Source organism: Mesorhizobium sp. LNHC229A00, from assembly GCF_000502415.1.
GTDB lineage: Bacteria > Pseudomonadota > Alphaproteobacteria > Rhizobiales > Rhizobiaceae > Mesorhizobium.
In genome coordinates this window covers 678,475-793,817 of record NZ_AYWQ01000006.1, presented here as the reverse complement: position 1 = coordinate 793,817, position 115,343 = coordinate 678,475, and the positions used below count along the sequence as shown (strand labels likewise).

General features: G+C 63.7%; 104 protein-coding genes and 3 pseudogenes (1 of these 107 running past the window's edge). 63 read left to right on the top strand and 44 right to left on the bottom strand.

Annotated features, from left to right (window positions below):
• Positions 1–77: 77 nt before the first annotated feature.
• From X742_RS153710 to X742_RS153740, 7 genes are all read left to right on the top strand, one after another.
• Positions 78–494 (top strand): acid-shock protein, encoded by a 417-nt coding sequence (locus X742_RS153710; RefSeq protein WP_023772632.1) that lies wholly within the window; start codon positions 78–80, stop codon positions 492–494.
• Positions 495–527: 33 nt separating this feature from the next.
• Positions 528–1,082 (top strand): RNA polymerase sigma factor, encoded by a 555-nt coding sequence (locus X742_RS153715; protein WP_032924821.1) that lies wholly within the window; start codon positions 528–530, stop codon positions 1,080–1,082.
• 110 nt (positions 1,083–1,192) lie between these two features.
• Positions 1,193–1,645: a hypothetical protein gene (locus tag X742_RS153720; RefSeq protein WP_023772630.1), complete on the top strand. Its 453-nt coding sequence runs from the start codon at positions 1,193–1,195 to the stop codon at positions 1,643–1,645.
• Positions 1,642–2,103 (top strand): periplasmic heavy metal sensor, encoded by a 462-nt coding sequence (locus tag X742_RS153725; RefSeq protein WP_023772629.1) that lies wholly within the window; start codon positions 1,642–1,644, stop codon positions 2,101–2,103. Before X742_RS153720 ends, X742_RS153725 begins: the two co-directional genes overlap by 4 nt.
• Positions 2,104–2,210: 107 nt before the next feature.
• Positions 2,211–2,492 carry a hypothetical protein gene (locus X742_RS153730; protein ID WP_023772628.1) on the top strand — a complete coding sequence of 94 codons (282 nt, stop codon included), beginning with the start codon at positions 2,211–2,213 and terminating at the stop codon, positions 2,490–2,492.
• A 118-nt stretch (positions 2,493–2,610) separates the two neighbouring features.
• Entirely contained in the window at positions 2,611–4,113 is a 1,503-nt protein-coding gene (locus X742_RS153735) for a DUF1800 family protein (protein ID WP_023772627.1), read from the top strand.
• Between the two features lie 46 nt (positions 4,114–4,159).
• On the top strand, positions 4,160–5,398 hold the full coding sequence (locus X742_RS153740; RefSeq protein WP_023772626.1) for a DUF1501 domain-containing protein: 1,239 nt from the start codon (positions 4,160–4,162) through the stop codon (positions 5,396–5,398).
• A 52-nt stretch (positions 5,399–5,450) separates the two neighbouring features.
• On the opposite strand, the gene X742_RS153745 is transcribed toward X742_RS153740, so the two are convergent.
• From X742_RS153745 to X742_RS153770, 6 genes are all read right to left on the bottom strand, one after another.
• Entirely contained in the window at positions 5,451–8,861 is a 3,411-nt protein-coding gene (locus tag X742_RS153745; RefSeq protein WP_023772625.1) for an acyl-[ACP]--phospholipid O-acyltransferase, read from the bottom strand.
• Between the two features lie 826 nt (positions 8,862–9,687).
• The gene (locus X742_RS153750) at positions 9,688–11,265 is read right to left on the bottom strand and encodes an indolepyruvate oxidoreductase subunit beta family protein (protein ID WP_023772622.1); all 1,578 of its coding nucleotides are present in this window, start codon (positions 11,263–11,265) and stop codon (positions 9,688–9,690) included.
• Positions 11,258–13,411, bottom strand: coding sequence for an indolepyruvate ferredoxin oxidoreductase subunit alpha (locus tag X742_RS153755; protein ID WP_023772621.1), 2,154 nt, complete (start codon positions 13,409–13,411; stop codon positions 11,258–11,260). Before X742_RS153755 ends, X742_RS153750 begins: the two co-directional genes overlap by 8 nt.
• Before the next feature lie 44 nt (positions 13,412–13,455).
• The gene (locus X742_RS153760; protein WP_023772620.1) at positions 13,456–13,938 is read right to left on the bottom strand and encodes a MarR family transcriptional regulator; all 483 of its coding nucleotides are present in this window, start codon (positions 13,936–13,938) and stop codon (positions 13,456–13,458) included.
• On the bottom strand, positions 13,938–15,449 hold the full coding sequence (locus tag X742_RS153765; RefSeq protein ID WP_051407640.1) for an NAD(P)/FAD-dependent oxidoreductase: 1,512 nt from the start codon (positions 15,447–15,449) through the stop codon (positions 13,938–13,940). The genes X742_RS153760 and X742_RS153765 overlap by 1 nt, the downstream gene beginning before the upstream one ends.
• 147 nt (positions 15,450–15,596) lie before the next feature.
• Positions 15,597–16,388 (bottom strand): cyclase family protein, encoded by a 792-nt coding sequence (locus tag X742_RS153770; protein ID WP_023772618.1) that lies wholly within the window; start codon positions 16,386–16,388, stop codon positions 15,597–15,599.
• A 118-nt stretch (positions 16,389–16,506) separates the two neighbouring features.
• On the opposite strand from X742_RS153770, the gene X742_RS153775 reads away from it, so the two are divergent.
• The 14 genes and pseudogenes from X742_RS153775 to X742_RS153835 all read left to right on the top strand — a co-directional run bounded on the left by X742_RS153775 (position 16,507) and on the right by X742_RS153835 (position 30,879).
• Positions 16,507–18,081, top strand: coding sequence for an NAD(P)/FAD-dependent oxidoreductase (locus tag X742_RS153775; protein WP_023772617.1), 1,575 nt, complete (start codon positions 16,507–16,509; stop codon positions 18,079–18,081).
• A 111-nt stretch (positions 18,082–18,192) separates the two neighbouring features.
• Positions 18,193–19,722 carry an ABC transporter substrate-binding protein gene (locus X742_RS153780; RefSeq protein ID WP_023772616.1) on the top strand — a complete coding sequence of 510 codons (1,530 nt, stop codon included), beginning with the start codon at positions 18,193–18,195 and terminating at the stop codon, positions 19,720–19,722.
• 87 nt (positions 19,723–19,809) lie between these two features.
• Complete coding sequence (locus X742_RS153785) at positions 19,810–20,817, top strand: ABC transporter permease (protein WP_023772615.1); 1,008 nt, start codon at positions 19,810–19,812, stop codon at positions 20,815–20,817.
• The gene (locus X742_RS153790; RefSeq protein ID WP_023772614.1) at positions 20,810–21,658 is read left to right on the top strand and encodes an ABC transporter permease; all 849 of its coding nucleotides are present in this window, start codon (positions 20,810–20,812) and stop codon (positions 21,656–21,658) included. The genes X742_RS153785 and X742_RS153790 overlap by 8 nt, the downstream gene beginning before the upstream one ends.
• A 71-nt stretch (positions 21,659–21,729) precedes the next feature.
• Positions 21,730–22,608: an ABC transporter ATP-binding protein gene (locus X742_RS153795; protein WP_023772613.1), complete on the top strand. Its 879-nt coding sequence runs from the start codon at positions 21,730–21,732 to the stop codon at positions 22,606–22,608.
• On the top strand, positions 22,601–23,437 hold the full coding sequence (locus X742_RS153800; protein WP_023772612.1) for an ATP-binding cassette domain-containing protein: 837 nt from the start codon (positions 22,601–22,603) through the stop codon (positions 23,435–23,437). The genes X742_RS153795 and X742_RS153800 overlap by 8 nt, the downstream gene beginning before the upstream one ends.
• A gap of 78 nt (positions 23,438–23,515) precedes the next feature.
• Positions 23,516–23,917: pseudogene (locus X742_RS1000000172495) on the top strand (VOC family protein); the annotation flags it as partial.
• Between the two features lie 27 nt (positions 23,918–23,944).
• Positions 23,945–24,544, top strand: a complete 600-nt coding sequence (locus X742_RS153805; RefSeq protein ID WP_023772611.1) for a VOC family protein — start codon at positions 23,945–23,947, stop codon at positions 24,542–24,544.
• A 140-nt stretch (positions 24,545–24,684) separates the two neighbouring features.
• Positions 24,685–26,979 carry a bifunctional salicylyl-CoA 5-hydroxylase/oxidoreductase gene (locus X742_RS153810; RefSeq protein ID WP_023772610.1) on the top strand — a complete coding sequence of 765 codons (2,295 nt, stop codon included), beginning with the start codon at positions 24,685–24,687 and terminating at the stop codon, positions 26,977–26,979.
• Positions 26,976–27,749 carry an SDR family NAD(P)-dependent oxidoreductase gene (locus tag X742_RS153815; RefSeq protein ID WP_023772609.1) on the top strand — a complete coding sequence of 258 codons (774 nt, stop codon included), beginning with the start codon at positions 26,976–26,978 and terminating at the stop codon, positions 27,747–27,749. The genes X742_RS153810 and X742_RS153815 overlap by 4 nt, the downstream gene beginning before the upstream one ends.
• Positions 27,743–28,213: a MarR family transcriptional regulator gene (locus X742_RS153820; RefSeq protein WP_023772608.1), complete on the top strand. Its 471-nt coding sequence runs from the start codon at positions 27,743–27,745 to the stop codon at positions 28,211–28,213. The genes X742_RS153815 and X742_RS153820 overlap by 7 nt, the downstream gene beginning before the upstream one ends.
• Positions 28,210–29,022, top strand: a complete 813-nt coding sequence (locus X742_RS153825; RefSeq protein ID WP_023772607.1) for an enoyl-CoA hydratase family protein — start codon at positions 28,210–28,212, stop codon at positions 29,020–29,022. Before X742_RS153820 ends, X742_RS153825 begins: the two co-directional genes overlap by 4 nt.
• 237 nt (positions 29,023–29,259) lie before the next feature.
• Complete coding sequence (locus X742_RS153830; RefSeq protein ID WP_023772606.1) at positions 29,260–30,408, top strand: acyl-CoA dehydrogenase family protein; 1,149 nt, start codon at positions 29,260–29,262, stop codon at positions 30,406–30,408.
• A gap of 75 nt (positions 30,409–30,483) precedes the next feature.
• Positions 30,484–30,879 carry a RidA family protein gene (locus X742_RS153835; protein ID WP_023772605.1) on the top strand — a complete coding sequence of 132 codons (396 nt, stop codon included), beginning with the start codon at positions 30,484–30,486 and terminating at the stop codon, positions 30,877–30,879.
• Positions 30,880–30,902: 23 nt separating this feature from the next.
• Here X742_RS153835 and X742_RS153840 read toward each other — a convergent pair whose 3' ends face one another.
• Positions 30,903–31,994 (bottom strand): LLM class flavin-dependent oxidoreductase, encoded by a 1,092-nt coding sequence (locus tag X742_RS153840; protein ID WP_023772604.1) that lies wholly within the window; start codon positions 31,992–31,994, stop codon positions 30,903–30,905.
• A gap of 121 nt (positions 31,995–32,115) precedes the next feature.
• On the opposite strand from X742_RS153840, the gene X742_RS153845 reads away from it, so the two are divergent.
• The 4 genes from X742_RS153845 to X742_RS153860 all read left to right on the top strand — a co-directional run bounded on the left by X742_RS153845 (position 32,116) and on the right by X742_RS153860 (position 36,291).
• On the top strand, positions 32,116–32,892 hold the full coding sequence (locus X742_RS153845) for an HpcH/HpaI aldolase/citrate lyase family protein (RefSeq protein ID WP_023772603.1): 777 nt from the start codon (positions 32,116–32,118) through the stop codon (positions 32,890–32,892).
• A gap of 430 nt (positions 32,893–33,322) precedes the next feature.
• Positions 33,323–34,120 carry an ABC transporter substrate-binding protein gene (locus X742_RS153850; protein WP_023772601.1) on the top strand — a complete coding sequence of 266 codons (798 nt, stop codon included), beginning with the start codon at positions 33,323–33,325 and terminating at the stop codon, positions 34,118–34,120.
• Between the two features lie 163 nt (positions 34,121–34,283).
• Positions 34,284–34,958: an amino acid ABC transporter permease gene (locus X742_RS153855; RefSeq protein ID WP_015314096.1), complete on the top strand. Its 675-nt coding sequence runs from the start codon at positions 34,284–34,286 to the stop codon at positions 34,956–34,958.
• 52 nt (positions 34,959–35,010) lie between these two features.
• Positions 35,011–36,291: a cysteine desulfurase-like protein gene (locus X742_RS153860; protein ID WP_023772600.1), complete on the top strand. Its 1,281-nt coding sequence runs from the start codon at positions 35,011–35,013 to the stop codon at positions 36,289–36,291.
• 188 nt (positions 36,292–36,479) lie between these two features.
• Here the strand turns inward: X742_RS153860 and X742_RS153865 are convergent, their stop codons facing one another.
• A complete protein-coding gene (locus X742_RS153865; protein WP_023772599.1) occupies positions 36,480–37,400 on the bottom strand; it encodes a LysR family transcriptional regulator in 921 nt (306 codons plus the stop codon).
• 90 nt (positions 37,401–37,490) lie between these two features.
• On the opposite strand from X742_RS153865, the gene X742_RS153870 reads away from it, so the two are divergent.
• Together X742_RS153870 and X742_RS153875 are read left to right on the top strand one after the other, a co-directional pair.
• Positions 37,491–38,504, top strand: coding sequence for an NADP-dependent oxidoreductase (locus X742_RS153870; protein WP_023772598.1), 1,014 nt, complete (start codon positions 37,491–37,493; stop codon positions 38,502–38,504).
• A 70-nt stretch (positions 38,505–38,574) separates the two neighbouring features.
• Positions 38,575–38,877 (top strand): putative quinol monooxygenase, encoded by a 303-nt coding sequence (locus tag X742_RS153875; protein WP_023772597.1) that lies wholly within the window; start codon positions 38,575–38,577, stop codon positions 38,875–38,877.
• Between the two features lie 286 nt (positions 38,878–39,163).
• Here the strand turns inward: X742_RS153875 and X742_RS153880 are convergent, their stop codons facing one another.
• The 5 genes from X742_RS153880 to X742_RS153900 all read right to left on the bottom strand — a co-directional run bounded on the left by X742_RS153880 (position 39,164) and on the right by X742_RS153900 (position 44,426).
• Positions 39,164–39,994 (bottom strand): dipeptide ABC transporter ATP-binding protein, encoded by an 831-nt coding sequence (locus X742_RS153880; protein ID WP_023772596.1) that lies wholly within the window; start codon positions 39,992–39,994, stop codon positions 39,164–39,166.
• A complete protein-coding gene (locus X742_RS153885; RefSeq protein WP_023772595.1) occupies positions 39,991–40,848 on the bottom strand; it encodes an ABC transporter ATP-binding protein in 858 nt (285 codons plus the stop codon). Before X742_RS153885 ends, X742_RS153880 begins: the two co-directional genes overlap by 4 nt.
• 2 nt (positions 40,849–40,850) lie before the next feature.
• Positions 40,851–41,705, bottom strand: a complete 855-nt coding sequence (locus X742_RS153890; RefSeq protein WP_174361976.1) for an ABC transporter permease subunit — start codon at positions 41,703–41,705, stop codon at positions 40,851–40,853.
• A gap of 70 nt (positions 41,706–41,775) precedes the next feature.
• A complete protein-coding gene (locus X742_RS153895) occupies positions 41,776–42,783 on the bottom strand; it encodes an ABC transporter permease subunit (RefSeq protein WP_023772593.1) in 1,008 nt (335 codons plus the stop codon).
• A 50-nt stretch (positions 42,784–42,833) separates the two neighbouring features.
• Positions 42,834–44,426: an ABC transporter substrate-binding protein gene (locus X742_RS153900; RefSeq protein ID WP_023772592.1), complete on the bottom strand. Its 1,593-nt coding sequence runs from the start codon at positions 44,424–44,426 to the stop codon at positions 42,834–42,836.
• A gap of 466 nt (positions 44,427–44,892) precedes the next feature.
• Between X742_RS153900 and X742_RS153905 the strand changes: the two genes are divergently transcribed.
• Positions 44,893–46,920, top strand: coding sequence for a long-chain fatty acid--CoA ligase (locus X742_RS153905; protein ID WP_023772591.1), 2,028 nt, complete (start codon positions 44,893–44,895; stop codon positions 46,918–46,920).
• Positions 46,921–46,991: 71 nt separating this feature from the next.
• A pseudogene (locus X742_RS1000000172485) lies at positions 46,992–47,501 on the top strand (50S ribosomal protein L11 methyltransferase); the annotation flags it as partial.
• A gap of 41 nt (positions 47,502–47,542) precedes the next feature.
• Here X742_RS1000000172485 and X742_RS153915 read toward each other — a convergent pair.
• Positions 47,543–48,265: an HAD family hydrolase gene (locus tag X742_RS153915; RefSeq protein ID WP_023772589.1), complete on the bottom strand. Its 723-nt coding sequence runs from the start codon at positions 48,263–48,265 to the stop codon at positions 47,543–47,545.
• 5 nt (positions 48,266–48,270) lie between these two features.
• Complete coding sequence (gene pgi / locus X742_RS153920) at positions 48,271–49,947, bottom strand: glucose-6-phosphate isomerase (RefSeq protein WP_051407639.1); 1,677 nt, start codon at positions 49,945–49,947, stop codon at positions 48,271–48,273.
• 307 nt (positions 49,948–50,254) lie between these two features.
• Here pgi and X742_RS01000000170170 point away from each other — a divergent pair, with 307 nt between their 5' ends.
• The 3 genes from X742_RS01000000170170 (at position 50,255) to X742_RS153930 (ending at position 54,759) form a co-directional block, all read left to right on the top strand.
• Positions 50,255–51,757 (top strand): PLP-dependent aminotransferase family protein, encoded by a 1,503-nt coding sequence (locus tag X742_RS01000000170170; protein ID WP_245275549.1) that lies wholly within the window; start codon positions 50,255–50,257, stop codon positions 51,755–51,757.
• A 129-nt stretch (positions 51,758–51,886) separates the two neighbouring features.
• On the top strand, positions 51,887–53,470 hold the full coding sequence (locus X742_RS153925; protein WP_023772587.1) for a trimethylamine methyltransferase family protein: 1,584 nt from the start codon (positions 51,887–51,889) through the stop codon (positions 53,468–53,470).
• A gap of 59 nt (positions 53,471–53,529) precedes the next feature.
• Positions 53,530–54,759, top strand: a complete 1,230-nt coding sequence (locus X742_RS153930; protein ID WP_023772586.1) for an aromatic ring-hydroxylating dioxygenase subunit alpha — start codon at positions 53,530–53,532, stop codon at positions 54,757–54,759.
• A gap of 26 nt (positions 54,760–54,785) precedes the next feature.
• Here the strand turns inward: X742_RS153930 and X742_RS153935 are convergent, their stop codons facing one another.
• The 4 genes from X742_RS153935 to X742_RS153950 form a co-directional block, all read right to left on the bottom strand.
• Entirely contained in the window at positions 54,786–55,184 is a 399-nt protein-coding gene (locus X742_RS153935) for a hypothetical protein (RefSeq protein ID WP_023772585.1), read from the bottom strand.
• Positions 55,185–55,313: 129 nt separating this feature from the next.
• Positions 55,314–56,705: a chromate efflux transporter gene (gene chrA, locus X742_RS153940; protein ID WP_023772584.1), complete on the bottom strand. Its 1,392-nt coding sequence runs from the start codon at positions 56,703–56,705 to the stop codon at positions 55,314–55,316.
• On the bottom strand, positions 56,702–57,520 hold the full coding sequence (locus X742_RS153945; RefSeq protein WP_023772583.1) for a chromate resistance protein ChrB domain-containing protein: 819 nt from the start codon (positions 57,518–57,520) through the stop codon (positions 56,702–56,704). Before X742_RS153945 ends, chrA begins: the two co-directional genes overlap by 4 nt.
• Before the next feature lie 228 nt (positions 57,521–57,748).
• On the bottom strand, positions 57,749–59,554 hold the full coding sequence (locus X742_RS153950) for an IlvD/Edd family dehydratase (protein WP_023772582.1): 1,806 nt from the start codon (positions 59,552–59,554) through the stop codon (positions 57,749–57,751).
• 151 nt (positions 59,555–59,705) lie between these two features.
• Here X742_RS153950 and X742_RS153955 point away from each other — a divergent pair, with 151 nt between their 5' ends.
• Complete coding sequence (locus tag X742_RS153955) at positions 59,706–60,155, top strand: carbon monoxide dehydrogenase subunit G (RefSeq protein WP_015314114.1); 450 nt, start codon at positions 59,706–59,708, stop codon at positions 60,153–60,155.
• Between the two features lie 18 nt (positions 60,156–60,173).
• Here X742_RS153955 and X742_RS153960 read toward each other — a convergent pair whose 3' ends face one another.
• The gene (locus X742_RS153960; protein ID WP_023772581.1) at positions 60,174–61,352 is read right to left on the bottom strand and encodes an Mrp/NBP35 family ATP-binding protein; all 1,179 of its coding nucleotides are present in this window, start codon (positions 61,350–61,352) and stop codon (positions 60,174–60,176) included.
• 181 nt (positions 61,353–61,533) lie between these two features.
• Between X742_RS153960 and X742_RS1000000175710 the strand changes: the two genes are divergently transcribed.
• Entirely contained in the window at positions 61,534–62,157 is a 624-nt protein-coding gene (locus tag X742_RS1000000175710; protein WP_023772580.1) for a VOC family protein, read from the top strand.
• 39 nt (positions 62,158–62,196) lie between these two features.
• Here the strand turns inward: X742_RS1000000175710 and X742_RS153965 are convergent, their stop codons facing one another.
• Complete coding sequence (locus X742_RS153965) at positions 62,197–63,201, bottom strand: inorganic phosphate transporter (RefSeq protein ID WP_023772579.1); 1,005 nt, start codon at positions 63,199–63,201, stop codon at positions 62,197–62,199.
• A gap of 3 nt (positions 63,202–63,204) precedes the next feature.
• Complete coding sequence (locus tag X742_RS153970; RefSeq protein ID WP_023772578.1) at positions 63,205–63,846, bottom strand: DUF47 domain-containing protein; 642 nt, start codon at positions 63,844–63,846, stop codon at positions 63,205–63,207.
• Positions 63,847–64,012: 166 nt separating this feature from the next.
• On the opposite strand from X742_RS153970, the gene X742_RS153975 reads away from it, so the two are divergent.
• The 10 genes from X742_RS153975 (at position 64,013) to X742_RS154020 (ending at position 74,301) form a co-directional block, all read left to right on the top strand.
• Positions 64,013–64,912: a LysR family transcriptional regulator gene (locus tag X742_RS153975; RefSeq protein ID WP_015314117.1), complete on the top strand. Its 900-nt coding sequence runs from the start codon at positions 64,013–64,015 to the stop codon at positions 64,910–64,912.
• Positions 64,913–65,046: 134 nt separating this feature from the next.
• Positions 65,047–65,526, top strand: coding sequence for a formate dehydrogenase subunit gamma (locus X742_RS153980; protein ID WP_023772577.1), 480 nt, complete (start codon positions 65,047–65,049; stop codon positions 65,524–65,526).
• Positions 65,523–67,079, top strand: a complete 1,557-nt coding sequence (locus tag X742_RS153985; protein ID WP_023772576.1) for an NADH-quinone oxidoreductase subunit NuoF — start codon at positions 65,523–65,525, stop codon at positions 67,077–67,079. The genes X742_RS153980 and X742_RS153985 overlap by 4 nt, the downstream gene beginning before the upstream one ends.
• 10 nt (positions 67,080–67,089) lie before the next feature.
• Positions 67,090–70,002 carry a formate dehydrogenase subunit alpha gene (fdhF, locus tag X742_RS153990; protein ID WP_023772575.1) on the top strand — a complete coding sequence of 971 codons (2,913 nt, stop codon included), beginning with the start codon at positions 67,090–67,092 and terminating at the stop codon, positions 70,000–70,002.
• A 2-nt stretch (positions 70,003–70,004) separates the two neighbouring features.
• A complete protein-coding gene (gene fdhD, locus X742_RS153995) occupies positions 70,005–70,835 on the top strand; it encodes a formate dehydrogenase accessory sulfurtransferase FdhD (RefSeq protein ID WP_023772574.1) in 831 nt (276 codons plus the stop codon).
• Positions 70,825–71,136, top strand: coding sequence for a formate dehydrogenase subunit delta (locus X742_RS154000; protein ID WP_023772573.1), 312 nt, complete (start codon positions 70,825–70,827; stop codon positions 71,134–71,136). The genes fdhD and X742_RS154000 overlap by 11 nt, the downstream gene beginning before the upstream one ends.
• Positions 71,137–71,248: 112 nt before the next feature.
• A complete protein-coding gene (locus X742_RS154005; protein ID WP_023772572.1) occupies positions 71,249–72,802 on the top strand; it encodes an alpha/beta fold hydrolase in 1,554 nt (517 codons plus the stop codon).
• A 109-nt stretch (positions 72,803–72,911) separates the two neighbouring features.
• Positions 72,912–73,388, top strand: coding sequence for a carboxymuconolactone decarboxylase family protein (locus X742_RS154010; RefSeq protein ID WP_023772571.1), 477 nt, complete (start codon positions 72,912–72,914; stop codon positions 73,386–73,388).
• A gap of 84 nt (positions 73,389–73,472) precedes the next feature.
• Positions 73,473–73,835 carry a nuclear transport factor 2 family protein gene (locus tag X742_RS154015; RefSeq protein ID WP_023772570.1) on the top strand — a complete coding sequence of 121 codons (363 nt, stop codon included), beginning with the start codon at positions 73,473–73,475 and terminating at the stop codon, positions 73,833–73,835.
• Between the two features lie 151 nt (positions 73,836–73,986).
• Positions 73,987–74,301, top strand: a complete 315-nt coding sequence (locus tag X742_RS154020) for a hypothetical protein (RefSeq protein ID WP_023772569.1) — start codon at positions 73,987–73,989, stop codon at positions 74,299–74,301.
• Between the two features lie 180 nt (positions 74,302–74,481).
• Here the strand turns inward: X742_RS154020 and X742_RS154025 are convergent, their stop codons facing one another.
• The 8 genes from X742_RS154025 to X742_RS154060 all read right to left on the bottom strand — a co-directional run bounded on the left by X742_RS154025 (position 74,482) and on the right by X742_RS154060 (position 82,956).
• Positions 74,482–75,909, bottom strand: a complete 1,428-nt coding sequence (locus tag X742_RS154025; RefSeq protein WP_023772568.1) for a gamma-aminobutyraldehyde dehydrogenase — start codon at positions 75,907–75,909, stop codon at positions 74,482–74,484.
• A gap of 89 nt (positions 75,910–75,998) precedes the next feature.
• Positions 75,999–76,814, bottom strand: coding sequence for an ABC transporter permease (locus tag X742_RS154030; protein WP_023772567.1), 816 nt, complete (start codon positions 76,812–76,814; stop codon positions 75,999–76,001).
• Positions 76,804–77,769, bottom strand: a complete 966-nt coding sequence (locus tag X742_RS154035) for an ABC transporter permease (protein WP_023772566.1) — start codon at positions 77,767–77,769, stop codon at positions 76,804–76,806. Before X742_RS154035 ends, X742_RS154030 begins: the two co-directional genes overlap by 11 nt.
• A 40-nt stretch (positions 77,770–77,809) precedes the next feature.
• The gene (locus X742_RS154040) at positions 77,810–78,808 is read right to left on the bottom strand and encodes an ABC transporter ATP-binding protein (RefSeq protein WP_023772565.1); all 999 of its coding nucleotides are present in this window, start codon (positions 78,806–78,808) and stop codon (positions 77,810–77,812) included.
• Positions 78,809–78,997: 189 nt separating this feature from the next.
• Positions 78,998–80,152 (bottom strand): ABC transporter substrate-binding protein, encoded by a 1,155-nt coding sequence (locus tag X742_RS154045; protein ID WP_023772564.1) that lies wholly within the window; start codon positions 80,150–80,152, stop codon positions 78,998–79,000.
• A 584-nt stretch (positions 80,153–80,736) separates the two neighbouring features.
• Positions 80,737–81,642, bottom strand: a complete 906-nt coding sequence (locus tag X742_RS154050; protein ID WP_015314134.1) for a LysR substrate-binding domain-containing protein — start codon at positions 81,640–81,642, stop codon at positions 80,737–80,739.
• Between the two features lie 79 nt (positions 81,643–81,721).
• A complete protein-coding gene (locus X742_RS154055) occupies positions 81,722–82,339 on the bottom strand; it encodes a DedA family protein (protein ID WP_023772562.1) in 618 nt (205 codons plus the stop codon).
• A complete protein-coding gene (locus X742_RS154060) occupies positions 82,336–82,956 on the bottom strand; it encodes an rRNA adenine N-6-methyltransferase family protein (RefSeq protein ID WP_245275548.1) in 621 nt (206 codons plus the stop codon). Before X742_RS154060 ends, X742_RS154055 begins: the two co-directional genes overlap by 4 nt.
• Positions 82,957–83,233: 277 nt before the next feature.
• Here X742_RS154060 and X742_RS154065 point away from each other — a divergent pair, with 277 nt between their 5' ends.
• The 3 genes from X742_RS154065 (at position 83,234) to X742_RS1000000175705 (ending at position 85,569) form a co-directional block, all read left to right on the top strand.
• Positions 83,234–83,902 (top strand): response regulator transcription factor, encoded by a 669-nt coding sequence (locus X742_RS154065; protein WP_023772560.1) that lies wholly within the window; start codon positions 83,234–83,236, stop codon positions 83,900–83,902.
• Between the two features lie 10 nt (positions 83,903–83,912).
• On the top strand, positions 83,913–85,274 hold the full coding sequence (locus X742_RS154070; RefSeq protein ID WP_023772559.1) for a HAMP domain-containing sensor histidine kinase: 1,362 nt from the start codon (positions 83,913–83,915) through the stop codon (positions 85,272–85,274).
• 148 nt (positions 85,275–85,422) lie between these two features.
• Positions 85,423–85,569 (top strand): hypothetical protein, encoded by a 147-nt coding sequence (locus tag X742_RS1000000175705; protein WP_023772558.1) that lies wholly within the window; start codon positions 85,423–85,425, stop codon positions 85,567–85,569.
• On the opposite strand, the gene X742_RS154075 is transcribed toward X742_RS1000000175705, so the two are convergent.
• Complete coding sequence (locus tag X742_RS154075) at positions 85,566–86,333, bottom strand: DeoR/GlpR family DNA-binding transcription regulator (protein ID WP_023772557.1); 768 nt, start codon at positions 86,331–86,333, stop codon at positions 85,566–85,568. The two genes, X742_RS1000000175705 and X742_RS154075, sit on opposite strands and share 4 nt — an antisense overlap.
• Positions 86,334–86,750: 417 nt before the next feature.
• On the opposite strand from X742_RS154075, the gene X742_RS154080 reads away from it, so the two are divergent.
• Together X742_RS154080 and X742_RS154085 are read left to right on the top strand one after the other, a co-directional pair.
• Positions 86,751–87,638 (top strand): phosphotransferase family protein, encoded by an 888-nt coding sequence (locus tag X742_RS154080; RefSeq protein WP_023772556.1) that lies wholly within the window; start codon positions 86,751–86,753, stop codon positions 87,636–87,638.
• A complete protein-coding gene (locus X742_RS154085; RefSeq protein ID WP_023772555.1) occupies positions 87,635–90,088 on the top strand; it encodes an FAD-dependent oxidoreductase in 2,454 nt (817 codons plus the stop codon). The genes X742_RS154080 and X742_RS154085 overlap by 4 nt, the downstream gene beginning before the upstream one ends.
• Here X742_RS154085 and X742_RS154090 read toward each other — a convergent pair.
• Positions 90,085–90,717, bottom strand: coding sequence for a class I SAM-dependent methyltransferase (locus tag X742_RS154090; RefSeq protein WP_023772554.1), 633 nt, complete (start codon positions 90,715–90,717; stop codon positions 90,085–90,087). The two genes, X742_RS154085 and X742_RS154090, sit on opposite strands and share 4 nt — an antisense overlap.
• 94 nt (positions 90,718–90,811) lie before the next feature.
• On the opposite strand from X742_RS154090, the gene X742_RS154095 reads away from it, so the two are divergent.
• Positions 90,812–91,714, top strand: coding sequence for a phosphotransferase family protein (locus tag X742_RS154095; RefSeq protein WP_023772553.1), 903 nt, complete (start codon positions 90,812–90,814; stop codon positions 91,712–91,714).
• A 17-nt stretch (positions 91,715–91,731) separates the two neighbouring features.
• Here the strand turns inward: X742_RS154095 and X742_RS154100 are convergent, their stop codons facing one another.
• The gene (locus tag X742_RS154100; protein WP_023772552.1) at positions 91,732–92,655 is read right to left on the bottom strand and encodes a DMT family transporter; all 924 of its coding nucleotides are present in this window, start codon (positions 92,653–92,655) and stop codon (positions 91,732–91,734) included.
• A gap of 108 nt (positions 92,656–92,763) precedes the next feature.
• A complete protein-coding gene (locus X742_RS154105) occupies positions 92,764–94,044 on the bottom strand; it encodes an amidohydrolase family protein (protein WP_023772551.1) in 1,281 nt (426 codons plus the stop codon).
• 150 nt (positions 94,045–94,194) lie between these two features.
• Here X742_RS154105 and X742_RS154110 point away from each other — a divergent pair, with 150 nt between their 5' ends.
• Positions 94,195–95,949 carry an ABC transporter ATP-binding protein gene (locus X742_RS154110; protein ID WP_023772550.1) on the top strand — a complete coding sequence of 585 codons (1,755 nt, stop codon included), beginning with the start codon at positions 94,195–94,197 and terminating at the stop codon, positions 95,947–95,949.
• A gap of 56 nt (positions 95,950–96,005) precedes the next feature.
• On the opposite strand, the gene ilvD is transcribed toward X742_RS154110, so the two are convergent.
• Positions 96,006–97,850, bottom strand: coding sequence for a dihydroxy-acid dehydratase (gene ilvD / locus X742_RS154115; protein WP_023772549.1), 1,845 nt, complete (start codon positions 97,848–97,850; stop codon positions 96,006–96,008).
• Positions 97,851–98,033: 183 nt separating this feature from the next.
• Here ilvD and X742_RS154120 point away from each other — a divergent pair, with 183 nt between their 5' ends.
• The 3 genes from X742_RS154120 to X742_RS154130 all read left to right on the top strand — a co-directional run bounded on the left by X742_RS154120 (position 98,034) and on the right by X742_RS154130 (position 99,539).
• A complete protein-coding gene (locus X742_RS154120) occupies positions 98,034–98,378 on the top strand; it encodes a metalloregulator ArsR/SmtB family transcription factor (RefSeq protein ID WP_023772548.1) in 345 nt (114 codons plus the stop codon).
• A 95-nt stretch (positions 98,379–98,473) separates the two neighbouring features.
• Positions 98,474–99,001, top strand: a complete 528-nt coding sequence (locus tag X742_RS154125; RefSeq protein WP_051407638.1) for an SRPBCC family protein — start codon at positions 98,474–98,476, stop codon at positions 98,999–99,001.
• Positions 99,002–99,068: 67 nt separating this feature from the next.
• Positions 99,069–99,539, top strand: coding sequence for a VOC family protein (locus tag X742_RS154130; RefSeq protein ID WP_023772546.1), 471 nt, complete (start codon positions 99,069–99,071; stop codon positions 99,537–99,539).
• Positions 99,540–99,617: 78 nt separating this feature from the next.
• Here X742_RS154130 and X742_RS154135 read toward each other — a convergent pair whose 3' ends face one another.
• On the bottom strand, positions 99,618–101,210 hold the full coding sequence (locus X742_RS154135; protein WP_023772545.1) for a peptide chain release factor 3: 1,593 nt from the start codon (positions 101,208–101,210) through the stop codon (positions 99,618–99,620).
• Positions 101,211–101,324: 114 nt separating this feature from the next.
• On the bottom strand, positions 101,325–101,603 hold the full coding sequence (locus X742_RS1000000176535) for a TetR family transcriptional regulator (protein ID WP_280800192.1): 279 nt from the start codon (positions 101,601–101,603) through the stop codon (positions 101,325–101,327).
• An 11-nt stretch (positions 101,604–101,614) separates the two neighbouring features.
• On the opposite strand from X742_RS1000000176535, the gene X742_RS154140 reads away from it, so the two are divergent.
• Positions 101,615–102,685 carry an FAD-binding oxidoreductase gene (locus X742_RS154140; protein WP_023772543.1) on the top strand — a complete coding sequence of 357 codons (1,071 nt, stop codon included), beginning with the start codon at positions 101,615–101,617 and terminating at the stop codon, positions 102,683–102,685.
• On the opposite strand, the gene X742_RS154145 is transcribed toward X742_RS154140, so the two are convergent.
• From X742_RS154145 to X742_RS154155, 3 genes are all read right to left on the bottom strand, one after another.
• Entirely contained in the window at positions 102,679–104,052 is a 1,374-nt protein-coding gene (locus X742_RS154145; protein WP_023772542.1) for an amidase, read from the bottom strand. The two genes, X742_RS154140 and X742_RS154145, sit on opposite strands and share 7 nt — an antisense overlap.
• A 175-nt stretch (positions 104,053–104,227) precedes the next feature.
• Complete coding sequence (locus tag X742_RS154150; RefSeq protein ID WP_023772541.1) at positions 104,228–105,028, bottom strand: class II glutamine amidotransferase; 801 nt, start codon at positions 105,026–105,028, stop codon at positions 104,228–104,230.
• A gap of 15 nt (positions 105,029–105,043) precedes the next feature.
• Positions 105,044–105,292 carry a DUF6356 family protein gene (locus X742_RS154155; protein ID WP_023772540.1) on the bottom strand — a complete coding sequence of 83 codons (249 nt, stop codon included), beginning with the start codon at positions 105,290–105,292 and terminating at the stop codon, positions 105,044–105,046.
• A gap of 115 nt (positions 105,293–105,407) precedes the next feature.
• Here X742_RS154155 and X742_RS154160 point away from each other — a divergent pair, with 115 nt between their 5' ends.
• From X742_RS154160 to X742_RS154180, 6 genes are all read left to right on the top strand, one after another.
• On the top strand, positions 105,408–105,878 hold the full coding sequence (locus X742_RS154160) for an Lrp/AsnC family transcriptional regulator (RefSeq protein WP_023772539.1): 471 nt from the start codon (positions 105,408–105,410) through the stop codon (positions 105,876–105,878).
• 85 nt (positions 105,879–105,963) lie between these two features.
• On the top strand, positions 105,964–106,449 hold the full coding sequence (gene dut / locus X742_RS154165; RefSeq protein WP_023772538.1) for a dUTP diphosphatase: 486 nt from the start codon (positions 105,964–105,966) through the stop codon (positions 106,447–106,449).
• A gap of 53 nt (positions 106,450–106,502) precedes the next feature.
• Positions 106,503–107,174, top strand: a complete 672-nt coding sequence (locus tag X742_RS154170; protein WP_031247965.1) for an HAD family phosphatase — start codon at positions 106,503–106,505, stop codon at positions 107,172–107,174.
• Between the two features lie 77 nt (positions 107,175–107,251).
• The gene (locus X742_RS1000000172455) at positions 107,252–107,488 is read left to right on the top strand and encodes a hypothetical protein (protein WP_245275547.1); all 237 of its coding nucleotides are present in this window, start codon (positions 107,252–107,254) and stop codon (positions 107,486–107,488) included.
• Positions 107,489–107,683: 195 nt separating this feature from the next.
• Positions 107,684–108,487: an oxaloacetate decarboxylase gene (locus X742_RS154175; protein WP_023772535.1), complete on the top strand. Its 804-nt coding sequence runs from the start codon at positions 107,684–107,686 to the stop codon at positions 108,485–108,487.
• A gap of 15 nt (positions 108,488–108,502) precedes the next feature.
• Positions 108,503–109,501, top strand: a complete 999-nt coding sequence (locus X742_RS154180) for a proline racemase family protein (protein WP_023772534.1) — start codon at positions 108,503–108,505, stop codon at positions 109,499–109,501.
• 6 nt (positions 109,502–109,507) lie between these two features.
• Here X742_RS154180 and X742_RS154185 read toward each other — a convergent pair whose 3' ends face one another.
• The gene (locus X742_RS154185; protein ID WP_023772533.1) at positions 109,508–110,218 is read right to left on the bottom strand and encodes a sulfate transporter family protein; all 711 of its coding nucleotides are present in this window, start codon (positions 110,216–110,218) and stop codon (positions 109,508–109,510) included.
• Between the two features lie 118 nt (positions 110,219–110,336).
• A complete protein-coding gene (locus X742_RS154190; protein ID WP_023772532.1) occupies positions 110,337–111,239 on the bottom strand; it encodes an EamA family transporter in 903 nt (300 codons plus the stop codon).
• Between the two features lie 198 nt (positions 111,240–111,437).
• Between X742_RS154190 and X742_RS154195 the strand changes: the two are divergent.
• Both X742_RS154195 and X742_RS154200 read left to right on the top strand, forming a co-directional pair.
• Positions 111,438–112,345, top strand: a pseudogene (locus X742_RS154195) (adenosine kinase).
• A 266-nt stretch (positions 112,346–112,611) separates the two neighbouring features.
• Positions 112,612–113,340 carry an antitoxin Xre/MbcA/ParS toxin-binding domain-containing protein gene (locus tag X742_RS154200; protein ID WP_023772530.1) on the top strand — a complete coding sequence of 243 codons (729 nt, stop codon included), beginning with the start codon at positions 112,612–112,614 and terminating at the stop codon, positions 113,338–113,340.
• 13 nt (positions 113,341–113,353) lie between these two features.
• Here the strand turns inward: X742_RS154200 and speB are convergent, their stop codons facing one another.
• Positions 113,354–114,313, bottom strand: coding sequence for an agmatinase (gene speB, locus X742_RS154205; protein ID WP_023772529.1), 960 nt, complete (start codon positions 114,311–114,313; stop codon positions 113,354–113,356).
• Between the two features lie 44 nt (positions 114,314–114,357).
• A protein-coding gene (locus X742_RS154210; RefSeq protein WP_023772528.1) for a polyamine ABC transporter substrate-binding protein crosses the window boundary here: on the bottom strand, positions 114,358–115,343 show its 3' portion. The gene runs 118 nt beyond the window's last position; 986 of the gene's 1,104 nt are visible here — the last part of the coding sequence; its start codon lies beyond the right edge, outside the window — the gene reads right to left on this strand; the stop codon is at positions 114,358–114,360.

Sequence of the window (115,343 nt, the reverse complement as noted above, 5' to 3'; positions counted from 1 at the left end):
GCGATCACAACGTTTAACGGTTGAAGCGTGACCCATGGCATTGGGCCGTGGCAATGCGCCAACCGGAGACGTGAAGCATGATACGCCGTTCGATCCTTGCCGCTGCCCTGAGCCTGCTGACCACCGCGGCTCTGGCCCAGACAGCGACACAGCCACCGGCCGCCACACCGCCCGCCGCGACGGCTGCCAAGTCCGACATCACGCTGGCCAAGTTCCAGAAGCGGCGAGAGAAGGCGATCATGGCCGCCGACACGGACGGCGACGGCAAGATCAGCCTGCTGGAATGGGAGGCTTTTCAAGCCAAACGCAACGTCAAGGGCGATCCCGCAAAATCCTTCGCGCGCGTCGATTCCAACCATGACGGCTTCATCGACCGGGCCGAGCTCGATGCGTTCTTCGCCAAGCGCTTTGCCAGGCTGGACAAGAATGGCGACGGCATTCTGACGGGCGACGAGATGCCGGGCCACAAATCCGCTCCCAAGCCAGAGCAATGACCAAGAGGCTATGACGCATGATGGACATTGGGTATGCGCCAGCCCATGAGCGCCGACCCGGACGAGGAGCTGGTTCGCCGGGTCGGCACCGGCGACCCGGCGGCGGTGCGGACGCTCGTCGCGCGCAAGCTGCCGCGCATCCTTTCGCTGGCCGCGCGCATGCTCGGCGATGCGGCGGAGGCCGAGGATGTCGCGCAGGAAACCTTTATGCGCATCTGGCGTCACGCATCGGGCTGGCGGCGCGGCAATGCACGCTTCGACAGCTGGATCCACCGGGTGACGCTCAACCTGTGTTACGACCGGCTGCGCCGGCGCCGCGAACAGGTGACCGACCAAGTGCCGGACATTGTCGATCCCGCCCCGCTTCCCGATGCCCATCCCGGCGAAGCGGCGCATCGGGTCGAGCAGGCCTTGCAGGCAATCGCGCCGCGCCAGCGCGAGGCGATTCTCCTGGTCTACTATCAGGAGATGTCCAACATAGAGGCGGCCGCGACCCTGGAGATCAGCGTCGATGCCCTGGAAAGCCTGCTTTCGCGCGGCCGGCGGGCGCTGCAGGCGATCCTGGCCAAGGAGAGTGTCGATGAATGAGAAAGTCGCGAGCATGTATGCAAGGCGTTCACCGTACGTCGGGGGCGCCCGGTGGCCACTTCCCGGAAATCCAACCGGACACGCGGCGCCAACCGGCAAAGGATAGACTGATGTCTGATGGGTCCAGGAACGATCCGGGAATGGATGCCGAGCGCTTTGCGGCTCTGGCGGCGGCCTATGGCGGCGACTTGCGGCGGTGGCCGCAGCCCGACCGCACGGCCGGCGCGATGTTCGCAAGGACCGAGATGGGCGCGGCCATATTGAGGCAGGCAGGCAAACTCGATGCCTTGCTCGACAGCTATGATGTCATGGCGCCCGGCGCGGCGCTGCACGGCGGCATCCTGCGAATGGCCGACCGGCTGCTCGTCCAGCGCCGGCGCCGGCGGGCCTGGTGGCTGGGTCTTGGGCTCGCCGGCATCGGCCTGGCCGGCGCCATCGCCGGATTGGCCCTGGTGAGCGTCGTCACGCCGGAGTTTCAGCCCGACCGCTATGTGCTCGATGCCAATGCGACGGCGTTCGGCGATGCCGGGTCCGATGGCGAGACGATCGAGGAGGACCTATGAGCACGGGCCGCAACCTCGTCATCGCATCCGTGGTGCTGAATGTCTTCCTGGCCGGCGCGCTTGCCGGCGGAGCGGTCTGGATAAGAAGCGGCAAGCCCGGCCAGGGCTATTCGCTGGAAGCCGCAGGAAGCCGGCTTCCCGACCAGGAGCGCATGCTGTTTCGAAAGGCGCTGCGCGAAGTTCGGCGCGAATCCCGCCAGGTCATCCTCGATGGCCAGCAGGCCAGGCGCGAGGCAGCCGACCTGCTTCGTCAGCCGGTCCTCGACACGACGGCCCTGGCGGCCGCGCTCGAACGGGCGCGCAATGCCGACATCGCCGTGCGCACGCGGCTTGAGCAGCGCATCGTCGAGTTCGCGACGGCGGTTTCGGCCGCGGATCGCAACGTGCTCGCGGACGGGCTGGTCAGGCGGGCCGGGCCGAAACCGAAGCCAGAGGCAGAGCCAAAAAAATTGCCGTGACCGCCGACGGAAAACGCCCGCAGGGCCGTTTAACCCAGGGAAGGGCAGCCTGCCGGACCGATCGGTGCGTACAGGTTTTCATTATCGGAGAACATTCGGAGTAACTCATGAACCGTCTGACACAATATGCGGCGGCAGCCGTCCTCGCCTTGACCGGAACCGCCGCGACCGTCGCGATCTCCGCCGCCATGCCGATGGTGGCGCAGCCGGCCGCCCCGGCACTGATCGAGCACGTGGCCTGGGGTTGCGGGCCTGGTTGGCATCCCAATCACTGGGGGCGCTGCGTTCCCAACCGTGTGGTGGTGTATCCGCGCTACCGCTATTGGCACGGCCCGGCCTACTACGGCTGGCATCCGCACCGCTACTGGCACCGCTGGCACCGCTGGTAAGCGCGCGGGAGGGCCGGGCGGCATCCGCCTGCCCGGCCGCCTATCCCCGGTTTAAGTGGGGAAATAGCCCGATCGAGCGTCGCGCGATTCGCGTGAGATCCAACGATGGAGCGTTGACATGGCTGTCGCGACCAAAGGGCCCATTGCGCCAGATCCCGCCCTGCCAGATCCCGCTTTGATAGCCTTCAACCGCTTCGGCCTTGGAGCCCGGCCGGGTGACCGCGAAAGACTGGCCGGCGACCCTCGCGGCTATCTCAAGGCGGAGCTGCGGCGGCCCGACGTCGCCATGATATCGCTCGACGATCCCGCCTATGCCGACCTCAAGGGGAGCACGCCGGCCATCCAGGCCAGCATGGCGGCAAATCTCCAGCGCAAGCGGGACCGGGAGCGGATGACGACGGAGCAGCAAGCGGGCACGCCAGCCGCAGGCCCGGTTATGCCGCCATCCGCCGCACCGGCCACGTCGTCGCCCGTCGCCCCGCCCGCTGCCAAACCCGCCGTGCCGCCTGTCGAAATTATGTTGTTCCGGGCGGAGGCACAGGCGCGCTTCTACAAGGCAATGCAGGCAGAGGTCGGCTTCGTCGAGCGCCTGGTCTATTTCTGGTCGAACCATTTCTGCGTCTCCATCGCCAAGGACAACATCGTTCGCGCCAGCGCCGGGGCGTTCGAACGGGAAGCCATCCGGCCTTTCGTGCTCGGGCGCTTCGCCGACATGCTCATGGCGGTCGAGCGGCATCCCGCGATGCTGTTCTATCTCGACAACCAGCAGTCGATTGGCCCGGACTCCCGCGCCGGCAAGAACCGCCAGCGCGGCCTCAACGAGAACCTCGCCCGCGAGATCCTGGAACTGCACACGCTCGGTGTCGGCAGCGGCTACAGCCAAGCCGACGTGACCAGCTTCGCGCGCATCCTGACCGGCTGGATGATGGCCGGACGGGAAGGACGCCTGGGCGAACCCGGCAGTTCCGTCTTCAACGCCAATGCGCATGAGCCGGGTGACGCGGTGCTGCTCGGCAAGACCTATCCGGCTGGCGGCATGGGCCAGGCCGAGGCCGCGCTCAATGACATCGCCCGTCATCCGGCGACCGCTCGACACATCGCCACGCAACTTGCCCGCCATTTCATAGCCGACGACCCGCCGTCGGCGGCGGTCGCCCGCCTCGCCAAGGTGTTCGCCAAACGCGACGGCAATCTCAGGGCAGTGGCGGCAGCGCTCGTCGACATGCCGGAAGCGTGGTCGACGCCATTGGCCAAGATGCGCTCGCCCTTCGACTATGTCGCGGCCATCCGCCGAGCAGCCGGTCCCGGCCCGACGAACGACCCTGGCCAGTCGCTCAACTGGCTCAACGCGCTGGGCGAGCCGCTCTGGCGACCGCCGGGGCCGAACGGCTTTTCCGACCAGGCGGACAGCTGGGCATCGGCGGAAGGCATGAAGACCCGCCTCGAGATCGCATGGCAGGCCGCCCGGCAAGTGAAGGACATCGGCGACCCCAACGGCATGCTCGACGCGGTCATCGGTCCCTCTGCCTCGCCCGAAACACGCCAGGCGGTCGCCCGCGCGGAGTCCAAGCAGCAAGGACTGGCGCTGCTGCTGTTGGCGCCCGAGTTCCAGCGACGATAGATCGAACGATAGGTCCGGCGCCGACAACGCCCATGGAGACGAAGTCATGAGCCTGCTGTGCGAAACCCCTCACCCGTCCCGCCGCGCCGTGCTGATGAACGGCGGCGCGCTGTTTGCCTGGGCCTATCTGCCGCGCTTCGCCCGTGCCGCCGACAACCGCGACCCGCGCCTGATCGTCATCGTGCTGCGCGGTGCGCTGGACGGCCTGTCGACCATCGGTCCGGTCGGCGACCCCGACTATGCCGGCTTGCATGGCGACATCGCCCTGTCGCTCACCGGCCCGCGCCCGGCGCTGCCGCTCGATGCATTCTTCGCGGTCAATCCGGCGATGCCGGTGTTTGCGCGGCTGTTCAAGAACAACAAGGCGGCTGTCGTGCACGCCGCCGCGACCGGCTATCGCGAGCGCTCGCATTTCGATGGCCAGGATGTGCTGGAAAGCGGCTTTGCCGGTCCCGGCCATGTCGCCACCGGCTGGCTCAATCGGGCGCTGGAGAACCTGCCGGCGGGCGACCGCGTAGCGACACTCGGTGGCCTGGCCGTCGGACCGTCGACGCCGCTGGTGATCCGTGGCGCGGCTCCCGTGCTCGGCTGGGCGCCGCAATCGCTGCCAGCACCGGCCGGCGACCTCGCGGCGCGCGTTCTCGATCTCTACCAGCATCGCGATCCGGTTCTGGCCGTCGCGCTGCAAAAAGGTCTCGACGCCGATCGCATGGCGCTCGACAGCCAGATGGGCGCCAGGACGATGAAGCCGAAAGGCGGCCTCGACAGCGCCGCCGGCATACGGCAGGCCGCGCAAGGTGCCGCCAGGCTGATCGCCGCCGATGACGGGCCGCGTGTCGCGGCACTCGCCTTCGACGGCTGGGACACGCATGTCAACGAAGGCGGCGCGACCGGCCGTCTCGCCAGCCTGCTCGGCGGCCTCGACGGGGCCTTCGAGGAATTCGAAAAAGGCCTCGGCGAACGCTGGAAAGATACGGCGATCGTCGCCATCACCGAATTCGGCCGCACGGCGCGGATCAACGGCACGGTCGGCACCGACCACGGCACCGGCACCGTGGTGCTGCTCGCCGGCGGCGCGATCAAGGGCGGCCGCGTCATCGCCGACTGGCCGGGGCTGAAGCCCGCGCAACTCTACCAGCAGCGTGACCTTGCGCCGACCAGCGACGTCAGGGCGGTGCTGAAAGGCCTGCTCGCCGACCAGTTCGGACTTTCGGCCTCGGTGCTCGGCGAGAAAGTGTTTCCGGACTCAGGTGCGGTGAAGCCGATGATGAACCTGACCGCCTGAAGTTCTGGGGCGCCGCGTTCCCGCCGCGGCGCCGTCTCGCTGTCCACCGCGATCAGGCGGCCTCGACCTTGGCTGCCTGCAAGGCTTCGCCGCGCACCAGCCTGGTCACGCCGACGAAGTCGATCTTGCCCGAGCCAAGCACCGGCACATGCGCCACGACGCGCACTTCAGCCGGCACCATCAGGTCCATCGCGCCGCTTGGCTTGGCGAACGCCAGAAACTCGGCGCGCGTCGCTTTCTCGGCCTCGGTGACGAGCACCAGTTTTTCGCCCTTGCGCGGGTCCGGTACGGTCGCGACCGCCGAGAGCGAACCTTTCCACAACTCGCCCGCCAGCGCTTCCACCGCAGCCAGCGAAATCATTTCGCCGCCGATCTTGGCGAAGCGCTTGGCGCGGCCGCGAATGCTGACGAAACCGGCATCGTCGATGCTGACGATGTCGCCGGTGTCGTGCCAGCCATCTTGCAGCGGTTCGAGCACACCCGGTTTTTCGGCCCGGAGATAGCCCGCCATGACGTTGGGGCCGCGCACGAACAGCCGTCCACCGCCCTCGACACCGATCACCGGCTCCAGACGATATTCCATGCCGGGCATGATTTTTCCGACCGTGCCCGATTTGTTGTACATCGGCGTGTTGATGGAGATCACCGGCGCCGTCTCGGTAACGCCGTAACCTTCGAGAATGCGCAGGCCGAATTTCTCCATGTAGGTTTCGCGGGTCGAGGCCTTGACCGGCTCCGCACCGGAAAAGCAATAGCGCACCGAGCGGAAATCATAGGGATGCGCTGTACGCGCATAGCCGCTGAGGAAAGTGTCGGTGCCGAAGATGATCGACGCATTCGAGGCATAGACCAGTTCCGGCACGATGCGGTAGTGCAGCGGCGAAGGGTAGAAATAGACCGGGACGCCGGACACGAGCGGCAGCACCGTGCCTGCCGTCAGGCCGAAGGAATGGAAGATCGGCAGAACGTTGAACACCTTGTCGCCCGAATGGAAATCGATGCGCGAGGCGGCCTGCGCGGCGTTGGCCAGGATGTTGCGATGTGTGAGCACGACGCCCTTCGGCGTGCCTTCGGAGCCCGAGGTGAACAGGATCACGGCCGCGTCGGTGGCCTTGCGGGCAACCCTGGGCGTACTCTTGCGCAGCAGGCCGAGCAGCTTGTCCTTGAGGCCGATGGTCGCGCGCAGATCATCGAGCCAGACGATGTTGACCGAGCGGCCGATCTCCTCGACGATCGCGCCAAGCTTGGCCTGCTCGACAAAGGCCCGCGAGGTCAGAATGGTGGTTACCTGCGCCGCCTTGCAAGCGGAGAGGATGTTGGCGGCACCGGCGGTGAAGTTGATCATCGCGGGGAGTTTGCCGGCGGACATGACGCCGAGCAGCGCGGCACAGGCGCCATTGGCGTTGGGCAGCATGATGCCGAGCGTGTCCTGTCCGGCATAGAGCATTTCGAACTTCTCGCCGAGCACGGCGACAGCCGTGAGCAACTTGCCGTAGCTCAGCGAACCGGTGACCGGATCCTGCACGGCAAGTTGCTTCATGCCGCGCTCGGTCGCCGTCTCGATGATCCTTTCGAGCACGGTCTTGTCAATATGCTGGGTGCGGAAGACGAGGTCGGACATCACCTGGTAGAGCGCGGCGCCGGCGGCGGCGCGCCGCTTGCGTCCCTTCAGCTCGTCGTCGACCTTGAGCCTGACCGGCGGCAGTATGGTCACCTTGACCTTCGGGAACAGGCGGCGGCGCACGTGCTGCGCCGTCAACCGCGAGAAGGGGCTTTTCTCCAGCCCCTCGATGCGGATCGGCACCACCATCGAGCCGGTCTTGTCGGCCACCATGGCGGCGCCGTCATAGACCTTCATCAGCCCGCCGGTGACGGTGATGCGGCCCTCGGGGAAGATGACCAGCGGGTCGCCGTTCTGTACGATCTTGATCAGCGTGCGTGTCGACATCGGCTTGGATGGATTGAGCGGCAGCGCGCGGGTCAGCTTTAAAAACGGCTTCATCCACCAGGCCTGCGCAATGGTATAGTCGATGGCGAAGACCGGCTCCTCATTGGTCAGCGTCAGAGCCAGCGGTCCGTCGAGGAAGCTGACATGGTTCAGCGCCAGGATGGGCGCCGGGCCCGCGGCCTTGAGATTGTCCAGGCCTTCGACTTCCAGCCGGTGGAAGGCGCGGAAAAGAATGGAGACAAAATCGCGGAAGGCATTGGTCGGCAGGTATTTCAGCATCAGCCAGGCGGCGATGGCATTAGCCAGGGCGAGGCCGAACAGGATGCTTCCCGTTGAGACGCCGGCTGCCTGGATGGTGGCGACGAGCAAGCCGCCGACAGTCATGAAGCCGGCGTTGACGATGCTGACTGCGGCGACGACCCGGGCGCGGCGCGCCTCGGGCGACCAGGCCTGCACGGCGGCAAAGGTCGGCACCACCAGGAAGGCGCTGGAGATGGCCATGCCGGCGAGGTCGATCGCAACACGGATGGTGTTTGGCCCGGCGAAGAAGAGGCCAAGGGTTTCGGACCTAGGCGAAGGCTGCATGCTCCAGATGGTCCATGCGAGGTCGAGGCCGAACAGCGCCAGCAGCGCCGTGCCGACCGGTGCGGGCAAAAGCACGATGCGTCCCTGCGACATCCACGCGGCGATTGCCGAGCCAATGGCGATCGAGATAGCGAACACCGCGAGATAGGCGGTGACCGCGATCTCGCCACCGCCGAGCTGATCCTTGACCAGCGTCGGCAGGATGGAAAGGACAATGGCACCGATCAGCCAGAACCAGGACGTCATCAGGCCGGCGCGCCAGATCCGCGTGTCCGTGCGCAATTCGCTGACCTGGCGCCAGGTCGAGCGAAAGACATTGCTGTCGATGACGAGGTCGGGCGCCGCGGAGCCGGTTGAAGGGATGTAGCGGCTGACGAACCAGCAGCCGACGGCGAGGATCATCATGATCGGCCCGAAGACCGAGACGCCGATGCCATCGGCCGAGACCACGCCGCCGGCGATGGTGCCGCCGAGGATGGCGGCGAAAGTCGCCGACTCGATCCAGGCGTTGGCCCCCGGCAATTCCTTGCGTTCGAGATGATCGGGCAGGATGCCGTATTTGATCGGCCCGAACAGCGCCGAGATGATGCCGAACATCAACAACGCTGTCATCAGCACCGGAATGGAGGACAGCGCGATGCCGACGACCGCCACGGCAGCGGCGCCGATCTCGGCAAATTTCAGCCGGCGGGCGATGAGCGCCTTGTCGAAGCGATCGGCGATCTCGCCGCCCAGCGCCGACAGGAGCAGGAATGGAGCCATGAACACGGCGCCGGCCAAAGTGACGAGCGAGGCCGCCTGATCGGCGGCCAGTGTGAAGAGGATCAGGAACACCAGCGTGTTCTTGAGGAAATTGTCGTTGAAAGCGGACAGGAACTGCGTCCAGAAAAGTGGCGCAAAGCGCCGGGACAACATCAGATGCGTGTTCATGGCGATTTCCATTTGGCGGACCATCCGGCACTGTGCCGACGACCCTGCGGGTTGCGTGCGCTGTTTCAATCGCAGAGATATCAATGAGCTGGTTAACGTCCTTACTGCCTGTGACGTTCTCCAGTACTCAGGAGTTGGGACCCTCCACCCTTTTCGGCGTGTCGAGTGTCGTCCTTCGGACGGTGAACGCGTTCATTTCTCAAACTTATCACTTTTTGAACAATGTTCAACAAGAAAATGAACGACGTTCACAAATACATCACCGAGACGGAATTGTTTTCCCCCCTTGTCATAGATGCCCCCGGTGTGGCCGCTTAGAAAGACGCGCCGACCAAGCAAGCACTATTGGGGTCGGCTGATGACGCGGTCCGGTGTTCGACATGTTTGCAGACGCAACGCTGAGGCGACCAGGGTTCCTCGGGCGCCGGGACGCGGAGACCGGGAGACGCGGCGCCGTGGTGCTCGAGTTCGGCGATCATCAATCGTCGGCGACAAAGCCGTTCGTCGATGCCGTTGCCGGCGAGGACGCGCTGGCAAGACCGGAGTCACTAGCCTACCGCACCTTCTACACGCTCTCGACCTTCAGCGACCCGCTACGCCATCCGATGCCGCTCGATGTCGGCTTCCTCGGCGCAAGCCTGCTCGATGCGGCCGGTCCGCCAATGTCGCCCATGATGATCGACCTCGTGCGCCTGCGCGACCATTGCGGAGGTCGATGCGCATCTGCGGCGGCGCGTCAATTCGGGGTTGCTGCATCTCTTCCCGCAGGCGCCGCTTCACAGCCTCGTCGCACCACTCCAGTCGGCGGAGGCCAACCGCTGATGTCTCAGGTGATCGGAGTCGATCCCAGCGTCGCCACTGTCTTCAGCGCGCCGTCGAGCATGTCGCCCTTCTCGTCTTTCAGCGCCGCCTCGCGCAGGCGGCGGATCCAGTCGGCGGCGTCCTCCCTACCCTTGAGCAGATCAAGCGCCGACAGCACGCGGTCGAATTTCGACTGGGCGCGCGCATGCGTGTCGCTGTAGCCCTTGATCAGCCGGCGGCAATTGAGGATTTCGACGGCAAGCTCGTAATCTGCCGGCACGGAGCCGAGTGCCAGCGCATACCAGCGATCGAGATGCGCGACCTCGACCTTATGCCGCAGCAGGCCGCGGCGCCAGCGGCGCAGGCCGCCGATGAACCACAAGGCGGCGAAGCCGGCAAAGCTGTCGGTGCGGATGCGGCGGCCCCGGTTGATGCGGCGATCGAGGAAGGCTGCCAATTTCGGCCGGTCCTCGATGTAGCTGCCCAGCCTCGCCGGCAGCGTGCCGCAGAACTCCTCGATGCGCGGATGGAAGTACTCGGTCACTTGCAGGACCGAACCGTCCTTGACGCCGACCTCCTTGCGCACCCGCCTGTCGCGGGTCGAGCGCGTTTTCAGATCGGCGACGCGGATCATGTCGTCATAGCACATGGCGTTGGCCAGATGCTTGGCGGCTGCGATGGACAGCGCATGGGTTGGATCCGCGTGGTCAATCGCCACGGCCCTGTCCAGCCGGTCGAGATATTCGCGCCCATAGGCGATGTCCTGATAGTCGACGACCTTTCTCAGGCCCCTGAGCGCCATGTCGCGCACCGCCATCGGCAGCAGGTCGATGCGAGCGGCAAGCGCCTGCCATCCCTGCAACAGGTTTCGCGGGCCACTCACATGTCCCGCACCCAGGGCAGATACGACAATCGCCGGCTCCGCCGGGTTCGCCATCGGCGCCGCCGTGCCGCGCGCACGATCATACGCGGCCGCGAAGGCGGCGAGGCTGGCCTTGACGCCACGGCCGCCGATGCCAATCGCCTGCTCGTAGCTTTCACGGGTAAACGGCAGCGCGTCGGAGCCGGCCAGCGCGCCAAGCAGGCTGGCCGAGATCATCGAGCCGTTGTCGGCGGCGATCTTTTCCATGTCGAAAGCGATAAAGCGCTTCGATGCGGCCTCCGCCGTGGCGTGGACTTTGGACGACGAAGCGCGGCCGTCGCCCGGTTCGATCTTTTCCGACACGGCGGCGATGCGGTGCGAGGACGCGATCAGCGTCGTGCGGTTGGGGGTGACGAAGCCCCTGATGATGGCTCGGCCGGCTTCCATCAGTTCGGCGGCAATCAGGATATCGACATCGCCCTGCGAGGGCGATAGCGCGAAGACCGGCAGACGGCCCGTGTCGCGGGCCATTTCGATATAGTAGATGGTGGCGCCGGTGCGCTGCGCGACGCCGGCGACCGAGGTCGATTGCGCGACATAGAAATTGCGCTCGGCGACGTCGGTGATCCAGTCGGCGAGCACGCCGCCGCCCTGGCCGCCGACGGCCAGAACGGCGAGCTTGATCACCGGCTCATCGGCAGCACCGGACCGGCGGCGCGAGGAAGGAACGGGATCAAGCATCGGAAAATATCAGGCGCCGGCCTTCGCGCCGCCTCTGCAGGAAACCGATCGTCGCGCGGCGCGCCGTCTCCAGGAAACGATCCCAGCGGCTTGGATTGTGCACGACGTCGGCGCGGTAGAAGGACGGGCACAGCACCGCCGCATCGGCGACCTCGCCGCAATTGCCGCAGCCGACGCAGTTCTGGTCGATCGATGCGACCGGATCGTCGCGCAGCGGATCGTCGAGCGACTTGACCGACAGCGATGGGCAGCCGGAGAGCCGCATGCAAGCATGGTCGCCGGTGCAGATGTCTTCGTCGACGCCAAATTTCGGCTTGACGACACGCTCGCCGCCTTTGATCGCTTTGTCGACCAGCGGTTTTTCGCGACGCTGGCGATTGAGCATGCATTCCGACGATGCGACGATGACTTTCGGCCCCTTCTCGTCCGTCGTCAGCGCCTCGCGCAGCGTGTCCTGCATCTTGCCGACATCGTAGGTGCGGTCGACATGGCGCAACCATTTTACGCCCATGCCTTTCACCGCCTCGGTGATCGGATGCTTGGTCGACTTGGTCCTGTTGCCCGCGCGCGACGACAGGATGTCCTGCCCGCCAGTGGCGGCCGAGTAAAAATTATCGACGATGACGATGACGCCATCATTCTTGTTGAACACCGCATTGCCGATCGATGAGGTCAGGCCGTTGTGCCAGAAGCCGCCGTCGCCGACGAAGGAGATCGAGCGGCGCTTGGCATCGGGCGAATTGAACGCCGAGGCCGAGGCTGGTCCGAGCCCGTACCCCATTGTGGTGGCGCCGAGTTCGAAGGGCGGCATGATCGAGAACAGATGGCAGCCGATGTCGGAAGCGATGTGATGCTTGCCGAGCTCCTGCTCGACCAGCTTGGTCGCGGCGAAGATCGGCCGCTCCGGGCAGCCGATGCAGAAACCGGGCGGTCGTCCTGGAACGACATTGATAAGGTCCGCCGTGTCGACGCCGTCGCCGACCTTGTTGGGGGCGCGCACTTCGCCCGGCAGCAGATGCGGGGCCTCGGCGCGCAGGAAGGCGCCGATGCCGTCGAGCATGACCTGGCCCGTATATTCCCCAGCCATCGGCAGGTGCTCCTTGCCGACCAGCCTGGTGCCGCGCCCGGCCTTGTGCAGCATCGCGGCAAAGGCCTGTTCGATATAGTTGGGCTGGCCTTCCTCGACCACCAGCACCGCCTGCTTGCCCTCGCAGAAGGCGAGGAATTCGTCGTCGATCAAGGGATAGACGGCGTTGAGCACATAGAGCGGCACATCCGTCTCGCCATAGGTGTCGGCAAGGCCGAGCCGCTGCAGCGCACGGATGACTGAATTGTACATGCCGCCCTGCATGACGATGCCGACGGAGCCATGGTCCGAGCCGAAGAACTCGTTGATCTTGTTCCTGGCGATGAAATCCACCGCCGCCGGCCAGCGCTTTTGCACCTTCTCCTTTTCGTGCAGGAAGGAGGCGGGCGGCAGCACGATACGGCCGGTGTCGCGACGCGGTGATTCGAGCGCATCGGCGACCGTCATCGGCGGACGCTTGTTATCCTTGGCGATGAAATGGCCATGCACGTGGCAGCAGCGGATGCGCACCTGCAGCATGACCGGCGTGTTGGAGATTTCCGACAGTTCGAAGCCATCCTCCACCGCCTTGACGATAGACGGCAGGTTGGGACGGGGATCGAGCAGCCAGACCTGGCTCTTCATCGCGAAGGCATGGCTGCGCTCCTGCATGATCGAGGAGCCCTCGCCATAATCCTCGCCGACGATAATCAGCGCTCCGCCGGTGACGCCACCGGAAGCGAGATTGGCCAGCGCGTCTGAAGCCACATTGGTGCCGACGGTCGACTTGAACGTCGCCGCGCCCCGGATCGGGTAATGCACCGAAGCGGCGAGCATGGCGGTGGCGGTGGCTTCCGAGGCGCTTGCCTCGAAATGCACGCCGAGTTCGCCCAGAATGTCCTGCGCGTCGGCCAAAACGTCCATCAGATGACTGATCGGCGCGCCCTGATAGCCGCCGACATAGCCGACGCCGCATTGCAGCAGCGCCTTGGTGATGGCGAGGATGCCCTCGCCGGCGAATTCCTCGCCGGCGCCGAGCCTGAGTTTTTCGACTTCCTTGGCAAAAGACCGTTCGGCCATCTCTGCCTCCTTCCGTTGCCGCCGACAGTTGGCGGCGCGTGCATCTAGATGTCGTGCTTGCGAATGTTTTTCAGCATTTTCAAAAGCGTCGCGATGAGTGCTGCATATTCGGCGTCGTCGATATCGTCGAACATCGCCTCGAAGGCGTCGTGCATGGCCGGCCAGGCGCGGGTGAACTCGGCGCGGCCCTCGTCGGTCAGGAACACGTGGCGAATGCGGCTGTCGGTGACGCCCTGCTCGCGCCGCACGAAGCCTTGCCCCTCCAGCGTGTCCAGCGTGCGGCTCAAGGTCGATTGCTCGATGACAGTATAGACCGAGAGGTCGTTCACGGTGACGCCGTCGGTGACCGACAGCACCGCCAGCGTGCGCACCTGCGAAATGGTCAGGCCCTGCTTGCGGAAGTCGTCACGCAAGGTAGCGTTGTAGCGGCCCATGATGCGGTTCATCAGATAGGGAGCGAATTGCTGCAGGCCGATCTGGCCGAGGGTGGAAATGCGCTGGCGTTTTTCGGCGACCTTTTGTTCCATCACAGCTTCCCCGCCAGCAGGAAGCCGGAGCCACCACCGAGGCCCGCACCGGGATGGGTCGAGGCGCCGATATGATAGAGGCCCTTGATGCCGGTCCGGTGGTTGCGGCTGGTCTTGAACGGCCGCCACAGGAATGACTGGTCGACAACAGAGGAGCCGCCGTAAGGGTCGCCGCCGACCAGGTTGATGTTCATCGCTTCGAGATCGGCCGGCGAATAGGCGCGGCGCGCGATTACGCTGTCCTTGAACCCGTCGACATGGCCGGCGAGGATCGCTTCGACGCGATCGGCATAGGCCTCGCGCAACGCCTCGGTCCATTGCCCGTCGGCAGGCGCATCGAGCTTGCCGGCGGCGTCGCCCTTGATGTGGCGGGGCGCCTCGGGGAGTTGAAGCCACAGGATCGCCTGGCCTTCCGGACAGCGTGACGGGTCGAGCGCGTGCGGCTGGCCGACGCAGATGGTCGGCACCTCCGGCAGCATGCCTCGCGCCGCCTCGTTGCAGGCTTTCGAAACGCCGTCCAGTCCGGGCGTCAAATGCAGCAGCGCCACCTTGTCGAGGCCCTCGCCGCGCCAGGACGGCGGCTTGGTCAGCGCGTAATGTATCTGGAAATTGCCTTTGCCATAGCGGTATTTCCGCGTCGCTTCGACATCGTCCTTCGAAGCGTCCTTGCCCAGCAGACGGCCGTAAAGCTGCGTCGGCGTGACCGAGCAGATGACGCTCTTGTTCGCTGTAATCGTTTCGCCCGACGCCAAACGCACACCGGCTGCGCGGCCGCCCGCCTGGACGATCGAGGCTACGTCGGCGCCGGTGCGGATGTCTCCGCCGCGCTCCCTGATCAGGGCCTCGAAAGCGGCAAGCAGGTTCTTCGCGCCGCCCTTGACGATCGGCGCGCCGGCCGCCTCCAGCGCGAAGGCGATCACCTTGGCGATCTGGCCGGAAAAGGCATCTTCCGGGCCAAGCCCGGCATGCAGCACCCAGGGCGCCCAGAGCGCCCGAATGGTTTGGGACTGGTAGCTGCTTTCCAGCCAGCCGCGCGCCGGCACCAGCGCTTCGCCAAGAAAGGCGGCCAGGCCACGCGGACCACGCCGCCAGGTATCGCCGGCCAGCAGCTTCGCCGTCGGGTACGACCAAAGCGCGCCGCCGAGCAGGCCGAACAGCAGGCCGGCATTGCGTTCGATGCCGCCGACATCTTCCGCGTGGCGGTCACCGTCGCCGGCCGCGATCGCATTGACGGCAGCGACATTGGCGGCGCGGTCGGTGCTGAGCACGGCATGGCTGCCGTCGGGCATGAGCACGCCGGTCGGCGTCCCGGTGTGGCAGAATTCCAGGCCGTGGCGAGCGAGGTCGGCGCCAAGTGCGGCAAAGGCCGGCGAGGTGACGAACAACACGAAGGTCGTCGCCATCACGTCATGGACAAAGCCCGGCGCGGTGATCTCCTCGGTGCGCATGCAACCGCCGATACGGTCGTTGCGCTCCAGCACGAGCACCTTGGCGCCCTTGCCGCCGAGCATTGCGGCGCAGACNTTTGGTGGATGATGTTTAATTGCGCGCGGTAGCGTTCCTTGGCGTAGAGCGGCAACCTCACAAGGTTGCCGCGCCCACTTCGTCATCGCGGTACCATTCGCAGCCATGATCTTCTCCCGAAGACCGCCCTCGCTTTATTTCCCCGGCACCAGCGCCAGCGCGCGGATCGGGCTGCCGGTGCCGTGCTCGATCTTGAGCGGTGCCGCGATCAGGATCGCGCCTTTCGGCGGCAGTTGGTCGAGATTGCAGAGGCTGGCGAGGCCGTAGCGGTTGGCCTTGTGCATCAGCGTGTGGGCCGGGAATGGCGGCTCCATGCCGCCGGCCTTGCCGGCATCGGTGCCGATCGTCTCCGAGCCCCAGCCCTTGATGTCCTTGCTGATCAGGAACTGGATGGCTTCCGCCGTCGGGCCGGGTGTGTGCGGACCGGTCTCGTTGGCGTTGAGGAACTCGGCTTCCGAGCCGTTGCGCTTGTACCAGTCGGTGCGCATCACCACCCACTCGCCGGCATTGATCGCGCCATGCTTGGCTTCCCAAGCCTTGATGTGGTCGACGGTCAGCAGGAAATCGTGATCGGCGGCGGCCTCCTTCGAACAGTCGATGACATTGACAGGCCCGATGAAATTCTGCGCCGGAATGGTGTCGGTGGCTCCGTCCGGATAGTCCTTGCCGCTGATCCAATGCTGCGGCGCGTCGAAATGCGTGCCGGAATGCTCGCCGAGCTTCAGCCAGTTCCAGGCCCACCATGGACCGTTCTTGTCATAGCGGGAGATCGAGTGGATCTCGACCTTCGGCGTGTCGACGGCGAGTTCCGGCGGCAGCTTGATCAGCGGTGTGTCCGGCCCGAGCGGCGCCGTCAGGTCGACCACCTTGATGGCGCCGGAAAGAAGCTGGCCGGCAACTTCGCCGAGGAGTTTCTGGGTGTCCATGGTCTCTGTTCCCTCTTGTCTGACATGATCAAGGCTCGTCTCGGCCCTTAATATCCTACTAGACGAAAACATATGCATCTGCAATTATCTTTAAGCATAAAGGAAATGGGAACGGGGCGTGAGCGAGTTCGACGCCATCTTTGTCGGGGCAGGCCACAACACTCTGGCATGCGCCGCGCATCTGGCGCTCAAGGGCTGGAAAACCGGGGTTTTCGAGCGCAGCACAACAATCGGTGGTGCCGTCCAGACCCACGAATTCACGCTTCCGGGCTTCCGTCACGACTTCGGCGCGATGAATCTGAGCCTGTTCGCCGGCTCCGCCTTCCACCGGAAATATGCAAATGAATTGAAAGCACAGGGGCTGGAATTCGCGCCGGTCGCCGACTGTTTCGCCAGCGCCTTTCCGGATGGACGCTGGCTCGGCATCAGCAACGATCTGGAAAAGACCGCCGGTCGCATGGCGGCCTTTTCAGCCGCCGACGCCGCGACATGGCGCAGGCTGGTTGCCGCCTTCCCGTCCGAGGCCGAGCATTTGTTCAAGCTGCTGGGCTCGCCGATGAGCGCCCGGGTGCTTGCAAGCACCGCCTGGAACCTGTGGCGCAAAAAAGGTGTTTCCGGCGCGCTCGACACCGGCCGGCTGCTGCTGTCGTCGCCGCGTGCCTGGCTGGAGGAAAATTTCGAGTCTCCGCACGTCAGGGCGACGCTCGCCACCTGGGGCATGCATCTCGACTTCGCGCCCGACATCGCCGGCGGCGCGGTGTTCCCCTACCTTGAAGCGATGGCCAACCAGAGTTTTGGCATGGTGCTGGGCAAGGGTGGCGCCGACACGATCATCCGGGCGCTGGCCGGCATGGTCACATCGGCCGGCGGCAGGATCGTCACCGGCGCCGATGTCGCCGAGATAACCGTCTCCGGCGGCAAGGCCGGCGGTGTGCGGCTTGCTTCCGGCGAGACGCATACGGCCATCAAGGCGGTGATTGCCGGCGTCGCGCCCAAGGCGCTCGCCGGCAAGTTGCTGCCGCTCGGTTCGGGCGACGCCTGCTTCGACATGGCGATGCAAAAATTCCGCCATGCGCCCGGCACGATGATGATACACCTGGCGCTGGACGACCTGCCGGACTGGCGCGCCGGGGCACAGCTTCGGCAGTTCGCCTATGTGCATCTGGCGCCATCGCTCGACCAGATGTCGCGCACCTTTCAGCAGGCGACATCAGGCATGTTGCCGGACGAACCGGTGCTGGTCGTCGGCCAGCCGACGGCGGTCGACCCTTCCCGGGCACCTGAAGGCAAACATGTTCTGTGGGTGCAGGTGCGCATGCTGCCCGCCGAAATCGCGGGCGACGCCTCGGCCAAGATCGCACCAGCCCACTGGGACCAGGTCAAGGAAGTCTATGCCGACCGTGTGCTCGACATCATCGAGACCTACGCACCAGGGCTGCGTGCGAAGATCCTCGGTCGCGCGGTGTTTTCGCCGATCGACCTGGAGCGCGAGAACCCGAACCTCGTCGGCGGCGACCAGGTCTGCGGCAGCCATCATCTGGCGCAGAACTTCTTGTTCCGTCCGGCGCGCGGCTATGCCGGCTGGAACACGCCGATCACCAATCTGCACCTCACCGGCGCCGCGACATGGCCCGGTGCCGGCACGGGTGCCGCCTCGGGCTTCATGCTCGCGCAACAGCTTGGCGGGAGGTAGCCAGACGATTTCATGAAGGCGACGAGAGGCAAGCGCTGCTGCCCACGAAGCCCGAACCAATGACCGGACGAAGCCGCGCAAAAGACAAATAAACCAACAAGGGGAACGACCATGACAATCAACAGACGCGAATTACTGGGATACAGTGCCGCGGCACTTGGCGTGGCCGCTGTCGGCCTGCCCAACATCAGCCAGGCTGCCGCCGGCGAGTTGACCATCGCCTACAATGTCAACCTGCCGTCCTGGGACCCGACCACCGGCCCGTCGGCCGTCAACCCGACTATCCAGGGCCTCTACCAGTCGGTGTTCGACCAGTTCATCCCGCAGAAGCCGGACCTGTCCTTCGCGCCTGGCCTTTTGACGGAATGGGGCTGGAACGACGACCGCACCAAAATCATGATGACGGTGCGCGAAGGCGTGAAATGGCATGACGGCTCGCCCTTCACCCCGGAAGACGTCGTCTGGTCGCTGCAGCGGGCCGGCGACGAAAAGACCGGCAACCCGATCCAGTTCGTCTGGAAGAACGTCAGCAATTTCAAGATTGACGGCAACAAAATCACCGGCGACGTCGTGCAGTTCGACCCGGTCTATTTCAAGTGGATGTCGTTCCTGACCGGCTACATCATGCCGAAAGCCTATTACGAGAAGGTCGGCGCCGAGGGTTTCGAGAAGGCGCCGATCGGCACCGGTCCCTACATGGTCGAAAAGTTCGAGCGCAACGCTTTCCTGCGGCTGAAGGCCAATCCCAACTATTGGGGCGGCAAGCCGGCCTTCGAGAATGTGACGATCAAGTTCGTCACCGACGCCGCGAGCCGGGTGGCCGAGATCGAATCCGGTTCCTCGCAGGTGACGCTCGAAATCCCCTATGAAGAGTACGACCGGCTGATCGCCAAGGACGGGCTTGCCGGGTCCATCAAGAATGTGTCCGACATCGGCATGATCTTCTTCAACGACATCGAAGCGATGCTGGACAAGAACGTGCGCCAGGCAGCCGTCATGGCCGTGGACAAGGAGCTTCTGGTCAAGCGGCTGCTGCGCGGCTATGGCCAGCCGATCGCCACACTGGAGACCCCGGAATACACGGCTTTCGATGCCTCGATCAAGGTGGAGCACAATCCGGAGAAGGCCAAGGAGTTGCTGGCTGCCTCAGGCTATTCGCCGGAAAAGCCGGTCAAGTTCACCATTCAGACGACCAAGGGCTTCAAGCCCAAGGACTATGAGATGATCCAGGCGATCGTCGGCATGTGGCGCAAGGTCGGCATCGAGGCGACGATCGAGGTCTATGAGATCGCCAAACACTACGAGCTCCGCGCCGCCGACAAGCTCGCGCCCGCCGCCTTCTACAATTGGGGTAATGCCATTGGCGACCCGACCACGTCGACCGGCTTTGCCATGTATGGGCCGAGCCCCCATTCGGTCTGGGACAGCCAGGACCTGATCGACATGATCAACCCGCTGTGGGGAGAGAAGGACGAGGCCAAGCGCATCGCCGGGTGGAAGGCGGTCGATAAATACATCGCCGAGCAGGCCTACGTGCTGCCGCTTATGCAGTATGCGCAACCGATCGTGCATGCAAAGGGCGTCAACGTGGTGCAGCATATCTCCGGCGCGCTGCTACCGGCCCTGATGACCCCGGCCTGATATCTGCCTGGGCTTACCGCGCGCCGTCCATAGCGACGGCGCGCATTCTACAGGCATATGAGCCTGCGGGCTCCTGCAAAGATTTACATGCTCCTGCAACGATTCCTGATCCGTCTGCTGACGATGTTGATCACGCTGTTGGGCGTGGCCGTCGTCGTATTCGTGGTTATCCGCGTCGCGCCCGGCGATCCGATCGCCATGATGCTGCCGCCCGGCGCCACCAATGACGACATCGCCCGCCTGCGTGCGCTCTATGGGCTCGACAAGACGATCGTACAGCAGTTCTTCATCTGGCTGTCCGGGGTCGCCAGGGGCGATTTCGGCACCTCGATCTCGCTCCGGCAAGACGTGCTTGGCCTCGTCTTCAACCGGCTGCCGGCAACCCTGGAGCTCGCCATTGTCGCGCTCATCATGGCGGTGGCGATCGGCGGCACGACGGCGATCCTCGGTGCGCGCGAACGCGGCACGGCGGTCGAGGCCGGCATCGACATCGCCAGCGGTGCCGCACTTTCCATCCCCGATTTTCTCTGGGGCCTTGTGCTGATCCTCCTGTTCGGCGTGCTGGTGCCGATATTCGACATTTCCGGCCGCGTGTCGCCGCAGCTCGACTTGCCCTTCATCACCCAGTTCTACTTCTTCGAGAGCCTGTTTCGGCTGCGCTTCGACCTCACCTGGGACCTCTTGAAGCACATGCTAATGCCAGCCGTGGCGCTGGCGCTGCCGCTCGCGGCCATCATCGCGCAACTGCTGAAGCAGTCGCTGAAGGAAGTGCTCGACCTCGATTATGTCGTGCTGGCGCGGGTCAAGGGGTTTTCTGAAACGCAGGTCATCTTGCGCGAGGCGCTGAAGAACGCCGCGCTGCCGACGCTGACGCTCATCGGTGTGCAATTCACCTTCCTCATCGGCGGCACCGTCATCGTCGAGCGGCTGTTCTCCTATGAAGGCCTCGGCAACATGGCGATCGACGCCGTTATCAACCGCGACCTGCCGCTGATACAGGGTATCGTGCTGGTCTTCGCGCTGCTGTTCGTGCTGATCAACCTCGCAGTCGACATGATGTATGCGCTGCTCAATCCGAGGCTGCGCCATGGATGAGGCACGCATCTCGCGACGCGGATCGAGCCCGAGGCTGTGGCTGGCGGGAGGTTGGCTGCTGCTGGCGCTGCTGGCGGCGATCTTGGCGCCGCTGGTCGCGCCGCAGGATCCGCTGGCGCAGGATTTGATGCTGGAACGTCTGCCGCCGTTCTGGCTCGACGGTGCCGAGCCGGGCTATTGGCTCGGCACCGACAGCCTCGGCCGCGACCTGCTCTCGCGCCTGATCTTCGGCGGCCGCATCGCCTTCATCGTCGCTTTCGCGGCGGCCATCGCCGCCTGCGTGGTCGGCTCCACATTAGGGCTGATCGCGGGCTATTTCGGCGGCTGGGCGGACCGCATCATCTCACGCATCGTCGACATCTGGATGGCCTTCCCGCCGGTGCTGTTCGCCATTCTGCTGGTCGCCGTGCTCGGCACCGGCTTAAGCTCCGTTATCCTCGCCATCGCCATCATCGACTGGACGCGTTTCTGCCGGGTCATCCGCGCCGAGGCGATGGGCCAGTCGCGCATGGACTATGTCGAGAACGCTCGCATCGCCGGCTATGGCCGCTTCGGCATCATGCTGCGCGAAGTTCTACCCAATGTGGTGCCGTCGATCGTGGCGCTGCTGTCGCTGGAGATGGGCATCGCCGTCATCGTCGAGGCGATCCTGTCCTTCGTCAATCTATCTATCTCGACCGACGACCCTACATGGGGCGGCATCATCGCCGAGGGCCGGCTGTCGATCCACCAGGCATGGTGGGTGCTGGTGTTTCCGCTGGTCACGCTGATCCTCACCGTGTTGTCCTTCAGCCAGTTCGGCGAGGCGCTGAAGACGCGTTTCGATCCGGTGCTGCGATGAGCGCCTGTCTCGACATAGCCGATCTGAGCGCGNGGCGAGGCGCTGAAGACGCGTTTCGATCCGGTGCTGCGATGAGCGCCTGTCTCGACATAGCCGATCTGAGCGCGATGCTGGCCAACGGCCAGCGCGTGCTGCGCTCTGTTTCGCTCTCGGTACAACCCGGTGAAGTGCGCGCGCTTGTCGGCGAAAGCGGCGCCGGCAAGACGATGATCGGCAAGGCGGTGCTGGGTGTGTTGCCATTGAGCGTGCGCATCGTCGAAGGCGATATGAGGCTCGAGGGCGAAGACCTCGGCAAACTCCCGCCAAAAGCGCGGCGCACGCTGATCGGCGCGCGCACGGCGCTGATCCCGCAGGATCCGCTGACCGCGCTCAACCCCTCGCGCCGCATCGGCTCCCAGATGACCGACCGTCTGGTGCGCATCCTCGGCTGGAGCGGAGACAAGGCCGATCGGCGTATCCGCCAGTTGTTTGATGAGGTGCAGATCCGCGACCCCGACCGGGTGCTGAAGAGCTATCCGCACGAGCTCTCCGGCGGCATGCGCCAGCGCGTGCTGATTGCCGCCGCCTTTGCCGCCGAGCCACGGCTGATTGTCGCCGACGAGCCGACCACGGCGCTCGACGTGACGGTGCAGAAGCAGATCCTGCGGCTGATCGCGGCGTTGCAGCGCGAGCACGGCACCGCGATCCTGTTCGTCACCCACGATCTCGGCGTCGTCGCCAAGATCAGCCAGAAAGTGTCGGTTCTCTATGCCGGCAAGGTGGTGGAAGAGGCCGAGACGGCGGCGCTCTTCGCCGCGCCGAAGCACCCCTATACAAGGGCATTGATGGCCGCCACGCCGCGCTATACCGATCCCTTCGCTTCGCTGAAGCCGGTGGACGATTCGGTACTGGCGGGGCTCGCCGCCGAGATCGCTGCCGCCGACCAGGCCTGGAGGCGTCCGCATGGCTGAGCCGCTGTTCTCCGTGCGCGGGCTGAAGGTCGCGCTGCCCGACATGACACGCAAGCCGCTCATCGGCCGCGCACCTTTGGCCGAGATTCTGAAAGGCCTGGATTTCGACCTGCCCACCGGCTCGGTGACGGGCATCGTCGGCGAATCCGGATCCGGGAAATCGACGCTTGGCCGTGCGCTGGTGCGGCTGCTGGAGCCGAGCGCCGGCAGCATCCGTTTCGAAGGTCGTGACATCACCCATCTGCCGGAAGCCGAACTGCGGCCACTGCGCCGCGATCTGCAGATGATCTTCCAGGATCCGATGTCGTCGCTCAATCCGCGCCGCACCATTGCCAGCATCATCGCCGCTCCGCTCAAGCAGAACGGGCTCGGCGACGATCTGAAATCCCGCGTCGCCGAGGCATTGCAACGCGTCGGCCTGCCGCAAAGCTTCGCCACCCGCTACCGCCACGAACTGTCGGGCGGGCAGCGACAGCGCGTCGGCATTGCGCGCGCGCTGGCGCTGTCGCCAAAATTCGTGCTGGCCGACGAGATCGTCTCCGGCCTCGACGTGTCTACGCAGGCCCAGATCCTCACCTTGCTCGAGAAGCTTGCAGCGGAGATGGGTCTGACGGTCGCCTTCATCAGCCACGATCTGTCGGTCATCCGGCGGCTGTGCCGGCAGGTGATCGTCATGCGCGAAGGCAGCATCGTGGAAGCGAGCGCCACGGACGCGCTGTTCGACATGCCGCGGCAGACCTACACGCGCGACCTCATCGCAGCCATTCCGCTGCCCGAAATCGATGCGAGCTGGCTGGACATTCCTTCCGCCGGCAAAGCGCCGACATGAATGCGAACGCACGCCGAAAAGCGGGCCTCGGACGTGCGACTGGAGAATGACGAAGTCCCGCCAATGGAGAGGACTGACATGAAGACCACAATCGCACTTGCAACGCTCGTTGCTGCTATCGTTGGCAGCGCCGGCATCGCCTCGGCGGATTCGATCCCCGGCATGCGCGGCCACGATCACACCGGCATCACGGTTCCCGACATGAAGCAGGCGGTCGACTTCTTCACAGAGGTCGTCGGCTGCAAGAAGGCGATGTCGTTCGGACCGTTCGCCGACGACAAGGGCACCTTCATGCAGGACCTGCTCGGCGTCGATCCGAAGGCTGTCATCGAGCAGGTCACGATGGTGCGTTGCGGCTATGGATCGAACATCGAGCTGTTCAAATACACCGCGCCCAACCAGAAGAATCTGACACCGAAGAACAGCGACATTGGCGGCTTTCACATCGCCTTCTATGTCGACGATGTCGCCGCGGCCAAANAAGTCCCGCCAATGGAGAGGACTGACATGAAGACCACAATCGCACTTGCAACGCTCGTTGCTGCCATCCTTGGCAGCGCCGGCATCGCCTCGGCGGATTCGATCCCCGGCATGCGCGGCCACGATCACACAGGCATCACGGTTCCCGACATGAAGCAGGCGGTCGACTTCTTCACAGAGGTCGTCGGCTGCAAGAAGGCGATGTCGTTCGGCCCGTTCGCCGACGACAAGGGCACCTTCATGCAGGACCTGCTCGGCGTCGATCCGAAGGCTGTCATCGAGCAGGTGACGATGGTGCGTTGCGGCTATGGATCGAACATCGAGCTGTTCAAATACACCGCGCCCGACCAGAAGAATCTGACGCCGAAGAACAGCGACATTGGCGGCTTTCACATCGCCTTCTATGTCGACGATGTCGCCGCGGCCAAAGCCTATCTCGATGGCAAGGGCGTCAAGACCAGGATGGGGCCGCTGCCGGTCAAGGAAGGACCCGCCGCCGGCCAGACCATCCTGTATTTCCAGGCGCCGTGGGGACTGCAACTCGAGGCGATCAGCTATCCCTCGGGCATGGCCTATGAGAAGAGTGCCGAGACCGTGCTGTGGAGCCCGAAGAATCCGGAGAAATGATGTCTCGCGGCGCGCTTGCAGGATTCCCGGCAAGCGCGCCACCCCCTCGCATAATCATTTCGCACATAAAACTTTAAGCTTGAAATATCTTACCTCCGGCGCGATACTGAGGCATAGCAAGCGAAGAGGAGATCGCACGAATGAAGGTTGCGGTTCTCGGCGGCGGACCAGCCGGCCTCTACTTTGCCATTTCGATGAAACTGAGGGACGCCGCGCACGACGTGACGGTTTTCGAGCGCAACCGCGCCGACGACACGTTCGGCTGGGGCGTGGTCCTGTCGGCTGAGACGCTCGACAATCTCGCGGAGAATGATCCGGTCAGCGCCGTCTGGATCAAGAAGCATTTTGCCTATTGGGACGACATCGCCGTCATCCATGACGGCGTGCGCACGGTCTCGTCGGGCCACGGCTTCTGCGGCATCGGCCGCAAGCGGCTGCTGGTCCTCTTGCAGCGCCGCGCGCGCGAACTCGGCGTCAAGCTGATGTTCGAAACCGACATCGCCGATCCCCGCCCCTATATGGAGACGCATGACCTGGTCGTCGCCGCCGACGGACTGAACTCAAGGGCGCGCAACGCTTTCGTCGACGTGTTCAAGCCCGACATCGACACACGCAAATGCAAGTTCGTCTGGCTCGGCACCAACCAGAAATTCGACGACGCCTTCACCTTCATCTTCGAGAAGACCGAGCATGGCTGGGTATGGGCGCACGCCTACCAGTTCGACAGCGACACCGCGACCTTCATCGTCGAATGCAGCGAACAGACCTGGGCCGCCTTTGGCTTCGGCGCGATGTCGCAGCAGGAGTCCATCGCGGTGTGCGAGCGCATCTTTGCCAAGCATCTTGGCGGCCACGCGCTGATGACCAACGCCAACCATATCCGTGGCTCGGCCTGGATCAACTTCCCGCGCGTGCTGTGCGAGCGCTGGTCCTACAAGAACCTGGCGCTGATGGGCGACGCCGCGGCCTCGGCGCATTTCTCGATCGGCTCCGGCACCAAACTGGCGCTCGAAAGCGCGGTGGCGCTGGCGGAGTATGTCGAGACCGAGCCGGACCTCGAGGCCGCCTTCCGTAGATATGAGGATGCCCGCCGCACCGAGGTGCTGAAGCTGCAATCGGCGGCGCGCAATTCGCTCGAATGGTTCGAGGAAGTCGAGCGCTATCTCGGCCTTGATCCGGTGCAGTTCAACTATTCGCTGCTGACCCGTTCGCAGCGCATCAGCCACGAGAATCTGCGGCTGCGCGATGCCGAATGGCTGGGCAGCGCCGAAGAATGGTTTCAGCGCCAGGCGGGTGCCGGTGGCAACAGGCTGCGCCGGGCGCCGATGTTCGCGCCGTTCAAGCTGCGCGAGATGCGGCTGCAAAACCGCGTCGTCGTCTCGCCGATGGCGCAGTACAAGGCCGTCGACGGCTGCCCGACCGACTGGCATTTCACGCATTATGCCGAGCGCGCCAAGGGCGGCGCCGGGCTCGTCTATATCGAGATGACCTGCGTCAGCCCGGAAGGGCGCATCACGCCCGGCTGCCCCGGTTTCTACGCGCCCGAGCATGAGGTGGCGTGGCGGCGGCTGGTCGACTTCGTCCATGCCGAAACCGAAGCGAAGATCTGCGCCCAGATCGGCCATTCCGGCGCCAAGGGTTCGACCCGTGTCGGTTGGGAAGGCACCGACGTGCCGCTGGCCTCCGGTAACTGGCCTGTGATGGCGGCATCGGCTGTCGCGTGGTCGCCTGAGAATCAGGTGCCGAAGGCGATGGATCGCGCCGATATGGATTTGGTGCGCGATCAATTCGTCGCCTCGGCCGAAATGGCCGATCGCTGCGGCTTCGACATGCTGGAGATCCATGCCGCGCATGGCTATCTCCTGTCGTCCTTCATCACGCCGGTCACCAACCGGCGCACGGACGCCTATGGCGGCTCACTGGAAAACCGCATGCGCTATCCCCTCGAAATCTTCCACGCTGTGCGCGCCGCCTGGCCGGCGGGAAAACCGATCTCGGTGCGCATTTCGGCCAATGACTGGGTCGGCATCGAAGGCGTCACGCCGGCAGATGCCGTCGAGATCGCTGGGATGCTGCATGAGGCCGGCGTCGACATCTGCGACGTTTCGGCCGGCCAGACGTCGGTTGCCGCCAAGCCGGTCTATGGCCGCATGTTCCAGACGCCATTCTCGGACCGCATCCGCAACGAGGTCGGCATGGCGACGATGGCGGTGGGCAACATCTACGAGCCGGACCACGTCAATTCGATCCTGATGGCCGGCCGAGCCGATCTGGTCGCGCTGGCACGGCCGCATCTCGCCGATCCCTACTGGACATTGCACGCGGCGGTGACCCTCGGCGACCGTGGCGTCAAATGGCCGGATCCCTATCTGCCCGGGCGCGACCAGATCTACCGGCTGGCCGAGCGCGATGCGGCGGCGGGGCTGAAAGTATGACGACCGCGAGCACGATTCCCGGCAAGCACGCATTGGTCACCGGCGGCGGCTCCGGCGTCGGCCGGGCTATCGCGCTCACTTTGGCTAGGGCTGGTGTCAATGTGACCATATGTGGGCGCCGCGAAGCTGAACTCGCCAAGGTTGCCGGCGAAAACGGCCGCATCCATGGCATCGTCGCCGATGTCACCGATGAGGCGGCGATGGCGGCGCTCTACGCGCAAGCGGAGGCCGCACGCGGGCCGTTCGATATCGTCGTCGCCAATGCCGGCATGGCCGGCAGCACGCCGGCGCACAAGACCACGCTTGCCGACTGGCAGCGAACGCTCGACGTCAATCTGACCGGCGCCTTCCTGACGGTGAAACCGACGCTGGCCGGCATGGCCGCGCGCAAGGCGGGTCGCATCGTGTTCATCGCCTCCACGGCAGGGCTGAAAGGCTACGCCTACGTCGCGCCCTACGTCGCGGCCAAGCATGGCGTCGTCGGCCTGATGCGGGCGCTGGCCGCCGAGACGGCGAAATCCGGTGTCACCGTCAACGCCGTGTGCCCAGGCTTCGTCGAGACCGACATGCTGGAGGAGTCCATCCAGCGCATCGTCGAAAAGACCGGCCGCTCGGCAGAACAGGCGCGGGCCAGTCTGGCCTCGACCAATCCGCAACGCCGTTTCATCCAGCCGCGGGAAATTGCCGAAGCCGTGCTTTGGCTGTGCGGCGACGCGGCGCAATCGATCACCGGACAGGCGATTTCTATCTCGGGAGGTGAAACATGGTAGCCGGCCCCCTGCCCATGCCATCGGGACCCGGCAAGGACCGGCTGCGCCTATGGATCAGGCTGCTGCGCGCCTCACGCACGATCGAGGCCGAACTGCGCGAGCGCCTGAAGAAGGAATTCGACACGACGTTGCCGCGTTTCGACGTCATGGCGGCACTTTACCGGGCGCAGGAGGGCATGCTGATGAGCGATCTGTCGCGCTTCCTGCTGGTGTCCAACGGCAATGTCACCGGTATTGTCGACCGGCTGGTTTCGGAAGGACTTGTCGCCCGCGCCCGCCGCAATGGCGACCGCCGCACCTCGATGGTTCGGCTGACCGAGGAAGGTACGAAGTCCTTTGCCACCATCGCCGCCGCGCATGAGGGCTGGATCGGCGAATTGCTAGGCAAGGTCAGCGAGGAGGATGCGCGCCGGCTGACCGGCATGCTGACCTCGTTCCGCAGCAACTGGGAGGGACGCGAATGACCGCAATGGCCGGCCTCAAGCCGAAGCATTTCCTGTGGGAGGTCGAGGGCAAGATCGCCAAGGTCCGGCTCGACCGGCCGGAGCGCAAGAACCCGCTGACCTTCGACAGCTATGCCGAGCTGCGCGACACGTTCCGCGATCTTGTCTATGCCGACGACGTCGACGCCGTGGTGTTCCTCTCCAATGGCTGCAATTTCTGCTCCGGCGGCGATGTCCACGACATTATCGGCCCACTGGTCAAGATGGACATGAAGCAGCTCTTGGCCTTCACCCGCATGACCGGCGATTTCGTCAAGGCGATGCTGAATTGCGGCAAGCCGATCATCGCCGCGGTCGACGGCGTGGCGGTCGGCGCCGGCGCGATCATCGCGATGAGTTCGGATATCCGCATCGCCACGCCGGAAGCCAAGACCGCCTTTCTGTTCACCCGCGTCGGCCTTGCCGGCTGCGATATGGGCGCCTGCGCGATCCTGCCGCGCATCATCGGCCAGGGCCGCGCCGCCGAATTGCTCTACACCGGCCGAACCATGACCGCGACGGAGGGCGAGCGCTGGGGGTTTTACAACAGGCTGGTAGCGGCAGACGTACTCGAGGCCGACGCGCTCGACATGGCGGCCCGCATCGTCTCCGGCCCGACCTTCGCCCACGGCATCACCAAGACGCAGCTCAACCAGGAATGGTCGATGGGCCTCGAACAGGCGATCGAAGCGGAAGCGCAGGCGCAGGCGATCTGCATGCAGACGCGAGATTTCGAGCGGGCATATCGGGCTTTCGTGGCCAAGGAAAAGCCGGTGTTCGAGGGGAATTGAGGATGTTTTCTTCGATCAACATGGCCACCTTGGCAGGACAGCGCCCCCCTCTGGCCTGCCGGCAATCTCCCACTCCACGGGGGAGATTGGATGCAATTTCTGCTTTCGCCAATAACGACCGTTGCAAGGAAAGCGGCGCCAGCGAAGCTGCCAATCTCCCCCCTCGTGGGGGAGATGTCCGGCGGGACAGAGAGGAGCGCAGTAGAGCACAAGCCTTGCAGAACAGCGGAGGCACAAATGCCTGACCGTTCCTTCCTCAACTGGCCCTTCTTCGAAGACCGCCATCGCGAACTCGCCGAGCACCTGGACGCCTGGTGCGCGAAAAACCTGCCGGTCGACCACCATGACGTCGACGCCGCCTGCCTCGAGTTGGTGGCGAAGCTCGGCAGGGATGGCTGGCTGAAGCCGACGGCGCTCGATACGGACAACCCGGCGCCACTCGACGTGCGCGCCCTGTGCATCACGCGCGAGACGCTGGCCCGCCACGATGGCCTTGCCGATTTCGCTTTCGCCATGCAAGGTCTCGGCACCGGCGCGCTCAGCCTGTTCGGCACGTCGGAGCAGCAGCAATGGCTTTCAAAGACGCGGGACGGCAAGGCGATCTCAGCCTTCGCCCTGTCCGAGCCGCGCTCTGGCTCTGATGTCGCCAACATGGAGATGACAGCGACCCGCGATGGCGACAGCTACGTTCTCACGGGCGAAAAAACCTGGATCTCGAATGGCGGTATCGCCGATCTCTATGTCGTCTTCGCCCGCACCGGCGAGGCGCCGGGTGCCAAGGGGCTTTCCGCTTTCCTGGTGTCGGGCAACGCCGAGGGCCTCGGTATCGCGGAACGCCTCGAAGTGATCGCGCCGCATCCACTGGCGCGTCTTTCGTTCGACCAGGTCCGCGTGCCCACCTCGGCGCTGATTGGCAGGCCGGGCGACGGTTTTCGCATCGCCATGTCGGTGCTCGACGTGTTCCGCTCGACGGTCGGCGCGGCGGCGCTCGGCTTTGCCCGCCGGGCGCTCGATGAAAGCATCAAACGCGTGGCCGAGCGCAAATTGTTCGGGGCGCCGATGGCCGAACTGCAGATGGTGCAGGGACACATCGCGGATATGGCGCTCGACGTCGATGCGGCGGCGCTTTTGGTCTATCGCGCTGCATGGACCAAGGACATGGGTGCGGCGCGGGTGACGCGCGAGGCGGCGATGGCCAAGCTGTTCGCCACCGACAAGGCGCAGGAGGTGATCGACAAAGCCGTGCAGCTGCATGGCGGCGATGGTGTCCGCAAAGGCCATATCGTCGAGAGCCTGTATCGCGAAATCCGCGCGCTGCGCATCTACGAGGGCGCATCGGACGTGCAGAAAGTGGTGATCGCGCGACAAGTGATGGGGGCGGCCTGAACAGGTCGTGACCACGGACTGAAATGTTTCGAGACGGATATTGCGGACCCGATATTGGATAGGCGGAGAGACGAAATGCACGAGATCCTGCAGCCGGAAGGCTGGGCAAAACCGGTCGGTTACGCCAACGGCGTGGCGGCGCGCGGCAGGCTCGTCTTCGTCGGCGGACAGGTCGGCTGGAACGGGCAATGCCAGTTCGAGACCGACGATTTCGCCGGCCAGGTGCGGCAGACGCTCCACAACATCGTCGCGGTGCTGGCCGAGGCCGGCGCGGAGCCACGACATATCACCTCGATGACTTGGTATTTTACCGACAAGGCAGAATATCTCGGCAACCTCAAGGGGATCGGTGAAGCCTATCGCGAGGTGATCGGCCGACATTTTCCAGCGATGGCCGCCATGCAGGTGGTGGCGCTGGTCGAGGACCGCGCCAAGGTGGAGATCCAGGCGACCGCCGTTATTCCGGAATAAGTAATTCGTTTTCGCGGAATATATTATTCGCGGAGCCCCGCCTGCCTCAGCAGAGGCAGTACATGGTCGCAGAAATAGGGCAATTCCCTGGTGTAGTTGACGAAGGACAGGGCGATGCCTTGATAGCCGTGCGCGGCAATGGCGGCCATTTCGGCGGCGATCGTCCGCGGCGTTCCAACCAGCGGGTAGGTGCCGGCACCGCCGGCGAAACGCTGGCGGTAGCGGTCATAGGCGTGCGGGTCGTGCGACTGCGAGAATTCCTTCTTGCCGGCCATATGCGCATCGACCGCCTCGTGATCGGCCAAATCGACGGCATATCGGTTGTAATAGGCCTGCGCCTCTTCCATGGTCGGGCGGCAGACGACATGGGCCACGGTGTAGACGCCGACCTTGCGGCCAACCTTGTCGGCTCGCTCGCTGATGTCGGCGACATGCTTGCCCGCATCGGCCATCTCGGAAAAGGTCGTGAACAGATAATCGCATCTGGCGGCGGCGAAATCGCGGCCCGGGCCGCCGAAAGCGGCGTTCATGGTCACTGGGCGCGGAACCTGCAGGCTGGCCGGCCTGCTGACCGCATCCTTGAGGTGATAATAGGTGCCTTCGTAGTCAAGCGGCTCCGCCGATGCATAGAGCTTCTCGAGGATCTCGATCCATTCGGCCGCCTGGTCGTAGCCCTTCTCGACCAGCGGCGTTCCGAACATGCCGAATTCCTTCGGGTTCCAGCCGCAGACGACGTTCAAGCCGGCGCGGCCTTGGCTGATGTGGTCGACCGTCGCCAGCGCCTTGGCGGCATAGAGCGGATGCACCAGCGGCACGTGCACGGTCATGAACAGGCCGATCCGGTCGGTGGTCATGCTGAGTGCCGCCGCCCAGGTGAAGGTCTCGAAGGATCGCTCGCGCACCTTGTTGCGGCCGCCAAAGCCACGCCAGCGCGCGATCGGCAGCATGAACTCCAGCCCGGCGCGGTCGGCGATCCGGGCGGCCGCCAGATTGTCCTGCCAGCTCGCCGTCCAGCGTTCCGGCACGTCCGATATGGCAAGACCACCATCGGCGTTGGTCGAGAAGACGCCAAGCTTCAGTTTGTTGGAGCCGTGCAGCGGATGTGCTTTGTTCATGTCGCGACCTCCCGGCGAAGATCGCACGCTACGGCTCCGCGCAAATATTTCAAGCATGAAATAGCTTCGCCCTGCGCCGGTGTGCCGATATGAATTTGGCGGGATGAGAAAAGGGATACGGATGAGCGAGATCCGCCAGAATTGCATCGGCAAGGCCAACCTCGTCGGCTCCTTCGCTGCCATTCCTCACCCCGTCGCGGTCGAAGTGATGGCGATGTCCGGCCTCGACTTTCTCTGCATCGACTGGGAGCATGCCCAGATATCGCGCGACATTATCGAGACCATGGTGCGCGCCGCCGACGTCCACCGCGTGCCGGCGATGGTGCGCGTTCCCGGCCTGTCGCCCGAAGCAATCCAGGCGGCGCTGGACAGCGGCGCGCAAGGTGTGCTGGTGCCACGCGTCTCGACACCGGCACAGGCGGCAATGGCGGTGAAAGCATCCCGCTATCCGCCACGGGGCGAGCGCGGCGTCGGACCCGGCCGTGCGGCCGGTTATGGCTATCGCATTCCCGAATATCTAGCCGGCGCCAATGACAGGATCGTCGTGGCGGTCCAGGTCGAGACCGCCGAGGGATTGGCCAACATCGAGGCGATCGCTGATGTCGACGGCGTCGACGTGATCTTCGTCGGCCCCGGCGATCTCTCCGTGTCGATCGATGCGATCGGACCGAAGGGCGCCGACAAGCTCGCCGACGCGATCCGCAGGATCATCGGCGTGACGATCGCGCACAACAAAATCTCCGGCATATTCTGCGCCAACCCGCAGGCCATCGGCCAATGGGCGGCAATCGGCGCCAGCTTCTTCGTCCTGGCCAGCGACACGATTTTCCTGGGTGCGGGCGCCGCGGCCAATTATGCCGGCGCCCGGGCCGAACTGGCGCGGGAGGAACCGCGCTAGCGCCCGGTTGCGCAAGCGATCAAGCCAGGAAACTTTTTAAGCTTAAAACTTTTGCCTTGAAAAGCGCCGCGCTTTGGATAAGCATTCAGGATGGATGGCGGCTGTCGGCCTGGAGGGCTTTACGGGCAGTCATCATGGTGCTCCGGGTGGGAGGGGTTTCAGTCCTTGTCGTTTGTGCAGCCCCAATCATCGTCCAGCGCGCGCTACGCTTTCCATGATGCGCGCGCTCAGATCCACGACCTTCATATCGAGATCATCGCAAACCCTTCGCGCGTGAATGCGTATACGACCGCGACAAAATCGCGGCCGCGCTCGAGCCGCATGGCCGCCACCATGAATTGACGCCCCGCTGGGAGGCGGGACGGCAAGAAACCGTGCGGGCCAGCCCGCCCGATCAACAACCAGAGGGAACACCCCAGAGGGACCACCAATGAAGCTCAACCGTCGCAATCTCATCCTCGTCGCCGCGGCAATCGGCATCGCGGCCGGACCGGCAACCGCCTATGCCGCCGATGTGCTGAATGTCGGCGCCTACCCGACCAATCCGCCCTTCGAATACAAGAACGAGAGCGGCACCTTCGAGGGTTTCGAAGTCGACATCGTCAACGAGGCGGCCAAGCGCGCCGGCATGACCACCGACATCGCCGATCTCGGCTTTCAGGCATTGTTCGCCGCGACCACCTCCAAGCGCATCGACGTCGCCATCTCTTCGATCACCATCACGCCGGAGCGGCTGAAGTCGCAGTCGTTCACCCAGCCCTATTATGATTCCGACATGGGCATCGCGACCAAGACCGACAGCGCGGTCAACGCCGAGGCGGACCTCAAGGGCAAGATCGTCGGCGTGCTCTCGGGCTCGACCGGCGAGACCTGGGTCAAGGCGCATCAGGAAGCCGACGGCTTCAGCGACGTGAAGGGCTATGACACGCAGCAGAACCTTTTGCTCGACCTTAGCGCCGGCCGTATCGATGCCGCCGTCAGCGACATTCCCGGCATGGAATATTCCTTCACCAAGATGAAGGACCTGAAGGTCAAGCAGCGCATCAAGACCGGCGAGCAGTACGGCCTGATGATGACCAAGGATCATCCGCTGCTCGGCAAACTCAACGACGCGCTGACGGCGATGAAGAAGGACGGCACGTTGGCCGCGATCCACAAAAAGTGGTTCGGCAGCGACGCCCCGGCCGATTCCTCGACCGTCAAGGAAATGCCGCTGCCCAAGGCCTGAGCGGCGGCCAACGGACGGAAGGCGTGCCGGCCCCAAGGGGTCGGCACGTCCCGTTTTTCACGCATAACCTTCCCGGGACCGGCATCCGTTCGGCAAAGCCGATCTTGATGTTCCGGGTCGGGCTCTGGCGTCAGATGACGCAACACCGTTCGGGAATGCCCTGATGTCGCTGATCGACACTTTCTTCAACGCCGACGTCATCGCGTCGAGCCTGCCGGCGTTGCTGCGCGGCTTCCTGAACACGCTTCTGCTCGGCCTGCTCAGCATCGGCATCGGCATTCCCATCGGCCTAGTGATCAGCCTGTTGCGGCTCTATGCGCCGAAGCCGCTGCGCTGGCTGGCGGTCGGTTATACCGATATCTTCCGCGCCCTGCCGGTGCTGGTTGTGCTGATCCTGATCTATTATGCCTTGCCCTTCCTCGGCATTCGCCTGTCGTCCTGGGCGTCGGCGGTGACCGCCTTCGCCATCATCATGTCGGCCTATTCGGCGGAGGTGTTCCGCTCCGGCATAGAGAGCATTCCGCGCGGCCAGTTCGAGGCGGCGCAGGCGCTTGGCCTGCCGTTCCTTTTGACCTTGCGCAAGGTGGTGCTGCCGCAGGCGGTGCGCGTCGTCATCCCGCCGATGACCAGCAACTGCGTCTCGATGTTCAAGGACACGTCGCTGGCCTCTACCGTGGCGCTGCCGGAGCTGCTCAAGGAAGCGACCAACGCGCAGTCGCTCTATGCCAACCCCTCGCCGCTGATCGGCGCGGCACTGGTCTATCTCATCTTCCTTTGGCCGATGGTTCGTCTCGTCAGCCTGCTTGAAGCCCGTTTCAAAACCGAGAAGACGCGCTGACCGCGCCGCGCCTACAATTTCCCATCTACAGAGAACTTCGCAGGAGACGACCATGAACAAACATCAAGCCGCCAGTGCGACCGGCACGTCCGGCGCGTTCCCTGTTGAAAGAATCCGCGCCATGTTCCCTGCCCTGCAGCGGGCCGGTGATTTCATCTTCATGGACAACGCCGCCGGTGCGCAGATTCCGCAGAGCGTGCTCGACGCGGTGACCAACCATCTGATCTCGCACAATGTGCAGCGCGGCGGCCGTTACGGCCGCAGCGTCACCGTCGACGAGTCGGTCGCCGATGCGCGGACAAGCGTTGCGCTGCTGATCAACGCCTTCAGCCCGGCGGAAATCTGCTTCGGCATGAACGCCACCTCCTTCATCCGCCTCGTCAGCCTCGGCATCGGCCAGATGCTTTCTGAACGCGACGAGATCGTCATCACCGACATGGACCACGACGCCAACATCGCGACTTGGCTGGCGCTGGAATCGGCCGGCGCCAAATTCAAGTGGTGGCGCATGCGTGAAGATGGCAATCTGCATGTCGACGATCTCAAGCCGCTGGTTTCGGACCGCACTCGGCTGGTCGCCTGCACGGTGACGGCGCACTCGATCGGTTCGATCGTCGACGTCGCGTCGGTCGCGCAAATCGCCCATGCCGCCGGCGCCGAAGTGTTCCTCGATTGCGTGCATTACGGGCCGCATGGGCTGATCGACGTACAAGCCTGGGGTTGCGATTATCTCGTCTGCTCCGGCTACAAGAATTTCTCGCCGCACATGGGCTTCCTGTGGGGCCGCTTCGAGACGCTGAAGCGGCTGCCGACCTTCCGCGAGGATTTCATTCCGGACGAACCGCCCTACAAGGTCGAGGCGGGCACCTTCATCTACGAGAACGTGTCGGGCATGGACGCCGCCGTGCAATATCTGGAACTGATCGGCCGCAATCTGGCGCCCTCCAACAATCGCTCTCGGCGCGAAAACATCGTCGCCGGCATGGGCGCCATCCGCGACTACGAGCTGGTGCTGGCGCGCGAGATGCTTGGCGTGCTCAGGGATTGCGGAGCGACGATCTATGGCGTTGCCGACGAAGCCCGCATCAACGAGCGCGTGCCGACCTTCTGCTTCAACATCGGCAAGCTGTCGCCGCAGCGGATCGTCGAGGACATGGCCGAGATGCAGATCGGCATCCGCGACGGCCACATGTACGCGCCGCGGCTGATGAAGCGCCTCAACCTCAGCATGGACAGCGGCGCCATCCGCGCCTCGCTGGTGCACTACAACACGGTCGAGGAGATCCACAAGTTCGGCGAGGCTTTGCGGCAAATCATAGCCAGGCTTTCGTGATCGACGTCCAGTCCAGGAAGGGGCTGGGAGCGGCCATTCGGATTTGCGTTTCGGAACGGCGGGAACGGCCGACAAGCGACAGTCCGCCTTTGGGTTAACGGCTGGAGAAAGCTGCCGTTCGACTGGCCGGAATCCAACGGCCGCTGACGACCCACAAGCGGCCCTTCCGCGGCAGATCAGTCGATGCCTCAAACTGTCATTCGCAGCGTGAAAGCGGAGTCGAGCATGGTCAGAAAGGCGCGCACGGCAGGGTTAGCGCGTCGGCTTGCCGGCCAGAGCACGGTCACGTTATTTCGCTCGACCGCGAACGTGGACAGCACGGGGACCAGTTCGCCGCGCTTCACATAGGGAGCCGCCATAAAGGAAGCGCCTATGCCTATCCCACCGCCGGCTGCCAGCATGATGAGCACGGCATCGCTGGCATCAGCGACCACACCGGAATTGGGCACAATCTCGATTTCACGGTCGCCAATCCGGAAGGGCCAGCGAAAGGTCTGGCCTGTGCTCTGATAGCGAAGATTGACGGTGTCATGCCCTCCCAAGTGATCAGGATGGGTCGGGGTGCCGCGTTCCTCGAGATAGACTGGCGATGCGAAGCAGCAAAGCCGATGTGGTGCGAGCTTGCGTGATAGTAGCCGGGTGTCAGCCAGATCACCGATGCGTACGGCGACATCGATGCCTTCCTCAATCATGTCCACCATCTGGTCACCCAGCCTGAGGTCGACGACCAGGTTCGGATGGAGCCGGCGGAAAGCCGGTAAAGCGGGAGCGATCACGTGGAGTCCGATCGGCAGCGACGCGGCCACGCGCAACGTGCCCGATGGTTCGGAGCGCGCGGTCATTGCCGTCTGCTCGATTTCCTCCGCCTCGCGTAGCAGACGCAGCGCGCGCTCATGCAGGTCGCGCCCCTCTGGCGTGAAGGTGAGCGAGCGCGTCGTACGGGTAAACAGCGACACGCCCAAATGCCGCTCGAGCCGCTGCACGCTCTTGCTGACCGCGGACGGGGAAATCGACAGCGCGCGCGCCGCTGCCGTGTAGCTGCCCAGCGATCCGGCACGCGCGAAGGCGATGATGCCAGTGAGCCGATCCAACGTAATATGTTCCGCCATGGCATTACTTAAGTGCCATCGGCACCGATTATCAACCGGAAGTGCCGCCACTAGATTCGTTCCAATGACAGGTGAGCGGAGATTTGATCAATGAGCGATAAGATGAAGGCAGTCCGTCTGCACGCATTCGGTGGTCCCGAGGTGCTGGTGTACGAAGACGCGCTGAGGCCGGATGTGAAGCCCGGCGAGGTGCTTGTTCGCGTCCAGGCGGCGGGGCTTAATCCGCCCGACTGGTATCTGCGGGACGGCTATCGCGCGCTGCCGCCACAATGGCGGCCCAACCCGTCCTTCCCACTGATTCTCGGCACGGACGTTTCGGGCGTCATTGAAGCGGTTGGCGCCGAGGTCGCTGAGTTCAGCATCGGCGACGAGGTCCATGCAATGGTTCGCTTCCCCGATGACCTGATGACGGGTAGCAATGCCTACGCGCATTATGTCAGTGTGCCGGCATCGCATGTTGCGTTGAAACCAGCCGGCATCGACCATATTCATGCGGCCGGCGCGCCGATGTCGCTTCTGACAGCATGGCAGCTCTTGATCGAACTTGGCCACGATGAGCCAAATCCGTTCCAGCCCTCCCGGCACGAGCCGGTGCCCCTCGACGGCAAGACGGTGCTCATCAACGGTGCCGGAGGCGGCGTCGGGCATCTGGCCGTCCAGTTGGCGAAATGGCGGGGCGCTCGCGTCATCGCGGTGGCATCAGCCAAGAACGAGGCGCTGATGCGCGATCTCGGCGTGGATCAGTTCATCGACTACAAGACAACCGCGGCGGACGATGTCGTCCGAGACGTCGACCTCGTCCTCGACGCGGTGGGCGGCGCGGACATGGAGCGCTTCTTCCATGTTCTGAAGCCGGGCGGCACGCTGTTCCTGGTCAACCCGCTGGGCTTCGCTGGTCACGAGGAGGCAGAGAAGCTGAGCATCACGGTCTCGTCCACACAGGTTCGATCCAATGGCGCGCAGTTGGCAAAAGCCGCCCGCCTGCTCGACGACGGCATTGTGCGAGTCGTCATCGACAGCACATTCCCGCTGGCCGAGGCATCGCGCGCGCATGAGCGGGCCGGCGACGGCAGTATTCAAGGCAAGATCGTGCTGGCCGTTTGATTTGTTGCTTTCAGCCGCCCGATCGTCGGAAGTGCAGACGGTCGAGCGGGATCCATCAAGGTAACCCATGATGCTGATTGTTACCGGCTATATGTACGTCGAGCCCTCGTCGGTCGCCGAGTTTGTCCAGGATCTCCAGAACCTCGCCATAGCTACCCGGCAGCGGGACGGAAATCTTTCCTATGACGCGGCTGTGGACGATCCGCTTGCCGGTCGCCTCCTGATCGCCGAGCGGTGGAGAGACCAGGCCGCACTCACTGCACATCTCCATGCTACCGACACGATGGCGTTCGTTGGTCGATGGGGCGATACCATCAGGGGTGAAATTCTCAAATACGACGTGCTGCGTGAACGTGGCCTGATGGACGAGTAGCAAAGTACGCCGGTGAGCGTAGAGCGGCAGTCGGATCGTCGGCATATCTGCGCTCGCAACCGGCGCAGTGGACGGCAGCTATCGACAGCTCTTGTCCTGATAGCTGCCGGACCGCTTTCCACCCCGTCATGGACATTCCGGCCGGCTAAGCGGACCGGCTGCTTCTAGAATTTGTCTCGGGTCGCGCCAACAAATGAAATCAGGCGAAAAGCGATCGTCCAGGTCTTGGCGGATGTAAGTCGTCTTTGGGGTAAACTCGGCCGTTCAGAGCAGTTGGCTTTTGACTCTAGGCGGCCTTCTTCTTCGCCAGCCGCGCCTTGATCGACGCAACGTCCGCGCGTGGCGTCGCGGCGAACAGCGTCTTGGTGTAGCTGTGCTTGGGGTCGGCGAAGACCTCGTCGCGCGAGCCGTATTCGACGGCCTCGCCGAAATACATGACCATCACATCGTCGGCGATGTAGCGCACCACGGACAAATCGTGGCTGATGAAGACGTAGGTCAGCTGGAACTCGTCCTGCAGGTCGGCGAGCAGGTTGAGCACCTGCGCCTGCACGGAGAGATCGAGCGCCGAGACCGGCTCGTCGAGCACCAGCAGGCTGGGGTTCAGCATCAGCGCACGGGCAATGGCGATGCGTTGGCGTTGGCCGCCCGAGAACATGTGCGGATAGCGATTATAGTGCTCGTGACCGAGACCGACCTTCTTCAGCATCTTCATGGCGAGGTCGCGCCGTTCGGCGGCCGGCTTGTCGGTGTTGATGAGCAGCGGTTCGCCCAGCACATCGCCGATCTTCTGGCGCGGATTGAGCGATCCGTAAGGGTTCTGGAAGACGATCTGCACCTTGCGGCGCATCTCCTTCGTCAATCCACCTTTGGCGATATCGACCTTGTTGCCGTCGATGAACAGCTCGCCCGAAGTCGCGGGATCGATCAAGGTGATGATGCGGGCGAGCGTGGACTTGCCGCAGCCGCTTTCGCCGACGATGGCCAGCGTCTTGCCCTTGTCCACCGTGAAGGAGACGCCCTTGACCGCATGTACGGTGCGCGGCCCGGTGAACAGGCCGCCGCCGATATGATAGTCGCGAACGATGTTCTTGCCTTCGAGAACCGTGGTGCTCATGCGGAGGCTCCCGCGGCCGAGGGGGCAGGCTCGAACAGCATGTCGGACACAGTCGGCAGCCGGTCGCCGATTGCGTTTTCCGGCAGCGCCGACAGCAATGCGCGCGTATAATTGCTTTTCGGCGATTCAAACAGCGACAGCACGTCGGCCTCTTCCATCTTGCGGCCCTTGTACTGGACGATGACGCGGTCGGCGGTCTCGGCCACGACGCCCATATTGTGGGTGATCATGATCAGGCCCATGCCGTATTTCGCCTGCAGCGAGACCAGAAGATCGAGGATCTGCTTCTGGATGGTGACGTCGAGCGCGGTGGTCGGCTCGTCGGCGATCAGAAGCTTCGGATTGCAGGCGATGGCGATCGCGATCATGACGCGCTGGCACTGGCCGCCGGACATCTGGTGCGGAAACGAGCTCAGCCGTTCTTCCGGATCGGCAATGCCGACCAGTTTCATCAGCTCGATGGCGCGGGCCCGGCGCTGGGCGCGATCCATGCCCATGTGGAAGCGCAACACTTCCTCGATCTGGAAGCCGACTGTGAAGCATGGGTTGAGGCTGGCGATCGGCTCCTGGAAGATCATCGAGATGTCCTTGCCGACGATCTTGCGGCGTTCGGACGGGCTGAGCTTCAGCAGGTCGACGCCGTCGAAAGCCATGCGGTCGGCCTTGACCGTCGCGGTGTTGGGCAACAGCCCCATCACCGCCAGCATCGAGACCGACTTGCCGGAGCCTGACTCGCCGACGATCGCCAGCACCTCGCGCGGCTCGACCGAAAGGTCTATGCCTTGCACGGCCATGAACGGTCCGGCGGCGGTGTCGAAGGAAACGGTGAGATTCTTGATCTCGAGCAGGGACATGCTCACGACCTCTTCAGCTTGGGGTCGAGCGCGTCGCGCAGGCCGTCGCCGATCAGGTTGATGGCAAAGACGGTGATCAGGATGGCGAGTCCGGGGAAGGTCACCACCCACCAGGCGCGCAGGATGAACTCGCGAGCTTCGGCAAGCATGGTGCCCCATTCCGGCGTCGGCGGCTGCGCCCCCATGCCAAGGAAGCCGAGGGCTGCCGCCTCGAGGATGGCATTGGAGAAGGACAGCGTCGCCTGCACGATCAGCGGAGCGATGCAGTTGGGCAGGATGGTGACCAGCATCAGCCGGAGATGGCTGGCCCCGGCGACCTTGGCCGAGACTACATATTCGCGGGTCTTCTCCGCCATCACGGCCGCGCGGGTGAGCCGGGCGAAGTGCGGCTGCAGCACGAAGGCGATGGCGATCATGGCATTGACGAGGCCAGGGCCGAGCACCGCGACCAGCACCAGGGCCAGCAGCAGCGACGGGAAAGCCAGGATGATGTCCATGATGCGCATGATCAGCGTGTCGACCCAGCCACGGCAGTAGCCGGCGAGCAAACCGAGGATGACGCCGGAGATCAGCGCCGTGGTGACGACGACGAAGCCGATGGCGAGCGAGAAGCGTGAGCCGTAGATCAGGCGCGAAAGCATATCGCGGCCGACGGCGTCCGTGCCGAGCAGGAATTGCGCGTTGCCACCCGCCTGCCAGGCCGGCGGCGTCAGGAAGAAGTCGCGGAACTGGTCATCAGGCGAATGCGGAGCGAGCAACGGCGCGAAGATGGCGATCAGGATCAGCAGGGCGAAGACGAAGAGGCCGATCACCGCGCCCTTGTTGATCGAGAAATAGTGCCAGAATTCGGCGAACATCTGCAGCCGCGCATCCTGCGGCTTGACGACGGTCGCCGCTTCGACGGTGGCTGGGCCTTCATTGGTCATGTCAATTCGCCCGGATGCGCGGGTTGATGACGGCATAGAGCACGTCGACGATAAGGTTCACCGACATGACGATCAGCGCGATCAAAAGCAACCCGCCCTGCACGGTGAAATAGTCGCGCTTGGAAATGGCGTCGATCATCCACTTGCCGATGCCCGGCCATGAAAAGATGCTCTCGGTCAGGATGGCGCCGGTCAACAGCGTGCCGACCTGCAGGCCGATCGTGGTGACGACCGGGATTAGCGCGTTGCGGAAGGCATGCAGGCCGATGACGCGCCGCGGCGCCAGCCCCTTGGCGCGCGCGGTGCGCACATAATCCTCGCCCAGCACTTCGAGCATGGCCGAGCGGGTCTGCCTGGCGATGACCGCCAGCGGAATGGTGCCGAGCACGATGGTGGGCAAGATGAGATGCGACACCGCCGAGCGGAAGGCGCCCTTCTGGCCCGAGATGAGGGAATCGATGGTCATGAAGCCGGTCACCGGCTTGAAGAAGTAGAGAAGGTCGATGCGGCCCGAGACCGGCGTCCAGTGCAGCGTGCCGGAAAACACGATGATCAGCAGCAGCCCCCACCAGAAGATTGGCATGGAATAGCCGGCGAGCGCGGTGCCCATGGTCAGCTGATCGAACCAGGAGCCGCGGCGGATGGCGGCGAAAATGCCGAAGGCGACACCGAGGACGACGGCGAAGACCATGGCGAAGATGGCGAGTTCGACCGTGGCCGGGAACCGCACCAGGAAATCCTTGAGCACCGGCGTCTTGGTTGAAAACGAGGTGCCGAAATCGCCGCCGAGGATATTGGTCAGATAGGTCAGATACTGTTGCCAGATCGGCAGGTCGAACCCGAACTGGTGCATCAGCGCCGTATGGCGTTCGGGCGACAGGCCACGTTCGCCCGCAAGCACCAGCACCGGATCACCGGGCAGGATGCGCACGAAGCCGAAAGCGAGGATGGTTATCCCGATGAAGGTCGGGATGATGAGGGCGAGCTTGCCGAGGATATAACGCAGCATGGCGGGCGAGGTGGGGCGGCGCCTTGTGGCGCCGCCCCGTTTCGCGAACCTTATTCGGCGATATCGACGCCGTCAAAGCGATGGATACCGAGCGGATCCATCGCAAAGCCGGAGACGGTCTTCTGCATCGGCATGAACACCTTGGAGTGGGCGAGCGTCGCCCACGGTGCCTGCTCCTTGAAGATGACCTGTGCCTGTTCGTAGAGCTTGGTGCGCTCGGCCTGGTCGGAAACCGTCTTGGCCTTGTTGATGAGCGCATCGAAGTCCTTGTTGCACCATTCCGCGCGGTTGTTCGAACCGACGGAAGCGCAGCTCAGGAGCACGCCGAGGAAGTTGTCCGGATCGCCATTGTCGCCGGTCCAGCCAACGATGACGGCGCCGTCGTGATCGACCGCGGAAGCGCGCTTGAGGTATTCACCCCAATCGTAGCTGACGATGTTGACGGTGACGCCGACCTTTGCGAAGTCCGCCTGGATCAGCTCGGCGGTACGGCGCGCGTTCGGCATGTACGGACGCGAGACGGGCATCGCCCAGACGTTCATCTTGAGGTCCTTGACGCCGGCCTCTTCAAGCATCTTCTTGGCCGCGTCCGGATCGTACGGGTCGTCCTTCACGTCCTTGTTGTAGGACCACATGGTCGGCGGGATCGGGTTGATCGCCACCTGGCCGGCGCCCTGGAACACGGCGTCGATGATGGCCTTCTTGTTGATGGCCATGTTGAGCGCCTTGCGGACACGCACGTCGTCGAACGGCTTCTGCTGGGTGTTGTACATCAGCGCGCCGACGTTGAGGCCTTCCTGCTCCGCGACCGTCAGGTTCGCATCGGCCTGCAGGCCGGCAATGTCGGCCGGTGCCGGGTAGGACATGATGTTGCATTCGCCGGCCTTCAGCTTCTGCGCGCGCACCGCCGGATCGGTGGTGATGGCGAAGACCAGATCGTCGATCTTCTGCTTGCCGCCCCAATAGTCCGGGTTGGCCTTGTAGCGGATGGCGGCGTCGGCCTGGTAGTCGACGAAGATGAACGGCCCAGTGCCGACCGGCTTCTGGTTGAACAGTTCAGGCGTCTTGTCGGCCTGCAGCTTGTCGGCATATTCCTTCGAGACGATCGAGGCGAAATCCATGCCCAGCGTCGGAATGAAGGTGATCGCCGGTTCCTTGAGGCTGAACTTCACCGTCAGGTCGTCGACCTTCTCGACCTTGGTGATGTTGTCACCGAACTGGTCATTGTAATACTGGTAGGCGATGCCCGGTATGTACTGGAACCAGGGGCCATTCTTGTCAACCTGGCGCTCGAAAGAGAACACCACGTCGTCGGCGTTCAGGTCGCGGGTCGGGGTGAAGTAGTCGGTGGGCGCGAACTTGACGCCCTTGCGCAGCTTGAAAGTATATTCCTTGCCGTCGTCGGAAATGGTCCAGCTGTCCGCCAGACCGGGCGAGACCGAGGTCTTGCCGTGATCGAATTCGACAAGGCGGTTGAAGACGGTACGCGAGGACGCGTCGAACGTCTGGCCCGCGGTATACGGCGCCGGGTCGAAACCCTCCGGCGACGCCTCAGCGCAATAGACCAGAGTTTTCGCGTTGGCCACGCCGCCCAGGACGCTTGCAGCCAGCAACGCGGCTGCAAAAGTCAATTTCTTCTTCATTGAGCACTCCCTGATGTTCTTCCAAGCCCCTCTATCAGGCTCGCGAAGCGCGCATATAAGCACCGTTTTTCCGGGTTTGGAACACCCCGTTTGCTTACCCCTCGGGAAGCAGGAAAAAAATCCGCGATTTGGCTAAATGGCAGAAAAAATTAGCAGTTTTTTCTATTCACGATATTATTAACGACCGCATTTTTTTATTGATCTGACCCCTGGTCACAACGGTCCCGCGCCCAGTATTCATCCGCCGCCGGGTGCGGAAAGATGCCGTTCCAGCCATGGCCGGCGGAAAGATTTTCGGTTGCATATCTTTCGGCATCCTGCCGCTAGGGCAAGACTTGCACCGCCGCCGATAGAGGCAATACATAGATAGGCAGCTGGCGGCAGCGGAGGGACGTCTCCATCAATCTGGAGGCGGCGCGGTAGGGCCCAGCGAGAACAGGCGACCAGGGTTGTCGAGGAGGAACGGGTGGCAAAAGCATCGAAGGCGCCGGTGAAAGCGTCGGCCAAGGCGAGGCCTAGACCTGCCGCCGGCGCCGTCGGGCAAGGCAAGGCGGCCGCCGGCAAGGCCGCGACCGCGAAGGCGGCGGCCGCCAAGAAAGCACCCGCGGCAAAAGCCGTGGCCACCGCCAGCACCGCCGCGAAGCCGGCGACGAAGGCCGCGCCAGCAAAGGCGCCCGCGACCAAGGCCGGATCGGGCAAGGCCGGAACGGGCAAAACCGCGACGACGAAGAGTTCGCCAGCAGTGAAGGCTGCACCGGTCTCGAAGCCAGCGACAGCGGCCAGCCAGCGGCTGCCGAAGGCGCTCACCGAACTCGCCGTCGGCCTGCCGCAAAAGCCATGGCTCAACAGCTATCCCAAGAACATGCCGGCCGAGATCGGCGCCCTTCCCTACGGTTCCATCGGCGACTTCCTCGTCGGCGCCTGCAAGCAGTTCGCCGGCCAGCCGGCTTTCACGTGCATGGGCAAGTCCATCACCTACGCGCAACTCGAACAGTCTTCGGCGGCCTTCGGTGCCTACCTGCAGTCCACAGGATTGCAGAAGGGCGCGCGTGTCGCCCTGATGATGCCGAACGTGCTGCAGTATCCCATAGCGATGATGGCGGTCGCCCGCGCCGGCTTCACGGTGGTGAACGTCAATCCGCTCTACACGCCGCGCGAACTGGAGCATCAGCTCAAGGATTCCGGAGCGCAGGCCATCGTCATCCTCGAAAACTTCGCCAACACCCTGCAAGCGGTCGTCGCAAGGACCTCGGTCAAGCACGTCGTCGTCGCGGCCATGGGCGACCTGCTCGGCGGCCTGAAGGGCTCGATCGTCAATCTTGTCGTGCGCCGCGTCAAGAAGATGGTGCCGGCATGGTCATTGCCTGGCCATGTCAAGTTCAACGCGGCCCTCAAGGCTGGCCGCGGCATGACATTCAAGCCGGCCACGGTGGCCGCCAGCGACGTCGCCTTCCTGCAATATACCGGCGGCACCACCGGAATCTCCAAAGGCGCGACCCTCTCGCACAGTAATGTGCTGGCCAATGTCGCGCAGAATGCGCTGTGGCTGCAGGACGCCTACACCGTCAAGCCAAAGCCGGCGCATCTCAATCTCGTCTGCGCACTGCCGCTCTACCATATCTTCGCGCTGACGGTGAATGCGCTGATGGGCATGCAGATGGGCGGCCAGAACATACTGATCCCCAATCCGCGCGACATTCCCGGCTTCGTCAAGGAAATGGGCAAGTATCCGATCCATATCTTCCCAGGCCTCAACACGCTGTTCAACGCGCTGCTCAACAATGAAGACTTCCGCAAGCTCGACTTCAAGCCGCTGCTCTTGACGCTGGGCGGCGGCATGGCGGTACAGAAGGGTGTCGCCGAGCGCTGGAAAGCGCTGACCGGTTGCCCCATCAGCGAAGGCTACGGTCTTTCGGAGACCTCGCCGGTGGCGACGGCCAACAAGTTCAGCTCCGGCGAGTTCACCGGCACCATCGGCCTGCCGCTGCCTTCGACCGAAATCGCCATTCGCGACGACGACGGCAACAACGTACCGCTCGGCGAGGTCGGTGAGATCTGCATCAGGGGACCGCAGGTGATGGCCGGTTACTGGAACCGGCCGGACGAGACAGCCAAGGTGATGACCAAGGACGGCTTCTTCAAGTCCGGCGACATGGGCTTCATGGACGATCGCGGCTTCACCAAGATCGTCGACCGCAAGAAGGACATGATCCTCGTCTCCGGCTTCAACGTCTATCCGACCGAACTCGAGGAGGTCGTGGCGGCGCATCCCGGCGTGCTCGAAGTGGCGGCCATCGGCGTGCCGGACGAGCATTCGGGCGAAGTGCCGAAACTGTTCATCGTCAAGAAAGACCCGGCCCTGACCGCCGAGGCCATCACCGCCTTTTGCCGCGAGAACCTGACCGGCTACAAGCGGCCTAGATACATCGAGTTCAGGACCGAATTGCCGAAGACGCCGGTCGGCAAGATCCTGCGGCGGGCGCTGCGCGAATAGTGGGGCTCGCCAACGACGATACGCCGGACCAACGCCCGCGCCTCGAACCGGCGGAATTCATCAAGGCGAACATGCGCCTGGCATCAGTGCCGGCACTTCCCGAAATCCGGCTTTATACCTCCCACCCGAGCAGCGGGCTGAGGCGTCTTGTCGAAGACGATGATGCCGATTCTCAGGAGCCGCAACCGCCCTATTGGGCCTATGCGTGGGCAGGCGGCGCCGTGCTGGCGCGCTATGTGCTGGACCATCCGGAGATCGTGGCGGGCCGCCGCGTGCTCGACCTTGGAGCAGGCTCCGGCATCGTCGGCATTGCCGCCGCGAAGGCCTGCGCGGGTGCGGTGATGGCCGCCGAGGTCGATCGGAACGGCGTTGCCGCGCTGGCGCTGAATGCAGCGGCCAATGGCGTCACGATCACGATAATGGGGAACGACATCACCACCGGGCCACCGCCCGCCGTGGATCTGGTGCTCGCCGGCGACGTGTTCTACGGGCAAGGTGTCGCCCTGGGGATGATGCCTTTCCTCGATCGCTGCCTCGCCGCCGGTATCGAAGTGCTGGTCGGCGATCCGGGCCGGGCGTATCAGATCGGAAGAGCACACGTCTNCGTCCCTCGCCTTGCCGATCAGACCGTCTCCTTGACCCGTGCCGAAAGGAAATCCGGCAGATCGGCTACCGAATCCAGGATGACATCGGCGATCTCGGCCAGCGATTCGCGCGTGCCGGTGCCGGAGAGCACGCCGACCGCCAGGCCGCAGCCGCCGGCACGCGCCATTTCGAGATCGTGCCTGTTATCGCCGACCATGGCGATCTCCGACGGCTTGAGCCCCGTAAGATCGCAAAAGGCCTGGATGGTGTCGGGAGCGGGCTTGGGGTTGGCCACCGCGTCGTAGCCATAGGCGGCGTCGAACAGTTGCGCGACACCCAGCGTGACAAGCGTCTTTTCCGCGCCGCTTGTCGAATCGTTGGTGGCGACGCCAAGCCGGTAGGATCGCCTGTGCAGCAGAGCCAGCGTGTCGGCGATCCCTGGCAGCGCCACCGCCATCGTCGAGCCCTGCACCGAGGTGATCTCGTTGAAACGGGCGACGGCCAGCATCTGGTCTTCGTTGGACAGGCGCGGGAACCACAGTTCGACAACGTCGAGATTGGTGCCGGAGGCAAAGATGGAGTCGGGCTTGAAGCGCCGGTTGGCGAAATCGAAGCCCGCGGCCGCGAGCAGCCTGTCGGCTTTCCAGCGATCGCCATCGGCCGCGTCCATGGCCATGAAGTCGGCGACGCCGAGCCAGGTCGCGTTGAAGTCGACAAGCGTTCCGTCCTTGTCGAACAATATCCCCTTGATCTCAGCCAAGCGCTTCACTCCGAACCACGCAATTGGTGGATGCGTTCCACAAGGCCCCTGGTCGAGGCATCCCGGTTTGCGGCGCTTTCCTTGCCTTCCACGACAGGCAGGAGGCCGGTGGCCAGTTCCTTGCCGAGTTCGACGCCCCACTGGTCGAAGGAATTGATGTTGAACAGCGTGCCCTCGACGAAGACGCGGTGCTCGTAAAGCGCGATCAGCCGGCCGAAGGTGCGCGGGTCGAGCTTGCGGTAGAGGATGGTCACCGAGGGCCGATTGCCGGAGAAGACACGATGCGGCGCGATACGGTCGACATCGGCAGGCTTCATGCCCTTGGCCAGCATCTGCGCGCGCGCCTCTTCCAGCGTACGGCCCTTCATCAGCGCCTCCGACTGCGCCAGGCAGTTGGCGAGCAGCAGGTCATGCTGATGCTTGAGATCAGGTTCGTGGCCGACGGCGGCGGCCAGGAACTCGACCGGGATCAAATCGGTGCCTTGGTGCAGCAGCTGGAAGAAGGCGTGCTGGCCGTTGGTGCCTGGCTCGCCCCAGACCAGCGGCCCGGTCGGCGTCATCACCGGAGTACCGTCAAGGGTGACGCTCTTGCCGTTCGATTCCATGTCGAGCTGCTGCAGATAGGCCGGCAGTCTGGAAAGGCGCTGATCGTAGGGAATGACCGCGCGGGCTGGATAGCCGCAAACCACGCGGTGCCACCAGCCGACCAGCCCGAGGAGCGCCGGCAGGTTTTTGTGGAGCGGCGCGGTGCGGAAGTGTTCGTCCATTTCGTGCGCGCCGTCGAGGAAAGCGCGAAAATTCCTTGGGCCGATGGCGATCATGACCGGCAGGCCGATCGCGCCCCAAAGCGAATAGCGGCCGCCGACCCAGTCCCAGAAGCCGAAGACGCGATCCGGCTCGATGCCGAACTTGGCCACCAGGTCGAGCGCGGTCGAGACGGCGGCGAAATGCTTGCCCACGGCCTGCTTGCCGAGCGCCTTCTGCACCCAGTCGCGCGCCGTCCGCGCATTGGTCATCGTCTCGACCGTGGTGAAGGTCTTGGAGGCGATGATGAACAGCGTGGTTTCGGCGGACAGCCCCTTCAGCGTGTCGTGGATGTGAGCGCCGTCAATGTTGGAGACATAGTGGGCGCGCGGGCCGTCATGATAGGGGGCGAGCGCCAGCGTCGCCATCGCCGGACCAAGGTCGGAGCCGCCAATGCCGATGTTGACGATATCGGTGATCTTCTTGCCTGTGGCACCCGTTGCCTTGCCGGAGCGAATGGCATCGGCGAAGGCGCCCATGGCGTCGAGCACGGATATGACATCCGCCCTGACGTCCTGGCCGTCAACCGTGACGCCCTTGCCGCTCAGGTTGCGCAGCGCCGTATGCAGGACGGCGCGGTCTTCGGTGGTGTTGATCTTCTTGCCCGCGAACATGGCGGCCCGACGGCCTTCGAGATCGGCTGCGGCGGCGAGCTTCTCAAGGAAATCCATGGTCGTCGCGTCGACGGCGCATTTCGACCAGTCGAGCAGGAGGTCGCCGTCAGCGGCGGAGAATGTCTTGAAGCGCTGCGGATCGGCGGCAAAGGCCTGGCGCATATCGCCCGGGGCCGCGGCGCGATGGTCGCGCAGGGCGGCAAGCTGTTTCTGGAAGGCTGACTGATCCACTGGCGGGGACTCCTGGCGTTTTCGACGCACCATATCAGACCGGATGTTTCCGGCGCGTGTCGTCGCGCTCCCAACTATTGAGCTGAAATCCCTCCGGTCAATACGCGGCAATGACGCAGCACATCACGATGCGATGACACAATGTATCGGGCAAGGAGGTGGGTACCCGAGGGGGCAATGGGTATCGAGGAGCGAGGGGCCGCGCCTTATTTCGAGCTTGAAGGATCACTGGCATAAATCCCAAAGATCAGAAAAATTGATTGGCGCAACCCCTTGTGCCACGGTTACGTTCGGCTGGTCCAGCCAAGCGAAAAAAGCTGGCCATCGAGGAACATCTTCCATGCCACAGAGAAACGACACGGCGATATGGTCCGGCCTGTTCCGGATTTCGGCTGAATCCGGCCAGACCCTGCAGGCGCAGATCCGCCAAGCCATTGTGGCCGCCATTCTCGACCGCCAGATCGCCGCTTCGATGCCGCTGCCTTCCTGCCGGATCCTGGCCGAAAAACTCGGCGTGGCGCGCGGAACGGTTGTCCTGGCCTTCCAGCAGCTCGTCGACCAGGGTTTCCTGGTGGCACGCGAGCGGCGCGGGCATTTCGTCAATCCGGACGTGCTGGCGACACCCGCCAAGCCGCATCAGAAAGCACCCGACCAGGCCAACGAGATCGACTGGAAAGCGCGCCGGCAGATCGCGGCAAGCGACATGCCGCCGCCCGCCAAGCACGAGAACTGGATCAAGTCTTCCTACCCGTTTGTCTACGGCCAATTCGACCCGGCGCTGTTCCCTACCGCCGAGTGGCGCGAGTGCAACCGCATGGCGCTGGCCGTGCTGGAGATCCGCAACTGGGCGTCCGACATGGTCGACCGCGACGATCCGCTGCTGATCGAGCAGATCCAGGCACGGCTGCTGCCCCGGCGCGGCATCTTCGCCAATCCCGACGAGATCATCGTCACGCTGGGTGCCCAGAATGCGCTCTATATGCTGGCCTCGCTGCTGATGACCAAGGGCTCGAAAGTGGCGATGGAGGATCCAGGCTATCCCGACGCACGCTCGATCTTCCGGCTCGCGGGCGCCGACATCGAGCCGGTGCCAGTGGACCAGTCCGGTATCGTAACCTCTTCTATTCCCAATGATTCCGGCTTCGTCTTCGTCACCCCCAGCCATCATTGCCCGACCATGGTGCCGTTGTCGGCGGAGCGGCGGCAGGACCTTCTGGCGCGCGCCAACCGGCACAACCAGATCATCATCGAGGACGGCTATGACAGCCAGCTTCTCGACGAGGCGCCGCAGCAGGCCTTGAAGAGCCTCGACCGTTCCGGCCGCGTCGTCTATGTCGGCTCGATGTCGAAGACGCTGGCCCCAGGCCTGCGGCTTGGCTACATCGTGGCTTCCGCTGGACTAATCGCCGAACTCAGGGCGCTGCGCCGNCTTCCTGTCTCTCGGCCATCACGAAGCGCTGGTGCGGCGGCTGTCGAGCGCCTTCGACGAGCGGCGCAAGCGGCTGGTCCATGCGATTTCGGCCTTCCTGCCGGAATGGCGTTCCACCGATTCGGCCGGCGGCACGTCGCTGTGGCTGGAAGGGCCCCGCGGCACCGATTCCCGCGGTTTGGCCGAAGCCGCGGCCTCGCGCAGCGTCATCATCGAGCCGGGCGACCGCTTCTTCGACCGCACCGAGAAGCCTTCGCGTTTCATGCGGTTGGGCATTTCCTCTATCGCTCTGCAGCACATCGAGCCCGGCATCCGGGAACTCGCCACCGCCGCCGGACGCAGGCCGGCCGCCGCCTGATCATCAATCCGACTTCTTCACCGGAGCCGCTTCTCAGCGGCTCCGGTTTGTTTTAGATCTGGCACATGTAGCTAGGCCAGCTGGCTCATAGGATGAGCCAGTGCCGGCGGCATAGTCGGCGTCAGAGAAGAAGCAGGTTGATGGTGGACCAACCGCCACGAGACTGCCGGTAGAGGTGGAGTGCCATGCCAGTGGCTGTCGAAAAGCAGGACATGCCGGCGAACCGTCGTCCACAACGCTCGGGCGGTCGCGAAACGGGATATGCGGGGAAATCAGCCATTCCACCAAATGGGCCACTACTCCAAGCCATGGAAGGCGGCGGTTACAGACCTTTGCGCGGAAACGACTGCGAGCGCATCCATGAGGGCGTGCTGACGCTTCTGGAAACCGTCGGGTTCGCCAACGCCATCCCGTCCTGCATAAAAGTCCTGACCAAGGCGGGCGCCACCCATGGCGACGATGGCCGCATCCGTTTCCCGCGTGCGCTCATACTCGACACCATCAAGCGTGCCGCGCGGCATTTCACGCTGCATGGCCAGGACCCCAGGCACGACATGGTGATCCAGGGCAAGCGCGTCCACTACGGCACAGCGGGTATCGCCGTGCATCTGGTGGATCTCGAAAAACGCGAGTATCGCGAATCGAAGCTGCAGGACATCTATGACGCCGCCCGCATCGTCGATGGACTGCGCAACATCCATTTTTTCCAGCGGCCGATGGTGGCGCGCGACATCGCCGACCCGCTCGATATGGATTTCAACACGCTCTACGCCTGCGTGATGGGGACATCGAAGCATGTCGGCACGTCCTTCACCGTGCGCGAGAATGTGAAGCCGGCGCTCGAAATGCTCTATGCCATCGCCGGTGGCGAGGAGAATTTCCGCGCCCGGCCATTCGTTTCCAACTCCAACTCCTTCGTCGTGCCGCCGATGAAGTTCGCCGAGGATGCCTGCGGCGTGCTCGAGGCCTGCGTCGAAGGCGGCATCCCTATCCTGCTCCTCTCCACCGGCCAGTCCGGAACAACCGCTCCGGCGGCGATGGCCGGCGCGGTCGCGCAGGCAGTGGCCGAAGTGCTGACCGGCCTGGTGTATGTCAACGCACTCAAGCCGGGACATCCGGCGATCTTCGGCGCTTGGCCGTTCATGTCGGACCTGCGCACCAACACCATGGCCGGTGGCTCGGCCGAACAGGCGGTGGTAACGGCGGCCTGCGCGCAGATGGCGCAATTCTACGACCTGCCGGGCGGCTCGGCCGCCGGCATGACAGACTCGAAACTGCCCGATATCCAGTCCGGCTACGAGAAAGGCATCACCAATGTGATGGCCGGCCTTTCGGGCCTCAATCTCGTCTACGAATCGGCCGGCATGCATGCCTCGCTGCTCGGCTTCTGCCTGGAAAGCCTGATCATCGACAATGACATGCTTGGCCATTGCCTGCGCTGCGCACGCGGCATCGAAGTGACGGACGAAGCGCTTTCGATCGACACCATCGCCGATGTCTGCCTCAAGGGTCCGGGCCATTATCTTGACAACGAGCAAACGCTCAAGTCGGCGCAGGCAGAGCGTTTTTATCCCGCCTTCGGCGATCGTTCCTCACCGAAGGAATGGAACGAAAAAGGCCGGCCTGATATATTGGCCCGGGCGATCGACGAAAAGAAGCGCATCCTTGCGGAACGATTTCCGCGGCACGTGCCCAAGCTGGTCGACGACAGATTGCGCGCCCGCTTCGGCAACCTGATCCACCTGCCGCGCGCGAGCATGGGCGGCTAGCCAGAAGACCGACACACAGACAGCCATCCGCCAGAACCAACCATTGGGCAGAACGATAAATGAGCGTCTATCCTATCCAGCAAGCCGCAAATACCGAAGATGCCATCGATCGGCTGGTGGCCTCGCACCGGCCAGGCTACGGCCTGACGCGCCCATTCTACCATGACCAGGATATTTTCGAGCGGGACATGGAACGTCTGTTCCGCCGCCACTGGCATTGCCTGACGCATGCCAGCGTCATTCCCAATCCCGGCGACTTCGAACTGTTCAAGCTCGGTGACGAGGCGATCATCCTGTCGCGTGGCATGGATGGCACCGTGCATGCCATGCTCAATGTCTGCCGCCATCGCGGCGCCGAGGTCTGCACCAAAGAGAAGGGCAACGCGAAAGTGTTCGTCTGCCCGTACCATGCGTGGACCTATTCCAATGACGGCTCGCTGCGCGCCGCCAGGCTGATGCCGAAGGATTTCGACCGCACCGCGCACGGGCTGAAGAAACTCCATGTGCGCGTCGCGACTGGCCTTGTCTTCATCTCCTTCGCCGAGACGCCACTCGATTTCGATCCGATCGAGCAATCTTTGCGCACGAGTTGCGGGCAATATGGTTGGGGCGATGCCAAGGTGGCCTATCGCCAAAGCTATCCGCTCGACGCGAACTGGAAGCTCGCCGTCGAAAATTACGTCGAATGCTACCATTGCGGACCGGCGCATCCCGAATATTCGCAGACGCACGCGCTGGAAAAGCCTGCGGAAATGATCGAGCAACTCAATGCCGCGATGGAACAGCGGACCTGCGCTCTCGGCATCGAGATCGGCAGCGGTGATCGCTGGCAGAATTCGGCCGCCGGCCAGGAGGCGATCCACACCTTCCGCTACGCGCTTTACGACGGCGTTTCGAGCGGCAGCCGGGACGGCTCCCCCGTCGCGCCCCTGATGGGCCGCTTCACCGACTACGACGGCGGCGTCACCTCCATCCATCTTGGCGGCACGACTTTTCTCGTCTGCTACCCCGACCACGGGATGATCTACCGGTTCATCCCGAAAACGGCTCAGACCTGCGAGATGGAACTGATCTGGCTGGTGCGCGGCGATGCCGTCGAAGGCCAGGACTACGATCTGGAGAAACTGACCTGGCTGTGGAAGGTCACCACCGACGAGGACAAGAAGATCATCGAGCATACCGCGCGCGGCGTACGCTCGCACTATTTCGTGCCCGGACCGATCGCGCCGATGGAGTACAACGAGCTGCGTTATATCGGCTGGTATCTCCAGGAGATAAGCCGGGCTTAGAGCGATTCAGCGTTTCACGAAAGCGCTCAGCCAGTGCTCAGCCTGAAGCGCTCAACCACCTCGGCGTTGATCAGCTTGGCGTGCAGTGCCATCAGCACGATCTGTGCATCGAGACCGTCGCCGGTTTCGATAGCGGCCTCGATCCGGTGCTCCGCGTCGAGCCGCTGCTGTGGACCTTGCACACGCTCGAAGGTTTCCGGCCCGGCTATGCAGTAGCTGAACAGGTTCGCTACCCGCGGATAGGCCTGCGGCGGCGGCTCCTCGGGCCAGTGGTCCTTCATCAGATTGACGATGGTTAGTTTCACCCCTTCGGGCACCAGGGCGGGATGCAGGTCGGCGCCTCGCAAGGCGGCATCGAGCTGCCGCAAATCACCCGAGCGTCCGAACATGCCGAGAAAGCCGAGGGAAGAGCGTCGTCCCGCCATTGCTGGTCCAATCCGTTTTCCACCAGTTAGGTGGTCCGCAAGCGGAATACAAAGGAGCCGGAAATCTAATGTATCCGTTTTGATGCATGTCGTTGTCCCGGAACTGAAGACGCTTCCGGGCGACATGCACTAGCCGCCCGCGGCCAGCAGCAACACGCCGGCAAGAGCGCATCCCGCAAGCGTCGGCAGCACACCGGTTTTCAACTTGAGAATGGCGACCATGGCGGCCACCGAAAGCAGCGCGGCTCGCCAGTCGATCGACGAAAGCACCGGCACATCCATGCCAAGCCCCGTCATGCGCACCTCGCGGAAGACGACGTGCAAGGCGAACCACAGAGCAAGGTTCATGATGACGCCGACCACGGCGGCGGTGATCGCGCCGAGCGCGGCCGACAGCGCCTTGTTGCCGCGCAGGGCCTCAATGTAGGGCGCGCCGAGGAATATCCAGAAGAAGCAGGGTGTGAACGTTACCCACAGCGTCAGCAGCGCTCCAAGCGATCCGCCAAGCAGCGCGTCCAGCGAGCCGGCGTGGCGAAACGCGGCGATGAAGCCGACGAATTGCAACACCAGAATGAGTGGACCCGGCGTGGTCTCGGCAAGGCCGAGGCCATCGACCATTTCACCAGGGGCGAGCCAGCCGAAGGACTGCACGGCTGCCTGCGCGACATAGGCAAGAACCGCATAGGCGCCGCCGAAGGTGACCACCGCCATGAGGCTGAAGAACCCGCCAATCTGCGTCCACACGCTGCTCGTCCCGGTGAACGCCCAGAGCAACAGAACCGGCCCGAGCCAGATCGGCAGCCAGATCGCGATGGTGCGCGGCGCATGCCATCGTGTCGGCCTGGTATGGGCTAGTTCGCCGCGTTCGAACATCAGGTCGACCGCGCCCCTGATATCGGGAGCGTCGTTGTTGCCGTGCGCCCCGCCGGAAAACAGGGCTGGCGCGACACGGTTTCCCACCCATCCCGCGAATCCCGCCATCAGGACGATGAGCGGAAACGGGATGGCGAGCACATAGATGCCGAGAAAAGCGCAGAGCGCGATCGCCACCATCAACCGGTTCTTCAAGGCGCGGCGGCCGATGCGGATCACCGCCTCGACCACGACCGCGAGCACGGCGGCCTTGACCCCGAAGAACAGCGCCGTGACCAGCGGGACATCACCATAGAACGCATAGAGAATGCTCAGGGTGAGCATGACGAGTGCGCCGGGCACCACGAACAGGACACCCGCGACAAGGCCGCCGATCGTCCTGTGCAGCAGCCAGCCGATATAGATGGCGAGTTGCTGGGCCTCGGGACCGGGAAGCAGCATGCAGTAGTTCAGCGCATGCAGGAAACGCTGTTCGCCGATCCAGCGCCGGTCCTCGACCAATTCCTTGTGCATGAGCGCGATCTGCCCCGCCGGTCCGCCGAAGCTCAGCAATCCGATCTTCGCCCAGAGTTTCGTGGCTTCGCGGAAGGTCGGGACCGCCGGCGCCTCGACGATGTCGGCATCTTTCCCCGAAATGAGGCTGCTCATGACGGCTTTGCCCCGCCCGGCCAGTTGTGCGTCTCGTCAGTGGCGTCGCGACACCAGCGGAAGAACGCGTCATAGAGCATCGTGCCGGCCTCCAGCTGCTCCAGATCGTCGCGGTACATGCGTGACAGGCCAAGCGAGGCGGCCAGAAATCCGGCTGCCTGGGGAACGAGATCCAGGCGTGCGGTGTCGGCCGCGCGCACGATCGTGGCAAGCCGATCGAGTGCCTGGGATTGCAGCCCGAACTCCTCGATCATCGTGTCGAAGGTGCAGCGCTCGCCGCGATGACTCCAGAACACGTTGTCGATGTCGAAAGGCACGGCCTGAAAGCGGTCGGCAACAGCCGGAACTTCAGCGGGTTCGACGAAGAGAAACACCGCGTCGGGATCGATGAAGCGCCGGATCAGCCATGGGCAAGCGATGCGATCGACCTTCGGGCGAGCCCGCGTCACCCAGACGGTGCGGCCCTTTTCATCGCGGGACGGTATCTTGTCGGCGCGGACCAGAGGCCCGCCGGCATCGCGCCAGGCTTCGAAGCCGCCTCCGAGGGACTCGGCGGCAATGCCTTCATGCCGCAACCATGCGGCCGCCCCTTGCGAAAGCTTTTGCCCCTTCTGGCAAACGACGGCTACTTGGCTGCCGGCAAGGTCGTTTGCCCAGGCCGAGACCGTTTTGAAGTTGCGCCGGTGAGAGGCCGGCAACAGGCGGGGGTCGGCGTCGTAATCTTCATCGATACGGACATCGACGATCACAGGTGCGCCCGGCAGACCAATCAGACGGGATAGTTGCTGTACGGTGATAGCGGTTGTTGACGGCATGGCGTCCACCTCCTGAAGAAGCCTGGACGCGAACATTGGGCTGACGCCTCACGGGGTCGTCGCGATACACCCCTTGTGATGATGGTGGAATTGTTGGGCTGGCTTGTCAAGGACGGAGCGCTTCCCGGCCTGTGGCCGTGACACGGCGGCCTGATCGAAGGCCGCCGGTCGTCGTCATCCATCATCAGTGACCAGCCAGGAATAATCGATGACTATTCCCAGGAATAATCAATGATTGTCGCGAGGCACCCCCATGGTGTGGGCGACATCCTGATATTTCACCGCCGGCCTCAGCACCATGCCGGCCGAGAACTGGTCGACCATGCCGCGCTGGATCTCCTGCCATGGCGTCTGGTGCTGGGGATAGTGATAGCCGCCATCCTTCTGCAGCTCGGCGCGTCGCCGCGCGATCTCGTCATCGCTGACGAGGATGTTCGCCGTGCCCTTCCGCAGGTCGATGCGAACGCGGTCGCCGGTCTTGAGCACCGCCAGGCCGCCGCCGACCGCGGCTTCCGGCGAGGCATTCAGGATCGACGGTGAGCCCGACGTGCCGGACTGGCGGCCGTCGCCGATGCAGGCCAGCGCGTGGATACCCTTCTTGATGAGGTAGGCCGGCGGCTGCATGTTGACGACCTCGGCGCCGCCGGGATAGCCGACGGGACCGGCGCCGCGCATGAACAGGATGGTATGCTCGTCGATGCCTTGCGCCGGATCGTCAATGCGGGCGTGGTAATCCTCGGGGCCGTCGAAGACCATGGCGTTGCCCTCGAAGGCTTCCGGGTCGTTCGGGTTGGACAGATAGCGCTCGCGGAATTCCGGCGAAATGCCGCTCATCTTCATGATCGCCGAATCGAACAGATTGCCCTTGAAGTTGATAAAGCCGGCATTGGCCTTCAGCGGCTCGGCCACCGTACGGATGACGTCGGTGTTCTCGTTGGCGACGCCCTCGCAGTTGGCGCCGATCGACTTGCCATTAACGGTCAAGGCATCGGGATGCGGCAGCATTCCGGCCTTCATCAGTTCGGCGACCACGGCAGGCACGCCACCGGCGTGGTGATAGTCCTCGCCCAGATATTCACCTGACGGCTGCAGGTTGACGATGAGCGGCACTTTGAGGCCGATGGTCTGCCAGTCGTCATTGTCGAGCGGCACGCCGAGATGGCGGGCGATGGCGTTGAGATGGATCGGCGCGTTGGTCGAGCCGCCGATCGCCGAATTGACGACGATGGCGTTTTCGAAGGCCGCGCGGGTCATGATATCGGACGGTTTCAGGTCCTCGTGCACCATGTCGACGATGCGCTTGCCCGTTTCGTAGGCGATCTGGCCGCGCTCGCGGTAGGGCGCGGGAATGGCGGCCGAACCGGGCAGTTGCATGCCGAGCGCCTCGGCCAGCGAATTCATCGTGGTGGCCGTGCCCATCGTGTTGCAGTAGCCGGTGGACGGCGCCGAGGACGCGACGATGTCCATGAACTCGTCATAGCCGATCTCGCCGGCCGACAGGCGCTGGCGCGATTCCCAGACGATGGTGCCCGAGCCGGTGCGCTTGCCCTTATGCCAGCCATTGAGCATCGGGCCGACCGACAGCGCGACGGCCGGGATGTTGACGGTCGCCGCCGCCATCAGCAAGGCAGGCGTGGTCTTGTCGCAGCCGATGGTGAGCACGACGCCGTCGAGTGGATAGCCGTAGAGCACCTCGACAAGGCTGAGATAGGCGAGGTTGCGGTCAAGGGCCGCGGTCGGCCGCTTGCCGGTCTCCTGGATCGGGTGACAGGGGAATTCGAAAGGAATGCCGCCCATCGAGACGATGCCTTCGCGCACGCGCTTGGCGAGTTCGATATGGTGCCGGTTGCAAGGCGAAAGGTCAGAGCCCGTCTGCGCGATGCCGATCAGCGGTTTGCCCGACATCAGCTCGGCGCGAGTCAACCCGTAATTCAGGTAGCGCTCGAGATAAAGCGCCGTCATTCCCGGGTTGTCAGGATTGTCGAACCACTCCTGCGAGCGGAACTTTTTCTTTTTCGTGGGGGCGCCGGCCATCATGGTCTCCGTATTTGTATGACAAATCGATATGACAACGCGCGGATGCAGGCAAGGGGCACGCGTGATCTGAATCCGGACTTTGGTGCGATAGACAGCTATCGAGCCGCACGCTACGACCAATCCGACATCGGCGATGCGGGAGGTTTAAATGGCTTTGGTGATCGAGGGCGAGGAACGTATCGCCGCACCCGTGCAGAAAGTGTGGGAAGCGCTGAACGACCCAACCGTCCTGAGGGGCGCCATTCCGGGCTGCCAGAGCCTGGAAATGAAATCGGCGACCGAGATGGCGGCAACGGTGGTGCTGAAGATCGGACCCATCAAGGCCACCTTCAACGGCGAAGTGACGCTCAGGAATCTCAAGCCGCCGCATGCCTACACCATCCAGGGCGAAGGCAAGGGCGGCATCGCCGGCTTCGCCAAGGGCGGTGCCGACGTCACCCTCACCGCCGACGGGCCGGACGCGACGGTCCTCAAATATGCGGCCAAGGCAGAAGTCGGCGGCAAGATCGCGCAGCTCGGCAGCCGGCTGATCGAATCGACGTCGAAGAAATTGGCCGGACAGTTCTTTTCGGCTTTCGGCGAGAAGGTGGGCGGCTGATACGCTCCCCGCGAGGGTTCACTCAAAGACGATGCTCGGCACAGCTGCTTCGGCCGCGCCGCGTTCCTCGTTGACCCTGTCCCAGACCTTGGAAGCGATATCGCGATAGATTTTCGCCTCGGCGCCATCCGGCTTCGAGACGACCACCGGCGTGCCGGCGTCAGAGCTCTCGCGGATCCCCATTTCAAGCGGCACCTCGCCAAGGAAGGTGACGCCCAGCCTCTCCGCCTCGCGGCGCGCGCCGCCATGGCCGAAAATGTCGTAGCGCTTGCCGGTATCCGGGGCGATGAAGTAGCTCATGTTCTCGACGATGCCGAGCAGCGGCACATCGACTTTCTTGAACATGTTGAGGCCCTTGCGGGCATCGATCAGCGCCAGGTCTTGCGGCGTCGAGACGATGACGGCACCGGCCAACGGCACCTGCTGGGCCATGGTCAGTTGCGCATCGCCCGTGCCGGGCGGCATGTCGACGACGAGCACGTCGAGCCGCCCCCATTCAACCTCACGCAGCATCTGCGTCAGAGCCGACATTACCATCGGCCCACGCCAGATCATCGGCGTCTCCTCATCGACGAGGAAACCCATCGACATCACCTTGAGGCCGTAATTCTCCATCGGTTTCAGGATCTTGCCGTCGATCGTCTGCGGCCGGCCATGGATGTTGAGCAGCCTGGGCATCGACGGGCCATAGATGTCGGCATCCAGCACACCGACCCGCAAACCATTGGCGGCAAGACCAAGCGCCAGGTTGACGGCCGTGGTCGACTTGCCGACACCGCCCTTGCCGGAAGCAACCGCTATGATCGCCTCGATGCCGGGCACGCCGCGCTTGCCCTGGCTCTGCGAAGCAGGAGCATGCGGAGCCGCCCGCGGCGGCGCAGCGACCGGAGCCGTCGGCGCCGGCCTGGGTGCGGGGCGCGATGGAACCGACCCCTCCATGCCGCCGCCTTTCTTTTCAGCCGTCAGCGCAACGACCGCGCCGGCGACGCCGGGAATGGCCTTCACCACCCGCTCGGCGGCGGCGCGCAACGGCTCCATCTCCTGGGCGCGCGAGGCGGGAACGGTGATCGAGAAGAACACTTTCGAATCGGCGATGAAAATCTCCGAAACCATGCCGAGGTCGACGATGTTTCCGGTGAAGTCCGGCCCGTTGACCGTCTTCAGCCGCTCGATGACGATTTCCTTGGTGACGGACATGTTCTTTTCCTCAGCGTTCGGCACTTCAGATAATGCAGTTCTCGGGGAGAACCAAGCAGCCGCCTCGACGCACCCTTGGTTTTCGCGAGCAAGAACTTCAGTGCATACCCGTCGCTAAACACGGAAGGCGACCTATTTCAGTGGGCAGCATGAGGGAAAACAATCAGGGAAGGGTAAGATCATGCTCGCAAACAGCAACGCAACGGCCAATGTGGCGGTGAAAGACCTGGCGAGAGCAAAGGCGTTTTATGAAGGGACGCTGGGCCTCAAGCAGGTAGACGATATAGGTGGCGAGTTGATCGTCTACAAAAGCGGCGACACCTTCATCAATGTCTATCATTCCGAGTTTGCCGGGACCAACAAGGCGACGGCGGTGACCTGGACGGTCGGCGACGAGATCGAGACTGTCGTCAAATCGTTGAAATCGAAAGCAGTCACCTTCGAGCATTATCCAATGCCCGGACTGACGATCGAGGGCGACATCCATGTCGGCCAGGGCATGAAGGTCGCATGGTTCAAGGATCCGNGATATAGGTGGCGAGTTGATCGTCTACAAAAGCGGCGACACCTTCATCAATGTCTATCATTCCGAGTTTGCCGGACCAACAAGGCGACGGCGGTGACCTGGACGGTCGGCGACGAGATCGAGACTGTCGTCAAATCGTTGAAATCGAAAGGAGTCACCTTCGAGCATTATGCAATGCCCGGACTGACGATCGAGGGCGACATCCATGTCGGCCAGGGCATGAAGGTCGCATGGTTCAAGGATCCGGACGGCAACATCCTCAATCTTGTGAACGGCTAGGCAGTATCGCGATTGCCGCCACTTCGGGCGCCGCTCACCTCATCCCGCAAGGTTGACGGCGAGGTAGGCGAGAGCCGAAATGGCCGCCGTCGCGGGCAAGGTCACGATCCAGGCGATGACGATGTTGCCGGCCAGGCCCCAGCGCACCGCCGAGACGCGGCGGGCGGCACCGACGCCGATGATGGCGCCGGTAATCGTATGGGTGGTCGATACGGGAACGCCGAGCCAGGTGGCGGCGAACAGCGTGATGGCGCCACCGGTTTCAGCGCAAAAGCCCTGCATTGGATTGAGCCGGGTGATCTTCGAACCCATTGTATGGACAATCCGCCAGCCGCCGAACAGCGTGCCAAGCGCCAGCGCCGATTGGCAGGTCAGGACGACCCAGAGCGGCACGTAGAATTTTTCGCCGAGCATGCCTTGCGAGTAGAGCAGCACGGCGATGATGCCCATGGTCTTCTGCGCATCGTTGCCGCCATGCCCAAGCGAATAGAGCGAAGCGGAAAAGAACTGGAGGACGCGAAAGGTGCTGTCGACGGCGAACGGCGTCTGGCGCACAAACAGCCACGAAACCACCAGGATCAGGACGAGCGCCAGGACAAAACCGGCCGCCGGCGACAGCACGATCGCGGCAACCGTCTTGCCAAGTCCCGACCAGACAATGGCACCAATGCCCGCCTTTGCGACGCCGGCGCCAACCAGCCCGCCGATCAGCGCGTGCGAACTGCTCGAAGGGATGCCGGCAATCCAGGTAACGATGTTCCAGACGATGGCGCCGACGAGAGCCGAAAAGATCACTGCCGGAGTGACAATGGTGACGTCGACAATGCCTTTTCCCACGGTCTCGGCGACATGAAGACCAAAGAACATGAATGCGATGAAATTGAAGAATGCCGCCCATAAAACCGCATATTGCGGCCTCAGCACGCGGGTGGAGACGATGGTGGCGATGGAATTTGCCGCATCATGCAGGCCGTTCAGAAAATCGAAGAACAGCGCGACGACAACGAGGCCGGCCAGCACGGGAAAGGCGATGGTGGGTTCCATCGCCTAGACGTTCTCGATGACGATGCCGCTGATCTCGTTGGCGACGTCCTCGAAGCGGTCGACCACCTTCTCCAGCTGACCATAGATTTCCGAGCCGATCAGATAGGCCATCGCGTCGCCGCGGCCGTGGCGCCTGAACAGATCCTTCAGGCCCTGCTCATGCAGATCGTCGGCGCGACCTTCGGCACGCATCACTTCCTCGGCGAGGGCGTTGAGGCTTGCACTGTTGGCGCCGACCTTGGCGAGCAGTGGGATCGCCTCCGCGACTAGGCGCGCGGCGTCGACGATGACGGCGCCCATTTCTTGCATCAGCGGATCGAATTCGCTTTTCTCGAACAGTCTTACCGTCTTGACGGTCTTGTGCATCATGTCGATGGCATCATCCATCGACTGGATCAGATCCTTGATGTCGCCGCGATCGAAAGGTGTGATGAAAGAGCGCCGCACCGCAAGCAGGACTTCCGCCGTGATATGATCGGCCTCGTCTTCGAGATCGACGATCTTCTGGCACCATCGATCGATATCCTTGCCCTGAAGAAGCAGCTGTAGCGCTTCGGCGCCGCCAACCACGATGCGGGAATGGCGCTCGAACAACTCGAAGAAACGATCTTCGCGCGGCAACAGCTTGCGGAACCAGCCCAGCATGTCAGTCTCCCTTCGCGCCCGGCCCACGACCGTTTCACTGACATAGCGCCGCGTGATGCCGCGGGAAACAGTGAGCCGGCTGAAAGATGTGGATGCGGAACGATTGCGCATACCGCTTGCGGCAAAGGACAATTTCCCCGAGCCTGAGTACGACCGGAAGGACGGCATGATCGACAAACTCGAATTCTTCATCGCGCTGGCCAAGGAAGAGCACTTCGGCCGGGCGGCCGAGGCGTGCGGGGTCACGCAGCCGACCTTGTCGGCCGGCATCAAGCAGCTCGAAGGCCAGCTCGGCGTCATGCTGGTCAATCGCGGGTCGCGGTTCCAGGGGCTGACGCCGGAGGGCAAGCAGGTGTTGGTCTGGGCGCGCCGCATCGTCGGTGACTCCAGGACCATGCGCGAGGAGATGCGCGCCGCCCGGTACGGCCTTTCCGGCCGCATCCGTATCGCCGCCATCCCGACGGCCTTGGCGATGGTCGCCAGATTGACCACGCCCTTTCGAGACAAGCACCCAGGCGTCACCTTTTCGGTGCTGTCGCGAACCTCGATCGAAGTGCTGTCGCTGCTTGGCAATTTCGATGTCGATGCGGGAATTACCTATCTAGACAACGAACCGCTAGGACGGGTGACCAGCGTGCCGCTCTATGACGAGCGCTACCAATTGATCACCGCAATCGGCAATCCCTATTCCGACCGCGACAAAGTGACATGGTCCGAGATCAGCCAGTTGCCGCTGTGCCTTCTGACGCCGGACATGCAGAACCGCCGCATCATCGACCAGCACCTGGCGGAAGCCGGCGTGCAGGTGCGGCCGACGCTGGAATCGAACTCGATGATCGTGCTGTTCTCGCATATTCGGACCGGCAAATGGTCATCGATCATGCCACTCAACCTTGCGGAAACATTCGGTTTTTCCGAACCGATCCGGGCCATTCCGATCGTCGAGCCCGATGCCAGCCACACGGTCGGGCTGGTGGCCGCGCCGCGCGAGCCGCATACGCCGCTGGTGCAGGCGCTGCTGGACGAGGCGATGGCGCTGGCAGACGATTTCCGCGCCCACCGCTAGTCTAGACAATGCAGGCGGAAGCCCGTCGATAGAAGATTTCTATCGAGCAACGAAACAGCTTTATTGATTTCGCGGGTTTCCTCTGATTTTGTAAAGACTTAGCGATAAAAGCCATCGACCAGGGAGGGCGCTGCGTGACGATGCAGCCTGCAAGTACCGAGATCGCATCGCGCACAGCGGCGATTATCCAGGAGTTGAAGGACCTCGAGGGTCCGCTGCTGCCGATCCTCCACGGCATCCAGGAAGAATTCGGCCATGTCCCGCAGGACGCCGTGCCCGTCATTGCCGACGGGCTGAACCTGTCCCGGGCCGAGGTGCATGGTGTCGTGACTTTCTATCATGATTTCCGTCCGCGACCGGCCGGACGGCACGTGCTCAAGCTCTGCCAGGCGGAAGCCTGCCAGTCGATGGGTTCGGACGCAGTCGCCGCCAAGGTCAAGCAGTTGCTCGGGATCGACTTCCATGAGACCACGCGTGACGGATCCGTTACGCTGGAACCGGTCTATTGCCTCGGGCTGTGCGCCTGCTCGCCGTCTGCGATGCTGGATGGCGAGGTGATCGGTCGGCTCGATGACGACAAGATCGACGAGATCGTCGCCGAGGTGCGCTCATGACCCCCCGTATCTATATTCCCGGCGATTCCGGCGCACTGGCGCTGGGGGCGGAAAAGGTCGCGAAGGCTATTCGCGCGGAACTCGCCGAGCGCGGCATCGAGGCCAAGATCGTGCGCAACGGCTCGCGCGGCGCTTATTTCCTCGAACCGATGGTCGAAGTGGCGACGGCCAATGGCCGCGTCGCCTACGGGCCGGTGAAGCCGTCGGACGTGAAGAGCCTGTTCGACAGCGGTTTTCTCACCGGCGGCCATCACAAGCGCTGGCTCGGCGCACCCGACAAGATTCCATTCCTGGCCAAACAAACTCGCTTGACGTTTGCACGTTGCGGCATAAACGACCCGCTGTCGCTCGATGCCTACAAATCGCTGGGCGGATTGAACGGCCTGCGGAACGCGGTGGCCATGGCGCCCGCCGACATCGTCAAGCAGGTCACCGACTCCGGCCTGCGTGGCCGCGGCGGCGCGGGCTTCCCGACCGGCATCAAATGGAAGACGGTGCTCGATACGACCTCGGAGCGCAAATACATCGTCTGCAACGCCGATGAGGGCGACAGCGCCACCTTCGCCGATCGCATGATCATGGAGGGCGATCCCTTCGTGCTCATCGAAGGCATGGCCATCGCCGGCATCGCCACCGGCGCGACCAAGGGTTTCGTCTATATCCGCTCGGAATATCCGCACGCGGTGGCTGTCATGAACAAGGCCGTCGAGATCGCCCGCAAGGCCGGTGTGCTCGGCGTCAATGTGCTGGGTTCGCCCAACGCCTTCGACATGGAAATCCGCGTCGGTGCCGGCGCCTATGTCTGCGGCGAGGAAACTTCGCTCTTGAACAGCCTGGAAGGCAAGCGCGGCGTGGTGCGCGCCAAGCCGCCGCTGCCCGCGATACAAGGGTTGTTCGGCAAACCGACAGTGATCAACAACGTCATTTCGCTGGCTTCGGTGCCTGTGATCATGGACAAGGGCGCCGCCTTCTACAAGGATTTCGGCATGGGCCGTTCGCGCGGCACGATCCCGATCCAAATCGCCGGGAACGTCAAGCAGGGCGGCCTTTTCGAAACCGCTTTCGGCCTGACGCTGGGCGAGATCGTCGACGAGATCGGCGGCGGCACGTCCACCGGACGCCCGGTGAAGGCGGTGCAGGTCGGCGGGCCGCTCGGTGCCTACTTCCCGCGCGCACTGTTCGACACGCCGTTCGACTACGAGGAATTCGCCAAGCGCGATGGACTGATCGGTCACGCCGGCATCACGGTTTTCGACGATACCGCCGACATGCTGAAGCAGGCACGCTTCGCCATGGAATTCTGCGCCATCGAAAGCTGCGGCAAGTGCACGCCTTGCCGCATCGGCTCGACGCGGGGCGTGGAAACCATCGACAGGCTCGCCGCCGGCATCGAACCGGAAAAGAATCTCGCTCTGGTCACCGACCTCTGCAACACGATGAAGTTCGGTTCGCTCTGCGCGCTGGGCGGCTTCACGCCCTACCCGGTGATGAGCTCGATCACCCATTTCCCCGAGGATTTCAAGCCCGCGCCAGCGCGCGTGGCTGCTGAATAGGAGCTGGCGGATGAACATTAAGGCCGACTTCCCAACGCTGATCGAAGAGATTGACTACGGAACTCCGGAGTCGAAGGCGCAAAAACAGGTCACGCTGACCGTCGATGGCCGCAGCATCAGCGTGCCGGAAGGCACCTCGATCATGCGCGCGGCGATGGAAGGCGGGGTGGAGATCCCGAAGCTCTGCGCCACCGACATGCTGGACTCGTTCGGTTCCTGCCGCGTCTGTCTCGTCGAAATCGACGGGCGCGGCGGTACACCGGCTTCCTGCACGACGCCTGTCGGCGAAGGCATGGTGGTGCGCACCCAGTCGGACAGGCTCGACGCTATCCGCCGGGGCGTCATGGAACTCTACGTCTCCGACCATCCCACCGGTTGGCACGAGAAGGCCGGAACTGGCGCCAGCGAGTTCGATGTGGTGGCGAAGTCCGTGGGCCTGACCGAAAATCGGTACGGCGTTGAGGGCCGCAACCACGTCAAGGAAGAAAATGGCGTCGCGCCGGGCCATGGCTCGCTCGCGGTCGACTACATCGCCCGCGATGAGTCCAACCCCTATTTCACCTATGATCCGGCGCAGTGCATCGTCTGCTCGCGCTGCGTGCGCGCCTGCGAGGAGGTGCAAGGCACTTTCGCGCTGACCATCGAAGGCCGCGGCTTCGAATCGCGCATGGTCGCCGGCATGCACGAGGACTTCATTGCCTCCGAATGCGTGTCCTGCGGTGCTTGCGTGCAGGCCTGTCCGACCGATGCTCTGCGCGAGAAGACAGTCCTCGAAAAGGGCATGCCGGAGCGCTCCGCCGTGACCACCTGCGCCTATTGCGGCGTCGGCTGCTCGTTCAAGGCCGAAGTGAAGGGCGATGAGGTCATCCGCATGATGCCCTACAAGGAAGGCATGGCCAACCACGGCCATTCCTGCGTGAAGGGCCGCTTCGCTTACGGTTATGCCACCCACAAGGACCGCATCCTGTCGCCGATGATCCGCGAAAAGGTCAGCGACCCGTGGCGTGAAGTGAGCTGGGAAGAGGCGATCGCCCATACCGCCAAGGAATTCCGCCGCATCCAGTACCAGTATGGCCGCACCGCGATCGGCGGCATCACCTCCTCGCGCTGCACGAATGAGGAGACCTATCTCGTCCAGAAGCTGGTTCGGCAGGGCTTCCGCAACAACAATGTCGACACCTGCGCGCGCGTCTGCCATTCGCCGACCGGCTATGGGCTTGGCCAGACCTACGGCACCTCGGCCGGCACGCAGGATTTCGATTCCGTCGAATTCACCGACGTCGCCGTCATCATCGGCGCCAATCCGGCTACCGCGCACCCGGTGTTCGCCTCGCGGCTGAAGAAGCGGCTGCGCCAGGGCGCCAAGCTGATCGTGCTCGATCCGCGCCGCACCGAGATGGTCAAGTCGGCCCACGTCGAAGCCGACTACCATTTGCCGCTGAAGCCCGGCACCAATGTCGCCGTGCTGACCTCGCTGGCGCATGTCATCGTCACCGAGGGCCTTTTCGACGAAGCGTTCATCCGCGAGCGCTGCGACTGGGCGGAGTTCCAGGACTGGGCGTCCTTCGTCGCCCTGCCGGAAAACAGCCCCGAAATCGTCGGCAAGCTGTCCGGCGTCGATGCGGAGTTGATCCGCGGTGCCGCCCGTCTCTACGCCAAGGGCGGCAATGGCGCGATCTATTACGGCCTCGGCGTCACCGAGCACAGCCAGGGCTCGACCACGGTGATGGCGATCGCCAACCTCGCAATGGCCACCGGCAATATCGGCCGACCTGGCGTCGGCGTGAACCCGCTGCGCGGCCAGAACAATGTGCAGGGCTCTTGCGACATGGGCTCGTTCCCGCATGAGCTGCCGGGCTACCGGCACATTTCGGGTGACGCGGTGCGCGACATCTATGAAAGCCTGTGGGGCGTGAAGCTCGACGACGAACCCGGCCTGCGCATTCCCAACATGCTGGATGCCGCCGTCGACGGCTCGTTCAAGGGCATCTACATCCAGGGCGAGGACATCCTGCAGTCCGATCCCGACACCAAGCATGTCGCCGCCGGCTTGGCCGCGATGGAATGCGTGGTGGTGCACGACCTCTTCCTCAACGAGACCGCGAACTACGCGCATGTCTTCCTGCCCGGCTCGACCTTCCTCGAGAAGGACGGCACCTTCACCAATGCCGAGCGCCGCATCAATATGGTGCGCAAGGTTCTGGAACCGAAGGCGCGCTACGCCGATTGGGAGGCGACGCAGGAACTCGCCCGTGCGATCGGTCTCGACTGGAACTATACCCATCCGTCCGAAATCATGGACGAGATCGCCAAGACGACGCCAAGCTTCGCCAATGTCTCCTTCGATCTGCTCGACCGGGTCGGCTCCGTGCAATGGCCCTGCAACGACAAGGCGCCGCTTGGCACGCCGATCATGCATGTTGACGGCTTCGTGCGCGGCAAGGGCAAGTTCATCCGCACCGAATACGTGGCGACGGACGAAAGAACCGGACCGCGCTTCCCGCTGCTGCTGACCACCGGCCGTATCCTGTCGCAGTACAATGTCGGCGCGCAGACGCGGCGCACCGAAAACGTCATGTGGCACTCCGAGGACCGGCTGGAACTCCATCCGCACGACGCAGAAAATCGTGGCCTGCGCGATGGCGACTGGGTCCGGCTGACCAGCCGTTCGGGCGAGACGACGCTTCGCGCGCTGATCACCGACAGGGTATCGCCGGGCGTGGTCTACACCACCTTCCACCATCCCGACACGCAGGCCAACGTCATCACCACCGACTTCTCCGACTGGGCGACCAATTGCCCGGAATACAAGGTGACCGCGGTGCAGGTCGGCGCTTCCAACGGCCCGTCGGAATGGCAGCGCGACTATGACGAGCAGGCCAAGCAGAGCCGTCGCATCGCTCCGCTGCAGGCGGCGGAGTAGTCTTGGCCGCGCGCCGCAAAGCGACGACGCAAATATCGCGACTGGCGCACCGCGCCAGCGGCACGGCTGCGTCCAACCGCATGGTGCCGGAGGAGACGCCGGTGGCGTTCTCGTTCGCCGGCACCACGCATGCGGTGATGATGGCGAGCCCCGCCGATTTCGAGGATTTCGCGCTCGGCTTCTCGCTCACCGAAGGCATCATCGCCGCGCCTGATGAGATCGAAGCGATCGAGGTCGAGGATCATGGCGCCGGCATCGACATCCAGATCCGGTTGAAGGACCAGGCCAATACGCGCTTCGAGGCGCGGCGGCGGCGGCTTGCCGGACCGGTCGGCTGCGGGCTGTGCGGCATCGAATCGATCGAGGAGGCGATGCGCTCGGTCGATGTGGTCGGTGCGTCGAAGCTTACGCTCAATGCCGACGACCTCACCCGTTCGGTCAAGCTGCTGTCGAAAGTGCAGCCGCTGCATACAGAGACTGGCGCCGTGCATGCCGCCGGCCTCTACGTGCCCGGCAAGGGCGTCGTCATGGCGCGCGAGGATGTCGGCCGCCACAATGCGCTGGACAAGCTGGCGGGAGCGCTGGCCAAGGCCAATATCGATGGCGCATCGGGCGCCGTCGTGGTGACCAGCCGTGTTTCGGTCGAGATGGTGCAGAAGACGGCGGCGATCGGTTCAGCCTTCATCATTGCCGTCTCGGCGCCAACGGCACTTGCCATCCGCACCGCAGAAGAAGCCGGCATGACGCTGGTGGCGCTGGTGCGCGGCGACGATTTCGATGTTTTTACCCACCCCGACCGGGTGATTTCGGGAGTTGCCCAGCATGTCGCATGACGAAGACCACATCACGAGCACGGGGGAAAAGCTGGTGCGCATGGCCAACCAGATCGCCGCCTTTTTCCACTCCAGGCCACGCGAGGAAGGCGTTGCCGGCGTCGCCGAGCATATCAACAAGTTCTGGGAGCCGAGAATGCGGCGCCAGTTCTTCGAGATGTTGGACAGCGGCGGCGAAGATTTCGACGAACTGGTCGTAGTGGCAGCGGCAAGGATCAAGCGGCCGATCACGCCAGCCGAGGCTGATTTGAAACTTGGAATCAAGGTCCCTCCGGGCGACCTTGCAGGCGCTCAAAAATAGCCGCAGGCCGCGCCGGCCTATATTTCTCCCTGCTAAAGTTTAAGCTGCCGCTATCGGCGCGGCTCTGCTATGGTTCACGACCAGAAATCGTCAGGCCGGGCGCAAGAAACTCGTGAGGCCGATCGAGACCCGATATGCCCTCAGTGGCGAGGTGCGGATCGCCTATCAGGTGGTCGGCCAGGGCTCGTTCGATCTCGTCTTCGTGCCGGGCTTCATTTCCAATCTCGACCTGCATTGGGAAGACGAGGGCTATACCAGGCTCTTGAGGCGGCTTTCGGCATTCTCGCGGCTGATCCTGTTCGACAAGCGCGGCACGGGTCTTTCCGACCGTGTCGATGCGCACAACCTGCCCAGCCTCGAAACGAGGATGGACGATGTGCGCGCGGTGATGGACGCCGCCGGCAGCGGCCGTGCCGCCCTGCTTGGCGCTTCCGAAGGCGCGCCGATGGCAATGCTGTTCGCCGCTACCTATCCGGAGCGGACGCGAGCGCTGACGCTCTATGGCGGCTATGCGCATTTCCACAAATGGGTGATGTCGCCGGAACGCCTCGACGCCTTCATCGCCACGGCCGAGACGGCCTGGGGTACGGGCGCTACCTTGCCCAATTTCGCGCCGGGCCGGGTCGACGACGCGCATTTCACCCAGTGGTGGGCGCGTTTCGAGCGGCTGTCGGCGAGCCCGACGGCAGCAGCGGCGCTGGCGCGGATGAACGCGGGAATCGATGTGCGCGGCGTGCTGGCGGCGATCAGCGCACCGACGCTGATCATCCATCGCCGCAACGACGGGCGGGTCGATCCTGACGCCAGCCGCTTCCTGGCCAAAACAATCCCTAATGCGCGGCTGGTCGAGATTCCGGGGCGCGATCATCCGATCTGGACGGGCGATGTCGACCGGGTCGCCGACCTCATCGAGGAGTTCCTGACCGGCGAGCGCGCCGTCTCGGAAGCGGACCGCGTGCTGGCGGCACTTCTAGTGACGCGCATATACGATACGACGCGGATGGGCGACCGTATGTGGAGCGAACGCAGCGAGCGGTTCCAAGAAACCTGGCGGTTGCTGGTCGGGCGCCATGGCGGCCGCGCGCTGGGTACGCAGGGGGAAATGATGATTTCGCGCTTCGATGGGCCGGCGCGCGCCATACGCTGTGCGGCGGCGCTGCGCGAGGCGGCGCAAGGGATCGGCGTGGCCAGCGCGCAGGGCGCGCATGTCGGCGAGATCGAACTTCGCGGGCCGCCCGTGGGGTTGACGGCGCGGGTGACAATGCAACTCGCCGCGCATGCCAGCCGAGGCGATATTCTCGCGTCGCGGCTGGTCGCGGATCTGGCAACCGGCTCGGGGCTGCATTTCGAAGACGCCAGCCGGGTGACGCTGGACGATCTGGACGAGCCGATGGCGCTGGTGCGGGCAATGTCGGAACAACATCTGGAGCCCGACTGCCGCGCCAGGACCAAAACGACCGAACCAGCCGTGCTGACGGCAAGGGAAAGCGAGGTGGTGAGCCTGATTGCCGACGGCAAGAGCAATGCCGCGATTGCCGTCGAACTCAGGCTGAGCGAGCACACGGTCAAGCGCCACGTCGCCAACATACTGCTCAAGCTCGACCTGCCGTCGCGAGCGGCCGCGGCGGCATTTTCCGCCAGGCAGACTGGCCCGGACGGGCCATGAGAGCCATGGCGCTTTCGGGCGAAGCAGGCGCACCGCTATAGGCGCTATCAATTCCCCCATGCGGGCCAAGGCGGATATCGCCGGAAAGGCGCTGCGAACGGAGGATGAAATGACCAAGTCAAAACTGAATGTCAGATCATTTGTGATCGCGGCGGGCATTGGCGCGCTGTTCACGATCACTCCGGCGAGAGCCGAGGATGCATCGGCGGCAACCTACAAGGACATCGAGGCGACGCTCGGCTCGGTGCCGGATATGTTCAAGACACTGCCTGACGTCGCCATCGCCGGGGCCTGGGCCGAGATCAAGGGCGTCCAGCTCAACCCCAAGACGGCGCTCGACGGCAAGACCAAGGAGCTGATGGGGCTGGCGGTCGCGTCGCAGATCCCGTGCCAGTATTGCATCTATTTCCACACCGAGGCCGCCAAGCTCAACGGCGCCAGCGACGAGGAAATCAAGGAGACGATCGCGATGGCGGCGATCGTGCGCCACTGGTCGACGATCCTCAACGGCAGCCAGGTCGATCTCGCGACCTTCAAGAAGCAGACCGACAACGTCTTCGCTGCCGTCAAGGCAAAGTCACAGTGAAAATCCCTGCCTGGCGGCGAGCGCCGGGTAGTGCCTACCGAATATCAACCGCCCGATCGTGAAGACGGGCACATGGAGGATAAAATGCTGACCAAGACCCAAGCCGTGGATGGCCCGGCGATCAAGAAGGCGATCGAGGGCCGCGACGGCAAGATGCTGTCGAGCTTCTATGCCGATGACGCGCTGGTGCGGGTGATCGACCGCAACAACCCGCCGAGCAAGCCGCGCGAAGTCCGCGGCCGCGCGGCGATCACCACCTTCTGGGACGACATCTGCAGCCGGGCGATGACCCACAAGGTCGACACCACGATCGCCGACGGTGACAGCCTGGCCTTCACCCAGGCCTGCTCCTATCCGGATGGCACGAAAGTGTTTGCCGCGGCGATGCTGGAGCTGAAGAACGGCCGGATCGCACGGCAGACGGTCGTGCAGGCCTGGGACGAGTAGATCAACCGCAGAGCCTGGTCATCCCGATTGAAGCGGGACGGACCCTGTTTCCGTGCTGGGGCATGATCTTTCCGAAAGTCGGTCCAGTTTCGCTAAACGCGGACCTTCGGTTCGGGATCATGCTGTGGCCGCAACCCTGGAGGAGAAGAAGATGTTCAGCGCCAGATGGCAGATCGACGCAAAGTTCGGGCATAAACAGACCGTGCTTGACCTGTTGAAGAAATGGGAGCGCGAGATCGGCTCGCAGGTCGGCCTAACCGACCTCAAGTTCCAGATCATGACCGGATCGATCGGTGCCCGTGAAGCGACGGTCGAGTCGCACCACCAGGTTGAAAGCCTGGCTCAGTTGGAGGCGATGTTCGCCAAGATCGGCAAGATCGACGCGCACGCCAAATGGGGCAAGGAGATGGAGCCCTATGTCGTGTCGGGCACCAGCCTGTGGAACATCTATCGCATTGTGGAGTAGCGGCTGGAGTTCTTCTCCCGTTCACGGGAGAAGATGCCGGCAGGCAGATGAGGAGCAGCGTCGGCATCGCAGAAGCTTGCACTGCCCCTCATCCGGCGACCGGCCCTTCGCTACGGCTGCGGGCGTGCGTCGCTTCAATCGACAAATCGTTGTCGATTGATCGCCTGCGGCGACCGCTTCTCACCCATGCGCAACCATCACATGGCGCACGGCGGTATAGTCCTCCAGCGCATAGAGCGACATGTCCTTGCCGTAGCCGGATTGCTTCAGGCCGCCATGCGGCATCTCGTTGGTCAGCATGAAGTGGGTGTTGATCCAGGTGCAGCCATATTGCAGCCGCGCGGCGGTGGCCATGGCGCGTGAAACATCCTTGGTCCACACGGATGACGCCAGGCCGTAATCGCTGTCGTTGGCCCAGTTCACGGCCTCGTCCACTTCCGTGAAACGGGTTATCGAAACGACGGGGCCGAACACTTCGCGGCGCACGATCTCGTCCTCCTGCAGCGCGCCGGCGACGACGGTCGGCTGGTAGTAGAAGCCGGTGCCCTCGCCCGGCTTGCCGCCGGTGGTGATCTCGATGTGCTTCAGCTCCGAAGCACGTTCCACGAAGCTTGAGACGCGGTCGCGCTGGCGCCGCGAGATCAGCGGCCCGATCTCGTTCTCGGTATCGTCTGATAGATTGTATTTGATTGTCGAGACAGCGGCGGAGAGGTCGGCGACCAACTTGTCGTAGATTTTCTTACCGGCGTAGATGCGGCAGGCCGCGGTGCAGTCCTGGCCGGCATTGTAGTAGCCGAAGGCGCGCAGTCCGTTGACGACGGCGCCGAGGTCGGCATCGTCGAAGACGATGACCGGCGCCTTGCCGCCGAGTTCCAGATGCGTGCGCTTGACCGATTTTGCGGCGGCCTGCAGCACCTTCTTGCCAGTGGCGACGTCGCCAGTGATCGAGATCATGTTGACCTTGGGCTGATTGATCAGCGTGTTGCCGACGCTGTCGCCCCGGCCAAGCACGACGTTGACGACGCCGCGGGGCAGGACATCGGCCAGGATCGTCGCCAGCTTCAGCGCCGTCAGCGGCGTCTGCTCCGACGGCTTGAAAACCACCGTGTTGCCGCCGGCAATCGCCGGCGCCAGCTTCCACGCCATCATCATCAGCGGATAGTTCCAGGGCGCGATCGAGGCGACGATGCCGATCGGATCGCGGCGGACCATCGAGGTGTGGCCGGGCAGATATTCGCCCGCGACCACACCCGGCATCGAACGCACCGCACCGGCAAAGAAGCGGTAGCAGTCGACGATGGCCGGGATTTCGTCATTGAGCACGGCATTGATTGGCTTGCCGCAATTCAACGCCTCCAGCGTCGCGAACTCCTGCGCTTCGGTCTCGATGCGGTCGGCGATCTTCAGGAGGTAGCCGGAGCGCTGTGCCGGCGTGGTGCGCGACCACAAGGCGAACGCCTTTTCGGCGGCGCTCACTGCCGCCTCGATCTGTGCCTGACTGGCCTCGGGCAGGTTGAGGATGGTCGCCCCGGTCTTCGGATTGAGGATCGGCTCCTCGGTTTCGGTGCCCTTCTCGAATTGCGAGCCGATCAGCATCTGGGTGTCCATCGGTGTCTCCTTGGGCAGAAGCGAATGGGGTAATTAGTGAGTAGTGAGTAGTGAGTAGATTTCGGCCGCTATTTAATTACTCACTACTTTCATTTGCCCGAACCGGCGATCTGGTCGCCGTCGCGGGTCAGGTAATAGGCAAACAGGATCGGCAGCAGCGTCACCAGGACGACGACCATGGCCACGATATTGGTGACCGGGCGCTGGCGCGGGCGGATCAGTTCCTCCAGCATCCAGATCGGCACGGTCTGCTGCTGGCCGGCGGTGAAGGTGGTGACGATGACCTCATCGAACGAGAGGGCGAAGGCCAGCATGCCGCCGGCGAGCAGTGCGGTGGCGATGTTGGGCAGCACGACATGGCGGAAGGTCTGGAAGCCATCGGCGCCGAGATCCATCGAGGCCTCGATCATCGAACCGGAGGTGCGGCGGAAACGAGCGACCGCGTTGTTGTAGACGACGACCACGCAGAAAGTGGCGTGGCCGAGCACGATCGTCCAGAACGAGAACGGGATCTCGGCCAGTGAAAAGGCCGAGCGCAGCGCGATGCCGGTGATGATGCCGGGCAGCGCGATGGGCAGGATGACCAGCAGCGAGATGGTCTCGCGGCCGAAGAATTTCGTCTGTGACACCGCGCCGGCACAGAGCGTGCCGAGCAGCAGCGCGATCGCGGTCGACATGGCGGCGACGCGCACCGACAGCGACAACGCTTCCCAGACATCGGGCCGGTTCCAGGTGACGGCGAACCATTGCGTGGTCAGCCCCGGCGGTGGCCAGACGAAACTCTTCTCCTCCGTGGTGAAGGCGTAGACGAAGATCAGCAGGATCGGCAGATGCAGGAAGAGCAGGCCGCTGGCGGCGGCGATCTTCAGGCCGAGGGGAGCGGATTGACCACGGTCAGAGCGCATCGAAGGCTCCCATGCGCTTGGCGCCCCAGAGATAGAAGCCCATGGTGACGATGGGGACCACGGTGAAGGCGGCGGCGAGCGGTATGTTGCCGGCGGTGCCTTGCTGCGAATAGACGGCCTGGCCGATGAAGAGGCGCGAAGTACCGATGATCTGCGGGATGATGTAGTCGCCCAATGTCAGCGAAAAGGTGAAGATCGAACCGGCGACGATGCCGGGCAGCGCCAGCGGGAATAAGACGTTGCGGAATGTCTGCCTCGGCGAAGCACCAAGATCGGACGAGGCCTCGACCAAATTGCCAGGCACCCGCTCGAGGGCTGCCTGAACGGGAAGGATCATGAACGGCAGCCAGACATAGACGAAGACGATGAAGGTGCCGGTGAACGACACCGACAGCGAATTGCCGCCGACGACCGGCAGCGACAGCCAGGCCTCGAGCAGCCACAACAAATGCAGCTTGGCGAGCAGCCAGGTTAAAATGCCTTCCTTGGCCAGGATCAGCTTCCAGGCATAGATCTTGACCAGGTAGCTCGACCACAGCGGCAGCATGACGCCGAGATAGAACAGCGCCTTCCAGCGGCCGCGCGCATAACGCGCCGCGTAGTAGGCAATCGGAAAGGCGACGATGGCCGAAGCCAGCGTGACCAAGGCCGCCATTGTCACCGTGCGCAGGATGATATCGAGGTTGGCGGCCTGCAACAGGTCGCCATAGGTCTTCAGCGTGAACTGGCGGTTGATGAGGCCGGAGAACTCGTCGATGGAGAAAAAACTCTGCGCCAAAAGCGCGAACAACGAGCCGATATAGACGATGCCGAGCCACAGCACCGGCGGCAGCAGCATCAGCAGGAGCAGGACTTTTGGCCGGCGCCAGAAGAGGTCGGAAAGCGCACCGCGCATGCCGCCGCTGCCGGATAGAATGGCGGGGCCGGGTTTGACGTTGAGGGCGGTGATCGTCATGGCTTTTTCGAAGGGCCGAGATCTGTCGCGCAAACCATCATCATACCGGCTCGTCCATCAGGTGCAGATGCTCGCGGTTGAAGGTGAGCACCACCGCCTCGCCCTCCCCAGGCAAAGCAGTGCCGGCCGGCACCACGGCGTGCAGTTTCAACCCGTCGGCATCCAGCGCCAGCCTTGTCGTGGCGCCCAGATAGTTGGTCGAGACGAGGCGTGCGGCGACGCCTTCGCTGCTCGCCGCGCGGCCGACACGAATGGATTCAGGGCGCAGGCTCCCCCAGCGGCGCTGGCCGCCATAACGCTGGACGAAATCCGGCGGCAGCACGTTGGAGGAACCGACGAAATCGGCGACGAAACGCGTGCTCGGCCGCTGATAAATATCCTCGGGCGTGCCGATCTGCATGACCCTGCCATCGTTGAAGACGGCGACGCGATCGGCCATGGACAGCGCCTCGCCCTGGTCGTGAGTGACGAAGACGAAGGTGATGCCGAGCGCCTTCTGCAGTGACTTCAGCTCTTCCTGCATGTTTTCGCGCAGCTTGAGGTCGAGCGCGCCGAGCGGCTCGTCGAGCAGCAGCACCTTGGGCTGGTTGACCAGGGCACGGGCGAGCGCGACACGCTGGCGCTGGCCCCCGGAAAGCTGGCCGGGCCGGCGCGCGCCATAGCCGGGCAATCGCACCAGCGACAGCGCTTCTTCCGCCGCCTTGTGCCGCTCGGCCTTGCCGATGCGCTTGACCATCAGCCCGTAGGCGACGTTGTCGAGCACATTGAGATGCGGGAACAGCGCGTAGTCCTGGAACACGGTGTTGACGTTGCGGCGGTAAGGCGGCACGCCCTCGGCCCGCTCGCCGAAGATCGAGATCGAACCCGCCGTCGGCTGCTCGAAGCCGGCGATGAGACGCAGGCACGTGGTCTTGCCCGAACCGGACGGCCCGAGCATGGCGAAGAATTCGCCTGGCGCGATGTCGAGATCGACAGCGTCGACAGCGCGAACGCTGCCGAAATGACGCGAGGCTTTTTGAAAGGAAACGGCTGATGTCATGGGGTGTCCTGCAATGTGCCAGGCTCTTCAATTGAGGCGTCTGTGCTGCCCCTCATCCGCCTGCCGGCACCTTCTCCCCGTATGGTGACGGGGAGAAGGAAGCTGGTCGCGATGTTGGCGCTTATTCTGCAACGGGAGAAATGTCCGGAAGGACAATGAGGGGCAGCGCCAAGTTCTCGGTAAACGAATTTACCGCCCGCCGATGACGCCGATATAGTCCGACACCCAGCGGTAGTAAGGCACGCACTGGTCGTTCTGGGTGGCGCATTTGGAAACCGGCGTCTTCCAGAACTTGATCTTGTCGAAATTGTCGTAGCCGTTGGTCTTGCAGCCTTCCTCGCCGAGCAGCTCGTTGCCCTTGCAGGCGGCCGGCACGACCGGCAGCGAGCCGAACCAGGCGGAGACATCGCCCTGCACCTTCGGCGCCAGCGAATGCTCGAGCCACATATAGGCGCAGTTCGGGTGAGCGGCGTCGGCTTCCATCATGGTGGTGTCGGCCCAGCCGGTGACGCCTTCTTCCGGCACGGTCGAGGCGACCGGCTTCTTGGCGGCGACCAGCGTGTTGACCTGGTACGGCCACGAGCCGGATGCGACGACGCCTTCGTTCTGGAAATCGTCGACCTGAATGGCCGCGTCGTGCCAGTACCGGCCAACCAGCGTGCGCTGGACGCGCAGCAATTCGAGCGCCGCCTTGTACTGGTCCTCGTTCAATTCGTAGGGGTCCTTAATGCCGAGTTCCGGCTTGTGGAACATCAAATAATTGGCGGCGTCCGCGATATGGATCGGTCCGTCATAAGCCTGGACGCGGCCTTTGTTGGACTTGCCATCCGGCAGCTTCATCTCCTCGAAGACGACGTTCCAGCTCTTCGGTGCTTCCTTGAAGACCTCGGTGTTGTACATCAGGATGTTGGGACCCCACTGATAGGGAACGCCGTAATGCACCTTGTCGACGGTGAACCAGGGCGCGTCCTTCAGCCGGTCGTCGACCGTCTTCCAACTCGGGATGAGATCGGTGTTGATCGGCTGCACGCGCTTGCCGGCAACGAGCCGCAGCGAGGCATCGCCCGAAGCCGTGACGAGGTCGAAGCCGCCCTCGTTCATCAGCGAGACCATTTCATCCGAGGTGTTGGCGGTCTTGATGTTGACCTTGCAACCGCTCTCCTTCTCGAAGGCGCTCACCCAGTCGTAGCCCTTGTCGGTCTCGCCGCGCTCGATGTAGCCCGGCCAGGCGACGATGTTGACCTGACCTTCGCCCTTGCCGAGTTCCTTGACCTGGGCGATCGCCTGACCGGAGAAGGTCAGCGCGACCGTCAAGGCAGTGCACGACTTCAGGAATGAATGCATATCGATCTCCCATTTTGGCGCGTGATCCTGAAACCGCTCCGGTTGTCGCCAGATCACGCGCGGACTGAAAAACTTGTCAGCTCCTCCGTTGGACTTGACGCCACTCTGATGGCAGCTTTGGTCCCTCCAACGGAAGGTGCTTTGAAAATTCCGGTTTCGCAAATTCATTTGTCAGAAGGCCGATATCGGTTTTTCCGATATACTCCCTCAGGCCAGCGCCGTTACCAGCCAGCAGGCGGCCTGACCATCCTTTAGAAAGGGGCCAAGGCCGCGGGCAACACCGTAATGATTTTTTCGCCCGTCGCCTGGTCGGCCTCGCGGAGCGGGGCGGCGACCGGGCCTAGCCGGGTGGCATATGACATCAGATCCCCTTCGGCGATCTTACATGGCAAGTTCGCTTATCTGACTTCGATTGACGACCAGCCGCTCGCTTCAAGTATCCGTTTCACCTTGGCGCCGTCAGGCTTGCCGGCGCCGGCCACTTCGAGGTTGCTCCGTTCGGGCCTTTCAAAGTGGAGCCGGTTCCCGCCACAAAGCGCAAGCGCAAGCGCAAGACTGGCGGCGTCGCCTGGAGCAGACCACTTCTAGCGGCGCACCGTCCGCTGCGACTGGGCAAGGCCCACAAAGTCCCGCGCCGCGGCGGCCAGGCCAGATCCCCGCCGCCAGACCATGCCAACCTGCACCACCGGCAAGGAACCGGAAATGTCGCGCGATTCGATACGGTCTCCCTCCAGCGACCAGGGTCGGTAGACGAGGTCAGGCAGCAGTGCAACGCCGGCACCGGTGGCGACGAGGCTGCGCACGGCTTCCACGGAACGGGTGCGGAAGGCGACATGCGGTCTGGCGCCGATCGCTGTCAGCAGTTTGCCGGTGTTTTCCTCGATCTCGTCAACGGTCAGCATGATCAGCGGTTCGGAGGCGATATCGCCGATGCCGATAATGTCGGCGCCAGCCAGGGGATGGCCGAGCGGCAGCCACAGCCGGTAAGCCGAGACTTCGAGGATTTCCGATTGCAGTGCAGTGCGGTCGCGCAAATTGGAGGTGACCATGACGGCAATGTCCAGCTTGCCGCCAATCAGGAGATGTTCGAGGTAGTCGCCATTGTCCTCGATGGCCGAGACCTCGACACCTGGATAGGCGCGGCGGTAGCGTGAGAGCAGGTCCGACAGCACATAGCCGGCGACCAGCGAGGTGACGCCGAGTTGCAGCCGCCCGCCGGCCACAGCCTGTTCGCCGGAAAAAGAGCGGCGGGCGTCGGACACGTCGGCGAGAATCTTTGTCGCGTGGCGCAGGAACTGGTGGCCCTTGTGGGTAATGTTGAGGCCGCGCGGATGGCGCTCGAACAGTTCGACGCCAAGATCGCTTTCAAGTTCCTTGATCGCCTCGGTGACCGACGATTGCGAGATGGAGAGGTTTTGCGCCGCGCGCGATACCGTGCCTTGCTCGGCGACGGCGATGAAGAACTGCAACTGCCGGATGGTGAAGGCCATTGCTGGACTAAACACCGCCGCAACCGCGAAGAAAAGCCGATGGCGAAGCTTATCCCATGGCTGGATGCCTGACCGTGGCTCAGCCCAGCATCGGCCGGATGCGCCGCCAGCATGCCGGGCCATAGCGCAAGACAAGCATGAATGCCGTTTCCAGCGCCAGGACAATAGCGATGATACGAAAGCCGACTGCGAGCGGGCTTTGGCCACTGCCATGCAGCGCATAGCCTGTAAGCAGAAAGCCGGCATTCCAGAGCGTGGCTCCGGTTAGCGTCGCGACCACAAAGGGTAAGGCTGGCAGGCTGAGCGCGCCGGCCGCGATCGGCAAATAGTTGCGCACCGTCGGAATGAACTGCGCCAGCAGGGAAACCCGGACATGGTTGCGGCGATAGGCCTGACCAAGCTGGCGGTAGGTCTTGGGGCGCAAGAAGACATATCCGCCGAACCGCTCGACCAGCCTGTCGGCGCGATCGATTCCGATCCGGCGGCCTACAGTGTACCAGACGAGACAGCCTGTCATTGAGGCCAGCGTGGTCACGCCAAGCAGGATTGCCAGCGTCGCATCGTCAGGCGCCGCCGTCATGCCGAGGAACAGCAGCAGCACATGCGAGGGCGGGATCGGCAGGATCTTCTCGGTAAAGGCGAGGCAGAAGACGCCGAACAGGCCGAAGCCGAGAATGGTTGCCAATGGTCCCGTCATGCGATGCGCCAGTCGTAGGTTCCTGACGTCTTGAGCCTGGCGATGCGATAGACCGTCGCCGGCGGGAAGTTGCGAAAGGTATGGCCAACCCGCGTAACCCCGAGATCGAGCCTGTCGGGCAGCGACTGGTCGAATGGGCACCGTAGTCCGAGCGTGAACTGGTAAAGCGCTGCGCCCGGGCGAAGGTTCGCGAAAACAGCTTCGAGAATGGCAAACGTCCTGCGCGGCGAAATCAGGCGAAAGGGCAAGCCGCTGACGGCTGCGCCAATCGCAGGCCGGTGGAAGAGCGAAAGATGGCGCAGACCGACGGCGTCCATTTCAAAAATCCGGGCAGCTGGAAAACGACGCGTGAGCAGTGCGGCAAAATCCGAATCGGATTCGATCAGCGTCAAATCTTCCTCCTTCACCCCGCGCGACAGCAGCGCCCTCGTGAACGGCCCGGTTCCTGGGCCGAGTTCCAGGACGGGCCCACGCTCGGGTCCAATGTCGCGGGTTATCAATGCCGCCAGGCTGGAGCTGGACGGCGTGACGGAGCCGACCCTGAACGGCGCGACGGTCCACGCCATGAGAAAAGACAGAGCATCATTTGCGGGCATGGTAACCTCAATCCCGGACAACATCACGCCAACCGGTTGGTGTGGCCACGTGATTTCGTTTCAGCGCCATTGGTTTCGAACGTCAGGCCCGACCTGTTGCATATTCGGGCCTGACGCCTTCACGCCGGCGCGAGCGATTCGTGCCGACCCGGCGTTGTTTGCCGCGACTGGGTTGCATAGACATTGCGCAATCTCGCTGAGGCTAAGAAAGTGCCTGTCGACCGCGGTCCTTCGGCTTTGCCATGTTTACGCAATGTTGGCGCGGTAGCGCCCGACGCAGTGTTTCGAGGGATTGTCGATGCGTATCTTGCTGGTCGAAGACGAACCCGAGATGGTCTCGGCCCTGCGTGCCGCGCTGAAGCGCCACGATATGGTGGTCGATCACGCCGGCACATTGCTGGAGGCGGAGGGGTTCGTTGCCGTCGATAGCTATGACGCCATCCTGCTCGACCGCCAGTTGCCGGATGGCGACGGGCTGTCGCTGGTGCCGAGACTGCGTTCGGCCAGGAACACCACGCCCGTGCTGGTGCTGACGGCGAGAGGCGACACGTCGGACAAGGTCGATGGGCTGGACATGGGCGCGGACGACTATCTGGCAAAGCCATTCGCGTTCGAGGAACTGCTTGCCCGGTTGCGCGCGCTGCTCAGGCGCCCGGCGCCGCTGCAGTCGCAGTTTATCCGCGCCGGCGATCTGGTGCTCGACGTCGGACATCGCGAAGCCTCTATCCGCGCCGAACCGCTCAGCCTGCCGCGCCGCGAACTCCTTGTGCTGGAGGCTCTGATGCGCCGCACCGGCCGCATGGTGCAGCGCGAGGCGCTCATGGAGGCGGTGTTCGGCCTCGACGACGAGATCCAGTCCAACGCACTCGACACGCACGTCTCGCGCCTGCGCCGCAAGCTCGCCGATGCTGGGGTGACGATCAACGGCATTCGCGGCGTCGGCTATCTCCTGCGCGAGACGACATGAGCGCCAAGCGATGAGCCTCAAGCGCCCGCATTCGCTGAAATGGAGCCTGGTGCTGCGCATCGCCTTGCTGCAATGCGCCATGCTGACCCTGATCATCGTCGGCATTCTCGGCGCCATGCTGGCCACCGGTCTTATCCCGCACGACTACGAGGACGGCACGATGGACGTGCTGGCGGATGCGGTGACACGCGATGCCGGCGGCAAGTTGGTCCTGCGTACGACCTCCGACCTGACGAAGCTGCGGTCGGGTGTTCCCGACCTCTGGTTCATCATTCGAGACAAGCAGGGGCAACGGCTGCAGGAGGGGACCGTGCCGCCCATCTTCCAGCCTTTCACCGGATTGCTGGATACGATCAGCGACGCCCGGATCGACCATGCAATTGGACAAGCCGCGCCGCCGGAGGGAAAGATCCGCTGGACCGACACGATGGCTGGCAATGTCCAGATTTTCAGCGGCACCAAGGGCGGGCTTTCGCTGCTGCGTCTGCTCGGCCAGGCGCCGCAATTCTTCCTGCAAGGCATATTGCCCCTCGCCGGGCTGATGGCGCTGGCCACGCTGTTCGCGACGCCTTGGGTGGTGCGTGGCGCTTTGTCGGGCCTTGGCCATGCGGCGACCGAGGCTGAGCGCATCGACATCGACCAGCGGGGCGTGCAGTTGCCGCTCAAGGACGTACCGACGGAAGTGACGCCGCTGGTCAAGGCCGTGAATGCCGCCCTTGCGCGCCTCGACAAGGGCTATGAGCGCCACAAGCGCTTCCTTACCGACGCCGCCCATGAGCTCAGGACACCGGTCGCCATCCTCAACACGCGCCTCGCCGCGCTGCCGGCGACACCGGAGCGGGCACGGCTGCTGCAGGACGCGGCCAGGCTTTCGACGCTGACCGACCAGTTGCTCGACCTGCAGCGCCTCGACCGGCAGACGTCGCCGTTCGAAGCGGTCGATCTCGTGGCGACCGCGCGCGGCGTTATCGTCGACCTCGCGCCGATGGCGTTTTCTGCCGGTTACGAAATGTCGTTCGAGCCGGAACGGGACACGATTTTCGCCAACGGAGACCGCACCGCCATCGAGCGCGCGGTGACCAACATCGTTCAGAACGCCATCGAGCATGGCGGCCGCGCTGGCAAGATCACCGTCAGCGTCACAACGCCCGCCATCATCGAGGTCCGGGACGAAGGCGACGGCGTCCCGCCGGGTGAGCGGAAGCGCATCTTCGAGCCCTTCTACCGGCTGCGCCCGCAGGATCATGGCGCCGGCCTCGGCCTCAATCTCGTGCAGGAAATCATGTATCTCCATGGCGGCCGCATCGATATCCTCGATGGCAAGCCCAGCGGCGCCTGCTTCAGGATGAGTTTTCGCGCTTTACCGGTTTAGCATTGCCGCCAACCTCGCAACGACTTGTCCATCTCGTCGATGGCCGGAAGGCTGGCGTGAAGGCGATATTCACCGCGCCACTCAACACGATTCGAGCCCGCTGGCCGAGCAGCTCGGCCGCGGCCTCAAGGACGGCCTGCTCGGCCCGATGATATCAGTCGATGACAGGCAGCAAACGACGGTTCCCGCGTCTTCGGCCGGTGACGCGGCACCCGCGATGCACAACATCGCCTTCCGCGTGTCGAGCGGCACCTTCGCGGGCGTGTGCGCCCACCAGTCGCTGGTCTTCGCCTAAATTCCGCCGGCGACGCTGAGGCGCGCCCCGGCTTGCGCCAGTGCCGCGGCAATGTCTTGCGGCGGCGCGCGGTCGGTGGCGAGTTCGGAAAAGCCGTCGAAGCCGCAGACCTGGACCAGGCCCTGGCGGCCGAACTTCGTGTGGTCAGTGACGACCAGCGAGCGCTGGCCCCGCGACAGCACCATGCGGGCGAATTCCGCCTCGTCCAGATCAAAGTCCATGACACCCGTCACCGCATCCACGGCGCCGGTGGAGATGATGGCGTGGCTGACCGTGAAGCGGCTGACGAACTCGATGGCCGATGTCCCGAACGCGGCGCCTGAATCGCTGCGCAGCTCGCCGCCAGCCATATAGACCTTGTTGCCGTTGATGGTGGCAAGGGTGCGGGCGATGTCGGACGAGTTGGTGACGACCGTCAGGCGCCGGTGGCCGAGCAGTTCGCGCGCCAGGAACGAGGTCGTGGTGCCGGTGTCGAGCATGATCGATTCGCCGTCGCGGATGGTGGCCGCGACCGCGCGGGCAATGCTTCGCTTGGCGTCGGCATGCTCGCGCATGCGCCGTTCGAACGGCGCTTCGCCGACCATCGACGGCAGGCCTATGGCGCCATGCATCTTCAGAACCGAGCCGTCGCCGGTGAGCGGCTTGACGTCGCGGCGCACGGTCTCGAGCGAAACGCCCAGCCTGTCGGCCAGGCTGGCGATGGTGACGGTCCCCTCCTCCTGCAACAACCGCAGGATCTCGCCATGCCGTTTCGAGTGGTTCATATGGGCGTCCCGAAAAATGACCGTTTCTAAGGCATTCCTAGCGCATTTAAAGGACTGGCCCATGCTTTCGGGCAAAACACCCAAAAAAAGTCACATCTTTTTATTGACAGAAGAGCAACCTCGGCGTGAAATTCACCTTCAACAGGGTTCGGAACTGCAGCGGGATGTAATTGGCAGAGCCGCAATTCACTGACCCCAGGCGGCGCGTAACGTGTCTGGCGCAAGGAATTTTCAGATCCGCGGGGGCGGATGCCGGGCTCAAAAACCTGGCCAAGGGGCTCGTCGGTGCGGTGCGGGATACCGATCCTGGCATCCCGCACCGACGAGATTGTTTGCATTCCACTCCGCCGTCGTTGCGCCGCCCATGGCGCCTTGTCGAAGCCCAGCAAACCAGGCCTGCCAACCAGGGATGATCCCGTGATTGCCGAAGACCGCATCCGCGCCCTGCCCTGCTGGACGGGCGCCATCGAGATCGCGCCGCTGCCCGGCGGCCTAAGCAACGCCAATTATGTGGTCACCGATGCGGCCGGCAAACATGTGGTGCGTTTCGGCCAGGATTATCCGTTCCACCATGTCTTCCGCGAACGCGAGGTGATGACCGCGCGGGCGGCTCACGCGGCAGGCTTCGCACCGGCGGTCCGTTACGCCGAACCGGGGATCATGGTGACGGCGTTTCTTGGCGCCAGAACCTATCTGGCCGAAGACGTGCGCGCCAATCTCCGCCGTGTCGCGACTCTGATGCGCGGCTTTCACCGCGAGATGCCCAACCATATCTCCGGCGCCGGCTTCATGTTCTGGGTGTTCCACGTCATCCGCGACTATGCCCGCACGCTTGACGAGGGCAACAGCCGCAAGCGCGGTGACCTGCCGCGCTTTCTGGCGTTGGCCGACGAACTGGAGCGCGCCCAGAAATTGCTGCCGATCGTCTTTGGCCACAATGATCTTTTGCCGGCCAACATTCTGGACGACGGCGGCAGGCTTTGGCTGATCGATTTCGAATATGCCGGCTTCAATACGGCGATGTTCGACCTTGCCGGCGTCGCATCGAACGCAGGCATGAGCGACGAGGAATCCTTCGCCTTCCTGACCGCCTATTTCATGAAGGAACCGGACGAGGCGATCCGCCGCTCGCACGCCGCCATGCAATGTGCCTCGCTGCTGCGCGAGGCGATGTGGAGCATGGTGTCGGAGCTCTATCTCGACGCCCCCGGGATCGATTACGTCGCCTACACCGAGGAAAACCTGGCGCGGCTCGACGCGGCGCTCGAAAACTACCGGACAAAATACGGGATCCTGAAATCATGACCTTGCCTAGCCAGGCCTCGATCGTCGTCATCGGCGGCGGCATCATCGGCTGTTCGACGGCCTATCATCTGGCGCGTGACCACAAGGCCGACGTGGTACTGCTCGAACAGGGCAAGCTGACCTCGGGCTCGACCTGGCATGCCGCCGGCTTGGTCGGCCAGTTGCGCTCGTCGGCCTCGATCACGCGGGTACTGCAATACTCCGTAGACCTCTACAAGGGGCTGGAAGCCGAGACCGGTCTTGCCACCGGCTGGAAGATGACGGGGTGCCTCAGGCTCGCCACCAATGCCGACCGCTGGACCGAATACAAACGGCTGGCGACGACGGCGAAAAGCTTCGGCATGGACATGCAGTTGCTGTCGCCGGCGGAGGTCAAGGCGATGTGGCCCTTGATGGAGACCGGCGATCTTGTCGGCGCTTCCTGGCTGCCGACCGACGGCCAGGCGAGCCCTTCCGACATCACGCAGTCGCTGGCAAAGGGCGCGCGCATGCACGGCGCCAAGCTCTACGAGGACGTGCGCGTCACGGGTTTCGAGATGAAGGGCGACCGCATCACGGCGGTGAAGACCAATCAAGGCGACATTGCCTGTGACAAGGTGGTGAACTGCGCCGGGCAATGGGCGCGGCAAGTCGGCGCGATAGCCGGCATCAACGTGCCGCTGCAGCCGGTCAAGCACCAGTATGTCATCACCGAGAAAATCGCGGGTCTGGCGACCGACGCGCCGACGCTGCGCGACCCCGATCGGCGCACCTATTTCAAGGAGGAGGTCGGCGGGCTGGTGATGGGCGGCTATGAGCCGAACCCGCAGGCCTGGACGACCAATCTTCCCGGGGGCGACGTGCCCAATGATTGGGAGTTCCGGCTGTTCGACGACGACTACGATCATTTCGAGCAGCACATGGCACAGGCGATCGCGCGAGTGCCGGTGCTGGAGACGGTCGGTGTCAAGCAGATGATCAACGGGTCGGAAAGCTTTACGCCGGACGGCAATTTCATCCTCGGTGTGGCGCCCGAATGCGCCAACATGTTCGTCGGCGCCGGCTTCAATGCCTTCGGCATCGCCTCGGGCGGCGGCGCCGGCTGGGTGCTGGCGCAATGGGTGGTCGACGGCGAGGCGCCCCTCGACCTTTGGGTGGTCGACATCAGGCGTTTTTCCAACCTGCACCGCGACCGGCAATGGGTGAGTGAACGTACGCTGGAAGCCTATGGCAAGCATTACGCGATCGGCTTCCCGCACGAAGAATACACCAGCGGCCGGCCGCGCATCGTCTCGCCGCTCTACGACAGATTGAAAGACCATCGCGCCGTGTTCGGCTCCAAGCTCGGCTGGGAACGGCCGAACTGGTTCGCGCCGGAGGGCATCGAGCCGAAGGACATCTATTCGATGGGCCGGCAGAACTGGTTCGCCGCCGTCGGCGACGAACATCGGCACGTGCGCGGGCATGTCGGCATCTTCGACCAGTCGTCCTTCGCCAAGTACGAGCTGAGCGGGCCCGATGCGGCGAGGGCACTGGACTGGATTTGCGCCAACGATGTCGGCAAGCCGGTCGGCCGGCTGACCTACACGCAACTCCTCAACTCGCGTGGCGGCGTCGAGGCCGACCTGACCGTGTCGCGGCTGGCCGAGGAGAAATTCTATATCGTCACCGGCACCGGGTTCCGCACCCATGATGCCTCTTGGATCAGCGACCATATTGGCCACGGCCTCGATGCCCAGCTCGCCGATGTCACCGAGGATTTCGGCACGCTGTCGCTGATGGGACCACGTGCTCGCGATGTGCTTTTGGCGGTCACCGATGCGGATGTTTCGAATGCCGGCTTCCCGTTCGGCCATGTGCGCGAGATCACAATAGCTGGTCACACCGTCCGGGCGCTTCGTGTGACATACGTGGGCGAATTGGGCTGGGAACTGCATGTGCCGATCGCGGCCACCGGCGAAGTCTTCGACGCGCTGATGGCGGCCGGCCGGGAACACGATATCCGCCCGGTCGGCTACCGCGCGCTGGAATCGCTGCGGCTGGAAAAGGGCTATCGCGCCTGGGGCTCCGACATCACGCCCAACGACACACCGCTGGAAGCCGGGCTGGGCTGGGCGGTCAAGTTGCGCAAGAACACCGACTTCGTCGGACGGCGCGCACTCGAGAAGGTTGGCGGCGCGTCGCTGAAGAAGCGCTTTGCCGGCTTCACGGTCGACGATCCGGAGATCGTGCTCGTCGGACGCGAGACCATCCTGCGCGATGGCCAGCCGGTCGGCTATCTCACCAGCGGCGGCTATGGCTACACGGTGGGAAAGAACATCGGCTACGGCTATGTGCGCAACGCCGACGGAGTAAGCGACGATTTTCTCGCCTCGGGCAGCTATGAACTGGTGGTGGCGATGGAGCGGACGCCGACCAAAATTCATCTTGAGCCGCTATACGACCCGGCAATGGAGCGCGTGAAGGCTTAACTCACGCGCAAAGCGAGGCCACGGCTAGGGACGGTCTCGGCCTCGCCTGGCATTGAGACATATGGTCGTGTTTCCTCGACCCGCGTGACCGAACCTTGCGCCTCGAGTTCGGCGATGCGCCCGGCAAAACCGTGATCCCACAACGTGTTCTTGACCGTCAGCACGATCACCCCACTTGGCCGACAGATGCGGATCAGTTCGTCCATCCCCTCGGCGCCGACATGGCCCGACGTAAAGACGCCGGCCGAGATGATGCCGGCATAGGTGTTGTCGGCAAAAGGCAAGGCGCCGCCGAGCGCCAGGCAATGCAGCGCCGAATAGACGCCCTTGCGTGCGGCCTGATCCAGCATGCCTTGCGAGATATCCAGCGCCTCGACCTGGGGATAGCCGGCAATATCGAGCCACTCGCCTATCAGCCCGGTACCAGCCCCGGCGTCGAGCAGCGGGGCTGACCCGCGCGCCAGATGGCGAGCGAGCAAAGCAAGGCAGATGGTGGGGTGGCGGTAGCCGGCCGCCGACATGTCGGCGTCGTAGGTTTGCGACCAGCGGTCGTATAGTGCGGCCACCTCTTCCGGGCGCTTGGCCGCGTAGACCTCGCCGAGCGCGCCTTGATGTTTGCTGTCCGCCACGTGCCTCACCAACTTCCTTGTCTTGCCGGATGATAGCCAAACGGGGAAAATTGTGGAACCGTGCCGCCAATAAATAACGCGCGGGGACGCAGGCATGGGAACAGACGAGGCGCGGGCAAAACTTGCCACCATTCCGGCGCTGGCGGGCTATACCGGGCCGCTGGAACGGCTCGGCGGCTTGACCAACCTCGTCTTCAAGGCCGGCGATTACTGCCTGCGCATTCCAGGCAAAGGCACCGAGGAATACATCAACCGCGCCAACGAGGCGATTGCCGCGCGTGAGGCGGCAAAAGCCGGGGTCAGTCCCGAAGTGCTGCATGCCGACGCTGCCAGCGGCCTGATGGTGACGCGCTACATCGCCGGCGCGGAGACGATGTCGCCGGATAAATTCAGGGAGCGGCGGGGCAGCCCGGCCCGAGCGGCCGAGGCCTTCCGCAAGCTGCACGCGTCCGGCGCGGTGTTCCCCTTCCGCTTCGAGCTGTTTTCGATGATCGACGACTATCTCAAAGTACTGTCGACCAGGGATGTCGCCCTGCCCGCCGGCTATCATGACGTGGTGCGCGAGGCAGAAAGCGTGCGCTCGGCCTTGGCCGTCCGCCCCTTGCCTCTCGTCGCCTGCCATTGCGACCCGCTGTGCGAGAATTTCCTCGACACGGGCGAGCGGATGTGGATCGTCGACTGGGAATATTCGGGGATGAACGACCCACTCTGGGATCTCGGCGACCTCAGCGTGGAAGGCAAGTTCGATGCGAACCAGGACGAAGAGCTGATGCGCGCCTATTTCGGCGGCGAGGCGAAGCCCGCGGAGCGCGGCCGCATCGTCATCTACAAGGCGATGTGCGACCTGTTGTGGACGCTGTGGGGGCTGATCCAGCCTGCCAACGAAAATCCCGTCGACGATTTCCGCGCCTATGCCGACGGCCGCTTCGCCCGCTGCAAGGCGCTGATGGAAACAGAGGAGTTTTCGCGGCACCTGGCGGCGGTGCGCAAGGGCTAGGCACCAGAAATCTGCCCCTAGTTCACGCCTTTCGGCACGTTCTCCGGCGGCACCGTGGTGTCTACCACCTTCTGGCGGTGGAAGATGAACATGCCGGCCAGGACGATGATGCCCGAGCCGATCAGGATGCGCGGGCCGGGAACGTCGCCGAAGAACACCAGCCCGAACACCACCGCCCACAAGAGCAGCGTGTAGTGCAGCGGCGCCAGCGTCGAGGCCGGCGCCAGTTTCAGCGCCCTGGTGATCATCAGATGCGCCCCGCAGGAAACGATGCCGAGCAGCAGCATGGCGCCGAAATCAAGCGCAGACGGCGTCTTCCAGGCGCCGATGGTGAGGGCGCCGCCAACCGCCAGCGTGCCGATCGTCTGCCATGTCACCAGATTGGTATCGCTGGTGCCGCGCAGGCGCCGGTTGAGGATGATGGCGAAGGCGAAGGCAAGGCTGCCGACAAGCGCGAAACTGGATGACAGCGAAAACGCCGCAGAGGACGGTTTCAGCATGATCACCACACCGCAGAAGCCGATCAGGATCGCCACCCAACGGCGCCAGCCGACCTTTTCGCCAAGCAGGAAATGCGATAGCGCCGCCACATAGATCGGCCCGGCCATGTAGAAGCTCATCACATCGGCAAGCGGCAGATAGACGACTGCGGCGTAGAACAAGGCGGTGTCCAGCGTCGTCGCCACCACGCGCAGGATCTGCAGCCCGGGCCGCTCCATCTGGAACAGTTTGCCGGCGCCCTGGTTGGCGATCATCGGGCCGAGCACGATAAAGGCGCCAATCGAGCGGATCAGCACCACCTGGCCGACGGAGAAACTGGCGACAAGCCACTTGCCCATCGCATCGTTGAGCGCAAACAGGAAGTCGCCGGCCAGCATCAGCAGGATGCCGGCCAGGAGGACGTTCTTGATTGTGGAACTCCGCGCCACGGGTTGCGTCATGCCGATCCCGATTCCTCCCTCGCTTACGCCGCGTCGTAGACCGAAGCGGCTGCTTTGACGAGGCGAAATCAGGAAATCGGTAAGACCAGCATGGGGAATCGGCTGTATCTAGGTGGTTATGTGCCTGCGGTTGACAAGTGCCGGCCTGCCAGGAAGTGAAAGCCTGGTATCCTGCCTCGTCCGTTCCGCCACCATCTTGCCCCTGGCGATGACGCAGATGCGCTCGGCGCGCAGGCGCAGAGCCTCGATCGGATTGCCGGCATCGAGGATCACCAGGCTGGCGCGCTTGCCGACGCCGAGGCCGAGATGGTCGAGGCCCATGATCGCGGCATTGACGTTGGTGACCATGTCGAAGCAGCGCGCCATGTCGGCGGGGCTCGACATCTGGGCGACATGCAGGCCCATGAAGGCAACGTCGAGCATGTCGGCGGTGCCGAGCGAATACCAGGGGTCGAGCACGCAATCCTGACCCCAACCGACACGGATGCCCAGCGCCAGCATCTCCTTGACGCGCGTCATGCCACGCCGCTTCGGGAACGTGTCGTGGCGGCCCTGCAGCATGATGTTGATCAGCGGATTGGGGATCGCGGAAACGCCGGCTTCGGCGATCAGCGGCAGAAGCTTCGAAACGTAGTAATTGTCCATCGAATGCATCGAGGTGAGGTGCGAACCGGCCACCCTGCCCTGCAGGCCGAGGCGCTGCGCTTCGTAGGCGAGCTGTTCGATGTGGCGCGACAGCGGGTCGTCGGTCTCGTCGCAATGCAGGTCGACCATGAGCCCGCGTTTTGCCGCGATCTCGCACAGTTCGGTGACCGAGCGCGTGCCATCAGCCATGGTGCGCTCGAAATGCGGGATGCCGCCGACGATGTCGACGCCCATGTCCAGCGCGCGAATGGTGTTTTTTCGCGCCGTCGGCGAGCGATAGAAGCCGTCCTGCGGGAAAGCGACCAATTGCAGATCGATATAGGGGGCGACGGTTTTCTTGACCTCCAGCAGCGCCTCGACGGCCAGCAGCCGGTCATCGCAGACGTCGACATGGGTCCGGATGGCGAGCAGCCCCATCGACACCGCCCAGTCGCAATAGGCGAGCGCCCGGTCACGTACGGCCTCGTGCGTCAGGAGCGGCTTCAGTTCGCCCCATAGCGCTATGCCTTCGAGCAGCGTGCCCGACGCGTTGATGCGTGGAAGGCCGTAGGACAGCGTGGCGTCCATGTGGAAATGTGGATCGACGAAGGGCGGCGACACCAGATTGCCACGGGCGTCGACCTCGGTCCGTCCTGGACCCTTGAGCTTCGGCTCGATCGCAGCGATCGTCTCGCCGGTAATGCCGATGTCGGCGATGCCGCCATCCGGAAGCCTGCCGCCGCGCACAATAAGATCGAAATCCATCTGTCATCATCCCGCTTGAAGAATCACTGCCGCATCGTTTCTCAAAAGACACCCTGCCGCAGCGGTTTCTTTCCCTGGCGGCGAAAGGTTCCCTCCGGCGGCATCTCCCTCTATAAGCCGCCTTCGTCATCCCGGCATCAAGGATCAGCCGTGTTTCGCTTCTTCCGCTCGACGGAGAACCAACGCCTCGTCGCAAGGTTGCTCCGGGAATCGTTCCGGCAACACAGGGCCGGCTATGCCGCCGCCATCCTGTCGATGCTCGTGGTGGCCGGCATGACGGCCGCCAGTGCCTGGATCCTGCGCGAAATCACCAATGAATTCGTGATCGATAAACGGGTCGACCGCGTCAATGTGATCGCCATGGGGGTCGCCGGGATCTTCATCGTCAAGGGCATCGCCAATTTCGTCCAGGCCTACTTCATGAGCCGCGTCGGCAACGCCATCATCGCCGAACGGCAGCGCAAGATCTATGATCGCATCCTGGCGCAAGGCATCGAATTCTATCATTCGACCTCGTCATCCGACCTGATCACCCGCATGACCAACAATGCCCAGGCGGCGCGCAACGTGCTCGACCTCATCGTCACTTCCTATGTGCGCGATCTGGTGACCCTGACTGCCCTGATTGGGGTCATGATCTGGCAGCAGCCGGCGCTGTCGCTGATCTGCTTCGTCGTCGGTCCGCTGGCCATCTATGGCGTCAACCGCATCCTGAAGCGCGTGCGCAAGTTCGCCGCCATGGAGTTCCGGTCGGTCGGCCAGATCGTGCAGGTGATGCAGGAAACCGCGATCGGCGTGCGCGTGGTCAAATCCTTCAGCCTCGAAGGGCTGATGCGCAAACGCATGTACAGAGCGGTGGCGGACGTCGAGGATCGGGCCAACAACATCGCCGCGCTGGAAGCCGTGACCAATCCAGTCATGGAAACGCTGGCCGGCCTGGCGATCGCCGGCGCCGTCATGGTCAGCGGCTTGCTGGTCCTGCAGGGCGGCCAGATGCCCGGCAACATCATGGCCTTCATCGCCGCGCTGCTGCTTGCCTATGAGCCGGCAAAGCGCCTCGCGCGTGTCCGCATCTCCCTGGAAAGCGGCATTGTCGGCGTGCGGATGATGTTCGAACTCGCCGACCAGCCGCTGACATTAGCCGAGAAGCCGGATGCAAAGCCGCTTCGGGCCGGCCCGGGCGAGATCCGGTTCGACGCCGTCGGCTTCGCCTACCAGAATGGCCCGCCAGTGCTGGACCGGTTCGACCTGACCCTTGCGGCCGGCAAGATGACGGCGCTGGTCGGCCCCTCCGGCGGCGGCAAGTCGACGATCCTGAACCTCATCTTGCGCATGTACGACCCGAAGAGCGGCAGGGTGCTGCTTGACGGCCAGGATATTTCCCATGCCACGCTCGCCTCGCTCAGGGAAAAGATCGCCTATGTCAGCCAGGACACGTTCCTGTTTGCCGGCACGATCATGCACAACATCCGGCTTGGGCGCGAGGACGCGACCGACGACGAGGTGATCGCCGCGGCCAGGGCCGCCAACGCGCATGACTTCATCGTCGCGCAAGCGAATGGCTACGAGACGGATGTCGGTGAGAATGGCGGCCTCTTGTCGGGCGGCCAACGCCAGCGCATCTCGATCGCGCGCGCCATGCTGCGCAATGCCGAAATCCTGCTGCTGGACGAGGCAACCAGTGCGCTTGACGGCGAGTCGGAAGCGCTGTTTCGCGACGCGCTGCAACAGCTGACGGAAGGGCGCACAACGATCGTCATCGCGCACCGCCTCTCGACCGTCCACCAGGCCGACACGATCGTGGTGCTGGAAGCCGGCAAGGTGGTGGAAAGCGGGCCGCACAAGATGCTGCTCAGGCAAGGCGGGCTTTACCAGAAGCTGTATGAATATCAGCTGATGCCGTGACCCCGCGGCAAAGCCGTCTGTCAGCTTTGGATCCGGCGGGAAGAGCTGCCTCGGCCTTACTCCGGCACGTGCCTCACTGCCCCCTTGTCGGCGCTGGTGGCGAAGGCGGCGTAGGCGCGCAGCGCGGTCGTCACCTTGCGCTTGCGCTTTTCCTGCGGCTTCCAGGCGTCCGCGCCCTTGGCCTCCATCGCCGCCCGGCGCGCATCGAGTTCCGCGTCGTCGACGGCAAGGCGAATGGTGCGGTTCGGAATATCGATCTCGATCGTATCGCCCTCTTGCACCAGCCCGATCAGCCCGCCTTCCGCCGCTTCCGGCGAAGCATGGCCGATCGACAGGCCCGAGGTGCCGCCGGAGAAGCGCCCATCGGTGACCAGCGCGCAGGCCTTGCCGAGGCCTTTCGACTTCAGATAACTGGTCGGATAGAGCATCTCCTGCATGCCGGGGCCGCCGCGCGGACCCTCATAGCGGATGACGACGACGTCGCCAGCCTTGATCTCATTGGCAAGGATCGCCTTGACCGAAGCGTCCTGGCTTTCGAAGACGCGAGCCGGTCCGGTGAATTTCAGGATCGACTCGTCGACGCCGGCTGTCTTCACGATACAGCCATCGAGCGCCAGATTGCCTTTCAGCACGGCAAGCCCGCCGTCTTTCGAGAACGGCGTCTCGGCTGAGCGAATAACACCCTTCTCACGATCGAGATCGAGATCGTCCCAGCGGCGGTCCTGGCTGAAGGCGACCTGCGTCGGCACGCCGCCGGGCGCGGCGAGAAAGAAGTCGCGCACATTCTGGCTGGTGGTGCGAGATATATCCCAATGGTCGAGCGCTTCGCCGAGGCTCGCCGTATGCACGGTAGGCAGGTCGCGATTGAGCAACCCGGCATTGTCGAGCTGGCCAAGGATCGCCATGATGCCGCCGGCCCGATGGACGTCTTCCATGTGCACGTCGGATTTGGCCGGCGCCACCTTGCACAGGACCGGCACCCGCCGCGACAGCCGATCGATGTCTTCCATGGTGAAATCGACCTCACCCTCATGCGCGGCTGCCAGAATGTGCAGCACGGTATTGGTCGAGCCGCCCATGGCGATATCGAGCGTCATGGCGTTCTCGAAGGCGCCCTTGGAGGCAATGCTGCGCGGCAATGCACTCTCGTCATCCTGCTCGTAGTAGCGCTGGGCGAGATCGACGATGAGATGGCCGGCCTCGACGAACAGGCGCTTGCGGTCTGCATGCGTGGCCAGCGTCGAGCCGTTGCCGGGCAGCGACAGGCCCAGCGCCTCGGTCAGGCAGTTCATGGAATTGGCGGTGAACATGCCCGAACAGGAACCGCAGGTCGGGCAGGCCGAGCGCTCGATGACCTTGACGTCCTCGTCGGAGATCTTGTCGTCGGCGGCCGCAACCATGGCATCGACGAGGTCGAGCGCCTGCGTCTTGCCGGCCAGCACCACCTTGCCGGCTTCCATCGGGCCGCCGGAGACGAAGACGGTCGGGATATTGAGGCGCAATGAGGCCATCAGCATGCCGGGCGTGATCTTGTCGCAATTGGAGATGCAGACCATGGCGTCGGCACAGTGCGCATTGACCATGTATTCGACGGAATCGGCGATCAGCTCGCGCGACGGCAGCGAATAGAGCATGCCGTCATGGCCCATGGCGATGCCGTCATCGACGGCGATGGTGTTGAATTCCTTGGCGACACCGCCGGCCTTCTCGATCTCGCGCGCGACGAGCTGGCCAAGGTCCTTCAGATGGACATGGCCCGGCACGAACTGGGTGAAGGAGTTGACCACCGCGATGATCGGCTTGCCGAAATCGCTGTCCTTCATGCCAGTGGCGCGCCACAGGCCGCGGGCGCCGGCCATGTTGCGGCCATGGGTGGTGGTGCGGGAGCGATAGGCGGGCATGAATTTTCCCTAGCTGGCTGGCTGCGCTCGACGGGAGCGTTTTGATCGCAGGCGTTATAGACGCGCAAGTATGATCTGGCCACATTTTTGCAATGCGCCACGAAATCCGCCGGTGCGGTTGACGGCCTGCGCGCCTCACTGTATAGCTTGTTGGCTATATACCTAAATGGCTATGGAAATCGTATGAACCGCCTTGATGCCACATTTGCCGCGCTTGCCGATCCGACGCGGCGTGCCATCCTTACGCGGCTCATTGAAGGGGAGGCGTCGGTTATGGAGTTGGCCGAGCCTTTCGCCATGAGCCAGCCGTCGATTTCCAAACACCTCAAGGTGCTGGAGAACGCCGGGTTGATCTCGCGCGGGAGAGACGCGCAGCGCCGGCCTTGCCGGCTGGAAGCAAAACCGCTCGCCGAGGCCAATGACTGGCTGGAGCGCTACCGCAAGATCTGGGAAGGCAATTTCCAGCGCCTCGACGCCTTGCTGGGTGCCATGCAGGCCAAGAAGGCGGCGAGCGACGCGGAGCAATAGCCAAAGTCCGGCGTGTCGTCCCAGCAGAAAAAATCGAAAGCCATGTCGGATCGCCAGTTGGCCGAACGTCCTTGGACAAACAGCGGAGTACCATCATGAGCACCACAACATTGCCCGGCTCGACCGTCGCAAAATTGACCGTGACCACGCCCAGCGACCGGGAAATCCAGATCACCCGGATCTTCGACGCACCCCGCCCGATGGTGTTCGACTGCTGGACCATACCGGACCTGTTGAAGGGCTGGCTCCATGGCCCCGACGGCTGGCGGCTCGCGGTCTGCGAAATCGATCTCCGGGTTGGCGGCGCGACGCGCTATGTCTGGCAGCATCGGGACGGCCGCACGATTGGCATGAGCGGCGCCTACCGCGAGATCGTGCGCCCGAGCCGGCTCGTCGCCACCGAACTGTTCGACGAGGACTGGACCGGCGGCGAGACGATCGGGACGGTTGTTTTCACGGAGCAAAACGGAACCACGCTACTGAGGCAGACAGTGCTCTACGCGTCGCAGGCGGCCCGCGATGGCGCACTCGGCACCGGCATGACCCGCGGCATGGCCGAAAGCTATGCCCAGCTTGATGCCTATCTTGTCTCGTTGCAGGGAGCCGCCAAGGGCGCTGCCTGACCTTCTTCACCGTGGCTTCTTCACCGGTGGCCTTCTTCACCCCAAGAGAGAAATGAGGAGAATGAGAATGCAAAAGATCACCACCTTCCTGTGGTTCGACGACCAGGCCGAAGAGGCCATGAACCACTACGTCTCCATCTTCAAGAATTCGAAGGTGCTAAGCGTCACGCGCTGGCCGCAGGGCCATGCTTCGGAGGGCAAGGTGCTGGTGGCATCGTTCGAGCTCGACGGCGTGCAGTTCCAGGCGCTCAATGGCGGCCCGCAATACAAGTTCACCGAGGCCATGTCGCTGTCGATCGACTGCAAGACGCAGGACGAGGTCGACCATTTCTGGAACAAACTCACCGAAGGCGGCGGTGAGCCCGGCCGATGCAGCTGGCTGAAGGACAAGTTCGGCGTCTCCTGGCAGGTCGTGCCGGAGCAGTTGCCGCGACTGCTTCAAGACCCTGACAGAGCCAAGGCCGGCCGGGTGATGTCGGCGATGATGCAGATGGGCAAGATCGATATCGCTGCGATCGAAGCGGCGGCCAAGGGGTGATCACAAGTGAGTAGTGAGTAGTGAGTAGGTTCGGCTTGTCTCCCATCGGTGCTACTCACTAGCAACTACTCACTAGATTCACGCCGCCTTATCGCGCACCTGATAATCCTTGATCGTGGCGAAGCGGATCGCCTTCCAGCGTTCGGCTTCGTAGTTCAGCGAGAAGGCGTGCTGGGCGAGGAAGACCGGGTCGTTGTCGAGGTCGCGGGCTATGTCGCCGCGATGCGCCTCGATGAAGCGAAGCACCTCGGCCTTGTCGTCGGCCGATATCCAGCGGCAGACCGAAAAGCGCGACATCTCGAATTCGACCGGCAGCGTGTATTCGAAGTTCAGCCGCTCTTTCAGCACATCGAGTTGGAGGGCGCCGACGACACCGACGATGGCGGGTGAGCCGTCCTCGGGCGAAAACAACTGGACGACGCCTTCCTCGGCCATCTGGTGCAGCGCTTCCTTGAGTTTTTTTGCTTTCATCGCGTCGCCGAGACGGACGCGACGCAGGATTTCCGGGGCGAAATTCGGCACGCCCCGGAACAGGATTTCCTCGCCTTCGGTCAATGTGTCGCCGATGCGCAGCGTGCCGTGGTTAGGAATGCCGACGACATCGCCGGCAAAGGCTTCATCGGCGGTGACGCGGGTGCGGGCGAAGAAGAATTGCGGGGCCGAGAGTGACATCGGCTTGCCGGTGCGCACCAGCTTGGCCTTCATGCCTCGCTCGAGCTTGCCCGAGCAGACGCGCACGAAGGCGATGCGGTCGCGGTGATTGGGATCCATGTTGGCCTGGATCTTGAAGACGAAGGAAGTCATTTTCTCCTCGGTCGCCTCGATAGTCCGGGTGTCGGCCTCCTGCGCGCGCGGCGGCGGCCCAAAGGCGCCAAGCGCCTCGATCAAGTCTCGCACGCCATAATTGCGCAGCGCCGAGCCGAAATAGACCGGCGTCAAATGGCCCTCGCGAAAGGCGTCGATGTCGAGCGGACGGCAGGCTTCTCGCGCGAGCTCGAGTTCCTCGATGAAGGCCTCGCGCTCGTTTTCCGGCAGCAGGCCGGCAACGCGGTTGGAATCGGGACCGTTGACCGGTGTGCGTTCCTTCTCGTCGTCGCCCTTGCGCACGGCGTTCAGCGCCAGGTGATAGGTACCGGAGAAGGTCTTGCCGCGGCCGATCGGCCAGGTGATGGGCGCGGTGTCCAGCGCCAGCTTCTGCTCGATTTCGTCCAAAATCTCGAACGGATCGCGGCTTTCACGGTCCATCTTGTTGACGAAGGTGATGATCGGGATGTCGCGCAGCCGGCAGACCTCGAACAATTTCAGCGTGCGCGGCTCGATGCCCTTGGCGGCGTCGATGACCATGACCGCCGAGTCGACCGCCGACAGCGTGCGATAGGTATCGTCGGCGAAATCCTCGTGGCCCGGTGTGTCGAGCAGGTTGAAGACGTTGTCCTCATATTCGAAGGTCATCACCGAGGTGACGACCGAAATGCCGCGCTCGCGCTCGATCTTCATCCAGTCGGACCGTGTCTGGATGCGGTCCTTCTTGGCCTTCACCTCGCCGGCAAGCTGGATGGCGCCGCCGAACAAAAGCAGCTTTTCGGTCAGCGTCGTCTTGCCGGCGTCAGGGTGGGCGATGATCGCGAAAGTGCGGCGGCGCGCCACTTCCTCTGGGATAGTTTCGGGCATTCTCTTGGGATTTCCGTGTGACAGGCCGGGCTTCTAGCAGCGCAGCGGCGGGCTGTCGACCGGTCCGGCGGCGTGAATGCCGCCGGTTGCGGGGCTTGTTTCAGGCCGGCTCGTTCAAGCGGCCTGCCTGAACGACCCCCGGAAGCGATCGGCAATGGCGCTGCCGTCGGCATGATCCTCCTCGCTGGCGAACGCCTCCTTGGAGGTAAAATGGTTAGTGAAGAGCCGGGCCGGGCATCCGCGGGCGGCAACGATGTCGCGCACGCCGGCCGCAGCGTAGCGTGAGTCCCAAAGGGTCCGGAAACCAGCATCAAGGAGTTTTTTGCACTGCCAATGTTGGCAACGGGCCGCCGGAATGGCACTGGGATGAACCGTCCCCCGATCACGAGGCAAAAGGAGCGACCATGACCGCGAAACAAGTGATCGTCATCGGCGCCGGCATCATCGGCGCTTCCATCGCCTGGCATCTGACCGTTGCGGGCGCGCAGGTGACAGTCATTGCCGAAAGCGAGCGCGGCGGCGTGGCGACCCCAAACTCGTTTGGCTGGATCAACGCAAGCTGGGGCAACCCGGAGCCGTATTTCAGGCTTCGTACCCGCGCCATGGCGGAATGGTCGCGGCTGGCGCGGGACCTGTCCAGCATACCGCTCGCCTGGTGCGGGGGCCTATGCTGGGATCTCTCTGCGGCCGATATGGAAATCTATGCGAAAGAGCATTCGGGCTGGGGCTACGGCATCGAGCGCGTCGACCGGGGCGAGGTGGCGCTCATCGAGCCCAATCTCACCGAGCTTCCCGATTTCGCCCTGCATGTCGCAGAAGAGGGTGTCGCCGAGCCTGTCGCGGCCACCAAGGCACTGCTGGCCGATGCCGAACGGCGCGGCGCGCGAATCCTCTTCAGCACGGTGACGGCGCTTGTCCAAAGCGTCGGCAAGATTACCGGCGTGGACACATCGCATGGACTGTTTGCCGCCGACGAGGTGGTGATCGCGGCCGGCGTGGGTTCACCAGACCTTGCCGCGACCGCTGGCATCAACCTGCCGATCGAGACACCGCCCGGATTGATCGTTCACTCGCGGCCTTACAAGAACCTGCTCAACGGGCTGGTGCTGGCCGAGCGCCTGCACATGCGTCAGACCGCCGAGAGTCGAATCGTCGCCGGCTCGGATTTCGGCGGCGCCGATCCCGGCATGGACGCCGAAGCCACGGCGCGTGAATTGTTCGCGGCCATGAAAGCCATGCTGCGCGACAGCGACGGGCTGGAGTTGGATTTCCACACCGTTGGCTACCGGCCGACACCGATCGACGGCTTTCCAATCATCGGTCGCGCCAAAGGCAAGGAGGGTGTCTATATCGCGGTCATGCATTCCGGCATCACGCTGGCGCCAGCCGTCGGCCTGTTCGCCTCGCGAGAAATTCTTGATGGCAAGCGCGACACGCTGCTGGCACCCTATGGATTGGATCGCTTCGCTCAATAGCCGGGCGGACGTCTAAAGCCGCTGGTCAAGGGCATCATCGCCCTGGCGATGCCGAGCAGCCGCGGCTCCGACCAGCGTTTGCCGACCAATTGCAGGCCGATAGGCAAGCCGTCACTATCTTGCCCGCAGGGCATCGAAAGTGCCGGGTGGCCGCTGTAATTGAACACTGCGCCATGGGCCGGCAGCATCCAGTAGCTCTGTTCCTGGCCGTCAACCTTGATCGGCGTGCCCGGCTCGCAATGTGGAAAGGCCGTGGTCATGGCGACCGGGCAGAGCAGTGCGTCATAGCTGTCGAAAAAATTGTCCCAGGCGAGAATGGATCTGTCGCGGCGGGCGAGTGCCTCGAACCAGCGCGAGACGGGCGTCGGCTCGTCCGGCGGTTCGGGTTGCGCGACCTCCATCATCATGCCGATCAGCCCGCCGCCTTGCGCGAGATCGTCATGCAAATCGAGTTCCGGGAGTTTCGCCTCCTCGACAGCCGCCCCTGCCGATTGCAGCCGCCTTGCGAGATTTTCGACCGCGCTACCAATGTCTCCGGCCACCGGGAAACCGGGAAAGGAGGGGGCAAAAGCGATACGCAACGTCTTGAGGTCGACCTTAGCCATATCCTCGACGGGCACCGGCGCAAGATCGGTGTCGCGACCGTCCGGTCCGGCGATGATCCGATAGATCAAGGCCAGATCCTCCACGCTGCGTGCCAGCGGCCCAAGACAGGACATCAGTCGGACGCTACGCTCAGCGCCGCCCGGATCCGGGAAGGCGCCGGCCAGCGAGATACGACGTTCCGTCGGCTTAAGCCCATAGATGCCGCAAAAGGCGGCTGGCAAGCGGATCGAATCCTGCATGTCGGTGCCGACATCGAACGGCGTCATGCCAGCCACGACCGCCGCTGCCGCACCGCCGCTGGAGCCACCGGCCGTGCGCTCAAGGTTCCAGGGATTGCTGGTGCGGCCGAACAACGGATTGTTCGACTGCCAGTCGGACAGCATCATGGCGACATTGGTCTTGGCCATCAGCACGCCGCCGGCTGCTTTCAGCCTAGCGACGACCGGGCTGTCCTGCCGCGCGACATAATCGGCGAAGGGTGGGAAGCCGACCGTGGTTTTCATGCCAGATGTCTCATGCATGTCCTTCAATGTGAAGGGAACGCCATGCAACGGTCCAAGTGGTTCGCCATGCGCCAGTGCTGTATCGGCCTTTTTGGCGCGTTCGCGCGCGCCTTTCCTGTCGAGCGAGATGACGGCGTTGACCATTCCGTTGTGCGCATCAATCTGCGCGAGATGGGCGTCGAGCGCTTCGACGGCGGAGATCTTGCGGTTTCGAATGGCCGTGGCGAGTTCGGCAACCGAGAGAAATACGAGATCCATGGCGATGCTCCGGCTTGCTGGCCGCCTGCCTCATCAAGATGGCGGATCGCGGCGCGGCTTCAAGTGGAGTTGAGCATCCGCACGCGCTCAATGCTTGATCGGAATTGCGCTGAAGTCTGCGTCTATCCAGGCCGGCACTCCACGCGGCGTTTTCCAGGTGCGCGGAGGTGACGCGTTATCCAACCAGCGCCAGTTTCGCCGCAGTCGGCGCGAATGGGCGAATGCTCGTGCCATCGCTGGTCATGGTGACGAAGCTCGACGGCGGGATCGCCTGCCAGTCGCCGCCCTCGCGATCAAAGGGTTCGGAGACGATGCAGCGGCCGGCCCCTTTGCGGAAATTGGACGTGTAAAGCGTCGGAGCCTGGGCGTCGGTGGCGTAGCGCACCGCATACAGTGCCTGTCCGTCAGAGAAGGCAGCGGTCAGCTTCAGCGCCGGCTCGAGACCGGCACGACGCGAGACTTCCAGCACGCGGCTGGTAGCGCGTGAGACGGCGCCTTGCGGGTCGGACGAAAGACCCTCGTCGATCATGAGCAGAAAAAAGAGTTCGGAATCGGTGGTGCCTTCGCGCTGATCGAAAACGGCGTCGGACAACGAGTTCTCCAGCGCGCGGCGGATTTTTTCGAAACCGCCGATCTGGCCGTTGTGCATGAACGACCAGCGTTCCGAGGTGAACGGATGGCAGTTCATGCGGCTGGTGGCACTGCCGGTCGAGGCCCTGACATGGGCGAGGAACAGGCTGGACTTGATCTGTCGGCACAGGCTTTTCAGATTGGGATCGGACCAGGCCGGCAGGATATCGCGGTAGAGACCGGGTTCAGGCCTCTCGCCATACCAAGCAAGGCCGAAGCCGTCGCCATTGGTGGGCGACTTCGCTTCCTGGGCGCAATGGCTCTGGGCTATCAGCGAGTGACAGGGCGCCGTGAGGATGTCTTCGAGAAAGACCGCTTCACCGAGATAGGCCGCCCACCGGCACATCGCTTCTGTCTTCCTCTAAGCGCGATCCGGAAAAGCAGCGGGCTCGTTGATCGCGTGCGTGCCTCTGTTGTGCGTCCGCTCGTAAAGTTCGCGAATGATTCGGCTGGCGGTAGTCTCGAACAGAAATGGCAAGAAAGCGTGAACAAATGCTGCTCCCGCCGCCATCAGCAGGCGCGAGGAGAACCAGGCGGCGAAGGCCATATGGCTGAAATAGGTTTCGCCCACCTTGGCCGGATGAGAGGTGAAAATCCTTGCGACCGACATGCTGGTTCCCCTTCAGCGCTTTTCGTTTCGATGTGAGTATCCTGACACGCCTCACCGGTTCATTGGTCCCAAAATATCCTTGTATTGTGCTATTCCATGGGACAAATATCCCAATATGAGTTTTGACATCGACGAAATTGATCGAAAACTGCTCGCCGAATTGCAACGTGACGGTACGCTGTCGGTGGACCAACTGTCGGAGCGGGTCGCCTTGTCGCGCAATGCCTGCTGGCGTCGCGTCAAGCGGCTGGAGGAAGATGGCGTCATCACCGGCCGCGTGGCGTTGGTCGATGCGGAGAAGCTCGGACTCGGCCTTTCGGTGTTCATCCTGATCCGCACATCCAATCACGACCCCGACTGGCTGCAGAAGTTCCGGGCGGCGGTGACCGGTCTTTCCGAGATCATCGGGGTCTACCGGATGTCCGGTGATCTCGACTATGTGCTGCGCGCCCGCGTCGCCGACGTGAAAGCCTATGACCGGCTCTACCAGCGGCTCATCGCCAAGGTGGCTTTATCCGATGTCTCCGCCTCCTTCGTCATGGAGGAGATCAAGGAGACGACGGTGGTTCCCATGGAACTCCGCTAGGCCACAGTGATGCCTGAAAGAAAGCCGTTGATAGCGCCGCGGTCGAGTTGACCGAATCGGCATTCGCGCCGATAGGATCGATTTTATGCGCGCAGCCCTTCAAACACCTTCCGTCATCGGTCCCACCGTCGGCTTCGTCAGGTTGCCGCATGGCGAGGGACTTCCGCTTCCCGACTATGAAAGCGCCGGCGCCGCCGGCATGGATTTGCGCGCGGCGGTGCCCGAAGACCGGCCGCTTCTGATCCTGCCGGGCAAACGCGCCTTGGTGCCGACGGGGCTGATCCTGGAAATTCCCGAAGGCATGGAGGGCCAGGTGCGGCCCCGCTCGGGGCTTGCCTTCAAACACGGCCTTACCGTCCTCAATTCTCCAGGCACGGTCGACAGCGATTATCGCGGCGAGGTGAAGGTGCTGCTGGTCAATCTCGGCGACGAGGATTTCGCGGTGACGCGCGGGATGCGCATTGCCCAGATCGTTTTCGCCGCAGTGACGCAGGTCGCGGTTGAAGAGCGTTCGCTGGCCGGCGGCACGGCGCGTGGCTCGGGCGGATTCGGATCGACCGGCACTGCCTGATGCGTGGCTGTGTTTCAGCACAGTGAACCGTTTGCCGGGTAGACTGATCCAACATGACTGAAACACGGCCGCTGCCAAAGCTCGTCATCTTCGACTGCGACGGGATCCTGGTCGATACCGAGAACCTCGCCAACCGGCGCCTGGCCGAATGGCTGAGCGACGCCGGGTTTCCAACGACGTTCGAATATTGCCGCAAGAGCTTCTCCGGCCGCAGCATGGTCTCGGTGCAGAAGGAGATCGAAGAGACGACCAGCGTCAGGCTCGGCGCCGATTTCGTCGAGCGCTGGAATGCCGGCCTGCCGGATCTGTTCGCTCATGGCGTCGAGGCGATCCCTTATGTCCGGGAGTTCATCGAGGCGCTCCGCGCGGCCGGCATCGCTTATTGCGTCGCCACCTCGGCCAGGATCTCCAAGATGCACATAACGCTTGGCCAGACCGGACTGTTGCCGCTGTTCGAACATGCCATGTTCAGCGCCACCATGGTGTCGCGCGGCAAGCCGTTCCCCGACCTGTTCCTGCATGCGGCCAGAACCATGGGCTTCGCGCCCGCCGAATGCATCGTCATCGAGGACAGTGTCGCCGGCACGCAGGCCGGCATTGCCGCCGGCATGCGCGTGTTCTCCTATCATGGCGACCCCTATTCCGACCGCGATGGCTTGATCCAGGCCGGCGGCATTCTGTTCGACGACATGCGCGAACTCGCCGGGCTGGTGCCGATCCACTGATCCGCTGCAGTGGACGGCCGGCGCGGACTTCGATACATCGCCGCCCGACGCGGTCAGCCTGCCCAACACCGCGGTGCTTGCCATCAAGACCGGCGGCAAGAACCGGGCTGACCGACGGCCAGCACTATGGCGCCGTCAAGGTGACGGTAACCGACGCCACGGTACCGAACACCGAGAACTGTGATGACGCGCCGCCCAAGGCTGCTTCACGGGACATCTCCGTCACCTACCACTGGGACCCCAAGGCGTCCCACTACGCCGCCGATTCCGACGCTCTCGATAAATTGGCAGCAGAGAACGAGAAACGCTTCTGAACCAACCGCATTCGTTTGCCCGGCCGCAAACAGCGCGGTAGCATCCGCCCNGCGTCCCACTACGCCGCCGATTCCGACGCTCTCGAGAAATTGGCAGCAGAGAACGAGAAACGCTTCTGAACCAACCGCATTCGTTTGCCCGGCCGCAAACAGCGCGGTAGCATCCGCCCCAACATTCGATATGGGGGAGCCTTCATGGACAAGGGCAAGATTTTTCGCGACCTGCATGCCTCGACCTTCGTCATGCCCAATCCCTGGGATCCGGGCACGACGAAGCTGCTCGGCTCCTTCGGCTTCAAGGCACTGGCCACCACCAGCGCCGGCTTTGCCTTTTCGCGCGGCCTGCCGGATGGGGCCGTGACCTTCGACCAGATGATCCATCATTGCCGCGAGGTGACGGCCGCGACCGACTTGCCGGTCTCGGCCGATCTCGAGAAAGGCAAGGGGGACAGCGCCGAGCAGGCCGCCGAAACCATTTTCGCGGCGGAGGCGGCCGGGCTTGCCGGCTGCTCGATCGAGGACCACACCGGCGATCCTGAAAAGCCCATCTACGAGTTTTCGCACGCGGTCGAGCGCGTCGCCGCAGCGGTCGAGGCGGCGGGGGCGCTGAAGCGCGACTTTGTCTTCACGGCGCGAGCCGAGAATTTCCTCTGGGGCAAGTCCGATCTCGACGACACGATCAAGCGGCTGCAGGCGTTCGAAAAGGCCGGCGCCGACGTGCTCTATGCACCTGGTATCGGCGACGTCGACATGGTCCGGACGCTTTGCTCGGCGGTCGGCAAGCCGGTCAATGTCATGGCAAGGCCCGGCTTCACCATCGCCGACCTCGCCATGGCCGGTGCCAGGCGGATTTCGCTTGGGCCATGGCTGACCAATTTCGCCTACGGCATGCTGGAGACGGCAGCACGCGAGATCCAGCAGGACGGCACGTTCGGCTTCACCCGCGCCGCCATGCCGTTCGGCAAGCTGCAGGCGCTGTTCGGCAAATCCCAGGGCTAGGATGGGTTCGGCCGCATGAACCTTACTGTTGTCGACATGCATACGGGTGGCGAGCCGCTACGGATCGTCACGGGGGGTTATCCCACTATCCCCAAGGGCACCATTCTTGAGAAGCGCGTCTATGTGCGGGGCCATCTCGACCATTTGCGCAAGCTGCTGATCTTCGAGCCTCGCGGCCACTACGACATGTATGGCGCTTTGCTGGTCGAGCCCGATTTGCCCGGCGCCGACCTCGCGGTGCTGTTCATGCATAATGAGGGCTATTCGACCATGTGCGGCCACGCCATCGTCGCCCTCGGCCGCTACGCCGTCGATGAAGGGCTGGTAGCGAAGCAGGAGCCATTCACCACCGTGAACATCGAGGCGCCGTGCGGCCTGGTCGTCGCCTCGGTCGCAGTCAGCGATGGCAAAGCCGGCGCGGTGTCGTTCGAGAGCGTGCCGGCCTTCCTATTTGCCGCCAACCAACAGATAGATCTGTCTGGTTATGGCAAGATCGGTTTCGATATCGCCTATGGAGGGGCTTTTTACGCGCTGGCCGACTGTCATCAATTCGGCTTGGAGTTCGGCCGCGACCGCGTGCGGGACTTCGTCGATGCGGCCACCACGCTGACGAACCGGCTGAAGGCCGAGTTTCCGCTGTCGCATCCCGATCATGATGACCTCGCCTTCCTCTATGGCACCATCCTGACCGATGGAAAGGACGCCTTTTCCGGAGAGGCCACCAGGAATATCTGCGTCTTCGCCGAGGCGGAGGTCGACCGCTCGCCAACTGGTTCCGGCGTCACCGCCCGGCTGGCGGCAATGCATGCCAAGGGCGAGATCGCCGTCGGGCAGACGCGAACGTTCGAGAGCATCGCCGGCTCGCGCTTTTCCGGGCAGGTGGCGCGAACAGCGCGAGCCGGCGCGCATGAAGCGGTCGTCGCCCGCGTCTGCGGCCGTGCTTATTATTCCGGACGAGCCGAATTCATTGTCGAACCGGACGACGAGTTGGGGCGCGGATTTCTACTACGTTGAAGAGATTTAGCGCCGCGAGGCGTGTGCGACTTCCCGTGCCGAGATCGCCTTGTGCAGGTGCACCATCATGGCGGCGGCGAAGAGCGGCGTCAGCAGGTTGAGCAGCGGCACGGCGAGGAAGGCCGCGACAACGAGCCCGGAGAGAAACACCGTACCGGCATACTGCCTGCGCAGGGCTCTGGCCTCTTCTTCCCCGCGAAACCGCATGGCTGCGAACTCGAAGAATTCGCGCCCGAGCAAATAGCCGTTGACGATGAAGAAGGCGGCGATGTTGATGCCCGGCACCAGCAGAAGCAGCAGCGCCACGACGTTGCCCAGGATGACGACGCCGAAGAATTTTATCGCCAGCACCAGCGAGCGCAGTGCCGGCATGGCGCGTCCGGCCGGGTCACCGGGATAATCGGTGCGCTCGACGACTTCAGCGACATCGTCGAGGAACAGGCCGGCGATCACCGCCGTGACCGGTGCGATCAGAAGCGCCATGCCGAAGGCCAGCGCGATGGCCGCGACGATGCCGCCCAACCAGCCGGCCCAGGACGGCATGCCGGGCAACAGCGTCTGCAGCCACGGCAGGGCCAGCCATTCAATCAGGCTGGTCAGGCCGAACCACAGGGCGACCAGCGCCAGCAGGGTCAGCCCGAGCGTCTTGATGAACACGGCGCGAAACGGAGGCGAGAGCAGTTCCAGGGCCGCGGTGCGGGCAGCGTCGAAAATCACCGTGCTTCACCCCAGGTCAGCGGACACATCCACAAGGCAGGACGCCTTCGAGATAGGCGGTGCGGCCCCCGAGCACAAGCGCGGGCGGTTGCTTGCCTTCGTCTGCTCCCAGATCTGCCTATCCAGCTAAGGCCGGCTTGCGAACCGGCATGGTCATGGCCGCCACGCCGGCAACGACAAACCCCATGCCGAGCCAGGCCGTGGGACCCAGGCTTTCACCGAGGAAGACGGCGCCGATGCCGACGCCGATCGGCACCCGCAGATAGGCCTGAGACGTAGTGCCGACCGAACCCAGCGTGTGGATCAGACGGAAATAGATGACGAAAGCCAGTGCCGTCGAAAACACCGACAGGCCGAGCAGGGCAAGGATGGAAGCCGCCGAAGGCGCCAGGGTCCATGGCTGGTCGACCGCCAGGCTGAGCGGTACCAGCATGATGGCGCCGCACAGCATCGAACCGGCGGCGGGAAGCATCGGATCTAGGCTCTTGAAACCACGGCCGAAGATGGCGGCACCCGCATAGCACACGGTTGCCGCGACGATGGCGATCTGTGCCCAGAGCTGGTGGCCGATGCCGCCAAGGGCCTGCGTGCCGACGATGAGGCAGATGCCGGCGATGCCGGCGCCGACGCCGACCAGCTTGCGCGCGGTCACCGGCTCATGACGGGTGATGAGCGCCGTCAGCAGGAAGGTGAATATCGGCGAGGTGGCATTGAGGATGGTGGCAAGGCCGGCGTCGACCGAACGCTCGGCTGCGGCGATCAGCGTGAACGGGACGACGCTGTTGAGGCAGGCCTGGAAGGCGAAGCGGCGCCAGCTTGCCGCATCGCCCGGCATGGCAAGCCCGCGCCAGCGGATGATGGCGAACAGGATGGCGCCGGCGATCAGGGTGCGGGCCGCGATGAAGGTGATGGGCGGGATGGTCTCTACGCCGATCTTGATGAAGGTGTAGGAGGCCCCCCAAAGTACCGCCAGCACGCCAAGCAATGCCAAGTCGGTGGTCGTGTCGTTTTTGGCAGGCATGGGCTCGCGCCTTCGGACCGTGATCGAACAGGCGCAGATGTAGGCGACATCGCGACGAAATGTTTCGGCCACGGACGAATTGTCGTAGCGCCTGGCTGGTGCGGCAAGGACAGAAATCGGTTGCCAGTTTTCAGGATCATGCTGTAGACCCGCGCGGGCATGGCAAGAAGCCGGCCCGGGTTTTTGGCGGAGACATTGATGCCGGATTATGACGTGCTTTGCATCGGCAATGNCAGCGCGCCGAATTGCTCTACAGCCGCATGGGCCCGGCGATCGAGGCCTCCGGCGGCAGCGCCGGCAACACGGCGGCAGGTGTTGCCTCCTTCGGCGGACGCGCCGCCTTCTTCGGCAAGGTCTCCAACGATGCGCTGGGCGAAATCTACGCGCACGACATCCACGCGCAGGGTGTCGCCTTCGACACCAGGCCGCTCCAGGGCGAGCCACCGACGGCGCGCTCGATGATCTTCGTCACCCCCGATGGCGAGCGCTCGATGAACACCTATCTCGGCGCCTGCGTCGAACTCGGGCCGGAAGATGTCGAAGCCGACAAGGCGTCCGGCGCCAAGGTGACCTATTTCGAGGGTTATCTGTGGGATCCGCCCCGCGCCAAGGAAGCCATCCGGCAGACGGCGAAACTGGCGCACGCGGCCGGTCGCGAAGTATCGATGACTTTGTCGGATTCGTTCTGCGTCGACCGTTACCGCGACGAGTTCCTCGACCTGATGCGTTCGGGCACGGTCGATATCGTTTTTGCCAACAGCCACGAGATCAAGTCGCTTTACCAGACGCCATCGTTCGAGGAAGCGCTTGCGCAGATACGCAAGGATTGCAGGATCGCGGCGGTTACCCGCTCCGAAAAGGGCTCGGTTATCGTGCGTGGCGACGAGACAGTGGTCATCCAGGCGACCGCCATCAAGGAACTGGTCGACACGACGGGCGCCGGCGATCTCTACGCCGCCGGCTTCCTGCATGGCTACACACAGGGGCGCGACCTCCAGACCTGCGGCGATCTTGGCTCACTGGCGGCCGGATTGGTAATCCAACAGATAGGCCCTAGGCCACGGCAGAATCTGCGCAAAGAGGCCGAGTGGGCGGGGTTGTTGTAACAACGCCTTTCTCTTCGCCCCCTTGTGGGGTAAGGCAAGCGCAGACCGCTTCCGACCGTCGCGCAGCTGTCACATACCGCTCCTACACGAAATGCGAGCGTGCCGTGACTGACATTTCGACATGCTAATCGGGTGTGAAGCAATGCAGGACAGCAACCTGTCGGGTCGCTACATCTGTTGCCGTCGCACTTTCCACTTTCCGCCGTAACCGTTCAACAACCGGCCGCGGCCGAGGGAGGAGAGCGCGCGGCCCAGAAAACAGATGCATGACAAGATTTCAGATTAAGACGACATTTCAGACCAAGACGACCGGCATCAAGCAAGACGATTTCGCCGACATGGTAGCGGAAAAGGTCGAGCGTGCGCTTGCCCACTATGACGAAGCCATCAACGGCCCCACAATGGTCTCGGTCGGCAAGATCGCCGGCAGCATAGCGTCCGCCGTCACCCAGCTGTCGCCCAAGCACCAGCGCGCCATCGACGCCATCCATGCCGACCTTCCGGGTCTGGCCCAGAAATTCGTGCGGGCGCTGGCGGCGGAAGCCGCGCGCCGCGGCGAAGCCGGCACCGCTGGCGCGAAGAACCTGTCCTCGGCCCTTTTGGCCGGCGCCGACACCCCGCTCCCGCTTCCCCATTCCGACAACCTCGAATCGATGCTGATCGAGGACTGGGCCGGCCGCGTCGCCGGCTCGACCTATCTGGAAGAGAACCTGCGCATCGCCCGCTCCACCTTGCACCGCTGGCAGAGGCGCGGCGACGTCATCGCTCTGCGCAAGGGCGGCCGCAAGCACGTCTTCCCGCTGGCGCAGTTCGTCGATGGTAGGCCGGTCGCGGGCATAAGCGACGTGCTGGAGCTGATCGGCAATCCGAGACTCGCATGGCTGTGGCTGAGCCGCCCTGCGGCACAGCTCGACGGCCGCATTCCGATCGACCTGATGCGGCAGGACCAGGCGGAGGAAGTCGTGGAGGCGGCGCGGGCGTTCGCACCGGGGTGAAGTCGGCGCGGTGTCAGCCCTTTCGTTCCGCGAGCAGGCCGAGATAGTGCTGCAGCACCGCCGCCCCGGCAAGCGACGTGATATCGGCGTGGTCATAGGCGGGCGCCACCTCGACAACGTCGGCGCCAACAATGTCGAGCGAACCGAGCCGGCGCAGGATCATCAGCGCCTCGCGAGAGGACAAGCCGCCCGCGACCGGAGTGCCCGTGCCAGGAGCATAGGCCGGATCGAGGCAATCGATGTCGAAGGTCAGATAGGTCCTGGCATCGCCAACACGGGCCTTGATGCGCTCCACGACACCCATGACACCAAGCTCGGCGACATCCTCACCGTAAAGGATCTCCAGACCGAGGGTTTCGGGAGCATGCGTGCGGATGCCGACCTGGATGGACCGGTCCGGCCTGACGATGCCTTCGCGAACGGCCCTTGCGACAAACGAGCCATGGTCGATGCGCCTGTCCTCGTCGTACCAGGTGTCCTGATGGGCATCGAACTGGACCATCGCCATGGGGCCGTATTTTTTCGCGTGGGCCCGAAGCAGCGGCCATGTCACATAATGGTCGCCGCCAATGGAAAGCAGCGTCACGCCGGCATCGACGACCTCGCTCGCTTGCGCCTCGATCTGCCGCGGCGTGTCGTCATGCCTGCCGAAATCGAGCCCGCAATCGCCGTAGTCGACGACCGCCAGCCTTTCGAACGGATCGGTCTGGAAAGGATATTGCGGATCGCCCTCGAGGATGGCTGAAGCACGCCGCACGCCTTGCGGCCCGAAACGGGCGCCCGGACGGTTGGAGACGGCGGCATCAAAGGGAATTCCCCAGATGGCGACGTCGACGCCGGCGAGATCGCGGCTCAGCCGGCGTCGCATGAAGGAGAGCACGCCGCTGTAGACCGGCTCGTGCGAGCCGCCATGGATATGCTTGCCGAAGACGGCATCGTCGGTTTCGCGGGCACGAGGAAGGGGCTGCAACATTTGCCGAGGTCCATTTCTGGGGAATGAGGGGTGACAGATACGGCTCAGTTCGTGCCGGTGACGAAGCTCGTCCAGAGGCGGGTGACCAGACGCAGCGATTTCGGGTCGCGCGGCTGGGCAGCGAACAGCCGCTTCAGCATGTCTTTCGAGAAATAGATGTTCGGGTTGTCGCGCACGGTTTCATCGACCAAAGGAGTCGCTGCCTGCACGGCATTGGGGTAGAGCGTCGCGTTGGTGAAGCGGACGCTGACTTGCGGTGCCATCAGGAAATTCATCAGGGCATGCGCATTTTCGGGATGCGGCGCATCGACCGGCACGGTCATCACGTCGAAGAATATCTCCGTACCTTCCCTAGGTACGGAATAGCGCACGTCGACGCCGTTCTTGGAGTCCGCCGCCTTGGCGTTGGCGCCGATCGCGTCGCCGCTCCAGCCGAGCGCCAGGCAGAGGTCGCCCGCTGCCAGTTCGCTCATGATCGACCCGGATTTCAAATGCCTGATGTAAGGCTTGATGGCAGCCAGCAATGCGCCGGCTTTGCGCAGCTCGGCCTCGTCGGTGGAGAACGGATCGAAGCCGAGATAGTTGAGCGCCACCGACATCACGCCTTCTGGCGAATCGACCATGGCGATGCCGCAATCCTGGAATTTGGCCGCGATCTCCGGCTTGAAGATCATGTCGAGGCTGTCAACCGGCGCGTCCTTCATCCGCGCGGCGACCTTGGCCGGGTTATACATGATGCCCGTGGTGCCATAGGCGTAGGGGAGCGCGTAGACATTGCCTGGATCCTGCCTGGCGAGGAATGCCATGATGTCAGGGTTGAGGCCGCCGGCATTGGGGATTTTGGCCTTGTCGAGTTTCTGAATGGCGCCGGCCTCGGCATATTGTCCGACCAACGCCGCGCCCGGCATGATGATGTCGTAGCCCGAGCCTCCGGTCAGCGCCTTGGTCGTCAGCATGTCGACGGAATCGAAAGTGTCGTAAACCACCTTGATACCGGTCTGTTTTTCAAATTCCGTGATCGTGTCGGCTG

Coding starts and splice junctions, on each gene's coding strand:
- X742_RS153710 (WP_023772632.1), top strand. CDS start 78: ATGATACGCCGTTCGATCCTTGCCGCTGCCCTGAGCCTGCTGACCACC.
- X742_RS153715 (WP_032924821.1), top strand. CDS start 528: ATGCGCCAGCCCATGAGCGCCGACCCGGACGAGGAGCTGGTTCGCCGG.
- X742_RS153720 (WP_023772630.1), top strand. CDS start 1,193: ATGTCTGATGGGTCCAGGAACGATCCGGGAATGGATGCCGAGCGCTTT.
- X742_RS153725 (WP_023772629.1), top strand. CDS start 1,642: ATGAGCACGGGCCGCAACCTCGTCATCGCATCCGTGGTGCTGAATGTC.
- X742_RS153730 (WP_023772628.1), top strand. CDS start 2,211: ATGAACCGTCTGACACAATATGCGGCGGCAGCCGTCCTCGCCTTGACC.
- X742_RS153735 (WP_023772627.1), top strand. CDS start 2,611: ATGGCTGTCGCGACCAAAGGGCCCATTGCGCCAGATCCCGCCCTGCCA.
- X742_RS153740 (WP_023772626.1), top strand. CDS start 4,160: ATGAGCCTGCTGTGCGAAACCCCTCACCCGTCCCGCCGCGCCGTGCTG.
- X742_RS153745 (WP_023772625.1), bottom strand. CDS start 8,861: ATGAACACGCATCTGATGTTGTCCCGGCGCTTTGCGCCACTTTTCTGG.
- X742_RS153750 (WP_023772622.1), bottom strand. CDS start 11,265: ATGCTTGATCCCGTTCCTTCCTCGCGCCGCCGGTCCGGTGCTGCCGAT.
- X742_RS153755 (WP_023772621.1), bottom strand. CDS start 13,411: ATGGCCGAACGGTCTTTTGCCAAGGAAGTCGAAAAACTCAGGCTCGGC.
- X742_RS153760 (WP_023772620.1), bottom strand. CDS start 13,938: ATGGAACAAAAGGTCGCCGAAAAACGCCAGCGCATTTCCACCCTCGGC.
- X742_RS153765 (WP_051407640.1), bottom strand. CDS start 15,449: ATGCTCGGCGGCAAGGGCGCCAAGGTGCTCGTGCTGGAGCGCAACGAC.
- X742_RS153770 (WP_023772618.1), bottom strand. CDS start 16,388: ATGGACACCCAGAAACTCCTCGGCGAAGTTGCCGGCCAGCTTCTTTCC.
- X742_RS153780 (WP_023772616.1), top strand. CDS start 18,193: ATGACAATCAACAGACGCGAATTACTGGGATACAGTGCCGCGGCACTT.
- X742_RS153785 (WP_023772615.1), top strand. CDS start 19,810: ATGCTCCTGCAACGATTCCTGATCCGTCTGCTGACGATGTTGATCACG.
- X742_RS153790 (WP_023772614.1), top strand. CDS start 20,810: ATGGATGAGGCACGCATCTCGCGACGCGGATCGAGCCCGAGGCTGTGG.
- X742_RS153795 (WP_023772613.1), top strand. CDS start 21,730: ATGAGCGCCTGTCTCGACATAGCCGATCTGAGCGCGATGCTGGCCAAC.
- X742_RS153800 (WP_023772612.1), top strand. CDS start 22,601: ATGGCTGAGCCGCTGTTCTCCGTGCGCGGGCTGAAGGTCGCGCTGCCC.
- X742_RS153805 (WP_023772611.1), top strand. CDS start 23,945: ATGAAGACCACAATCGCACTTGCAACGCTCGTTGCTGCCATCCTTGGC.
- X742_RS153810 (WP_023772610.1), top strand. CDS start 24,685: ATGAAGGTTGCGGTTCTCGGCGGCGGACCAGCCGGCCTCTACTTTGCC.
- X742_RS153815 (WP_023772609.1), top strand. CDS start 26,976: ATGACGACCGCGAGCACGATTCCCGGCAAGCACGCATTGGTCACCGGC.
- X742_RS153820 (WP_023772608.1), top strand. CDS start 27,743: ATGGTAGCCGGCCCCCTGCCCATGCCATCGGGACCCGGCAAGGACCGG.
- X742_RS153825 (WP_023772607.1), top strand. CDS start 28,210: ATGACCGCAATGGCCGGCCTCAAGCCGAAGCATTTCCTGTGGGAGGTC.
- X742_RS153830 (WP_023772606.1), top strand. CDS start 29,260: ATGCCTGACCGTTCCTTCCTCAACTGGCCCTTCTTCGAAGACCGCCAT.
- X742_RS153835 (WP_023772605.1), top strand. CDS start 30,484: ATGCACGAGATCCTGCAGCCGGAAGGCTGGGCAAAACCGGTCGGTTAC.
- X742_RS153840 (WP_023772604.1), bottom strand. CDS start 31,994: ATGAACAAAGCACATCCGCTGCACGGCTCCAACAAACTGAAGCTTGGC.
- X742_RS153845 (WP_023772603.1), top strand. CDS start 32,116: ATGAGCGAGATCCGCCAGAATTGCATCGGCAAGGCCAACCTCGTCGGC.
- X742_RS153850 (WP_023772601.1), top strand. CDS start 33,323: ATGAAGCTCAACCGTCGCAATCTCATCCTCGTCGCCGCGGCAATCGGC.
- X742_RS153855 (WP_015314096.1), top strand. CDS start 34,284: ATGTCGCTGATCGACACTTTCTTCAACGCCGACGTCATCGCGTCGAGC.
- X742_RS153860 (WP_023772600.1), top strand. CDS start 35,011: ATGAACAAACATCAAGCCGCCAGTGCGACCGGCACGTCCGGCGCGTTC.
- X742_RS153865 (WP_023772599.1), bottom strand. CDS start 37,400: ATGGCGGAACATATTACGTTGGATCGGCTCACTGGCATCATCGCCTTC.
- X742_RS153870 (WP_023772598.1), top strand. CDS start 37,491: ATGAGCGATAAGATGAAGGCAGTCCGTCTGCACGCATTCGGTGGTCCC.
- X742_RS153875 (WP_023772597.1), top strand. CDS start 38,575: ATGCTGATTGTTACCGGCTATATGTACGTCGAGCCCTCGTCGGTCGCC.
- X742_RS153880 (WP_023772596.1), bottom strand. CDS start 39,994: ATGAGCACCACGGTTCTCGAAGGCAAGAACATCGTTCGCGACTATCAT.
- X742_RS153885 (WP_023772595.1), bottom strand. CDS start 40,848: ATGTCCCTGCTCGAGATCAAGAATCTCACCGTTTCCTTCGACACCGCC.
- X742_RS153890 (WP_174361976.1), bottom strand. CDS start 41,705: ATGTTCGCCGAATTCTGGCACTATTTCTCGATCAACAAGGGCGCGGTG.
- X742_RS153895 (WP_023772593.1), bottom strand. CDS start 42,783: ATGCTGCGTTATATCCTCGGCAAGCTCGCCCTCATCATCCCGACCTTC.
- X742_RS153900 (WP_023772592.1), bottom strand. CDS start 44,426: ATGAAGAAGAAATTGACTTTTGCAGCCGCGTTGCTGGCTGCAAGCGTC.
- pgi (WP_051407639.1), bottom strand. CDS start 49,947: ATGGTGCGTCGAAAACGCCAGGAGTCCCCGCCAGTGGATCAGTCAGCC.
- X742_RS153925 (WP_023772587.1), top strand. CDS start 51,887: ATGCCAGTGGCTGTCGAAAAGCAGGACATGCCGGCGAACCGTCGTCCA.
- X742_RS153930 (WP_023772586.1), top strand. CDS start 53,530: ATGAGCGTCTATCCTATCCAGCAAGCCGCAAATACCGAAGATGCCATC.
- X742_RS153935 (WP_023772585.1), bottom strand. CDS start 55,184: ATGGCGGGACGACGCTCTTCCCTCGGCTTTCTCGGCATGTTCGGACGC.
- chrA (WP_023772584.1), bottom strand. CDS start 56,705: ATGAGCAGCCTCATTTCGGGGAAAGATGCCGACATCGTCGAGGCGCCG.
- X742_RS153945 (WP_023772583.1), bottom strand. CDS start 57,520: ATGCCGTCAACAACCGCTATCACCGTACAGCAACTATCCCGTCTGATT.
- X742_RS153950 (WP_023772582.1), bottom strand. CDS start 59,554: ATGGCCGGCGCCCCCACGAAAAAGAAAAAGTTCCGCTCGCAGGAGTGG.
- X742_RS153955 (WP_015314114.1), top strand. CDS start 59,706: ATGGCTTTGGTGATCGAGGGCGAGGAACGTATCGCCGCACCCGTGCAG.
- X742_RS153960 (WP_023772581.1), bottom strand. CDS start 61,352: ATGTCCGTCACCAAGGAAATCGTCATCGAGCGGCTGAAGACGGTCAAC.
- X742_RS153965 (WP_023772579.1), bottom strand. CDS start 63,201: ATGGAACCCACCATCGCCTTTCCCGTGCTGGCCGGCCTCGTTGTCGTC.
- X742_RS153970 (WP_023772578.1), bottom strand. CDS start 63,846: ATGCTGGGCTGGTTCCGCAAGCTGTTGCCGCGCGAAGATCGTTTCTTC.
- X742_RS153975 (WP_015314117.1), top strand. CDS start 64,013: ATGATCGACAAACTCGAATTCTTCATCGCGCTGGCCAAGGAAGAGCAC.
- X742_RS153985 (WP_023772576.1), top strand. CDS start 65,523: ATGACCCCCCGTATCTATATTCCCGGCGATTCCGGCGCACTGGCGCTG.
- fdhF (WP_023772575.1), top strand. CDS start 67,090: ATGAACATTAAGGCCGACTTCCCAACGCTGATCGAAGAGATTGACTAC.
- X742_RS154000 (WP_023772573.1), top strand. CDS start 70,825: ATGTCGCATGACGAAGACCACATCACGAGCACGGGGGAAAAGCTGGTG.
- X742_RS154010 (WP_023772571.1), top strand. CDS start 72,912: ATGACCAAGTCAAAACTGAATGTCAGATCATTTGTGATCGCGGCGGGC.
- X742_RS154015 (WP_023772570.1), top strand. CDS start 73,473: ATGCTGACCAAGACCCAAGCCGTGGATGGCCCGGCGATCAAGAAGGCG.
- X742_RS154020 (WP_023772569.1), top strand. CDS start 73,987: ATGTTCAGCGCCAGATGGCAGATCGACGCAAAGTTCGGGCATAAACAG.
- X742_RS154025 (WP_023772568.1), bottom strand. CDS start 75,909: ATGGACACCCAGATGCTGATCGGCTCGCAATTCGAGAAGGGCACCGAA.
- X742_RS154030 (WP_023772567.1), bottom strand. CDS start 76,814: ATGCGCTCTGACCGTGGTCAATCCGCTCCCCTCGGCCTGAAGATCGCC.
- X742_RS154035 (WP_023772566.1), bottom strand. CDS start 77,769: ATGACGATCACCGCCCTCAACGTCAAACCCGGCCCCGCCATTCTATCC.
- X742_RS154040 (WP_023772565.1), bottom strand. CDS start 78,808: ATGACATCAGCCGTTTCCTTTCAAAAAGCCTCGCGTCATTTCGGCAGC.
- X742_RS154045 (WP_023772564.1), bottom strand. CDS start 80,152: ATGCATTCATTCCTGAAGTCGTGCACTGCCTTGACGGTCGCGCTGACC.
- X742_RS154050 (WP_015314134.1), bottom strand. CDS start 81,642: ATGGCCTTCACCATCCGGCAGTTGCAGTTCTTCATCGCCGTCGCCGAG.
- X742_RS154055 (WP_023772562.1), bottom strand. CDS start 82,339: ATGACGGGACCATTGGCAACCATTCTCGGCTTCGGCCTGTTCGGCGTC.
- X742_RS154065 (WP_023772560.1), top strand. CDS start 83,234: ATGCGTATCTTGCTGGTCGAAGACGAACCCGAGATGGTCTCGGCCCTG.
- X742_RS154070 (WP_023772559.1), top strand. CDS start 83,913: ATGAGCCTCAAGCGCCCGCATTCGCTGAAATGGAGCCTGGTGCTGCGC.
- X742_RS1000000175705 (WP_023772558.1), top strand. CDS start 85,423: ATGATATCAGTCGATGACAGGCAGCAAACGACGGTTCCCGCGTCTTCG.
- X742_RS154075 (WP_023772557.1), bottom strand. CDS start 86,333: ATGAACCACTCGAAACGGCATGGCGAGATCCTGCGGTTGTTGCAGGAG.
- X742_RS154085 (WP_023772555.1), top strand. CDS start 87,635: ATGACCTTGCCTAGCCAGGCCTCGATCGTCGTCATCGGCGGCGGCATC.
- X742_RS154095 (WP_023772553.1), top strand. CDS start 90,812: ATGGGAACAGACGAGGCGCGGGCAAAACTTGCCACCATTCCGGCGCTG.
- X742_RS154100 (WP_023772552.1), bottom strand. CDS start 92,655: ATGACGCAACCCGTGGCGCGGAGTTCCACAATCAAGAACGTCCTCCTG.
- X742_RS154105 (WP_023772551.1), bottom strand. CDS start 94,044: ATGGATTTCGATCTTATTGTGCGCGGCGGCAGGCTTCCGGATGGCGGC.
- ilvD (WP_023772549.1), bottom strand. CDS start 97,850: ATGCCCGCCTATCGCTCCCGCACCACCACCCATGGCCGCAACATGGCC.
- X742_RS154120 (WP_023772548.1), top strand. CDS start 98,034: ATGAACCGCCTTGATGCCACATTTGCCGCGCTTGCCGATCCGACGCGG.
- X742_RS154125 (WP_051407638.1), top strand. CDS start 98,474: ATGAGCACCACAACATTGCCCGGCTCGACCGTCGCAAAATTGACCGTG.
- X742_RS154130 (WP_023772546.1), top strand. CDS start 99,069: ATGCAAAAGATCACCACCTTCCTGTGGTTCGACGACCAGGCCGAAGAG.
- X742_RS154135 (WP_023772545.1), bottom strand. CDS start 101,210: ATGCCCGAAACTATCCCAGAGGAAGTGGCGCGCCGCCGCACTTTCGCG.
- X742_RS154140 (WP_023772543.1), top strand. CDS start 101,615: ATGACCGCGAAACAAGTGATCGTCATCGGCGCCGGCATCATCGGCGCT.
- X742_RS154145 (WP_023772542.1), bottom strand. CDS start 104,052: ATGGATCTCGTATTTCTCTCGGTTGCCGAACTCGCCACGGCCATTCGA.
- X742_RS154150 (WP_023772541.1), bottom strand. CDS start 105,028: ATGTGCCGGTGGGCGGCCTATCTCGGTGAAGCGGTCTTTCTCGAAGAC.
- X742_RS154155 (WP_023772540.1), bottom strand. CDS start 105,292: ATGTCGGTCGCAAGGATTTTCACCTCTCATCCGGCCAAGGTGGGCGAA.
- X742_RS154160 (WP_023772539.1), top strand. CDS start 105,408: ATGAGTTTTGACATCGACGAAATTGATCGAAAACTGCTCGCCGAATTG.
- dut (WP_023772538.1), top strand. CDS start 105,964: ATGCGCGCAGCCCTTCAAACACCTTCCGTCATCGGTCCCACCGTCGGC.
- X742_RS154170 (WP_031247965.1), top strand. CDS start 106,503: ATGACTGAAACACGGCCGCTGCCAAAGCTCGTCATCTTCGACTGCGAC.
- X742_RS154175 (WP_023772535.1), top strand. CDS start 107,684: ATGGACAAGGGCAAGATTTTTCGCGACCTGCATGCCTCGACCTTCGTC.
- X742_RS154180 (WP_023772534.1), top strand. CDS start 108,503: ATGAACCTTACTGTTGTCGACATGCATACGGGTGGCGAGCCGCTACGG.
- X742_RS154190 (WP_023772532.1), bottom strand. CDS start 111,239: ATGCCTGCCAAAAACGACACGACCACCGACTTGGCATTGCTTGGCGTG.
- X742_RS154200 (WP_023772530.1), top strand. CDS start 112,612: ATGACAAGATTTCAGATTAAGACGACATTTCAGACCAAGACGACCGGC.
- speB (WP_023772529.1), bottom strand. CDS start 114,313: ATGTTGCAGCCCCTTCCTCGTGCCCGCGAAACCGACGATGCCGTCTTC.